Genomic DNA, 115343 nt, shown 5'->3' with positions numbered 1-115343 from the left:
CTAGTGCTGCTTATTTTTAGTAGAAGGATTTAGGCTCTAGATGCCAAAAATAGCCCAGTTATAGTTAACGGGCTATCTTTGATGTTTCTACGTAATTATATGGTGTGAAAACTAAATTTATTTACCAGGGAAATTAGCATGACGTTTTTCTAGAAATGCTGTCATACCTTCAGTTTGATCTTCAGTAGCAAATGTTTGAGCCCACATTTGAGTTTCAAAATCGATGGCTGTATCAAGTGGCAAATCAGCAGCACGGTCGATAACATATTTAGCCATTCCAACAGCAATTAAACCATTCTTCATGATTGTTTGAGCAATTTCAGTTGCTTTGTTTATTAATTCTTCAGGGGCAGCGACCTCATCAGCAATACCAACACGATAAGCCTCTTTAGCGTCGATCATTGTACCAGTAGCAATCATTTCCTTGGCTTTGCCACGGCCAACAAGACGTGTCAGACGTTGTGTACCACCGAATCCGGGAACAATTCCTAATGTAACTTCTGGTTGGCCAAACTTAGCTTTTTCTGAAACAATACGAATGTCACATGATGAGGCTAATTCAAGTCCACCACCTAGACAATATCCGTTGACAGCGGCAATGGTAAATTGTTTTAAGTTTTCGATTTTACCAAATGAATTATGAGCTAATTTAGAAAGTTCAGCGGCTTCAATAGAGTTCATGTCTCTCATTTGAGAGATATCTGCACCAGCAACGAATGCCTTTTCTCCGGAACCTGTAATAATTAGAACTTTAACGCTATCTTCATTAGTCTTAACAACATCAAGTGCTTCACCGATTTCAGTTAATGTATCTGAATTCAAAGCATTCAATGATTTAGGACGGTTAATTGTTAAAGTAGCGATACCGTCTTTAGCCTCTAGTAATACGTTTTGAAAATCTTTTGTGCCTGTTAATTCTGTCATGTTAGTAACATCCCTTCTAGTTACCAGCAAGTACTTTCGAGACCTATATTAAATAATTATTTTTGAAAAGCAAATTAAGACTTGAAAAGTATAATTTGAAAACGCCGAAAATAGGCGGTTTCAAATTCGTGAAAAATTTTTTGTTCACTAAAAAATTGTGAAAAAAATCAGAATATATAAATGTAAACGCTATCAAAGCAATGCTATCTTTATATATAACTTATAGTAATTGCTAATATGAATAAATATCAATATTTACGTTGAGGAATTTCTCCGTTATAGTTCAGTTTGCCAAGTTGATACAACTCTAAAAAATAAACTATTGATCTATATTTTGACTTGGTAAAAACTTCTTGGGGGTATTTTAATAATGAGTGGAACTTGGGATGCTCGTTTTGCTGCAGAGTTTTTTGGAACTATGATTTTGGTATTATTCGGGAATGGTGCTGTTGCCAATTCATTCCTAAAAGACACCACTGGTAATGGAGAAAATGGTCAGGCCAATGGTGGTTGGATATTTATAGCTGTGGGATATGGTCTGGGTGTTATGATACCAGCGATGATGTTTGGATCGATTTCGGGAAATCATTTAAATCCTGCAATCACAATTGCGCAAGCCACGGCTGGAATTTTTCCATGGGCAAAAGTTATGCCATATATTCTTTTTCAATTCTTAGGAGCAATGGTAGGTCAGTTGTTGATTTTAGTAATTTATTGGCCATATTATAAGAGAACTAAGAATGAAGGAGCAATTTTTGCTACATTCTCAACTGGAGATACAGCAGGAAGTACGATGAATGGATTTTGGACCGAGGCAATTGGCACTGCTATTCTTACATTTGCCGCGATGGGATTATATCGTGGAATGTTTTTCAAACAAAATATCGATTTTGCTAATATCGGTGTAGGTTTGGTAATTACCACTTTGGTTATGTCGGTTGGTGGTCCGACTGGTCCCGCATTGAATCCGGCTCGTGATCTGGGTCCTAGAATTGTACATGCGTTGATGCCAGTACCTAACAAGGGAAGCTCTAATTGGAACTATAGTTGGGTCCCAGTTATAGCACCGATTGCTGGTGCAATTGTCGGAATCTTTGTTTTTAAAGGCTTCTTTGGATTGTAAGCTTAAAAAAAATACCTTCAGGGATTTAACCTTGAAGGTATTTTTTTTTGAAATTTAAGGTATCAACATATATAACCATGCTGCTACAGCTCCACCAGCTAAGGGACCAAGAATAGGAACCCAACTATATGCCCAATCTGAATTACCTTTATTAGCGATAGGTAAAATCTGATGAGCAATTCGAGGTCCTAGGTCTCGGGCTGGATTAATAGCATAACCAGTTGTCCCACCAAGTGAGAATCCGATTGCTGTTATCAAAACACCAACAACCATAGGATTTAGACCATCAGTAAATTTGCCACGTGTAAAGGCTAGTAGTGCAAAAACTAGAACCAATGTCCCAATAAACTCACTAATGAAATTCATTGGATAGTTTCTAATGGCAGGACCAGTTGCGAATGTTCCCAAAATAGCATTAGAATCTTCGGTTTCTTTCCAATGAGGATAATAATTGATCCAAACTAAAATGGCTCCGACTAAACCACCTAAAGTTTGAGCAATCATATAAGGAATGACGTATGACCATTTGAATAGTCCAGCAATAGCCATTCCTAAAGTCACAGCGGGGTTCAAATGAGCTGGACTTAGAAAGGCCGAACAATAAACACCCAAAGTAACTGCTAATCCCCAACCAAGTGCAATAGCGATCCAACCAGCACCGTAAGCCTTTGATTTTTTTAATGAAACAGCTGCTACAACGCCATCACCTAGAAGAATCAAAACTAGTGTCCCAATGAATTCACCAACTAGCTGCAAAGCTAAGCTATCGTGCATAATAATTTCCTCCAAATTCACAATGAGTGCGCTTACAAACAAAGTATACATAGAAAACTAAGGAATTTCTATGTAATTCGTTTGTGAAACTATTGATAATTTATTATAGAGGGTATGATTTTTACTTATATGATAAAACCAATTATTGAAATTAAAGACTGAGCATCATTCAAAATGATCATAATTTGATTCCTTGAGTTACTAAATAATAGCAAGATATTACAATAATCAATATATTGTTGTCTATTTTACTTTTAAAAGGCTGTAGATACTGATATAGCGAGATTATAACTGAACGTTATAACTCAAATGAACAAGTAATATTGGTTAGAAAAACTGTAAAGGCTTACATTAATAAGTGAAGATAGTTATAGATGTCACAATGTGATTTAACTATCGAGGTTTTCAAGCGAATTGAGCGAAATCATTTTAGATTATCAAAAAACATTTGAAAACTCATAATACCAGCGAGTACTTTCAATCAAATGTTAAAAGATAATAATTGACTTCATTCATTCTATTAATTTATTTAAAAAGGTGGAGTTGAAAATGTCAGATTCAATGGTAAATATCACTGAGAAACTCAAAGGAAATGTTGCTCGTTCAGTCAATCCAGAGGGATGTCGTCAAGAAATACTCAATCAAATAGCTTATGTTCAAGGTAAAGGTAAATATGAGGGTGCCAAGAAGGCTTTGATTATTGGAGGATCATCGAGTTATGGACTTGCTAGTCGAATTACAACAGCTTTTGGTCAGGGAGCTGACACGATCGGAGTCTCATTCGAACGCCCACCACGAGATGAAAGTATGCTCGGAACTGCCGGTTGGTATAACAACATTTATTTCCGTCAAGAAGCAGAAAAAGCAGGATTGATTGGTAAGAACTTTATTGGTGATGCTTTTGCTCAGGATATGAAGAGTCAAGTTATTCAATATATCAAAGATAGTTTTGGCGGTAAAATTGATCTTCTAGTTTACTCAGTTGCTGCACCAAAGAGAACTAATCCAAATGATCCTGATGAGACTTGGCGTTCAGTTATCAAAACTGTTGGTAAACCTGTAACTGGTGAAAATATTAATTTGGAGGAGAACAAGCTATTTGAGCAGACAGTTGATCCTGCTACGCCAGATGAGGTAGAAGCTACTAAACATGTTATGGGTGGCGAAGATTGGGAGATTTGGGTAGATGAATTGAAAGAGGCTGGAGTTTTAGCTGAAGGATTTAAAACAATTCTTTATTCATATATCGGACCTAAGAGTACTTATGATTTTTACCATGAAGGAACTTTGGGAGCTGCCAAAGATGCTGCTGAAGAATCATCTCATAAGATTCAAGAAAAAATCAAAGACATTAATGGTGAAGCCTTAATTTCCGTATCACGCGCTGTTACGACAAAAGCATCCGTTGTTATTCCTATTTTTCCTATGTATTGTATTGCACTTTATAAGATTGAAGAAGAGACCGGAACTCATGAAACACCTATTATGCACAAAGACCGCCTATTCCGTGACATGGTTTATGGAGGCCGTCGGGAGATTGATGATCGTGGTCGTTTGCGTCCGGATGCTTGGGAACAACGCGAAGATATTCAAACAAAGGTTTCAGAATTAATGGAAAAGATTACGCCAGACAATTTTAATAGCGATTTAACTGGTTATGCAGAATTTAGAAGAGAGTTCATGCAGTTAAATGGTTTTGAGGTTCCAGGAGCTGATATTGATACCGTAGATTTAGATAAATTAATGAAATTGAGACCATAATATTGTTCGTTTGACATCTTACCTATAACTTTCGGAGCAGTAGGTATGTGGTTGACGAGTTGAAAAAGGATGGGGTGTTTTTTAATGACTGTACAATTTATTAACAGTGAAAAGGCTGCAGAGCTTATTCCTGATAATGCAACCATTGCTTTGGAAGGATTTTTGGGTTCGGATGTTGCTGAAGAGATTCTAGAGAATATTCGTAAAAGATATGATAAAGAAGGTCATCCAAAGGCTTTAGAAATATGGCATGCATCGGGTATTGGCGATGGTAAGGAAAGAGGAACTAATAATTTTGCTGCCAAAGGTTTGTTGAGACGTTTGGTCGGTGGACATTGGGCTTTGGCACCAAAACTAGAACCATTGGTTGCTGATAATGATTTCGAAGCCTACAACTTTCCACAAGGTGTCATGTCGCAGATCTTCCGTGATTCAGCTGCACATAAACCTATTCAAATCAGTAAAGTTGGTTTGGGTACGTTTGTTGATCCGGACATTGAAGGTGGAAAATTAAATGATGCTGCTAAAAAAGATGATTTAGTTTCCAAAATGAAGATTCATGGTGAAGATTATTTGGCCTATGAAGTACCAAAGCCCAATGTTGCAATTCTTCGTGGAACTTATGCGGACGAAGATGGGAATATCACTTTTGATGATGAGCCATTGACCCTTGAATCAACCTCAATTGCTATGGCCGCACATAATAATGGAGGAAAGGTCTTTGTTCAAGTTAAGAGAATTTTGAAGAAAGGTTCAATGAAACCTAAGGATATTAGAATTCCTGGACTATTGGTTGACTATGTTGTTGAGACATCTGACGTAACGATGACACAACAAAGTACAGATACTCAATTTAATCCAGATTACGTTAACCAAGCTGTTGTTAAGGCTGCTGGTGCTATTAATGTACCGCTAGGTGCAAAAAAAGTTATTGCTAGACGTGCTGCAATGTACAAATGCGATGATGATAATATTGTTAACTACGGTATTGGTAAATATCCAGAAACTGTTTCTTTGATTTTGAAAGAAGAAGGAGCAGCTGAAAATGTCACAACTACAGTAGAACCAGGTACATTTGGCGGTGTGCCTATGGGTGGTGGCGATTTTGGCTGTGCAATTTCTCCAGAATCAACCATTGATCAACCATACATGTTTGATTTTTATGATGGCGGTGGTATTGATATTACTTTCTTAGGACTTGCTGAATTGGATGAGCTAGGAAACATTAATGTTTCTAAATTTGGTCCCAAAATTGCTGGTACTGGTGGATTCGTCAATATTACTCAAAATACACCAACGGTTGTCTTTACCGGAACATTTACTGCTGGTGGTTTAAAAGAAGAGGTTAGGGATGGCAAACTACATATTATTCAAGAAGGAAAATTCAATAAATTAGTTAAGAATGTAGAACAGATAACCTTCTCAGGGCCAGTTTCTCATGCAAATAAGCAGAATATTTACTATATTACAGAACGTGCTGTTTTCAAATTAGTTGACGGGGGAATTGAATTAATCGAAATTGCTCCCGGAATTGATTTACAGAAAGATGTTCTTGATCATATGGACTTTAAACCACAAATTAGCGCTGATTTACGATATATGGACCCACGTATTTTTGAAGAACCATTAATGGGTAGTGTAGAAAATCATCCAGGTAAAAAGGTTGGAGTTACTGTCTAAAGATGGCTAGGTAAAAAGTATAGTAAAACGATCGGACTACTTTTTCTACCAAACAAAAAATGTCTAATTCGTGAATGCGAATTAGACATTTTTACTATAAATTTTTGTTTTGTTCGTTTTTGAAGTAGTTAACAAACCAATTTTGGGTGTATTTAACAACTGTGTTTTGATAGACGTCCTTCATATTGCAAATGCTGATTCTCCAAGGGAAAATAGGATTGAAGTCACGATGTTCAATATTTGTACCAGAATAATTTCTGCCGATTGGTGATGCGATAATACCAACGGCATCGTCCATTTCTTGGCAAATATTCAAAATTAAGTCCCAAGATCTAGTTTTAAAGAAGTAGTTTGGATTTAGTTTCTTTTGGTTAAATTTTTGGTTGGTTTGATAAGTAACCATGAAACTATCATCTAATGTAACAATTTTTTCTTTAGCAACTTCTTCAAAAGGTATTGGTCCTTTGAAATCGTGAAAACGATGATTTTTGTTAAACCAAACAGATACCGAACTATCGTAAATTGGTTTTTCTTGAATGGATGGATAAGTTGCGGGGGATACCAAGACAGCTAAATCAATTTCTTGAAGAATTAATTTTTTTTGTAATTCATAGGCACCATTTTCAACAATTTGAAGGTCAATATCTGGATTTTCTTGAATAAATTTTGGAATGGCACGATTAAAAACTGTCGAAATGATGACGGGGGCAATACCTACTTTAACTGTACCGGATTTTAAATCGGCACGTTCATGAATGCTTTTGACTAAATTATCATAATCCTGACTAATAGTTCGGCCGTGTCTAATTAGATCTTCACCAGTTGGAGTTAGGCCCGTTATACGACCTTTTCCTCGAGTAAAAATTTGAATTTGTTCAACGTTTTCTAATTCAGCAATTAGTTTGCTCAATGCTGGCTGTGAAACATTCAAAATCCGAGCACTTTTAGTTAGGTTAAAATCGTTATCAACGATGGTAATTAAATATTGTATTTGATGGATGTCCATGGTAGTTCCCCTTTCAAGAGTGAGAGATTAGTTCACTTTTGTATACGCTTACAAAGACGTGTACAAAAACAAACTATAACGAAAAATTATGCAGTAGTTTTAATTATTTTTATTAAAATGAATTAAAAACTAAAGAAAATGTGAGGCTTAACAATGCAATTTGTAACGAGTGATGGTATAAAACTGGAATATGACGATATCGGTCAAGGAGAGCCAATACTTATTATGACTGGTTATGCTGGCTATAAAGAAATCTGGCGATCTCAGGTAGAAATATTGAGTCAATATTATCGTGTCATTAATTTAGACCGTAGAAACCATGGGCGTTCACAAACAACGACCAAAGGTTTGCGCATGAGTCGCCAAGGAAAAGATATCTCTGAATTATTGGATTATTTGAAACTGGATAAGGTCAACATGATGGGCAATTCAATGGGAGCAGCTACTATTTGGGCTTATTGTTCCCTTTATGGAGATAAAAGAATCAAAAAAATTATCAGTGTCGATCAATCTCCTAAAATGATTTCTGATGAAACCTGGCCTTATGGATTACTAGATTTGAATTGGGATAATTTTCCTAAAGCAGCTGAGGAAATGTATCACGTTCACACTACCTATCGTAATATTGATGATCAAACATACCAATTAGTTAAATCAGTTCAGAAGGGACGCAAGTTTGATTATGATTTAAATCGTCCTTTGTTGTACGATCATGCTTTTCAAGATTGGCGAGATGTTATCGGCGAGGTTTCAGTACCAGTACTTTTTATGTCAGGTAAAGAGAGTCCTTTTTGGTCTTCTGAACACGCTGCTGCCTCAGCTAAACTATGTAAAAAAGGCAAATCAATTGTTGTACCAGACTCAGGACATATAGTGATGTCTGAGCAACAAGAATTGTTTAATAAAATTATGATGGATTTCTTAAGATCTTGATTCATGAAAATAAAATTTTAAATACCAACTGCCTATAATTCAGTATAACGTTTTATTTATAGAAAATGAAATACAATATATAAATCTTTTACAAACTATAATATGAACCAAAAACAATAAATTATAACTATTAAAACTTAGAACAATAAGTTTAAGATATGAAAGGAATAACTATAGGTTATGTATATGTGAACTGAATAATTAAATATATTTTGAGTTAAATGATTATTAACAATAATTAGTTTATTTTTATAGTGATAAAATAAAAAAACATTTACATTTTATTATTTATTCAATAACTATAGGTTATATATAGTTTTAGCCCAATTGTATCAAGGATTTCCCCACTATATCAGGCTTAATTATGGTCAAAAAGAAAGTAAACGCTTTCAAAATTTAAAAACTGAAATGCCTATGAACCAGCATTCTTGTATGTGTAATAAATAGTTAAAATTTGATGGTAATTTGCAAATTGAAATATCGATTGTATCATAAATTGTAGGAGCGCTCGAGAGATTTAAAAACGTTTTTCAAAGGTAAACGATTGCAAAAATAAATTTATTGTAAATCAAAATCCATTTTCAATATTTAGCCTAGGTAAATGAAAATGAATTTTAAACCTATGAATTTCATTTATGGATTTGGTTATCATTTTATTTCAATATTGGAGGATATTCAAAATGAATGAAGTATGTAAATTATTAGATATTAAATACCCAGTTGTTCAAGGCGCTATGCAAGAAGTTGCTACTGCAGAATTGGCAGCCGCTGTATCAAATGGTGGTGGACTTGGTATCATCGCTGCTGGTGGTAAAACAGCTGAACAAGTAAGAGCTGAAATTCAAAAAGCTAAGAAACTAACTAAGAATACATTTGCCGTTAACTTGATGTTGATGGACCCTAATACGCCAGAGGTTGTTAAGGTCGTTATTGATGAGGGTGTCAAGGTTGTCACAACTGGTGCAGGTACACCAAAGCCATATATGAAAGACTTGAAAGCCGCTGGAATTAAAGTTTGTCCAGTTATTCCAAACGTTAAGATTGCTAAGAAGATGGAAGAAATGGGTGCCGATGCTGTTATTGCTGAAGGTATGGAAGGTGGAGGACACATTGGTGTTCTAACATCACAAACACTTTGGCCACAAATTGCTGATGCTGTTTCAATTCCACTTATTGCTGCTGGTGGTATCGGTGATGGCCGTGGTGTTGTAAACGCCTTTGTTGCTGGAGCTAAAGGTGTTCAATGTGGAACGATCTTCTCAATTTCTAAAGAAAGTCCTGTTGGTAATAACTGGAGAAAATTAGTTATTGATGCTACTGATACATCAACAGTCGTTGCTGGAGCAACCATTAAGGATGCTTCACGTATTATTAAGAACAACATTGCTTCTAAATTGACAGAACTTGAATTGGACCAAGTATCACGTGATGAATTTAATTCAGTTATGAACGAAGGATTGAGAAACGCTGTTCAAAAAGATGATGTTGAAGATGGTTTAGTATTCAGTGGTCAAATTTCAGGTATGATTCATGAATCATTGCCAGCTGGTGAAATTGTTAAGAAGTTGATGGATGAAGCCCAAGCAGTTCTTGGTAAGAAAATTGAATTAATTTAGGAGAATTCTTTAGATTTATGTTAGGAGTTAATAAAAATTAACTTAGTATTTATCATCACTTTGATGGTAATAGTGGGACTACTAAGATAGTCACACCTCTTTCGTAAATCCTATATGGAGAGGTTAAAATGACAGAAAAAAAATATATTTTATCAATTGACGAAGGTACAACTAGTACAAGAGCAGTGATTTTTGATCACGAAGGGAATAAAGTGATAGATTCTCAAAAGGAATTTACACAACATTTTCCACAACCGGGTTGGGTTGAACATGACGCTAATGAAATTTGGAATTGCGTTCTTTCAACGATTGCCGATGCATTCATTGAATCAGGTGTAAAGCCTAGTCAAATCAGTGGTATTGGAATTACTAATCAACGTGAAACATCCATTATTTGGGACAAAGAAACAGGTTTACCAATTTATAACGCAGTTGTTTGGCAATCACGTCAAAGTTCTAAAATTGCAAGCCAATTGATTGAAAAAGGTTATAAGGACCAAATTCATGAGAAAACTGGGTTAGTCATCGATGCGTATTTCTCAGCTACTAAGATTCGGTGGATTTTGGATCAAGTTCCCGGAGCTCAAGAGAGAGCAGAAAAAGGCGAGCTATTATTTGGAACGATCGATACTTGGTTGGTATGGAAACTTACTGGTGGCAAGGTACATGTAACTGATTATTCAAATGCTAGTCGTACAATGTTATTCAATATTAACGATTTAAATTGGGATGATGACATCTTAAAGATGTTGAACATTCCTAAGAAAATGCTTCCAGAAGTAAAATCTAATTCTGAAATATATGGACACACAGCAAATTATCATTTTTACGGCAGTGAAGTTCCTATCTCTGGGATGGCTGGTGATCAACAAGCATCATTATTTGGTCAATTAGCTTTTGAACCTGGCATGGTTAAGAATACTTACGGAACAGGTGCCTTTGTTGTTATGAATACCGGTGATACTCCAAAAATATCGGCTAATAACTTACTAACAACAATTGGTTATTGTATAGATGGCAAAATGCACTATGCCTTAGAAGGTAGTATCTATGTGGCGGGTTCAGCAATTCAATGGTTACGTGATGGAATGAGACTGTTTGAACATGCTTCTGAGTCACAAGCGGCAGCTGAGAAATCAACTAATGAAAACGAAGTTTATGTTGTACCGGCATTTACTGGTTTAGGTGCTCCATATTGGGACTCTGATGTAAGAGGTTCTGTCTTTGGACTAACAAGAGGTACAACTAGAGAAGACTTTATCAAAGCTACTTTACAATCATTGGCATATCAAAGCAGAGATGTTATCGACACAATGAAAATAGATTCAGGTATCGATATTGCCAAATTAAAGGTCGATGGCGGAGCAGCCAACAATGACTATCTGATGCAATTTCAAGCAGATATTCTTGATACTGAAATTGATCGCTCAGCCAATCTTGAAACGACTGCACTTGGTGCAGCTTTCTTGGCCGGATTAAGTGTTGGTTATTGGAAAGATGTTGACGATCTTAAGACGATCCATGCAACTGGTAAGATCTTTAAACCAGCAATGGATGCAGATGAACGTGAACATTTGTATACAGGCTGGCAGAGTGCTATTAAAGCAGCACAAAGTTTTAAAAATTAATTGCGTTACAGGTAATTAAATTAATTATCTATTGCGTAGTAACGAGGGACAGACTATGACATTTTCAATTAAAAGTAGAGCAGAAGAAATAAAAAAATTAAAAACTAGAAGACTTGATTTATTAATCATTGGCGGTGGTATTACCGGAGCAGGTGTTGCTCTACAAGCTAGTGCCGCAGGTATGAGAACGGCTTTGATCGATATGCAAGACTTTGGAGCTGGTACATCATCTAGATCAACACGACTAGTTCATGGTGGTATTAGATATCTTAAGAGTTTCGATGTTGAGGTTGTATCTGATACAGTCCAAGAACGTGCAGTCATTCAGCATGTTGCACCGCACGTAACTAGACCAGATCCAATGTTACTACCAATATATGATGAACCTGGAACGACATTTTCAATGTTTTCAGTTAAAGTAGCAATGGATTTATATGATCGCTTGGCAGGAATCAATAAGTCAGAACATTTAAAGAAATATGCTAACTATACTTTGGACAAAGAACAAGTATTGAAATTAGAACCACAATTGAACGCTGAGAACTTAGCCGGTGGTGGTATCTATCTAGATTATTTGAATAATGATTCACGTCTAGTTATTGAGAATATTAAGAAGGCACATGACTTAGGTGGCTTAATGGTTAGCCGTATGAAGGCTGTCAAAGTTATTCATAATCAATTTGGCAATGTCTGCGGTATGACTGTCAAGGACATGGTCAGTGGTGAAGAGTTTGATATTAAGGCAAAAATAGTACTTAATGCTTCAGGACCATGGTCAGACTTTGTTAAAGACTTGGATGAGAATCATGACAAGAAGAAAACTCAAATGCGTCCAACCAAAGGTGTGCATTTAGTTGTTGATCAATCTAGATTGAACGTTCCAAAGCCAACATACTTTGGTTCAGGAACTAATGATGGTCGTATGATCTTTACAATTCCAAGAGATGGTAAGACCTACTTTGGTACAACTGATACAGACTTTAAGGGTGATCTTACACATCCTAAGGTTGAACAGAGTGATGTTGATTATCTACTTAATATTATCAATAAGAAATATCCTGATGCCCATATCACACTTGATGATATTGAATCTAGCTGGGCCGGTGTCAGACCATTGGTTGCTGAAGAATCTGCTCCAGATGAGAAGAAAGAAGACAAACCAGATGTAGTTTCAGGTGCAAGTGATTCTGGTAGCCATAAATTAACTGCTTCTCAAGTATCAAGAGGTAGTTCATTGAAACGCGCGGATGATGGTTTGATCACTTTAGCTGGTGGTAAATTAACTGACTATCGTAAGATGGCTGATGGTGCGATGAAGATGATTATTGAAATCATGAATACGCAATATGCTCGTGATTACAAACCAGTTGATTCGGCTAATATCAAAGTTTCTGGTGGAGATTTTGATTCAAATAATGCTGAAGCAGAACTTGAGAATTATGCTAAGAAAGCTGTTGCTGCCGGTGTTGATCCTATTGGCGCTGAAAAGATGGCCAACATCTTTGGCTCAAATACGGATGAAGTTATTGCTGATGCTAAAACAACAACTCCAATTCAAGGTTTGAGTTTAGCAGAAACATTGAGTTTACGTTATTCAATGGAAAACGAAATGGCTTTGACACCGGAAGATTATCTCTTCCGTCGTACTAATAATTTGATATTCAATCATACTGAAATCAAGAATATTGAAGCTGGTGTTATTAAAGAAATGGCCGAATATTATAATTGGACGGATGAGCAAATCAAGGATTATACAAAGAAGACCGATGCTTTGATCAGTGAAGCAGGTTTGGATTATTTGAAAGATGCTAAACCAGTAGAAGCATAAAAAATTTTTTTGAATTAAGAATTTTTCGTCATAGGGAGTCTTATTATGTCAGAATTTACTAAAACCTATCATGCTTTGGGTACAGAAATTAAACTAACAGTATTTGAAGAAGGGCAAGTACCAGCTCTTGATAAAGCCTATGATTTGATTCAGTATTGCGAAGATCTTTTGACAGTTAATCGCACTAAGTCAGAAATAATGTCTATAAATTACGCTTCCGGCAAAGCTGCTGTATCTGTTTCTAAAATAAGCTATGACTTAGTAAAAGAAGCTGTTGAAGTTAGTCAAAAAAATCAAGGTTTTAACGCAGCAATCGGTCCTTTAGTAAAACTATGGCATATCGGATTTTCAGATGCTGAGGTTCCTAGTGATAAAGAGATTGAAAGTCGCTTAAAATTAATAAATCCTAGACGAATTATCTTAAATGATAAGGACAGATCGGTTTTCTTACTTGATGAAGGTATGGAATTAGATTTAGGCGGGATAGCCAAGGGCTATATTGCCGATGCAATTAAAAAATTGTGGAAAGAATCAGGTGTTGATCAAGGAATTATTGATTTGGGCGGTAACGTTTTGCTAGTTGGACCTGGCGTTCATGATGGAAACTGGAGCGTTGGTGTTCAATCACCATTCGATACACGTAGTGATTATTTAGGAATTTTGAAAATACCGGATTATTCGGTTGTTACCTCAGGAATTTATGAGAGATTTCTAAATAAAAAAGGCCATACTTATCATCATATAATGGACCCCAAGACTGGATATCCCGTACAAACCGACTTGATGGGAGTAACGGTTGTCAGTCCAAAATCAATTGATGGAGAAATTTGGTCGAGCCTAGGTTTTTATAATAATTATGATGGAACGATAAAACTTTTGAATGACAATAAGATAGGTTTGATCTTTGTTTATAAAAATAGAACAGTGCGCTTAACAGATAACTTACAAGACAAGTTCAAACTTACCGATAATAGTTTTTCATTAGTTGAGTAAGGAAAGCCTAAGCTAAAATAATTTTGGTTTATCGAAAAAACATCAGTCTAGCTAATTTGATGCTAGACTGATGTTTTTTTTGTGCAAATAAATTAGTTTCAGACAGGTCTTTTTTTAAATAAAAAAGTTCATTGACAAAATGGAACGTTCCAACTAGAATAAAAGTGTAAATGAAAGTGCTTCCAAAAAATAAAATGAGGTGTTCAAGGATGACAGTTATAGATGCAAGAGTTGACCAACGTTTGATTCATGGAATAGTTGTTAATCAATGGAATTCAAAATTAAATCCTAAAAGATTTATGGTAATCGATGATACGGTAAGTCATCAGCCTGAGATCAAAGATTCAATGAAATTGTCTAAACCGGCTGGTACTGGTATGAGTGTTATTGATACGGAAAAAGCCCTTACTAATTTTGGAAATGGGAAATACGATTCACAGAGGGTATTTGTAATTGTTAAAGAACCTGAAACGTTAATTAAATTGCTGGACATTGGGGTAGAAATCCCTAGTGTTAACTTAGGAATCGTCTTCGCTGAAGATGGTAGAACTAATATTAGTAAGTTTGTTTCATTGAATCAAAAAGAGGTTGATGATTTGAAAGAAATAGAATCACGTGGTGTACCTGTAAGAATTCAATACATACCGGAGAATGCATCAATTGATTTTGACAAAGCCATTAAGGGTCATGAATTTAATTAATATGTATAGGGGAAAATAATTATGTCTATTGAAATTATTCAGAATATATTGATCGTATTATTAGCGGCATATGTAACCCTTGATAATCTTGGTATAACGATTGTCAATTATTGGGCTGTAACAACTGGTATGATTGCCGGATTTATTATGGGCGATTTGAAGACAGGTTTGCTCATAGGTGGAACGTTCCAACTTATGTCGCTAGGTGTTGCTGGTTTAGGTGGTGCCTCTGTTCCTGATTATGGACTTGCAGCATTGGTCGGAACTTTCTTAGCAGCAAGAACTGGTTCAGGATTAACTGCAGCGATTGCTGTTGGATTGCCAGTTGGCTTGTTAGCAATTAATTTTGATGTGTTAGTTAAGATTCTAAATAACTTTGTTGCACATAGAATGCAGACATATGCTCACAAGCATGAATTTGAAAAAATGCGGATGATCGGATTGGTCGGGCCGTTGATGTTTGCATTGAAGAACGCCATTATCATGACAATTATCGTTTCTGTTGGTCCCAAAGCTGTTAACGCAATTTTAGCTATTATTCCAAAGTGGGTAACAAATGGTTTAAATATTGCCGGTGGAATGCTACCGGTTCTAGGTATTGCTTTATTAATGCATTACATGCCAGTTAAGAAATACATTTGGGCGGTATTCATTGGTTTCGTATTCAGTGCATATCTAAAATTACCAATTATTGGTATTTCAATTCTTGGAGCTGCGGCCTCAATTATCGTTTACAAAGTTGGGTTGAGTAAATCAGAAGCAAAGGCATCAACTGCTAATGTAGATTCAAATAACGAAGAAACAGAGGATGACGATTATGACGAGTAAAATAGACGAGACTACTACTATTACGGCAGGAAATAAGAAGGTTGAAATTACGAAAAAAGATCGTCATCATGCCATTTTAAGATGGATGTTTATGGGATCAGCACTTTTTAATTATGAAACTCAACAAGCTACATCAGTTGTCTGGTCATTCTCAAAGTTACTTAGAAAGATATATCCAGACGACGATGAGTATGTTCAAGCGTTGGATAATCATTTTAAATATTTCAATACTACAACCGCAATGGCAAACATAATATTAGGTGCAACCACTGCTATGGAAGAAAAGGATGGGATCAAGTCTAAAGACGCGGTTCAAGCATTGAAGACATCTTTAATGGGTCCATTTGCTGGAATTGGCGATACCATTATTTGGGTATTGTTGCCAACAGTTATGGGATCTATTTCAGGTTATATGGCAATTAATGGTAATCCTTTAGGTGCTTTAGCCTGGATTTTAATTGGCGCAATTATCTTTTGGATCAGATTAAAATTGTTCGATGTAGGTTATAACTCTGGTGTCAAACTTGTTACCGAGTTTGGTGACAAATTATCATTATTCACTGATGCAATTTCAGTATTAGGTTTAATGGTTGTTGGAACATTAGCAGCTACAGTAGTAAAGGTTTATACGCCATTAACATTTATGACAGGTAAAGTTAAGTTGTCAGTTCAAACTGGAATTTTTAATAATATTATGCCTGCATTATTGCCAGTTTGCTTAACATACTTAGTTTATAAGATGTTGAATTCAAAATTCTGGACACCCACTAAGATCATCGTTGCATTGATCGTATTATCCTTAGTTGGTTCATTTACTGGAATTTTAGGTGTAATGCCAACTAAATAGATTAGAGGATTTTATATAATGAAAAGAAAAATTATTATCGCATCACATAATCACATGGCTTCAGGTTTGAAAAGTACCTTAGAGTTCATTGCTGGAAAACAAGATAATGTACAAGTCTTGGATGCTTACGTCGATGGCAGTCCGATTGAAGAAAACGTAAAAGAAATGTTTGAAAAAACCGACGATGATACTGAAATCATTGTTTTTACTGACATGTTAGCTGGATCAGTTAATCAGAAGTTTTTTCCTTATCGGACGAGATCACATACACATATAATTACTGGAATGAACTTACCTGTAGTTTTAGCCTTCGCATTAGAGAGTGCGGATAAATATATATCTGTTGACCGTATACATGAGATTATTACTGAATCACGTAATGCGTTGCAATATGTTAATGAATTTCAAGTTGACGACGATGAGGAGGACGAATGATCATGAATAAAGTCGTTACAGGGGATACATACAGATTTACAGTGATCACCGATTCACTGATTAGATTGGAAGAAGATCCTGCTGGAAAGTTTGAAGATCGTCCCTCTCAAACAGTTGTTAATAGAGACTTTGACGAGCCAAAGGTTAAAGTGATTTCAGATAATAATGGTCATAAACTTGAAATAATTACCGATTCTTTTCATTTATATTATGACGGTGGAAAATTTACTCCGGAATCTCTCTATATTGATGCCGCAAAGGCACATGCTTTGTATCAGAATAGATGGTACTTCGGGACTAACAATGATGAAAGACATCAAAATTTGAAGGGGACTACTAGGACTCTCGATCACGCCGATGGTCAAGTTCCACTAGAAGATGGCATCATGTCCAAAGATGGTTATAGCTATCTGGATGATTCGAAGTCATTTATTTATATTAAAGATACTGATTCATATGTTCCAAGAGCAAATAAAGTTACCGATGGTTATTTCTTCTGTTATGGACGTGACTATCAAGCCACATTGTCGGATTTTTATAAGCTGACAGGACCAACTCCCATGATCCCAAGATTTGCTTTAGGCAATTGGTGGAGTAGATTTTATCCATATACTCAAGATGAATACAAGAAATTAATGCAAAGATTTGATAATAAAAAAATCCCAATAAGTGTTTCAATAATTGATACCGATTGGCACAGGCATGACATTCCTCAAAAATATGGTTCAAGTTGGACGGGTTATTCTTGGAATAAGGCACTGTTCCCAGATCATGAGAAGTTATTGAAGTGGCTTCATGATGACGGTAAGAAAGTATCATTAAACGTACATCCTGCTTCTGGAATCAGAGCCTTTGAAGATGACTATAAAGCTGTAGCTAAAACTATGGGACTAAATACGACCGCAGAAGAGCCAGCTTCGTTCGATCTTGAGAATCCAAAGTTTAAAAAGGCCTACTTTAAGGATGTCCATCATAAAATGGAAGATGAAGGTGTAGATTTCTGGTGGATCGACTGGCAACAAGGTGTTGCACGAACAGCTGATAAAATGGACCCTCTATGGCTGTTAAATCATTATCATTATAATGATAATAATAAGAGGAATAATGGGAATGGAATAATTCTGAGCCGATATGCCGGCCCAGGTTCACATCGCTATCCATTAGGATTCTCTGGTGATACTGTGATTTCATGGAGATCATTGGATTTTCAACCATATTTTACCTCAACGGCCGCTAATATCGGATATACCTGGTGGAGTCATGACATTGGTGGACACATGCGTGGTAATTTTGATGCAGAATTAGCTACTAGATGGGTACAATTTGGAATATTCAGTCCAATCAACAGACTTCATTCTTCAAATAATTTATTTGCGGGAAAAGAGCCTTGGAACTATCGTGAAGATTTTGAAAAATCTCAAGAAAAGTTTTTACGCTTAAGATCTGAACTATTACCATATATTGACACTGCAAATTATCAAACCCATATTAACGGTGTACCAATTAATAAACCGGTATATTATAATTATCCTAATGACAAAAATGCGTATGCTCATAAAAATGAATATTATTTTGGCTCAGAAATGCTAGTTTCACCAATTACGAGTCCGCATGATGAAGCAACTCAAACCGCTTTTAGTGATACATGGTTACCAGAAGGAAATTGGGTAGATTACTTTAGTCATTTGCCATATGATGGAGGTTCTGTTGTTAAGACTTATCGTGACAGTGATCAGATGCCAGTTTTTGTTAAGAAAGGTAGTTTGATCATAACCAACAGGGATTATATGAGTAATGGTAAATTACCCGTAAATATCAGTGTTGAGATCTTCAGTGGAGCAGATGGCAAGTTTCAGATGATTGAGCATGTTGGTGAGAAAATTGCTAAGACTACTTTCTATTGGGATGACCATAAACAAGTTCTAACATTCAATACGGATGATCCTGATAAAATCATTCCACAAGGTAGAAAAGTCGATCAGGTAATTTATGAATATAACAAGGAAGATGTTTTTGCTGAAATGAGGGCCAGACTTCAACGAGCTTACATGAGTTTGGATCTCAAACAAAAATTATTCAATGCTTTCAATTCTGAAAATTACAATTACGCTCATTTCATGAATTTATTGAATACATTGGAGGATAAAAATATACGAGGTAGTTTGAGCGAGGTTGCATACATTAGAGAATCGTATATTTAACAACTATGAAAAAACCAACAATGAATGATGTAGCCAAAGAGGCTGGTGTAGGACGTGGAACAGTTTCTAACTATATTAATGGTCAAAATGTTCGAGATAAGACTAAAAAAAAGATACAAGAAGCAATTGATAAACTAGGCTATGTTCCTAATTTACAGGCTAGAGAACTCAAGACGTCGAAAAACTCTACGGTTGTTTTGATTGTCCCAACTAGTTGGACACCGTTTTTCTCTGAATTAGTTTATAAAATGCAAATAGAATTGAATCATAATGGTTATCGAATGATTTTAGCTAATTCACAGAATGACCCAGCTGAAGAAGAGGAAATATTAAAGATGGCCTCTTTGAATCAAGTCTCAGGTGTTATTACTATGTCCTATTCAGATATTTATAATTTTATCAATATAGGGAAAAATTTGAATCTGGTTTCAATTGAACGTTATGTTTCTGAAGACGTTCCGCTAATAACTAGCGATAATTATAATGGTGGTAAATTAGCTGCTCAAAAATTAATTGAAATGGGATCTAGAAAATTCCTTCTCTTAAGAAGAAAAGTTAATCATGCTAATGCGACTGACCTAAGGACAAAGGGTTTTACAGACTACATAAATAGCAAACACTATCCGGTAGATGTGTTTGAAGCCTCATTGACAGATAATTATCGAGCTGAGTATAAAAACTACATTGAGTCGCATTATTCTACAGAAGATATTCCATTCGATGGCATCTTTTCTGTAACTGATGAGTATGGAACAATAATCCAGAATGCTTTAGAATCAATCAATAAAGATCTCTTGAACAAAGTTAAGATAATTGGGTTTGATGGTTCCAGTGTTTCGATGAATACTCCGATAGGTTTGTCATCTATTAGACAACCAGTTGATGAAATCGTTAAGTCGTCTGTAACAATCCTCCTTGAGATGATCAATGGATCACCAATTAAGAAGAATTATAAAAAAGTATTACCTGTTAGTTTTGTAAAGGCAGGGACATCATTTAAATAACGGTTGGTAAACATTCCAGAAATGGGATGTTTTTTTATTGATGATAACAGAAAAAATAATTTGCTTTCACAAAATAATGGTTTTATTAGTATTAGAAATACTATAATATATACAAACAAATTAAATAAACGGAGAATCGCTTATATGGCAACACAAATTTTATATCAAAAGGTCGCTGAAGATATTAAAAAGAATATTTTATCCGGCACTTATGAAGTAGGGACGTTGATTCCTACTGAAAATGATTTAGAGAAAAAGTATGACGTCAGTAAAATAACTGTCCGTAAAGCGGTTGAACTATTGGTTGCTGAAGGTTATCTCGTCAAAAAGAGTGGAATTGGTACGAGGGTTATTAGTAATAATTTATTTAATAAATTATCTAAAGCAAAGTCTTATTCATCGATCGTTAATGAACAAGGAACTTTAACTAAAGATATTTTACAAATAACGGCGGTAAATTCAGACGATACTCCTTTAAAAGATCGATTCAAAAATCAAAATATAATTTTCATTAAACGTCTCTATCGTTTAGATAATGAACCATTTATTATAGTTGAGCATTATTTACCTAATATTAATCTCCAAAATCAAGCTGAAAAGTTAAGTTATCAGTCGTTATACAAATTTCTTCAAGATAATGGAAAAGAACCATATAAATTTAAGGATGCTTTCAGCGTAACGGATTTGTCAAAAGATGATCAAAAACTTTTGCAGACCAAAGCCAAAACCGCGTTAAAGCGGATTCGATATGGTTACAATGATATTGGGGACTTGATTGAGTATACTGTTTCGATATATGACAGTAATAAATTCCCTTATGAAATAGAGTACGAGGTTTAAAAACTGAAAAATATGGTTAATTTGGGAACATTAAATCAAAATATCTAGTGATAATTGTACTTTGATTATTACTAGGTATTTTTGTTTTAAACAAGAAAGTATATTATTGCAGGATGGTTTTAAGAAAAGTATAAAATTAGTTAACCGTTTACATCATAACATTATAATGTTATGATAATTCCGAAAAAAGGAGGGATTGAGATGGACAATTTCGTTAATTTTCTAAATATAAAGATATTACCATTTGCTAATAAAATGGGGACACAACGTCATATGACCGCGATTAGAAAGGGGATTATTTCTACATTGCCACTTACGATTGTGGGTTCATTTTTCACATTGATTAATAATATTCCGATAGATAGTGTGGCCAAGGCTTTAGAACCTTATAAAGAACTTTTAGATATTCCATTTCGTTATACAGTGGGGATTTTAGCCTTATATGCTACCTTTGGAATTGCTTCTTCATTAGCAGAAAGTTATAAGTTAGACAAGTTAACCAATGGGATTTTAGCCGTATTGGCATTTCTTGTTTCAACTGCAGTTCCGATCCATGTTACTGAAAAGGTTAAGAATGTTATTGATGCTGGTCGTTACATTAACATTGCCAATTTGAGTGCTTCCTCACTTTTTGCATCGATTGTAACCGCTTTATTAACCGTAGAGATCTATCGTTTTTTTAAAGAAAAGAACATTACTATTAAAATGCCTGATGGGGTTCCACCAGAAGTATCAAATTCCTTTGTGGCATTGATCCCAGCAGCGGTTATTTTAATTTTATTCTGGGCAATTCGTTCAATTTTTGGTTTTAACATTGCTACATTTTTAAGCATGATTTTAATGCCATTAAAAGGTGTATTGGTAGGAAATAGTTTACTAGGTGGCTTATTAACTATTTTTCTAATTACTGGTTTTTGGACATTAGGTATTCACGGAGCAGCAATTATGGATCCAATCATTCGTCCATTTTGGGAAATGTCGATTGCTCAGAATATGAGCGAATTCGCCTCTGGTACGAGTGCACATCAACTTTCAACTATTTTTACAGAACAATTTCTACAATGGTTTATTTGGATCGGTGGAGCTGGTGGAACTTTAGCTTTGGTCGTATTGTTTATGTTTTCAAAATCAGCTTATTTAAAAGATTTGGGAAAACTTTCATTTTTACCGGGATTATTTAATATCAATGAACCGATTGTCTTCGGTGCGCCAATTGTTATGAATCCGATTTTAGGAATTCCATTCATTGTGGGACCACTTGTGACCGGGACACTTTCTTATATTTTAACTATTACGGGAGTCGTGCCGATGATGATGGCTCGGTTACCATTTACAGTACCAGGGCCATTGGGAGCTTTCATCAGTACTAATTGGAGTGTCCCAGCATTGATACTTTCATGTGTTAATTTCTTTATTCAATTAGCCATTTATTATCCATTCTTTAAAGTTTTTGAAAAACAACAATTAGAAAAAGAATAATATGAGGTGAAAAAATGTTGATCTTCCTATTACTTTTAAGCTTTTTTGTTCTAAGCGAAGTAACAGTCCAAAAGGGTTTAATGCCCAAATTTCTTAAGGATATGTCAGCAGGAAAGCTAATTCTATTTTCACTAATGATGATTCTTTTAACAGTTTTTATTGGTTTTTTTATAAAACAAATAATGATTTTAGTAATTTTAGTAACAATCTATTCATCAATTGTCATTTCTAATCACTATATGGCTGCGTTTCAAAAAATGGAAAGAGGTAAAAAGATATGACCAAACGAACATTAGGTATTTCACTTTATCCAGATCATAGTGATGTAAATGAAGATAAAAAATATTTGAAGATGGCTAGTGAATACGGATTCACCAAAATTTTCATGAGCATGCTAGAGGTATCTGAAGGTAAAGAGAGAGTTGCTGATAAATTCAGTGATTTGATCCAATATGCTAAGCGTTATGGATTTTCGACGACTTTGGATATTGCACCCAATATCTTTGATCAGTTAGGAGTTTCTTATGATGATTTAAGTTTCTTTCATGATCTAGGAGCTGATACGATTCGTCTAGATCAAGGTTTTGATGGACAAAAAGAGGCTTTAATATCGTTCAATCCACAGGAAATTAATATCGAGCTAAACATGAGTAACGATGTTGAATATTTGAATAATATTTTGAGTTATGAGGCTAATAAACCTTTTATTCAAGGATGTCACAATTTCTATCCACAAAGAAGAACTGGTTTGCCATTAGATTTCTTTATTAAATCATCTAAACGATTCAAAGATTTGGGAATCGATACAGCGGCCTTTATTACCTCACAGTCAGGACGAATCGGACCTTGGGATATTAATGATGGACTACCAACTTTGGAAATGCATCGCGATTTACCGATTGATGTTCAAGCAAAACATTTATTTGCTACAGGACTGATCGATTGTGTGATCGTTGGTAATGCCTATGCATCAGAAACAGAATTATCACAATTAGGCATGGTCAATCGCTACCAGTTAGCGTTTGATATTGATTTAGTTGATGATATCAATGAACTAGAGGAAGAAATCCTTTTTGATAATCAACATGTCAGACGAGGAGATATTACTGATTTGGTTATTCGCTCAACGCAGGTCAGAAAGAGATATAAGGATTATGACAATCCTGTTAGCATTAATACTCATGATTTCAAACCAGGTGATGTAGTTATTGGCAATAATAGTTTTGGAAAATATAAGAATGAATTACAAATAGTTCTCAAGGCACACACAGATATACGGAAAAATAAGGTCGCGGAGATTACTCAAAAAGAACTTTTCCTTCTAAATTACATAGGTCCGTGGGATAAATTCAAATTTGGGAGATGATCTCTTTGAAAACTTTATATGTAAAGAATGGATTGGATGGTAATAATGATTCAATTGAACTTTTGTTGGAAGATGGAAAGATCAAGGCTGTAGGATCTAAATTGGAGGTTGAAGCCAAAGAAACCCTCGACCTTCGTAGTAAAGCTTATGTCAGCGCTGGTTGGATAGACGATCATACACATTGCTATGAAAAATTAACACTTTACTATGATGATCCAGATAAGATTGGATACTTGACCGGAGTTACAACGGTCATTGATGCTGGTTCAACTGGAGCTGATAATATTAGCGATTTTTATAAGATTACTCGTAATAAAATAACCAATGTTTATGCGATGATCAATGTTTCAAGAACTGGAATTTTAGAACAAAATGAACTGGGTGACTTAGAAAAAATTCAATTTGGACCGCTTAAAAATGAGGTTGGTGAACATCCTGATTTCATCATCGGTATGAAGGCAAGAATAAGTAAATCAGTTGTAGTAGGCAACGGAGTGAAGCCTTTGTTACTGGCTAAAGAGTTTCAAAAGCGGTTAGAGAAAAAATTACCTTTAATGGTACACGTTGGTACTAATCCCCCTGAATTGTCGGAGATTATGGCAGTTATGGATTCAGGCGATATTATGACGCACTGTTATAACGGCAAGAAAAATGGGATTTTAGATCAAAATAGAGAGATTAAACCATTTGTTAAAGAAGGATTAGCTAAAGGAATTATTTTTGATATTGGTCATGGAACGGATAGCTTTAATTTTCAAACGGCTCAAACAGCGATAAAGAATAATATTCAGGCACAAAGTTTAAGTACTGATATTTATCATACTAATCGACAATGTGGTCCCGTTTATAATATGGCAACTTGTATTGAAAAAATGTTGTATTTAGGCTATGAAATGACGCAAATTTTACCAATGATAACCACAATACCGGCGAAAAATTTTAATCTAAATACCAAAGGAAAATTGGAAGCAGGCTATGATGCTGATTTAACGATTTTTGAAATAAATAAAGGAACCAAACAACTTAGAGATTCTAATGGAAACATAAAGACTACCAATACTTTAATAAACCCTATTTATAGTGTGGTTGGCGGAAATGTGTATTCGATAGGAGAATGATATGGATATTTATGATAAATATGGCTTGAAGAAAGTTATTAATGCTGATGGAAAAATGACTATTTTGGGTGTTTCGAAGGTTTCGAATCAAGTCATAGAAGCGCAAAAAGAAGGGGCCCAGAATTTTTTTGAGATGTCAGACTTACTAGTTCAAACAGGTAAATATTTAGCAAAGTTAGTTGGTAGCGAAGACGCATTGATCGTTAATTCGGCTTCAGCAGGTATTGTTGAAACAATTGCAGGAATAATTGGTCAGGGCAGTTCATATCATGTTGGACATCCATATACTGAAAAAATCAGCAAGCGAGAGGTCATCTTGCCTATGGGACATAATGTTGATTATGGAGCACCGGTTGACGTGATGTTAATGGTAGCAGGTACCAAAGTGATCCCAGCAGGATATGCTAATATGTGTACACCTGAGCATTTGGAAATGGAAATCACAGATCAGACAGCTGCCATTCTATACATTAAGAGTCATCATACTGTACAAAAAAGTATGTTATCTATTCCTGAAGCAATTGAGGTTGCTCACCGACATGGGTTGCCTTTGGTACTTGATGCCGCGGCCGAAGAAGATCTTTTGAAATATATTAAATTAGGCGTAGATGTAGTTATTTATAGCGGAGCTAAAGCAATTGAAGGACCTGCATCAGGAGTTGTTTTTGGTAAAGAAAAGTATATAAAATGGGCTAGAATACAAGGTGCTGGGATTGGTCGAGCAATGAAGATTGGCAAAGAAAATATTATCGCTTTGACAACAGCTATTACTGAATATTTAAAAGAAGGGCCCGAATCTGGGCAAGCCATGATCGAAAGACTGAAACCATTCGTTGAAAAACTATCGGAAATATCAGATTTACAAGTCAAAATCGTTCAAGATGCGGCAGGGAGAGAAATTTATCGAGCTGAAGTTAAACCAAAGAAACTTTCAGCTAAGTCAATTTGTGATCAATTAAAAAATGGCGAAACGGCAATTTATGCCCGAGAGTATCGAGTGAATGAGGGAATTATCGAGTTTGATATTAGAGCCGTTAATGAGGTTGAAATGTATCAAATTGTATCAAGATTAAAGGAAATAGTTGAAGGAGAATAATTATGGATTTATTACCAAATTATTTAGATAATGGTATTTGTTTGAATGTTTTAGCCAATTCAGTTCAGAATGCTAAAGATTGTTATGATGCGGCAGAAGGTCATGTGGTTCTAGGAGTTTTAACTAAGAATTATTCAAGTGATGAGTCTGCTATTGAAGATATGAAAAAATATCAAGTAGCAATTAATAATGCTGTTTCAGTTGGTCTGGGTGCGGGAGACCCTAAGCAGAGTTCAATGGTGACACGTGTTTCTAAAGCCATTCAACCACAACATGTTAATCAAGTTTTCACAGGTGTAGGTGCAACTAGAGAAGCCTTAGGACAAAATGAAACTATTATCAATGGATTGGTGTCACCGACAGGAAAAGTTGGAGTAGTGAATATAGCAACTGGTCCATTAAGTAGCCAGACACCTTCAACTGAGGTTTCAATCGAAACAGCGATTGCATTGTTGAAAGATATGGGTGGTTCTTCGATTAAATTTTTCCCAATGAAGGGACTAACTCATAAAGAAGAATTTAAAGCAGTAGCCAAGGCTTGTGCAGAATATGATTTTGACTTAGAACCCACGGGTGGACTAACACTTGACAACTTTGAAGGGATCGTTTCAATTGCAGCCGATGCAGGAGTTAAAAGAATCATTCCCCATGTTTATAGTTCAATTATTGATAAAGAAACAGGAGATACTAGACCAGAAGACGTTGCTAAACTTTATCAAATTATCAAGAAGTTCTAGGGGTTAAATTATGAATATTTTAGCCTTTGGAGAGGTAATGTTGAGATTTACAGTTGCCGATAAAATGATGTTAGAGCAAAGTGATAGTTTAACTGTTACAACCGTGGGAACAGGCGTAAATTTACTAAGCAGTTTGGCACATTTTGGATATAATACGACAATTTTGACAACTATTCCTGATAATCCGGTTGGTGAAAAAACTGTTTCTGATTTGCGAAAATTGGGAATTTCTGACAAACGAATACTTCGTAATGGTAAAAGTATGGGTAGTTTTTTCGTTGAATTAGGACATGGGTCCAGACCAGAGCGTGTCACATACCAAGACAGATTGTCCAGTTCCTTTAGTCAAATGAATTATGAAAATTATGATTTTGAAAAGGCACTGATTGGAATTGATGTTGTCCATATTTGTGGAATCGCGTTAAGTTTGACCAAGCAAACCCAATTGGCTGCAATAAAGCTTGCGCAAGAAGCACATGATAGAAATAAGGTAGTATGCTTTGACTTTAACTATCGAATTAGTTTGAATCAGGAAAATAACCATGATTCAATAAAGAAAAGGTATCAAAAAATGTTGCCTTATGTTGATATTTTGTTTGGTAGTAAGAGGGACTTAACTGATTTGTTAGACTATCAGGACGATAATGAAACTAATTTATATGAAAAACTCTGTAATGAATATCAAATAAATTTTTTTGCGGGCAGTAGAAGAAGTTTTATTGATAGTAAAAAATACTTTGAAGGATTTATTTTTCATCATGGTAAACTCTATAGATCTCAGGCCAGAGAGTTAAACATTTTGGATCGGATCGGCAGTGGGGATGCCTTTGCTAGTGGTATATTGACAGGGCTATTTGAAAAATGGGATTTTGAAGATACTTTAGAATTTGCTGTTGCTAATTCAGTTTTGGCTCAATCGACGATGAATGATGTGCCCATTTTTAGTAAAGAGGATGTTTTTAATTATATTGATAATAGTCAACAGGATTTAATTAGATAGTTTTTATCTATTTAATATGTGACAAATATAAATAGTTCCATACTAATTTTTTAAATATACAAAAATGGTCTGTATTGATATTAGCTATGTTTTTTCAAACATGGTTGATAAATCAATACAGACTATTTAATTTGATCAATTAATTTGTTCATATGAAATTAAATTTCTTTTTTATCAACAATATTGATGACATCTTGAAATTTAATTCAAAAGATGTATTATCTATTTGTAAACGCTAACAAAGATTGGAAGGGAATTCTCATGAAATTATATGTTAAAAGATTTTTAGTTATTTTAACCGGTGTTATAGCAATGCTAGGAATAACTACGTTTACTAGCACTAAAGTTGACGCAGCTGCTAAAGTATCGCCTATCAGTATGGTAACAACCACAACAATGTATTCTAAACAAATGCATTTAGATTGGAATTATGATGTTTATCTACCTGCTGGATATAATCCAAAGTCAAATAAGAGATATCCAGTTTTATATATGATGCACGGATTATATGGAAATCATAGAAATTTACTAGAAAGATTCAATTCTCAACAGATGCTTGATGGATCAATGAAAAGGAATAATCGAAAGGCAATTGTCGTTTTCATTGATGGTTTTAACAGTTTTTATATCAATCAAAAAGATGGTTTAAAAGTAGAAAGTGCCATTATGAAGGATATGATTCCAAAGATTAATTCTACTTATAAGGTTTCAAAATCAAGATCAGATCATGCAGTTGGCGGTATCTCAATGGGAGGTTATGCGGCTGCTAGATTATCTTTGAAATATTCTAATTATTTTTCCAAAGCAATCATGGTATCTCCATCGGTTTGGTATAGTTTGCCAAAGGATAATCTAATTAGAAAAAATATGCATGCTTTCACTGATGGTAAGACAAATTGGTCTGATAAAGTTTATGACAGTTTATTTCCAACAAAATATATTAATAAAGATACTAAACCAGTGAAGTTTTATGTAGAAACTACCTCTGGTGATACAACTGTACCTATCAAAAATGTTAATCGTTTTGTTAAGACATTAAAGAAAGATAAATTCTCTGTTAAATATGTTAAAGATACTGGTGATAATCATAATTGGACTTATTGGACTAAGGCAACTCCAAAAGCATATGAATGGTTAATGCAAGAATTCTAAGGGGGGAACAACGATGACTAATAAAGATATTGCTAATGAAATATTGAAAAATGTTGGTGGTAAAGAAAATGTTACGGCTAACGTTGCATGTATGACTAGACTAAGGCTTGGAATTAAAGACAATAACCAAGTTAATGTTGATGAATTGAAGAGAATTGATGGTGTTTTAGCAGTCGTTCAAGCTGATACGTTACAAGTCGTTTTGGGTCCAGGTAAGGTAAACAAAATTGCAGAACCATTTGCTGAGTTGACTGGTGTTCCTTTAGGTAGTGAAGCTGATGATGAAACTGAATCAACAGAGAATATTAAAGAGATCGCTAAAGAGAACAAGCAGGCTAACAAAGCTAAGCATGATAAACCCTTACAACGTGGTCTTCAACATATTGCTAATGTTTTCATACCTTTATTGCCTGGTATTATTGCTGCTGGACTAATAAATGGTTTAGCGAATGTTATTGATTATCAAACTGGACAAGCTTTTGCTACTGACTGGTGGTACATGACTATTAAGACTTTGGGATGGGGATTATTCACCTTCTTACCAATCTTTGTTGGAATGAATGCTGCTAGAGAATTCAAAGGTAGCCCAATTCTTGGTGGTATTGGTGGAACTCTTTGTTTAGGAGTAGTAGTCACGGGTTCGCCATTAAGTACACAAGCTATTTCCATGCCATTTACACATGCTCCGTATACAGTTGGAGTTGGTGGTTTAATAACGGCCTTAATTATGGGTATTTTCTTCGCCTTCTTGGAAAGAAATATTCGTAAAATTATGCCAAGTGTTCTGGATACATTCTTTACACCATTATTAACTGTTATTATCGGTTCATTGATTGCTGTCGTATTTCTACAACCAGTTGGTGCTGGCTTGACAACAGCTATTTACACAGTTATGGATTTTGTTTATACAAAGTTGAGTGTTTTTGGTGGATTTATTCTATCATCAACATTCTTAGCATTGGTATCAGTTGGTTTGCATCAGGCTTTAACACCAATTCATGTTCTACTAAACGATCCCACTGGACCTACACATGGTATTAATTATTTGTTGCCCATTTTAATGATGGCTGGCGGCGGTCAAGTTGGTGCTGGTTTGGCTTTATACATCAAATCAAAGAACAAGCGTTTTAAAAAAATGGTTATGAGTTCTATTCCAGTCGCTATTTTAGGTGTGGGTGAGCCTTTGATGTATGCTGTTACTTTGCCATTAGGTAGAGCCTTTGTTACTGCAAGTATTGGAGCTGGTTTTGGCGGTATCGTAGCTTCATTATTTCATCTAGGTGCAGTTTCACAAGGCGTTTCAGGTTTGTTTGGATTATTAATTATGCAACCAGGACAACAACTAAGCTATTTACTAGCTTTATTAGTAGCTTATTTGGGAGGATTTGTAGTTACTTGGTTCTTTGGTGTTGATGAGAATAGAATTAATGAAATCTATCCAGAATAAAGGAGTTTAGTATGTTAGGATTTTCAGTTTATCTGCATAATTCATTAAATCAAGAAGATATTAAGATATTTCATAAATTTGTTGATGCTGGCTTCAAAGGGGTCTTTACATCCATTAATTTACCGGAAGATGATCCAAAAGTTCTATTAAAGAATTTAAAAAAACTAGGTAACTTGTGCTTTGAAAATCAACTTGAATTGACCCTAGATATTTCATTAAGTGCGTTGAAGAGACTGCAATTAGATTTATCCAAGAATATAAAAATCTTTCAACAACTAAATGTCACAATGTTGAGAATAGATGACGGTATTTCTATTGAAGAAGTGGCACAATTGTCCACTAAGATGAAAGTGGCTTTGAATGCTAGTACAATTGAACGACCTGATATTGAAAAATTAAAGTTATTAAAAGCAGATTTCGATAATTTAGAGGCTTGGCATAATTATTATCCTCGTGAAAATACTGGTTTGGATAAAGAATGGTTTGAAGCAAGAAATCAGTGGTTGAAAGATAATAATTTTAGAGTGATGGCATTTGTACCAGGAGATATAAATTTGAGAGCACCTGTTTATAAAGGATTGCCAACCTTAGAATCTCATAGATATCAGAATCCCTTATCTTCAGCAATAGCTATGAAAACTATGAATGTGGATCGTGTTTATATTGGAGATCCGGCCTTAAAAGATAGTACGTTTGAACAATTTAAACAATTTTTTGTTAATGATATTTTACAAATAAGAGCAAATTTTGTAGACGCTCCGAGTTATATTGAACAAGTATTTCATCAAAGAGCGGATGTATCTCAGGATGTTGTTAGATTACGTGAGGGGAGATCACTTAATCAAGCGATTGTTTTACCTCTCAATAATCATCTAAGAAGCCGCGGAGCAGTGACCTTAGACAACAGATTATCAGGACGTTATCAAGGTGAATTGCAGATAGTTAAGCGACAGTTATCAGCCGATAGTACGGTAAATGTAATCGGACAAGTTGTTGATAATGATATAGAATTATTAAATTATTGTATTGCCAATCAGGCTATTCAATTAGTTGATATAGGAAGTTAGGAATGATCAAAATGGATATAAAAGAATTGTCAACAGAAAGTCGCAATTCAAAGACAAATAATTTGGATGAAATGAGTACTGAACAAATAGTTGAGATAATGAACAGCGAAGATCAAAAAGTTGTTATGGCTGTGAATAAAGAATTACCTCAGATTGCCGAAAGTGCTAGTAAAATTGCTGAATCCTTTAAAATAGGTGGACGCTTATTTTATATCGGTGCTGGTACAAGTGGCCGTTTGGGAGTATTGGATGCAGCGGAATGTGTACCTACCTTTGGTAGTGATCCGGAAATGGTTCAAGGATTAATCGCTGGTGGAGAAAAAGCAATGATTTTGGCTGTTGAAGGTGCAGAAGATAATGTTGAATTGGGAGCAAGCGATTTAAAAACGCACAATTTAACTAAGAAAGACGTTGTTGTGGGTATAGCAGCCAGTGGCCGAACTCCCTATGTCATTGGAGGATTGGACTATGCCAAATCAATTGGAGCTGATACAATAGCCATATCGTGCAATGAAAATTCAATAATTAGTCAACATGCCGATATTAAAATTGAGGTCGTTGTGGGACCAGAGGTATTATCAGGTTCAACTAGATTAAAATCAGGTACAGCTCAAAAAATGGTTTTGAATATGCTGTCCACTGCTTCGATGGTTCGTATTGGTAAAACTTATGGTAATTTGATGGTTGATGTTAAACCGACAAATAAGAAGTTGGTTCAACGATCAATAAATATTATCTGTGAGGTAACTAATGTTGAAGAAGATAAGGCCTTAGAAATTTTGAAAAAAGCAGACTATTCAGTCAAAGATGCTATCGTGATGATATCCAAACAAACGGATAAATCAACTGCTGAAGAAACATTGAAGAAGTCTGGAGGGTTTGTACGAAAAGCAATTAGATGAGGATTTAGAAGATGGTAAATACAATTTTGTTAACAATTCGTGCGAAAATGGAAAATGCTAGTAAAGCAGAACGGATTTTGGGAAAATATATTCTAAAGAACGTTCAAGAGATTCCCAATTTAAGCGTTGCTGAACTTTCAAAGAAAAGTGGAGTTAGTCAAGCAACAGTGGTTAGATTTGCTCAAGATTTAGGTGTCGATGGATTCAAAGGTTTGAAGGTGGAATTGGCACGCAGTTCAAATATTAGTACCAGTGGTATCTATGAAGAAATTTCACCTAATGATGACGTTGATGAAATAAAGGATAAATTGGCAGTGAGGATTCAACATACCTTGGAGATAACTAGTAAAGGACTTAATAAAGATGTTCTTCAACGGACAGTTGATCTTTTAGGCGAGGCTAGTATTATTCAAACTTACGGTTTGGGTGCATCAAGTCTTGTAGCTCAAGACTTTACGCAAAAATTTTCACGAATTGGTACAAGTGTATTGAATACTCAAGATACCCATCTGATGGCATCAAATTTTCTCACACAAAGAAATAAACAAGTATTGTTTCTAATCTCTGATTCAGGAGAGACTTTGGAAACCATTACTTTAGCTAAATTGGCAAAGGATGAAGAAGTTCCAATTATTGGTTTAACTTCTAATCCTCAAAGTACTTTGGCAAAAATTTCCAATATTAAAATTTTAACCAGTGATAATGTTCCCAAAGATAGAATTAGATCGGCAGCGACCACGTCATTGATAAGTCAATTGTATACGGTTGATTTAATATATTATCTTTATTTACAACGAAATTATGAAACCAATGTTCAAAAACTTAAAGAATCCCATTTGTTAGTAAGTAAATATTTTTCCAACTAAAAAACCTAGTAATCAACTTTGATTACTAGGTTTCTTTATATTGAAATTTTATATTTTCTAATCAAAAGGATTTTGCATCTGAGTAACATACGCAATCATACGATCAGAATAACTAGATTTTTTAAATAAATGCTTAATTTCACCTTGTAGCATATTTAGGTTATCAGTAATAATACCATCAGATCCAATAAAAATCATTCGATCCATTGATTCATCATCGTTAGGAGTCCAAGCGAAGACCTTTTTATTTTGAAGATGCGCACTGTCAATGAATGACTCATTAAGTGTGGTATATTCCATCGTAAAATCATTGGCATTCGTTATCGGAACACCAAATAAATTAAATGGTAATATGTAACTTGTTTTTGTTTTGGGCAAGAGATCTTTAGTCTCTTCAATATAATTGTAACTTAAAGAATGAACCATCGCTTTATTAGCAATTAGACGTTTGCCATATTTTTTGGCAAAAAGTTTAACGAAATCTTTTTTATTTCCAGATACCTGCTTTAGTTCAACTAATAATTTTTGATTTAAATTAGTTGCTGTTTGTAAATAATCATCAAAGCTAGCAATATGAGTTGTTTTACCATTTTCATGGATTTCAGTATTAGTAAGTTCATCAAGAGTCATTTGACTGGGACGAATATTTTTGCCAGCTAACCCCTTAAGAGTATTATCGTGATAGACTACGAATTGATGATCTTTGGTTTCTTGAACATCCATTTCAATATAATCAGGTTTTTCTTTAGAGGTTGCTCTCAGTGATTGAATAGTATTTTGAACCCCGTTGCCATCATCAACGCCACGGTGAGAAATAGTGAGTGGTGGTTCTAATAGCCAATTATTGAAATAGAGTGAGTCATAACCAACAAAGCTGACGATCACGACTGTTCCTAAAATTCCCCAGAACCATTTATGAGAACGATGGTTTCTATTGGGATAGAAATAATTGGTGGAAGTGTCACTTAAAATGATTAAGACTACCATACTAGAACCGTAAATGCTGGTAGCGTAATTGATGATTTGAATAGCAGTCATGTTGATAACCGCCGTAGTAAAATCAATGTTTTTTAAGAATGATATATGTTCAATACCCGATTGAGCTGCAATTAGTAAACCAGTCGATACGGACATAACAATTGATAATACTGCAACTAAAATTAAAAAAACACCTAAATAATAAAGTGTACGGCCACGAGTTTTGTGCCAACTATGAATAATAGCAGTCTTAATTGATTTATTTTCAAAGATCATTGAAGGAAGGACTAAAATCCAACGTAAACCAATGTAAAAAATTACTACATAAGCAATCATTAGTAAGATACCAACTGGTAAATGATCTTGGAATAACCAGTCCAAAATAAACTGTGGAATTTTTACTTTATTTAAAAGACTAGAAGACATTCCCATACTGCCAAATGGTGTAATAATTAAAAAATAGAGTAAAAAGAATCCGAATGCTTTAAATGGTAATCCAAAAAGATTTTTACTGACACTCTTCAAATAGTCCCACCAGCCAAGATTAGCATGAGATTTGATGGCCTGGAAACTAACCAACATCAATGTGAATTGAGCAAAAACCATTAATAGTAGGATCATTAAAACAATCAATAATCCTAAAACAACCAGTGGCTTCTTAGTTATTAACGAGATAGCGTTGCTATAAGAGACATAACTAACATTCCCTAAACGATTGATACCATTAGCCATAAAGTTAAGAACTGGTATTAAAATAAAATTAACAATCAATTGAATTAAGATAATAATTTGACTGTATTTCCAGAAGTATCGCCAAAAATTACTGTTTTGTCGCCGATATTCGGCAAATATCCCCATGAGTATTCCCCCAATTTGTTTCTACTATATAATACATAATTATAAGATTTATGGGGATATAATTATCGAAAATTAAAAAATGAGGTAAAAATATTATGAATATGCATTTGAATCATGAGCCATTTTTATCAATTAAGTCTGGAATTAAAAAAGTTGAGATAAGGTTAAACGATGAAAAGAGATCCAAACTAAGGGTTGGTGAAAAAATTGAATTTACAGATTTAGAAACTGGTGAAAAAATCACAAAAAGTATTTTAAATCTGGAAAGATTTTCGACATTTAAAAAATTATTTGAAAAGTATTCCGGAACAATTGTTGGTAGTTCTGAAGAAGAATCTGTTGAAGAATTAGATAAGGAGAATCAAAAAATTTATTCTCGAGATCGAGAAATGAAATATGGAGCTTTGGCTATTATTTTGAAATAATAGAAAATATTGAACTGATTTCATATAACGGCGTTATAGAGCAACAAATTATTTTATTCAAAAAAACATCTCAGAAAAGGGATGCTTTTTTCAATTTAATTAGTGAAATTTTTGCGACAATATTCCTAATGCTATTTTATAATTAATTGGTGTATAAACGTTTTTAATTTCTTTAAACCTAATTAAAAAGTAAGTTTGTGAAAATTGATAAAAAAATCACAAATAAGTATAGACAAAATAAAATTTACAAATTATAGTAGTCACAGATGGTAGCTACTATCTTGAGGCGGAAATATGGATCATGAAATTGCATTATTAAATAATTTTGGGATTACTAATAATGAAGCAAAGGTGTATATATCCCTGTTACAGATGGACGCATCAACAGGATATAAGATCAGTAAATCCTCAGGCGTTCCTCGTTCTAAAATTTATAATATTCTTTCATCTCTGGAGGAAAAAGGATTGGTGTTGAGGTCAGCTGATGAGACACCGTTGTACAAATCATTGCCAGTTAGTGAACTTGTTAGCAAATTAAAAAATGATAGCAAAGCAGATATAGATAGTATTCAATCTGCATTATCTGGATTAGGAACAGTAACACAAAGAGAGTCTATTTGGATGATAGATTCATATGCTCAAGTTTTTGAACGAGTACTTTATCAAATAAATAATGCTAAGAAATCATTATATATACAAATATATTCAGAGGATTTAACTCCGGAAATAATCACTTCGTTGGCAGAAGCAGAAAAAAGATTGCACAAGTTTGTTGTTATACTGTTTAGCAACAGTCAGCAATATTCGCTTCCTTTTGAAAGATATTATAAACATTTTTTTGAAACGGATAAGACCTTAGATTATGGCGGTAAATGGGTGAATGTTGTAAGTGATGGAGAGGAGGTCACTTATGGCAAATTACCACAAAAGTCGAAGAATACTGGAGTAATTACTACAAAGAATAGTTCGATGGTATTTTTGGCTCAAGAATATGTATTACATGATGCCTATAATTTAAGATCTCTTTCAGCCTTAAAGCCGGAAGCACAAAAAATATTTGGAAGTGATTTGGAAGGAGTTAGGGATATATATTTTGATTAGAAATGGAGAATAATTATGCTTATAACCTTATTAAGCGCCATTGTAATCGTGAATTTTATTTATATCTTTATGCTCGCTAGAAATCTTTGGAAACACAAAGATGAAGTTATGAAGGAACCAGCTAGTAATATTTGGACGCCTTTATCACAGATTGTAATTTATTTTTTATCAACTTTTGGTATTTCGGACTTTGCCATTTCAACGGCAATTTATCCTAAAGCCAAATGGGTCTCAATGAAAAAATTACCAGGTACTTTAAATACACAATGTGTTATACCGGTATTTGTCATGTCATTGGCATATATAACAAACATTTCAGTTGGTATCAAAACATTATTAGTTTGTATAATTTGCCAAGTAATTGGTGCATATTTGGGACCTCGCTTTGTGGTTAAGTTATCTGAAAGAGTTATTCGTAATTTTGTAATTGTGGGTTTATTGGTCGCAACTGCCTTGATTTTAGGAGGCAAACTTGGAATTATTCCATCTAATGGAACGGCTACGGAACTATATGGTTGGAAGTTAGTTCTTACAGGAATATTAATGTTCGTCTATGGAGCCTTGAATAACATTGGGATTGGATCATACGCATTAACAATGGCTACTGTTTATGCGATGGGACTAAATCCAGTAGCTGCTTTTCCAATTATGATGGGTGGTTGTACTTTCTCAGTTTCGATTGGAAGTATGCAATTTATTAAACTAAATGATTATTCAAGAAAGATTACGATGTTTTCCGTATTTGGAATTATTGGCGTTTTGATAGCGGTCTTCTTGGTTAAGAGTTTAAATACAGCTGTTATCCAGTGGGTAGTTATTGTGGTTCTACTTTATTCAGCAGTATCACTTTATTTAGGTAATAGAAAAGAAGAATCGGTCAAGGAGGTATAATCATGATCTATCTTTCAAAAGAAGACATAAAAAAAGTTTTTTCAATGCGTGAGGCAATTGATGCTGATAAAGAGGCGTTAGGATTATATTCACAGGGTAAGACTAATATTCCTTTGAGAACTAATATCGATATTCCTGAATATAATGGTCAAAGTTTATATATGCCAGGGTATGTTGGTGGGGAACAACCAGCTTTGGGTATGAAAATTGTTTCAGTTTATCCAGATAATATTAATAAAAAATTACCAAGTGTTCCTGCAACAATGGTTGTTTTGGACCCAGAAACGGGTATTGTTAATGCAATTTTGGATGGAACTTACCTAACTCAATTGAGAACTGGTGCGGTTCAAGGTTTGGCTACGGAGTTGCTTTCTAATAAGGATTCGAAAACAGCCCTATTGATTGGAACTGGTGGACAAGGAATGTCGCAATTAGAGGCAATGTTGACGGTTCGTAGTTTGGAGAAAGTATATATCTTTGATTTGGATAAAACTAGGTCGGAGGAATTCTGTAATCAAGCTGCTGAAAATTTTGGAGAAATTTTCAATACGAAATTTGAAAGTATCGCCGATGTGAATGATGTTTTACCGATTGTTGATATTATCACGTCAGTAACTACCTCTAGAAGAGCAACATTTGATGGTTCTTTAGTTAAGGATGGTGTACATATCAATGGAGTTGGAGCTTATACGCCGGAGATGTGTGAAATTCCAGAAACAGCTTTGAAACGGGCTTCAAATATTTACTTTGATACGATGAATGGAGTACTTGCTGAAGCAGGCGATATTATTCAGCCTCTTGATAAAGGGATAATTAGCAAAAATGATATCAGCGGCGAATTGGGTCAACTGATCAATGGCAATATTCAAGGAAGAACTAGTGAATCAGATATTACTGTTTTCAAAACGGTTGGAACAGCAGCTTTGGATGCAATAGTTGCTGATAGAATAGTTAGGTTGGTTAATAAATAATACGAAGTACCTCTCCTTAAAACTAGGAGGGGTGTTTTTGTATTATTATTAAAGTAAATTTATTAAGGAGCAATTCAAATGAATTATCCAATTTTATTTTTTGACCTCGATGAAACGCTATTTGATACAAAGAAAAATTCCAAAGAAGCATTACGAAAAATAACGGTAATACCTGGATTTCCTTTTACCGATGAACAAGTAATGTATTGGAACCGATTAAGTGATAAATTATGGGAACAATTTTCAGATGAAAAAATAACCCGTACCGAACTTTTAAATACACGATTCGAAAAATTTTTCGATCATTATGGTGTAAAAGTTGATGGGGTTATTTGTGAACAAGAATTTGAAAAACATTTAGTTAACGAAGGCAACTTATTGCCACATGCTAAAGAATTACTAATGAAATTGAGTAGTAGGCGAGTATTTGCAGTAACAAACGGTTCCAAATATAAACAACTGCCACAACTAAATAAAGCAGGATTAACACCGTATTTTGAGGGTTTATTGATGGCAGAAGATATTGGATATAGGAAACCGGACCCTAAATTTTTTCAAACTATTATGCAGAAAATTGGGATTGATTCTAAGGATAAGATATTAATGATTGGAGATTCATTGACCGCAGACATAAAAGGAGCCAGACAATTTGGAATCGATAGTGTTTGGTATAATCCCCAGAAATTATCTAATACAACAAATATTAAACCTTCATATGAAATAGAAGATTTAATATCCGTTTTAGAAATAATCTGATAAACTAAGCCATTATTTCAGTTATCAGATGTTCCTTTAAATAATCAAACTCACCAAATCCACTGTACAGAAATACGAAGTGTGAATCCCTATAATCAAATTTAATACGATTCCAACTATAATAAGTGTCTTCTGAAACTTTAGTTATTTGATCAACAAAGATATCTATCTGACCTGATTGTTTCATTCCTTTTAATGGTTTAATTGACAATAAATTGCCTGAGAAGGAGAAATTAGAGTAACCGTAAGATACTGATGAATTGTTTTGAATGACTTCAATATATGCAAACATTTTATTCACTAACCTTTCTTAACTTACGGTCATGATAATTCATCGAACGGGTTTTATGGCAAGTAAAATTTACTTCAGAAAATCAATAAATAACTTTTGGTACATTTCAATGAAGTTAAAATACATCTGTTTATCCAGACTTTCATTAACTTGGTGAGGAGTATCATTACCAGGACCAGCAATAATAAATGGAAAATCACTAGGCTTTTCTTGTACCAAATTAGAAGCATCAGTTACAGCAGAAATTGGCATAATGTTGATATCATCACTGGCATATTCTTCCATTAATTTTTTCATTGGTTGAACCAGGCTATTCTTAGGGTCCATCAAAACAGGTCCTTCATTCATGTAAATATCAGTACTGATCTGAGCGCCTTGGTTGTTGTACTTTTCGATCAAGTTGTGGAGTACGGCAATAACTTTCTGATTGTCATATTCGGGGATCGTGCGAACGTTTGCCTCGGCTTGTGCATAATCGGGGATTGAGTTGACCTGTGTTCCGCCCTTGATAAGAGTGGTATTAAAAATTAGTGGTCCCATAGAATCCTTTTTTATGTTCTCATCGCGGAAAATGTCATTAGCTTCAATTAATAAATTCATCAAAGCGTCAATGGCGTTGAACCCATCTTCAGGCATGGAACTGTGACTAGCTTTGCCTTTAGAAATGAATTTAATATCCATTGAACCCTTTTCACCATAACCGATATTATAACCAGAAGGTTCGGCTATAACTAGACCGTCGACATCTTTCATAGAGCCATCTTTGAGAAAATAGCTAGATCCTTCCTCACCAACTTCTTCACCCATAGTAGCCATTAAACGAATAGTACCTTTCTTGGGTAAACCTTGGTTATGTAATTCAATTAAAGTGATAATTAAGGCCGCTAATCCTGATTTCATATCAGTGATTCCTCGACCAAATAATTTTTCGTCCTTCTCAGTCATTTCAAAAGGATCACTGTTCCAATCATTCAAGTTACCTGGATCAACAACGTCCATATGTCCAGATACTCCTAATATTGGTTTGCCCTGTCCAATTTCAGCAGTCAGGTTAGCTCTGTTTCCACGAATAGGTTTTATTTCAGCTTCGATTCCATATTTAGCTAATAAATCTTTTAAGTAATTAGCAACGTCCTTTTCGTTGTCATTAACAGATTTAATTGCTATTAAATCCCTTAGAATATCTAAAGCTTGAGATTCACTAATTTTTTTCATCTAAAACCCTCCAATATTATTATTCTCAATAACCATAACATTTATTTGAAAATATTGGCTATTTAGGATACTTGTTTTTATAGAGTATATTGGATAGAAGATTTTTTCGAAAAAAACCCTAATTTAGAAGGTTTTTCAAAAAAATAAATTAATTTTATATTAGAATTCTTAATTAAATCTGCTTTATATACAAACTCTAAGGTGTTTTTCGAAAAAACATTCATATCAAAGGAGAAAGAGTGTCTCAAAATAGATATATTTTTTTAATTTTTTAAATTACTTTTTCTGTTACTATTTATCTAGTTAATTATGAAGGGAACTTGGTCAATGGAACATCCAAAACTTGATGAGAACTATTTAAATCTAGGATCTTTTTTTGATATTTATAATGAAGAAGATTTTTTACTAAGAAATATGAAAATTCAAAATGAATTAATTGAAACACAAATTATACAGCATCCGATTGTTGAACAAACAATTTTGGATCATGTTACTTTTAGTGATTGTGAATTTGAAAAAGCTGATATATCTGACGTTATTTTCAAAAATTGTGATCTATCTAATTGTAGGTTTCCAGAGTCTAGTATTTTTCAAGTAGAGTTTCAAAACTGTAAAATGATTGGGACCAGTTTTGAAGGTTCGTATTGCCACAATGTAGTATTCAATGGTTGTCTAATGGATCTCAGCAATTTGGATAAAATGAATTTAAAGGTTATGCAGCTAAATGATTGTAGTTTAAAGGATGCTAGTTTTAGTGAAAACAAACTAAATAAAGTTAGTTTTAAAAATTGTGATCTTAACGAAATGACGATTTGGAATACTAAATTAAAAGGAATTGATTTTAGCAATAGTCAATTCGAAACAATTGAAATAGATCAGGATTCTACTAAGGGTCTAAAAGTGAATACTGAACAAGCAGCTTATTTAGCAAGTTATTTCTTAGATATTAGGGTATCGTATTAAAACGATATTTTTTTATCTGTCCAGTTGACAAATGTAAACTTTAAAGATAAGATACTTACTGAAGATTACAAATGTAAACTTAAAGGAGCGCGAAAGTATGACAAAAATCTTAGTTTTGATTATCGGTATAGCAGCAATTGGATTTATTCTTTGGTGGTTCTTCGGCAATCATCACGTAGCATCAGCTACGGCTAATGTGTCTAACGGTGATCAAAAAGTTGATATTGAAGTTAACGGTGGATATTCACCAGAAGTAGTTACCTTAAAAAAAGGAATCCCAGCAACAATTAATTTTACTAGGAAAGATGCCTCAAGCTGTTTGGATCGAGTTGTTTTCTCTGATTTTGGTATTAATAAGGAATTGCCACAAAATGAACAGCAATCAATTCAGATAGATACAAGTGAAGCTGGTGAATATCAATGGGCATGTGGTATGGATATGTTTCACGGAAAGTTAATTATTAAATAGGAGAGATAAAATTATGGTTGAGAAGGAACAAGTAGTAAATGTTGAGGTTGCAGGTGGATATAGTCCTCAAGAAATCAATTTAAAAAAAGGTATTCCAGCAGAAATAACTTTTATGAGAACTAGTGATCAGGGATGTTTGGACATTGTCCATTCTGAAAGATTAGGATTTAATGAACAACTACCACTTAATGAATCAAGGACTGTTAAGATTGATACCACTAATTCAGGTGAATTTACTTTTAGTTGTGGTATGGATATGTTCAGGGGAAAGGTAGTGATCTCATAATGACTATTACAAAACGTTTTTGGACAGCATTGATCTTTTCATTTCCAATGTTGATAGGAATGATCCTTATGCCATTTGGAATTATGCTACCAGGTGGCGAATGGACTCAGTTTGTGCTGACGACAATTGTTATGGCTGTGGCTGCTCGTCCATTCTTGCAAAGCGCCTGGGCATCATTTAAAAAACATCATTCTAATATGGATACACTAGTTGCAATTGGAACAATTACAGCTTATGTATATAGTATCTATGCAATGTTTACTAGACAGGCAGTTTTCTTTGAGAGTGCTGCCTTTGTAATAACATTTGTATTGTTGGGGCAAGTTTTTGAAGAGAGAATGCGAAATAATGCTTCTAATGCTATTGAAAAGTTGGTAGATTTGCAGGCCAAAGAAGCAGAAGTAATGCGTGATGGCAAACTAGTTAAAGTACCATTATCTGATATTGTAGTTGGAGATATTATTAGAGTAAAACCGGGGCAAAAGATCGCCGTAGATGGCGTTATTACTGAAGGTAATTCGACGGTTGATGAGTCGATGGTTACCGGTGAGAGTATGCCAGTAGTTAAAAAGTCCGGTGATAAAGTTATTGGGTCAACAATAAATAGCAATGGAACATTCATGTTTAAGGCCGAAAAGGTTGGCGGCGATACAATGCTTTCACAAATTGTTGAATTAGTTAAGAAGGCTCAAAATAGTCATGCACCTATCCAAAACCTAACGGATAAGGTTTCTGAAATATTTGTACCAGTAGTTTTGATTCTTTCCATTTTGACGTTCTTAGTTTGGTATGTCTTTCTTGGAGCAACTCTGGCTAATGCTTTAATTTTTGCAGTTTCAGTCGTTGTGATTGCTTGTCCATGTGCATTAGGGTTGGCAACACCAACTGCTTTGATGGTCGGAACGGGACGCGGAGCAAAAATGGATATTTTGATCAAAAATGGTGAAGTATTGGAAGAGGTCAGTGACATTAAGACAGTCGTTTTTGACAAAACAGGTACTATCACAAATGGTAAACCAGAAGTTACAGATATTGTCGGCAACGAACAGGTATTAACAATTGCTGCAACTTTAGAGGAGTCATCAGAGCATCCGCTTGCCACGGCTATTTTGAACCAAGCCAAGAAACAGAATATTAGCAGTTTAGCTTTTAATAATTTTAAGGCAATTGAAGGTAAGGGCGTTGAGGCAACTATTAATGGTCAAAAGGCTTTTGTCGGTAATGATAAATTATTAAATGATGTTCATATTAATAAAGAATTAAAAACGGAAATGATTAGATTGCAAAATGAAGCTAAAACGGTCGTTTTTGTTGGTTCTGGAAATAAAATTTTAGGATTGATTGCTATTCAAGATGCTCCTAAATCGACATCTAAAGAAGCAATTTCCGCCTTGAAAAAACGTGGTTTGAGGACCGTTATGTTAACTGGAGATAATAACAGAGTTGCTCAGGCCATTGCACAAGAGGTCGGGATTGATGATGTCATTGCCGATGTTTTACCAGGAGATAAAGCCGATCATGTTAAAGATTTGCAAAAGAACGGCAAGGTTGCTTTTGTTGGAGACGGAATTAATGATGCTCCTGCTTTGACAATGGCAGATGTTGGTATTGCAATGGGTTCTGGTACAGATATTGCAATTGAATCAGGTGGCATCGTTTTGATGAAAAATGATTTACGAGATGTTGTTAAAGCCTTGGAGTTAAGTCGTAAGACCTTCAATCGGATTAAACTTAATTTATTTTGGGCCTTCATTTACAATGTCTTAGGTATTCCGGTTGCTGCAGGATTGTTTTTTGCAATAGGTTTAACGCTAAGTCCCGAATTGGCAGGTTTAGCTATGGCATTTAGTTCACTATCAGTTGTTACTAGTTCAGTACTATTAAATAAGTCCAAAATATCAGTAGCTTAGTTTATGATGTTGAAAAATAAATTTTAATAGGGTAATATTAGGCAATCTTTTTAATAAAATTTAAGGGTGGATCAGATTGTCAGGACTATTAATACTTATTTTAGGGATTTTTATATTTACACGTGGTTTGTTACGATTTAAAAAAGTAACTAGATTAGAGTTTTTCTTGATACCACTTTATAGTTTGGTATTAGCATTCTTTTCAATATATGAATCAATGCCTAAATTAGTTGATTTGATTGCAACGATTATTGTCGGAATATTTGCGGCAATTATTCAGTCGATGGGTGCACAAATTAAAAGGACTGAACAAAGGGATAAGTATCAACGTCCCATAGTAATGTTAAAAAAAGGTTGGTCATATTTATTTGGGTGGATAATTATTTTTACCTATGGAATAAGTTATGCTTTAATAAACGGTGAAAAGGTAGACGTTCTTGAGGAAATTGGAACAGAAATTATGAAAGATTTGTTTACCTTTGAAAATTTTGCTACTGTATCTAGTTGGAATATTTATTTGTTATCAGGAATTGCCAGTTTATGCTATCTATTGATTTTAAAAATGAAAGAACCATTACTTTTAAGTGCAATAGCTAAAAGAAATAAAGATAAAAAAACTTCAATCGAGAATGGAAGAAAACATAATTAAGTTTTCATCCTATTCGATTGAAGTTTTTATTTAGCGCTTATTTTTAAAGATAAAGAATTTAGATAAAATATAATTACCAATAATGGCTAATAGTTGGCCAACAACTTTGGCACCTGTGCCACCCATTCCTATGATTGATATTCCAACCCAAAGGGTTGCTGATTCAATTAGGTAAGTTAAAACTCTTGTTCCATAAAAAGCCAACATTTCTCTGATAGCAGTTGCTGATTTATGATGGAAAACGATGATTCTATCAACCCAGAAAGCAGTTTGAACTGCAAAGAACCAGGCAATAATATTAGCTAATTGATAATTTAGATGGATAGTGTGATACAGCAAGAAGAAAAGACTGAAATTGACGATGACGGAGAGTAATCCCCAAAGTAAGTAACGAACAGCTTCTTTACCATTGCTATATTTAGGCAATTCTTCCTCAGTTTGATAAGTTGGAGCGGCATCGTTAATACCCTCAGCTACATCATCAATGATTTTGGTGATTGGGCCTTCTTCATTTAGATCTGTTTTTTTATTCATAATTTATATCTCCCCAAATAGTTCCTCTAATTTCATATTAAACCGCTTTGCTGTCCTGAAAACAATAGGCGACGCTTTCAATTCAAGTATTAACAAAAAAATGTTGACTTATAAAATTGTTGGATGTATCTTTAAGATATATCGTTTAATGAAAATACTTGGAGACAAAATTAATGAATGAATTGTTTATCTTAGGTGAGTTAATGGAATCACCACAAAATGGATATCATTTGCGTAGTTCCTTACAAGTTTCATTAGGTAGAAATAGAAAGATAAGTTTTGGAGTTTTGTACCCCTTATTAGATAAACTAGAAAAAAATGGGCTAATAAAATTAAAGGTACTTGATAAAGGTCGAACACAAAAGATAGCTACGATTACCGATAAAGGTCGTCAGAGATTTTTTGATTTGATGAAAGAAGATGTTCCGGTTGGAGCTCGCAGTCAGGACATTTATCTTATCAAACTTGATGCCATGCAGCATTTATCCCTAATGGAACAAAAAGATTTATTGATGAATTTTATTAGAGAACAGCAAAAAACAATCGATGAAGAACGTCTTTTGATTGAAAAGTTTTCTATTGATATGAAGAAGGATCATTGGTATGCCGAAAAGAAACAAGAACTAAAGTTAGCGGAGGCCAAAGTGGCAATTGACTGGGCTAATAAATTTTTAAATGATTTACCTTATGATGAGACTAATTAAGAGATTGGGGGGCGACTCCTTATTTTTTAACATAAAAACCATGTATCTAAAAGATATATAAGAGGAGATAATATATGTCAAAAGAAATAAAACTTGCTTTGCTTATGGCTACAAGCCTTTTTATGGAGATGCTCGATAGTACTATTGTTACAACAGCATTACCACAAATGTCGAAATATTTTCATACAACAACTTCACAGATATCTTTACTTGTTAGTTCATATATTGTTACAACAGCTATTTTTATTCCCATGAGTGGATGGTTAGCACATAGATTTGGTAATAGGAAAATATGGTTGACTGCAATTTTACTATTTACTTTAAGTTCTTTAGGAAGTGCAATATCACCTAATTTTGTAACATTAATATCTATGAGAATAATTCAAGGATTTGCAGGTGCACTAATGACACCTACAGCAAGATTAATAGTTTTAGAAAAAACGCAAACAAATATGCTTTTGAAAATGACAGGGTATTTTGTTTGGCCAGCATTAATAGCTCCAGCTATTGCTCCTATTATAGGTGGGATGATAGTTACCTATTCTAGTTGGCATTGGATTTTTCTTATTAATCTTCCAATTGGATTTGTTGCGTTTGTACTAGGGTTGAAGATGATTAATAGAGATGCTGAAATTGAAGAAAATCGTTTTGACTGGATTGGTTTCTTTGAAATAGCTTTAGCATCTAGTTTGATTGTTATTGGCGCTGATTTTGTTACTAATCCTGGTACAATAATTAAAATGTTAGGTTTAGGAATGATCTTAATAGGAGGATATTTGACTTATGCAACATGTCAACACCTTTTAAAAACTTCAATGCCATTATTTTCCTTGAAAGCATTGAAAATTAAATCATTTAGAATTAGTCAGACTAGTGGTTCCATTTTATGGTTATCAGTGAGTGCTTTGCCATATTTATTGACGATGTATTTGCAAAATATTTTTCATTGGTCAGCGGTTGTTGCTGGTAGTTATGTTATTTTTATCTTTTTAGGAAATATTGCTATTAAACCGTTTACTACAGTGATAATTAAAACATTTACATATAAGGGTGCGTTATTACTATCTTTTATTACTGTATTTTTAAGTTCAATAGCTTTCTTTTTTATTGATGTAAACACTGTAAAGATTATTATTATGCTATTAGCCTTCGTAGCAGGAGTTGGCAGATCTTTAGGCCTGACTGCATTCAATGGGTTAATTTTATCTGAAATTGATTCAAAAGATAGAAATAGTGCTAATACTTTGAATTCCGTAACTAGTTCTTTAGTGCAAGGTTTGGGAATATCGATTGTCTCTTTATTTATTAGCTTGATGTCTAGCTTTGTTTCTGTTGGAGATGCTTATAGTTTGAGCTTTGTTCTTTTGGGGTTATTGATGATGTATCCTATAATAGAAGTTTCAAGAGTTTCTAAAAAAATAGGTAGTCAAACAATCTAATTCTTAGAATACTATATATGGTATTTGAAACCCACGAATATACAATATGTTCCATGTGAAACATATTCCATCTAAAATAATTAGCTTTAAGCAGAGAATGTCATGTTTGGCATTCTTTTTTTAATCAAAATAGTATTTTTTTGATTAAACTTCCCATATGATATAGGTAATTTGATATGTTCCAAATAAATATTATTGTGAGGGTTAATTATGGGGTTGATGATTTCAACTTTTATTCTGATTTTATCCGCGATTATTAGTATTTTCTTAGCACAAGTTTTTTCTAAAATCTCGGTTAGTTATATAAGCATGATTATTGGTGGAATTGTTTCTTTGATTCCGGTGTTAGGCAGTCATGTTGAGAATTTTAATTCGGAGATTTTTATTGGTCTAATTGTTGCACCACTGTTGTTTTTTGAGGGGCAAGAAACGCGATTGAATTCGGTTGGTAAAGAGTTAAAACATATTATCCAAACGGCCGTTTTCTTAGTAATTTTTTGTATGATACTAGCCGGTTTTGGAGTATGGGCAATTGCTGGAATTAGTCTACCACTGGCATTCATTTTGGCGGCCATTAGCACACCTACTGATGCCACTGCTATGGAATCGGTAACTAATGGTTTGAAGACTCCTAAAGCTGAAAGTACTTTTTTAAAAATGGAGTCGCTATTTAATGACGCATCAGGGATTATTTTATTAAATATGGCTACTTTATGGTATGTAAATGGTCATATCAATTATAGTGAGACAATTGTTGATTTTCTTGTATCGGCAGTAGGTGGAGCTTTGTTTGGTTTTGCTGCTGCTTGGGTGATGGTGTTATTTAGACAAATTTTATTGCGCACGTCATATAATTCTCTGAATGCCCAAATTTTGTTATATATTGTAACCCCTTTAATACTTTATTATTCAGCTGAATTGATTCATGTTTCTGGAATTATCGCAGTAGTTTGTGCAGGATTAGTACATAATGCCGAAGCTCAACGTAGTAGATTTATCAATGCACCACAAGTTCATTTGAGCAAAGATTTGATTTCAATGATTGCTGAAATTTTTAATAGCACGGTTTTTGTTATTCTAGGATTTATGTTTGTAAAAATAATTTCAAGTGAACATATTTCATTGAACTCATTAACTTGGTTGGTTATTGGAATTGTGTTATATGTTATCAATACTTTGACCAGATATATCTATGGCAGAATCCGATTGAATTTCAATAATAAATCGGCTTGGATATTTTCATTAGGTGGTGTACACGGGGCAGTGACTTTGGCTTTGGCATATACTTTGGCGGAATTTCACCTAAAGACGGCTGATTTCAATTTGATTCTAATGTCTGAAAGTACCTTGATTATTTTAAGTTTGATAGTTCCAACAATAATTTTTAGATTTATTCTGAAGAAGGATGTTACTAGTGATGAAATAGAAAATGAAGTTGTTGAAATAAGAGTTAATATGGTTCATCAAGCAATTGATACTGTTAATAAGATGTATTTACCAGATAATGTCAAAAAATCAGTTATTTTTGATTTGATGGCTCAAAAACAAAGAACTAGAACTAAGGATTTTGTAAGAGCATGGGTTGAGGTTGTTAAGCATCCGGAGTTTACGGGAGCTGAGAAGGAATTGGAGATGCGTGCGTTTATGAATGCCTTAGCACAGGAACGTCAATATTTAGATATGATTTCTCAAAGTGAGGTTAAATATCAGGATTATGTTTTTGATCTTTACAATGAGATCTTGATGGCGGAGTCGCTTATTATTGGTCCGACTGTTTCAGAAGAGGATGAGTAGATACGAATGGATTGAAGGATTTCAAAAGGTAACCCAAAATGGGTTATCTTTTTTATTTGCATAATGCACATAGTTGTGTTAATTTATTTGTATGCAAAACGCACATAAATTTAAAAATAATATAAAAGAGGTATTACAAATGAAAGCTGCTGTCGTTACAGAAAAAGGAACTCAACCAATTTTTTCAACATTCAAAGAACCAACTGTTACAGGCGATAACGTAAAAATTGAGGTTAAAACATCTGCATTAAGTAACTTAACTAAGATGCGAGCAATGGGACAGCATTATTCTTCAGGACAAGATTTTCCAATTGTTGCTGGGACTGATGGTGTAGGTTTATTAGATGGAAAGCGAGTTTATTTTGCGGCTCCAAGTGCTCCTTTTGGATCATTGGCAGAACAAGTTTTAGTCAATAAAAATTTAATTATTCCATTGCCAGATGAAATTGACGATGTTACTGCCGCAGCAATTGCTAATCCGGGAATGTCTTCATGGGTTGCTTTAGTGAGTCGAGCACATTTTGTGGCTGGACAAACAGTACTAATCAATGGGGCGACTGGTAGTGCAGGGAGCTTGGCTGTTAAGATTGCTTACCACTTAGGTGCTAAAAAAGTTATTGTTACAGGACGGAACGCAGAGAAGCTAAACAAATTAGGAGCCGACTGTGCCATTTCATTTGATATGACAAAATCTGATGGGTCAGAACAATTCACATCTGATTTAAACTCAATTATTAATGATGGTGTAGATGTAGTTTTAGATTATCTTTGGGGTGATAGTGCTTTAGCAATCATGACGGCAGTGGCAAAGTTCGGTGATCATACAAAAACACGTTTTGTTAGCATTGGTGCCTCAAGCGGACAAAAGGATATTAATTTACCATCGGCAATTTTACGTTCTTCTTCAATTGAAATTTTGGGGAGCGGTTTGAAGAGTGCCACCATGAAGGAAGTAATTTCAGCCATTAGTGGAGTCTTTGCTTGGGCAGCCCAAGAACAAGTTACTATTCCGACTAAAACTTTTAAATTAGAAGATATTAAAGCGGCTTGGAATGCTCCATTGACACCACGAGTAGTAGTGGAGGTTGATTAATGTCGAACGAAGAGCTAATTAAGTCTTTAGTTACGATTGTGACTTTCTTTAATCGGACGGACCGTGATAAAATTTTTGTGAAAAAAGCTGGAATTAATTTAGAGGCAACATCATTTCAGCTATTTGTAACGATTGGTCGGATGCAACCAACCAATGTTAGCGATTTGGCAAATGTACTGGGAAAGAGTCATTCTAGTACTAGTCGTCAAATTGATAAGTTAGAAAAATTAGGCTATATAAAAACTAAGAATGATGAAATTGATGCACGGATTCGTTCTATCAGTCTGTCAGAACATGGTAAACAGGTAACAGAAATAATAAACAAAACTCGACTTGATAATATAGAAAGAGCATTAAGTACTTGGTCAGAAGAAGATAAAAAAAATCTCTTTAATAGTCTTGATCATTTGGCGGATACATTGAAGAATATCGAATAAAAAGAACGAAAAAGGGGCCTAACTTTGTTTTATTTAAAACAAAGTTAGGCCCCTTTTTCGTCAGGTTCAATACCAAAATTCAAACTTCCTTGACGGTAACAAAAACAGTATCACCAATATCTTTATTAAGTTCTTTTCTGATTGCCTTTAAAATTCCAATAATGTAACAAATACTGCCGTCATCATGTTTAACACCCATGTTTACTATCGAACCATCATAATCAATTCCATCAAAGGTGGCATGAACTTTCACGCGTCCCTTACCAAATTCTTGCCGGATATCATAAGGAAATTCAACAAAAGCGCCATCTTTGCCAATTTGAGATGCTTGAATAACAGTTTGAAATTCATATATTTTGTCGACCATAATTATTTCCACTCATCTTTCAAAAAACTATAGATATTTTCATCATGAAAGCCGTCATCCAAAGGTTCATTTTGACGTAAAGTCCCTTCAAGATGGAAACCAGCATGTTGGGCAACGGCGTTACTAGGTTTGTTATCAATAGCGGCAACAATAATAACTCTATTTAAGTCGTAGTCTTGAAATCCTAAGTCACATAGTCCCTTGACTGCTTGGGTAATAATACCCTTACCTTGAAAATCTTTGCCTAACCAATAACCAATGTCAGCGCTGTTTCTAGATTTTTCAAAATGATTAAAACTAATCATTCCAGCAATTTGTTCTTTAAACCAAATGATTAAGTTTAAAGAGTCACCAGTTCCAAGATGTTTGTTGGTAGATTGAAGAAATTTGATTTCATCAGTCGCAGTTTTAGTGAATTTTACCCAAGGTAAATAGTAACCGAAGAATTTACGATCACTGTTTAATAACTTGAATAATTTGGGACCATCGAGGATGGGTCTTGGTACAGCTAGTTTGATATCGGAGGTAACTGTGTAGGATAACATATGAAGGACTTCTTTCTGACTTTTTATTAATAATACAATTGGTCAAGTAAAGATTCCATTCTAATTGTTAAATTAATTAGCAGGCTTCCTTAGTAGAATTAACAATTGGACCTCTAACTTTTACTCTAACACCAGGAGTAAGTAAGCTTAGGTCTTTATTCAGATGATCTGAATTTGAAAAATTAAAAGTAAGTAAATTATTTTCATCAGGAACGTTTTGCAATTCTAATGTATGAAATTGTCTGTTAGAACGACCTACACCACGGAAAGAAACAAGGTAATGTGTCCCATCGTTAGGGATATATTTAAAATTATTTATTTTAATGGTAATTTGATTGCTTTTTGAGTTTAGGTCTTTATTTTCAATAACTACACCAGTATCTGTAGGATTGTTATGAGTTATGTTTTTTAAATTTAGCATAAAATTTCCTCCAAATTAATTGTTAATTATATAGTAATAAAAATTTTTGAATATCGGATAATTTATGTATGATTTTTCTATGAAGATTCAATTGAATGGGGTATGGTTTTAGTAACAGAGTTTTAGGGGGATGAAATCATAGATAAAAAGATATTACGCAAACAACAGATAAAACTATTGAGTAAAAATAAATCTACAACGGCTGATGAAGGTATCAAGTTATTAGATAAATTGGTAGAAACTGCCGAATGGAAACAATCCAAATCTATTGCTACAACGATTAGTAATTTATTTGAAGTTCCAACTAAGCCTATTATTGAAAAGGCTCTGTCTGATGGGAAAATGGTCTATTTACCAAAGACTATGCCACATCGACAAATGGCTTTTTTACCATTTACTAATTATGAGGACTTAGTGGTTAGTGATTATGGTATTCCAGAACCAAAATATAATGAAAAATTAGTTAATCAAGAACCAGATCTAGTTTTGGTTCCTGGATTGGCTTTTGCAAAGGATTCTAATTATCGAGTTGGTTTTGGTGGCGGTTATTATGATCGATTTTTGGCTAAGTATTCGGGAAAGACAATTGCCTTGGTTCCCTCAGCTATGCACTTTGAAACGGCTGATTGGGAAATTGGAGAATATGATATTAGGATTCAGAAATTGATTTTTGTTTAGGGTCTTAATGAGAATGGATTCATAGATCGATTATTATTGAAATAGATAGTTAATAGTTTGATTTAAAAATAATAAAAATACCAGTCTAGTAAGTATAAATAATTACTAGACTGGTATTTTTCTGGAACTAATTTTTATGATTATAAACAAATACAGTATGGGGTCAATAACGTGGTGCAGCTTAAAGTGTAATTTTTAGTAAAAATTCATATCTACGAGTGGGTACAGCTGTGAAAGGTATACCTGGTAATTTCAAAAGAATTAATATCCCTAATAGTACGATCTGATTCAAATTGCTGTAATAAGTAATCTAATGATGTTAATATAATTATCTGCAAAATAAAAAAGACTGTTAGTCCTATGACTAGCAACCTTTCCCGTCCCAGCAGTATATTATATTTTTGATAATCTGTGGTAACTTACCTATAAAATTAGATGAAACATAATGAAATTAAAGCAATAAAAAAACCGATAATATCAAGGTTTTGAAACCCTGTAAAATCGGTTAAGCGATATATTATGGGTGGTTGGGGGATCGAACCCCAGACCCACGGATTAAGAGTCCGTTGCTCTGCCAGCTGAGCTAACCACCCATGTATCTTGTTGTTGATATCGTATCTCTCTCAACCAACGAGATATATCATACCATAAGCCTCAAATTTATGACAAGCTTTTTTTAAAAAAAAGCATAAAAAAATTAAGGTAGCTTTATGCTGCTTTTGTTTTAATAACTAATAACTAGTATAATATTCACGTCAAGGAGATATATATATGGCTAAAAAAATTCTAGTAGTAGATGATGAAAAACCAATTTCCGATATTGTTAAGTATAATTTGGAAAATGAAGGCTACGAAGTCATAACTGCTTTTGATGGACAAGAGGCTTTAGATAAGGTAGATGAGGACGATCCAGATCTAATTTTACTTGATTTAATGCTTCCAGTTATTGACGGTCTTGAAGTAGCGAGAACTATCAGAAAAACTAAAGATACTCCAATTATAATGCTAACGGCTAAAGATACCGAGATTGATAAGGTTATTGGCCTAGAACTTGGCGCAGATGATTATGTCACTAAGCCATTCTCTAATAGAGAATTAGTTGCACGTGTGAAGGCACGTTTGAGAACACAAACTCATGCTAATAGTGAAGATACTAAGAGCAGTGAGATAAAAATTGGTGATTTAACTATTCTCCCAGATGCATATACAGTAACAAAAAATGGTAAAGAAATTGAATTAACACATCGTGAATTTGAATTATTGCACTATCTAGCTCAACACATCGGACAGGTAATGAAGCGAGAACACCTACTTCAAACTGTTTGGGGTTATGATTACTTTGGTGATGTTAGAACAGTCGATGTTACTGTTAGACGTTTACGTGAAAAGATTGAGAATAATCCTAGTCAACCAGAATGGTTAATGACTCGCCGTGGTGTTGGCTATTACTTGCGCGATCCAGATTCAGAGTAATTTCATCATTGAAAATTAAAATAAGAAAACAACAAGAACTGATTCGTATTTGAAAACGAGTCAGTTTTTTTGTTGTCATCATAGCTGTATAATATAACTAAGTCTGTATTATTTAGGTGGAAATTATTTTGAAAAATAGATTTGTTTTTCTACATTCAATCAATTTTAAAATTGGATTATCGTTCATTTTAATTCTTATCGTCACAATTGAAATTATTGGTGCTTACTTTGTGCGACAACTTGAAGAGCAAAATATTGCTAACTTTGAAACATCTGTCAGTCTGCCAGCATATACACTCAATCAAATTTCAGAAAATCTGACTGATAATGATGAACATACTCGTGAGAATATTGGTAATGCGATTCAAGATTATTCAAGAGTCAGTACAGATATTACTGATGTTCAAGTGGTTGATCGTTCAGGAATTATTGTTGGGGCAAAGGACTCTGATGGAACTAATGTTATTGGTACGCAGACTTTGAAAGATAATGTCAAACAAAGTATCAAGACTGATAAAAAAATCACACAGATTTACTATGAGAAAGATAATGGTAGTTCCTATGAATCAATTGTGCCAGTGACGTCTCCTGATAATAGCACAGTTGTCGGAGCTATTTATGTTCGTGCCAGCATGGAGTCAGTTTATACTGGAATTAATAATATTATCTTGATTTTCTTAACGGCATCATTAGTAGCTGGAGTTTTGGGTGGTGTTATTGCTATTTTTATTTCACGTGCAATTACGCGACCAATTGATGAGATGAAACAACAAGCCGTTCGAATGGCTGAAGGTGACTACTCAGGTCAGGTTCGTGTTTATTCTCCTGATGAGTTAGGACAATTAGCGATGGCGGTCAATGATCTATCAGTTAAAGTTGAAGAAGCGACCGAAAATTCAGAGTCAGAACGACGAAGGCTGGATAGTGTTTTAACTCAAATGTCGGATGGAGTCATCGCTACTAACCGTTTGGGTAATATTACGGTTATTAACGAAATGGCTCAGGAGTTTTTAGATAAGGATGAAGATGAGGCCATCGGTCAACCATTAGTTGAAGTTTTGGGCATTCAGGACCGAACTAGTTTTGATGATTTGTTAGAAAGTCCCGATCCAATGGTCATTGAAACTAATGATAGTAATGAAGAATATGATGGCAGTGATGATAACTCATTAATTTTAAATGCTGATTTCTCGTTAATTCAAAGAAATAGTGGTTTCATCAGTGGTATGGTTTGTGTTCTACATGATGTTACTGAACAGCAAAAAATTGATAGTGAACGTCGTCAATTCGTTTCCAATGTTTCTCATGAGTTAAGAACACCACTAACAAGTATTAGTAGCTATATTGATGCTTTAAACAATGGTGCTTGGAAAGATCAAAAACTTGCCCCACAATTTTTAGGTGTAACGGCTGAAGAAACTGATCGTATGATTAGAATGATTAAGGATCTTTTGAGCCTATCTCGAATGGATCAAGGACGTTCGAAATTAGATAAGGAATTAGTTAACTTTAATGAGTTCTTCTCCTATATTCTGGATCGTTTTGATATGATGCTGAAAAAAGAGAAGGCGGATGCTAAAGAAGACGATACTAAGGTAGTTAAGAATTATCGAATAAAGCGTATCTTTACTAGTAAGGATTTGTGGGTGGAAATTGATACCGACAAAATGACCCAAGTAATTGATAACATTATGAATAACGCTATTAAATATTCTCCAGATGGAGGTGCTATTACTTGTCGCTTATTGGAGACTAATAAGCATATTATTATCAGTATCTCTGATGAGGGACTAGGTATTCCTCGTAAGGATATCAAGAAGGTCTTTGATCGATTCTATCGTGTTGATAAAGCACGTTCTAGAAAACAAGGTGGTACTGGATTAGGTCTATCAATCTCTAAGGAAATTGTTGAGCAACATAAAGGTAGAATTTGGGTCAATAGTGCTGAAGGCAAGGGATCAACATTCTATATTTCCTTGCCATTCGATCCTAATGAAACAGGAGGAGAATGGGATGAAGTTTAGTAGATTAATTGTACAGTTGCTACTAGTCGTTGCAGTAATTACCAGTATTGTCCTATCCTTCTTTATTTGGACAAATACTGCACGATACCAACGAGGACAAAACATTGATGTTTCGTCAACAGAAGCAAATAAGAATGAAATTCCAATGAATCAAGTAATCAGTCCCACATCCGTCATCTGGCATGATTCAACAGATCAACATTTGATTTATAACAGCAATGAAAATATTTCGATAAGTATTCAAAAAATAATGCAAGATTGGAAAATCAATAGTCCTAAATTAGTATCTAAGAAGAATGGAGCATATTATCAGAAGCTTATCCAAAGTAAAGATACAATTCAGATGGTTTATCCAACAGCAATTACAACCGGAACACTAGGATATCTTTTAGATAACAATAGTTTAAAGAACGAAAAAAGTGATCAATTTAATCGTATTTTGATTAATTTAAAAAACAAAAATGATCAAAATATTTATCTAGCTAATGATAATAATTATGCGGTATACAAAGCCAAGGTTAAGAATGCTTCGTCAGAACCAATCACTAAATTGGTTAAAAAAGCTAATATTAATCTTAGGGTCCGATTGAATCTCATGAAACATGGTGTTTTCACGTTCTATGTTGATCCAATCAAACTAAAGACATATTCTTATGTAATTAGTGGCAAACAGGATGGTGAATATACGACTGCTTTGTTTGATTCTAATACCAACGGATTAGTAACATCAGAAGATAATGGAGTTTATACCTATAATTATGGAGAGTCTAAACGTTTAGTATCAGATCATAATACCGAAGAATTGACTTTCGAAGATTATACAGACACATCAGTTCCTAAGACACAGTTGGCATTTCTGCAGCGTGGTTATCAAAAGATAATTAATTTACAAAATTCAGTTTCTAACCTACGTTTATATAATGCTAATTGGAAAGAAAAAGATTTAGTTTTCCGTGAATATGTTGAAGGTTTTCCAATTTTCAAGAAGAGCCAATTTGGTTCAATTAGAATCAAATTTAGTCGAAAGGGTAGTACTGAACATTTCTTAAACAAAGTTCTTGAGGTTCCAGTTCCTTCGGATCAGGCATCGACCAGATTAAAATCAACAACTGAAATTTTCAAAGGTTTACAAAATGTAGGTTATTCACCTAATGATGTTCAAGCGCTTGAGGTTGGATACCAATGGGAAAGTGAAACTGACAATGAAAAGGTTGTTGATTTGAAACCAACATATTACATTAAGATCGATGGTCATTGGAAACCATATGATGAATGGACAAATGAGTCTGCGGAGGAAGAATAGATGGATTTTAAAAGAATTGAAGTTATATTCCTAATAGTATTTTTCTCGTTGGATATCTTTTTATTCTTGTCTTTTCGCAATAGTCAACAATTGGTTAGTAGCACCAGTACCAATACATCAACTGTCGCTGAAATGAGAAAACGTAATATTAGTTTTGGGAGCTTAGATACAAAAACAGGGTATGCGTATTACTTGGGATCACGTCCAGATGAAAGCTTGGCTCAAAATGTTCAAAAATTACGTAATCAAAAGGCCGAATATGAGGACGTTAACCACAGTCTCACAAGCACTCTTAGCAATCCTATTGCTATAACATCTGCTGACAAAATCAAAATTATGGATAAATTTATCAAAAAAGAAAGTAATGTTTTATTTGGTAAAGAGTATAAATATTCACCACAGTTATCGACTAAGTCTCAAATAATTTATGTAGAAAATAAGTCTCACGGTCAGATTTATGATAAGACGGCTCAATTAGCCTTTACGGTTTCTGATGGTGAGGTTGTAAGTTATACTCAAACATATGTTAAATCGATGATTATTTTACATGAAAGACAAACAATTAAGAGTGAAAAAGATGTTATAACTAATCTTTATGCCAATTCTGAAATACCAAACAATTCTAAGATCACTTACGCCAATTTGGCTTATACTAAGTTATTAGAAGCAAAAGATAGTACGATTTATATTCCAGTTTGGTTCGTGACAATTAAGAATAAAGATAGTAAAGTTGTTACCACTAAGAAGGTAAATGCTTTTACTGGTAATATAATTAAGAGTTCAACAAATGGAGATAATAATTACAGTGCCCAATGATGATAGTTTGAAAATCAGTGTTTTAGCCAGCAGCAGTTCTGGTAATGCTACTTATATCGAGACACCAAAACATCACGTTTTAGTTGATGCAGGGTTGTCAGGTAAAAAAATTAAAGAAGCTATGGAAAGTATTGGTAAAGATATCAATACTGTTGATTCCTTATTTGTGACGCATGAACATACAGATCATATTAAAGGCGTTGGTGTCTTGGCAAGAAGATATAATCTCAATGTTTATGCCAATCAAAAAACATGGGAAGCGATGATGCCAAAGATTGGCAAGATTCCTGAAGATGAAATTCATGTTTTTCAACATAATAAAATTATGTCTTTGGATGATCTGGATATTGAAAGTTTTGCTGTATCTCACGATGCAATCGATCCACAGTTTTATAAGTTCTATCATAATGGTAAGGAATTTGTTATTTTGACTGATACGGGATATGTTTCTGATCGTATTCAGAAGACGATTGAAAATGCAGATGGATATTTAATGGAATGTAATCATGATGTTGAAATGTTACGTGAAGGTTTTTATCCATGGCCGTTGAAACAAAGGATTTTGAGTGAAAGAGGACATCTTTCTAATGAAGATGGTGCTCATACTTTAATGGATGTTATTGGCAATAAAACCAAGCAGATTTATTTGGGACATTTAAGTCATGAAAATAACACTAAAAAGGTTGCTCGCCATGAAGTAACTGAGGTCTTGGAAGATCATGATTTTGGTGTGGGACATGATTTTATGATTCATGATACAGATCCAGCAATAGCTGATCCGTTGATAACTTTATAATTAATAAATAAATCATAAGACTTTCATAATTTTTTCATAGTTTAACGTTATATTTAAAATAGCTTATATGGGGAAGTGAATTAGATGAATAATGATAATAATGACAAACCTGAATCAAGAGAAGAAAAGCGAGGTTCAAAGATGAATTCCGGAAATAATTCTTTGCTTAAAACGGGTATTGTGGCATTTATCTCTGCCGCTTTAGGTGTGGTAATTGCCTTTGCAGGATTTACATATTTTAATAATAATTCTTCTGATACGGCTAGTACCGGTAATACGTCCGGGACGACTCAAGTAAGTAATACTAAGGTCAATACATCGAGCTCGATGTCTGGAGCCTATAAGAAAGTTAATGGAGCTGTTGTTTCAGTTATTAATTTGCAGAAACAAAAAGAACAGAGTTCTAATGACGGCAGTCTATCATCAATTTTTGGTGATTTGTTTGGTGATAGTGGATCCTCCAGTGATTCAAAGACAGAGGGACAAGCTGATGAGAATGGTAATAGCGATAATAATTCGGATTCCAATTCATCTGGCTCTGCAAATTCATCATCAAATAACAGTAATCTTCAAGAGTACAGCGAAGGTTCTGGAGTAATTTATGCTAAACAAAACGGCAAGGGTTATATCGTAACTAATAATCACGTTGTTTCAGGATCAGATTCAATCGAAATCATTCTTGAAGATGGTACGAAGGTTCCCGCTAAATTAGTTGGTACCGATACAACAACTGATTTGGCTGTATTGGAGATATCGGGTGATAAAGTGCCTGCTACGGCCTCATTTGGTAATTCTGACAACGTTTCTCCTGGAGACCCTGTAATTGCTATTGGATCACCATTAGGTAGCGAATATGCCACAACAGTAACACAAGGTATTATTTCAGCTACAAATAGAACAGTGACAACTCAGGATCAAAATACTGGACAAGCTACAGGTGAAGCAACGGTTCTTCAAACGGATGCTGCCATCAATCCTGGTAACTCTGGTGGACCATTAGTTAACGCTGCTGGTCAAATAATTGGTATTAATTCTATGAAGTTGGCATCAAGTACTGATGGTTCATCGGTTGAAGGTATGGGATTTGCTATTCCAAGTAACGAAGTTGTGAAGATCATCAATCAATTAGTTGCTAATGGTAAAGTTGAAAGACCATCTCTGGGAATTAAGGTCCTAGATCTTGATCAAATAACAGATGATTCCCAATCCAGTTTGAAACTGCCAAGCAATGTAACAAAGGGTGTAGTTGTTTATAGCACAACCTCAGGATCTGTTGCTAAAGCAGCCGGTATGAAGAAATATGATGTAATTGTTAAGTTGGGCGACAAGAATGTAACATCGGTTGCAGATTTACACACAGCATTATATTCACATTCAGTTGGTGATACAGTTAATGTTCAATATTACAGAAATGGAAAATTGAAGACAGCTAAGGTTCATTTAACAAAGAAAACATCTGAATAATTAAGAAAAGACGTGAAACCGTTAAATGCGAGTTTCACGTCTTTTTTTGAACATTAATTTAATAAGTTGTGATTTATTTCGAGTTCTCAGAAAACATATTAACAAGACTTATCCACAAATGTGCATAACTTGTGGATAAGTCTATAAAAAGTAGAAAATTCATTGTAGAAAAGTTATCCACAAAATTACCCACAGCTGTTAATAACTTTTCTGACGAAGTATATATACAGTCTGTATATATTATTAAGCTAGGGATAATAGGTGTTACACATAGTTCAGACAAACTTTTATTTTACTGTGTAAAAAAGTATTGTCATGATAATTCGTCATTTATAAATATATTTGGCAATTAGAAGATAGTTTCGTATTATAAATGATAAGGAGATTTTTATTATGAATATTAAATTTGTTACTGTGGGAAAGCTAAAGGAAAAGTATTTTAAAGCGGGTATTGCCGAGTATGCCAAGCGTTTAGGGGCGTTTTGTAAGTTTCAAATAGTTGAATGCCAAGATGAAAAAGCACCAGAGAGTTTAAGCGAAGCACAAGATATTAAAGTGAAACAAATTGAAGGGGAACGAATATTAAGTAAAATTAAGGACAAGGAATATGTGATTTTGCTTGATTTACGTGGTAAGGAATTAACTTCAGAAGAAATGGCAAAAAAAATTGACGATTTATCCACATATGAGACCTCAGATATTACTTTTGTAATCGGTGGTTCTCTAGGGGTTAGCCCAGAGGTCACCAAACGAGCTGACTATAGTATTTGTTTTGGAAAATTTACTCTGCCACATCAATTGATGAGACTAGTATTAACAGAGCAGGTCTATCGTTCATTCATGATCATTAATAATCGAACTTATCATAAATAAATTACATAGAGTGGGGAAGATACACTCAGGTTATATATGTCGTTATTGAAATAGTTTTCAAAATAAATAGTCTGTATTGGTTATCAAATGTGTTTAAAAACAGAATTGATATCAATACAGACTATTCTTATCTATTTAAGAATTTCAAATGGAATTAAATTTCTAATTCGGTTTGAAATGCGATTACAGCATTTCCGACAATTTTAATTTTTGTGGGAACACCATGATTTAAGTGAACACAGACAATCATTGTTCCAGATCGATGGATTGCTTCTCCTTGGATGATTGAAAATTGAAGAGGTTCATCGGATACGTCAATGAGTCCGTATTTTACTAAATAAGCACCTAATGGTCCATTGGCATTACCAGTGACGGGGTCTTCATTGATACCAGTAGCTGGGGAAAACATTCTTCCATGAATTAAATTTTCCTCATCAGGTGTGATAACAAAAACAAAATAACCGTTACAATTGATATCTGTTGAAATATTCTTTAAGGATTCCAAATCAGGAGTTAAGTTATCGAGTGTATCTTGACTATCAATACCAATCATTACCTTTGCAGCTCCGGTTGAGGCAATGACCATCGGACAGGACTTGTTACGTTGCTTCTCCGTGATACCCAGAGCAATCTTGATTCTTCGTTGAATTGATTCTGATAGTGGTTCTTGAACAGAAATTTTTCCTTGAGTCATCGATATTTGATAAGTACCATCTTTTTTTGTAATGCCAATAGATAAGTTACCAGCATCAGTTTCTTGAATAATTGTTTGAGAGTCTAAATTATTTTCAACCGCTCTAACAAAATTGGCACCAATTGTAGCGTGACCACAAATTGGAACTTCAGTGGTAGGTGTAAAAAAACGGATTCTAATATCTGCTTCAGAACCAGTAGGGGGAAGAATAAACGCGGTTTCTGAGTTATTTAATTCACGGGCAATATTCTGCATTTGAGAATCAGCTAAACCTTCGGCGTTAGTAACCACACCGGCCGGATTACCTGAGAATCTCTCTTTAGTAAAGGAATCAACCTGGTAAATTTGGTATTTTTTCATGAATGGACTCCTGACAAAATCTTTGTAAAGTTTTTCTTACGATTTCTTAAAATAATTGTATTCATCTATAGGAATTATAAACTTATTATTGAAGAGAAACTTAGTATAATTCCATAGAGGATATAGAAAATGAAAAATAAAACAAGTAAATTTTTAGCCAGTTCTGCTGTTGCTTTAATGTTGGCACCAGCTGCTTTGAGTGTCTTACCACAGAACGTTGTTAATGCTGATGCGGTAGGTACTGTTTCTACAAATACGCCAGTTTATGATGGAAATGGTAAGGCTAATGGTGTTACTTTACCAAGTGGTAGTCAATGGAAATTAGGTCAACAAATCACTTTAAATGGTGTTGCACATTATCAAGTAGGTAATAACGAATATATTCCAGCTTCTGTTGTTACAAACGTTACCGGAGCAACTAACGCTGAGGATGATACTAATACTGTTGGTCATTATGTCAGTGATAATCCCGATGCTGGAAAAACGGTTACTGCTAAGGTAACACTTCATATTGTAGATGTGTACGGCAATGATACTGGCGCAACTTTACCGGCAGGTAGTCAATGGAAGATTGGAGAAATCTTACATGCAAATAAGCAAAGTTATTATCAAGTTGCTACTAATCAATACGTACCAACAAATGATGTAACTTTGAATTCAACATCAACTACTACAAATACAAGTGATATTACCCAAGATGCAAATTATGGTAAAACCGGCACTACACTTGTGACTGCTACGGTTTATGATAATAATGGTAATTCTACAGGTCTTACCTTACCAAAGGCTAGCCAATGGAAGTTGGGAAGTTTGATGAAGATAGGTCAGGTTGCTTACTATCAAGTTGCAACTAATGAATGGCTACGTAGCACAGATCTTAATATAGCTTCTGATACAGCTGTTTCAGACAATGGCAGTTATATAACTACAAGTAACGAAATTGCGGGTCAAACTGGTTCCGTGACGTCTAATGTAGAAGTAGTTAATGGTTCTGGTACTCCAATCGGTAAAACTTTGCCAGCAGGTAGTCAATGGAAATTAGGGGCTAATGTTTTGTATTATGATAAGCAAAGTTATTACCAAGTTGCTAGTGATGAATATATTTCTATTGCCTACGTGAGACTTTCAACTGAAAACAATACCAATACATCAATACCTACGCCTGGAAATGGATTAATTGGGACGACATCTGTTGCACAAAGGACTTATAATACATCTACAAATGCTTATGATATGAATTTACCAGCTAATACATCATGGAAAATAGATCGTTTGGTTGTTAATAAGTACGGTTCATATTGGGGCGAAATAGCTACTAATCAATGGGTTTGGATTTCAAACGTTAGATTGAATAGTGGTCTTAATTTGAAGGATTATTCTTACTATGAACCAGATTTTGCCACAAGTATTGCTAAATAAAATATGGAAAATACGTCTAAGAAATTAGACGTATTTTTTTGGTAAATTAATAATGGACCGTTCTTTGTAAAGAGTAGAATTTTTGTTAATGGAAATATTGATATAAATGAATTGATCATTTGTTTACTAAGCAAAAGATTACTAGAATTAAACGGTAGAATCAGTCATAAATACCCTTACTTAAATAACGTTCACTAGAATCTGGAAAGATGGTTACAATATTAGAGTTCTCAGGTAATTCTTTTGCAACTTTTAGAGCAGCAGCAAGTGCCGCACCACTAGAACTTCCTGCAAAAATCCCTTGGTTTTTGGCTAACCATTTGACGTAATAAAAGGCATCATGATCACTAATAGTTTTTACACCATCCACTTTAATGGATCGGAAGAATGGAGGAACAAATTCAACACCGATTCCCTCTGTACGGTGATCATGTTCAGGGCCATCATTTAAAATTGAACCTTCAGGTTCAACCGTTATAGCTCTCATATTAGGAAATTTTTCTTGTAACGACTGTGTAACGCCAACAAAGGTTCCACCACTTCCAGAACCAGCTACTAAAGCCGTGATTTCTTTGTTGGACATATCTTTAATTATCTCAGGACCTAAGGTTTTATAATATGCCTCTGGATTAGCGGGATTCTCAAATTGTAAAGGAATGTATGAATTTTTAATTGTGGCCGATATCTCCTTGGCTTTTTTAATAGCGCCAACAATTCCCTCACTAGAAGGGGTATGAATGATTTCGGCACCTAGTGCTCGCATTAAAATTTGTTTTTCTTGGCTAAACTTTTCAGGGACTATTAACTTTACTGGAAGATGGTATCTTTGTGCGGCTAATGAGATTCCAATTCCGGTATTACCAGCCGTTGGTTCAATGATAGTTGTCTGTTCGTTAATTTCTTTTTTTTGGATTCCACTATTAATTAAATTAATTCCTAAGCGGTCTTTAACCGAACCACCAGGATTGAACATCTCTAATTTGGCATAAATATTCACTCGATTAGAGGTTTTGATATTCAATTTTAGTAAAGGTGTATTACCAATAGTTTGATAGATATTGTTTACAAGCATATTTTTCTCCATTTCTTAAAAAGATACAAAAAGGGTGCAGATTTTAATAATCTGCACCCTATGTGATATCCCGATTTAAGTTTTACTTTTAGAATTCAAAAGTTAGACACGCAAATCAGTGGATCGCATAAGATGCAATCCACAACAACAATTATTCAAATTGATATTTACGTTGTTAGTCATTAGAACCCTCCGAATAATTTATGCTTTGAGATTAGACTAAATATTTTTGATTGTCAAATCTTTATAAAAGAACACAAGGCAGAAAAATATACATGCATCTAAAATCGTATTAACATTACAATTAGGAAATTCTTAAGAACTTTAGGGGGCGTTTATAAATGCGTGCAGCATATATCAATCAAATAGGTGATGTTGATGAAATAAAAATTGGCAATATAGCGAAACCTGAAATTCTTGATGATGATATTTTGGTTAAGGTATCAGCTGTTTCAGTTAATTTTGTGGATACCTTTGTTCGTTCTGGTAGTTTCAAAACAGAGTTGGAGTTTCCCTTTGTTATTGGCAGGGATGCTGTTGGGATAGTTTCATCAATGGGAAAAAATGTTAAAGATTTTCAAATTGGTGATTTGGTTTGGACTAATAGTATGGGGTATGACGGTCGGTCTGGTGTGACAAGTGAGTTTGCATCAATACCTAAAGACAGATTATTTGTTCTACCTAAAGACGTCGATCCAATTAAAGCTGTGGCAGCAGTACATTCTTCGGCTACGGCTGCCATTTTATTAAGAGATATCCTCAAAGTTCAGAAGGGTTATAAAATTTTGGTTGAAGGTGCAGCTGGTCATGTTGGTAGAAAGCTAATTTCTTTGGCAAAATCAATGGGGTTGAAAGTATCTACAACTAGTAATTCAAAAGATTTCACTGAACTTCAACGATTAGGAATTGAGAATTTATATGATTATTGTAAGCCAATCACTAGTATCCCTGATAAGTTTGATTATATTATTGATACATCTGGGAAAGTTCATTTGCAGGATAATCTAAATAATTTGAATTTAGGTGGTCAAATTGGCTTAATTACGTCCCCAAAAAATGGCCGTTTTAGTTTTAATGTTCGCAAAATGTATATGCAAGATCAATCTATAAAGGGATTTGTTATTAGTCATGCAACGATTGAACAACTACGGAATGCTGCAGAATTATTGAATAGAAATTTTGCCATGGGAAAATTATTGGATGATGAAATAAAATCTATGCCAATGGAACAAGCAGCTCAGGCACATAAAATATTGGTTGATGGGCAAAGTGGTAATAAAAAAATTGTTTTAATGATGGATAGATAAAAGTTTGGGATATAAATTCTGAATAGTACAAAATTGTAGCTTAAATGTGGAATAAAACATAAACAAATAGGCCCTAGTAATCGAACTTTGATTACTAGGGCCTATTCTTAATACTCGAAAGTTGAAGATGCTTTTTCCACGCTTATTCGTAACTTGAAATTGAATCAAACAAATATTTAACGAATGCATCACGGTCAACATCTTCCAGAACCTTAATACTATTTTTGATAGGAGCGTCAGTTCTTCTATCGGGATAAGTCATTCCCCGATATTGGTCGTTAGTCAAACAAACGTCCATTGAGTAGTTAGTACTCTTAGTGAATAAATCAGGGGCTAACAAACTAATAACCGCACAAGCATCATGAATAGGAATTTTGGTCATACCTTTTTCTAATTCAGCTTTAGTATAGAAGTTCAAAATTGAACTAGCCATTACTCCAACGTGACCTAGGTCTTTTATTTTGTTGATTTCATCCATGGTTAGATAAGCTTTGTTTTCGGTTAAATTTAGACCCGAAAGAGTGATTGGTAACCCTGAATTGAAGACGATATCCATTGCTTCGGGGTCAACATAAGCATTGAACTCGGCTGCTAAAGTAATATTTCCCTGAAGAGTTGAACCACCCATGATATAAATATGCTCAATCTTTTCAGAAATATCTGGAAAAGTTTTCAAAAGCAAGGCGATATTAGTTAAAGGTGCAGTTGCAACAATATTAACTTTTTCATTGCTCTTTGAAATACGATCATACATGTAGGTAACGGCATTATTACTAGTCAAAGGATAATTAAGACTCTCTTTTGGAAAATCATAGCCATCCATACCAGTTTTACCGTGGATTTCCCCAGCGGTTTCAATCTCTTTGACTAATGGTTTTGCTTGTCCGGAAGCAAGTTCGGCATTGGAACCGAGAAAAGTTAATAATTTTTTAGCATTTTTTGTTACATAATCAAGTTTGACATTGCCACCAACAGTTGTAACGCCAATTAATTGAGCTTGTTTTTGATGTGCTAGCAGAACAGTTAAAGCAATTGCATCATCAATTCCAGGATCACAGTCCATAATTACTTTTGTCATTTAAATTGTTACCTCACTTTTTTAGTTTTCGGGGGATCTTTTTTAGAGCGTGTACAAAGCTACGTCTTTCTAGTGTTCCCAAAGTTGATAAAATTCTTTGATCATTTTCATTCATAAAGTTCTCAATATCATCTTGCATATTTTTAGACTTATCAGAAAGAGCTAGCCTTTTTAGACGAGAATCAGTTGTATCAATTTTTCGAATTATTAATTCTTTTCGTTCCATAGTTTTAAGAATGTTTGTTGCTGTAGGGCGTCTAATATTGAATTCTTTTTCAATGTCTTTTTGGTATATATTTTTGTTAGGTTGTCCCGCTAAGTAGTAGATAATCTGAATTTGAGTTCCAGTCAATCCGTACTTTCCAGCAAAATTATTGATGTTACGAGAAATTTCATTTGATGCTACTTTGATTAAATGGGCTACATTGCTCGGCATGAAAAGTTCTCCTTAATGGCTAATTACGAATTAATTATAACATTGGAGCTATTCATCTAAAAATTATCAATCTTAATGTATAATATTTTGGTTTTTATCAAATTTTAGTCATTATTGAATTAGCGAGAAACATTTTTTGTATAAATCTTAAAACTCTCTTATATTGGACTATGGAAACTAAATACAGGGGGAAAAGTAAATGGCTAAAGTTTTGATTTTAGGAGCTAATGGAAAAATTGCTCGATTAGCAGAACATATTTTTGTTGATACAACAGATTCTGATTTGAGATTATATCTTAGAAACGCTGGACGTTTAAAGGATTTTGCTGATTCACATACATTGGTTGAGGCAGTTGAAGGCGATGCAACCGATGTTCAAACGTTAATTGAAGCAATGAAGGGTGTAGACATAGTTTATGCTAATCTTGCCGGCGGAAATATTGAAAGTGAGGCACGTGCAGTAGTTGAAGCAATGCATGCTGAAAATAAAACTCGCTTAGTCTGGATTTCTACCTTAGGTATTTATAATGAAGTGCCCGGTAAATTTGGTGATTGGAATAATAATATTCTAGGTGATTATATTACTAATTATGCAGCCGCTGCCAAGGTGATTGAAGATTCAGATTTAGACTATACAATTATTCGTCCAGCTTGGTTGACTGATAAGCCTGAAGTAGATTATGAGGTTACTCAAAAGGGTGAGGACTTCAAGGGAACTGAGGTATCAAGAAGATCAATTGCTCAAGTTGTCGTTGATATTGCACAAGATCCTGATAAATTTAAACGTGAATCCATTGGTGTTAATAAACCTAATACGGATGGAGATAAGCCTGCTTGGTATTAATGAGTATTGCCGTTTCGGCAATGCTTTTTTTATGCTAATCTATTATAAGAAAACGATTACAATTAGAGGAGCTAAAATAATGGTAAAACGATTAATTAGTGCGGATTCAAGTGAAATGTTGGCAATGAATGGAGCGGAATTAAAACAAAGTATCAAGGCTAGTGAGGGCCGCGTTGTTTTAAGTGAAAATGTGGTAACAGAGGAACCTAGTGATGGCATAACAACCTCTGAAGTTGCGGCGGCCTTTGGAGCAGACATGATCTTGCTCAACGGTTTAGATGTATTGAATCCAATTATTTTGGGACTGTATCCTAATGAGGAAACAAGTAAAACAGCTAAGCCTCATTATGATGGTCAAAGTATTCATCGTTTACAAAAATTAGTCGGTAGGCCAATTGGCGTTAATCTTGAACCGGTAGATCCCAATGCCAAAATGGCAGAAGATAAGATAACTATTCCTGAAGGACGTATGGCTAGTGAAAAAACAATGAAGGAAGCAGAAAGACTTGGTTTTAATTTTATTGTTTTAACAGGTAATCCTGGTACAGGTGTAACGAATGCTCAAATAGCAGCTAATATTAAGGTTGCCAAGGAGAATTTCACTGGGTTAGTTATTGCTGGTAAGATGCATGGAGCAGGTGTTGATGAACCTGTTGTAAGCGAAGAATCGGTTAAAGAATTCCTAGATGCTGGTGCAGATGTCATTTTAGTACCAGCAGTTGGAACAGTACCTGGATTTGATGATGATGAATTAAAAGCAGTTGTTAAATTAGCACATAATAATGGAGCACTCGTTATGAGTACAATCGGAACTAGCCAAGAAGGATCCGGGAGTAGCTTTATGGAAAATATTGCCATTAGAAATAAGATCGATGGAGTTGATATTCAACACGTTGGGGATGCAGCATGGGGGATTCAATCGCCATTTGAAAATATCTTTGCTCTAAGTAAGGCCATTCGTGGTCAACGCCATGCAATTACTCGAATGGCTCGATCAATTAATAGATAATCATAAAAAACAGAAAAAAATGTGATTTCTTCTGCGTAGTACTTGTGTTAATTTAAATTAATAAATAAATATTAAATATATTAGAAAAGAGAATTTATTTCTATTATTTTAATGTAAAAGATTAATTAGTGGGTTCATGTGGATATAGAAAAAATTATTTTAGAAATAAATAAGATGGCAATTCTATTTTAGAGAAAAATTTTGTATACAAAAAATATATAATTATCTGCTAGATTCTTTTCTCGAGGGAATTGAAAAATTATTTTAATGTTTTTAGTGTCAATAATTATAACGATGATATAGCGCATGAAAAGGATAATTATCATATGAGCAAACTGGGTGTAAATTGCAAAATATGACGGGCAAAATACTATATTTAAATAATGATAAGAATCAATCTATTACGAAGTGATCGTATCCATCAGACGATCTTGATAAAAGTGTTAATTTTTTTAAAAGACTTCCTCTTTAAAAGTCGAATTCAAATAATGAATTCGATTTTTTTATTGCAAACAATTATGAAAATTAAAAAAAGTTTCAGAAAAAACTTACGAAAAAAGTTTTTTTCTGGTATATTAATCCACTGTTGCAACAATTTGGAGGTAACTTATGAGTCAAACTCAAAAGATTAACACAAAACCTCTTCATCCATTGTTATCTTTGATGGGTGTTCTAATTGGTGGATTTGTCGGTATGTTCAGTGAAACTTCATTAAATATCGCGCTTCCATCTATTATGAAAGCTTTTAATATTGAAACAGGAACGGCTCAATGGTTGGTTACAGGATACATGTTAGTGATTGCCATTGTTTTACCATTATCTAGTCTATTAACAAAACATTTCTCAACTAGAGGACTAGTTAGATTTGGTTTGTTAGATTTTATTGTAGGATCGGTAATTGCCGCATTAGCAATGAATTTCCCAATGCTTTTGGTTGGTAGAATGATCCAAGGTATCGCTACCGGAATTATTTTGCCATTAATGTTCTCTATTGCCATGAGAATTTTCCCACCAAATAAATTGGGCGCAGCTCTTGGTATGGCAGCGTTAGTTATTATGTTTGCTCCGGCCATTGGACCTACTATTTCAGGTATTATCCTGGGAGCTTCATCATGGAGATTTATTTTCTGGTCATTTATCATTTTCTTACTCATTGGTTTGTTCATTATGGAGAGGAATTTGACGAATGTGTTTGAAGTTACAAAACCTAAGGTTGATTGGTTGGCGATAATTTTATCAACAGTAAGTTTTGGACTAATTGTTTTTGGTGTCAGTTTCTTAAGCAAAAATATTACTATTGCCTTGATAGCATTAGTAATTGGTTTGATTTTCTTAGTTGTTTATATTAGACAACAATTACATGCAGAAACTCCAACTTTGGATTTTGCAGTTTTGAAAAATTCCAAATTCGTTACAGGTTCTGTTTTGGTTATGTTGAATTTTGGAATCACGCTCTCGGCAATGTATCTCTTACCGATGTATTTGCAAAATGGTTTGGGTGTTGCTGTTGCCTTAACAGGTATTGTTATGTTGCCAGGTGGAGTTGTTAATGCGATTGTATCTTTTGGTGCTGGTCGTGCGTATGATAAAATTGGTGCTAAAGTTATGTCACGTTTAGGATTCTTAATTTCAATTATTGGTTCAGCAATGTTTTTGTTTAGTAATTCAAATAGTTCATTAGGCTATATTATTGCTGCTCATATTGTTTTGATGATCGGTGTTCCTTTAGCTATGTCACCATCACAAACATATGGTTTGAATTCATTGGATGCTTATCAGTCAGCTGATGGGTCGGCTATTATTAACACATTCCAACAAGTTATTGGTGCTGTCGCAACAGGTATTGCTACAATCTTATTGAGTACTGGTCAGGCCAATTACTTTGCCAACGGTGGAAAATCAGCAAAATTAGCATTTACTAATGGCGCTCACTACGGATTTGTGTTTACATTAATATTGGCTGTTTTTGGTTTTATATTAGCATTTCGTGTGCATAATAAAGAAACAGTTAGTTCCAAAGAGTCTGGACCTTTGTCTAACAAAGGTGATAGTACTGTGACTGAATAGACTAGTCGCTGAGTCGTCAGTCATTAAAACAATTGATACAAAAAGAACTGATCAAGACGATAATTGATTAGTTTTTTTTTACAAAATTTAGGTTGAAAATTAAAGTGAATCACTTTATAATAATAGGGTTAATAAAATAAGTTAAATGTATAACGGGAAGGAGGGTTTTTTAGATGTCACAAAATACACATAAAGGTATGACTGGCCACCGCCGTCCTGTAAATCAAAAAAATGGTGCGGAAAAGCGTGCTAAAACACAAGCTGTTCTTGATTTCTTAAGAAGTCGCGACTCAAAAGAATCTAAATAATTCTAAAAGAAGCTAACGAATCTAATCGATTCGTTAGCTTCTTTTTTTTTAATAAATTAAACAACAGTGATCTCTCCACGTCCATGACGTTTAGAATGGTATAAGGCCTTATCTACACGTGAATAAAAATCATTCGTTGAACCATCTTCGGGATCAATCTCAGAAACGCCCACAGAGATCGATAGGTGGATATTCGTGCCATTGAATTTTGTCTGAGAATCACTGATTGCTTCAAAAATAGCATTAACAATTTTTTTCGTGTCCTTTAAGTGATAATCGGGGAATAAAATATTGAACTCTTCACCACCAGTACGATAGAGTTTGATTCTTTTGTCATTGTTATTAATGACATCTTGGACAATCTCGACCACATGTTGCAAAATTTTATCGCCAGCTAAGTGGCCGTAAGTATCATTTACCTTTTTAAAATAATCGATGTCGAACATCATCATAGTAATGTCTATATTTGATTGTTTATGTAATTTAAACAATGAACGAAAATCAATATCGAAGGCATCATAGTTATAAGCTTTAGTTAGTCTATCATGGGTAGCGTCCTGGAAGAGAGCGGTTCTTGATTCCAAATCGGCGAACTGAACTGCCATATAGCCAAAGGTAAATAACTCAAGGACAATTAAATAGCCAATTTGTTGAAAAAGAACTTGATAACTAAATGAGAATTTTAATTTCATGAAGAACCAGTATATTGCTCCAAAGAAAACACTAGTCAATAAGTAACTCCAAAAGGGAAAGATGTCTTTTATGTGAGTTTTTATATAGTTCAATGACTTGTAAAAAATTATTAAAACCAATGCTGCGCACCAAGATTTCCAATTGGTAATGGCAGAGTTGAAGACCATGAAGACTAGAACAATTGGTATAAATAGATGATATTTAGTAGGAACGCTTAAAATAACTGCATAAAAAATAACCGCTATCAATTGGAAATTAACGAAGGCCCAAATAGATTGTCTATTGGAGATTGATACTTGCATACTGAATAGTAAAACTAGGATGTAGATGATGCCTAATATTGATCGTAAAGTGTATTCGTTAAAATGGATTTGTTTTAAAATTAGAATCTTTTTTAAACTATTGAAAACCACTTGAAAAGCTATGAAGATTCCCAACATAAAAAATAAACTGGAGATCAATATAGAATGGGCCAAGAATTGTTCAGTTAACAAAAAATACCTCCAATGATACCTGTGATAATAGTAATTATAAATGTTTATAATAAATAAATTAATAGTTATTTTTAATCGGTTAGATCAATTCTTGCTAGTTTTAAGGTAAGCAGTAGTGCAACTATTAAAAATCCCAAACAAGCCAGAAATCCAGCTTGTATACCAACTGCCTGGTTAGTGGTACTGCCAGTTATAAGTTTATCGGCCATAGTGATCACGGCGATAATGATAGCTGTACCAAATGAAGCAGCAATCTGTCTTAAAGTATTAAACGTTGCTACACCATCAGAAAGGTATTTTTTAGGTAAGGCACTTAAAGCATGAGTTTGGATGGGAATCAAAATTAAAACTAACCCTAATTGTCGAATCATTTGGCCCAAAGTTAACATTAAAACCGAGGCATTAACATCGATAACAGCCTGCATGAAGGTACCAAAACAATCAATTAGCACACCTGTTATGACGATTCGTTTTACAGGATATTTGTCGAATAAACGTCCACTAACTGGTGACATAAAGCCGGTTAAAATGGCTCCTGGTAATAATGCTAATCCAGAAATCAATGGACTTTTGTGGAGAATCATCTGAATCATTAGTGGTAATAAGATAGTATTTCCATACATTGTAAGCACAATTAACATGTTGATGACTGTTGCGAAAGTGAATTGAGAATAATGGAAAATTTCAAAGTTTATAATTGGACTTTTAGCCTTAGTTTCCATGAAAGAAAAAATACCAATCAAAATTATTCCCAATAGGGTAAATCCTAAGACGTTAAATGAAAAAAGATTTGATTGACCGATATTTGAGAAACCGGTTAGAAGAAATAATAATCCGAAACTGATAGTTATTAAACTGGGAACATCAAATTTAGGATTCTCATTAGTGGGAATTTGAGGCAACTGGAAAATAGATAGTAGAACAACTGCAATAATAAATGGCAGAATTAAAATAAACAGATACTGCCAAGCAAAATACTGTAGGATCACCCCCGAAAGAGTTGGTCCAATAATAGGCGAGAAGTTAAAGGCTAGGCCAATTATTCCCATAACAGCACCTTGTTTATTGCGGTCAGTATATTGCATAGCCAAAACATTAACTAGTGGCATCATCATACCAGTACCAATGGCTTGAATCATTCGGCCGATAATAACTAAAATAAATGAATTGGCTACTGCACCTAAGATAGTACCGATTAAGAAGATTGAACTAAAGGCAATAAAAAGGTGTCTAAAGGAAAATTTTTTAATAAAGTAAGCACTGGTAGGAATCATAATAGCGTTAACCAAGGTATAGCCATTAGTCAACCATTGAACGGTTGATGAATTGACTTGAAAAACACGCATAAAGGTTGGTAAAGCCGTGTTCATTAAGGTAGAACAAAGAACTCCAAAGAAGGTTCCAAAGACCATGATATAAAGTGATTTTTTGATTTGTTTCGACATAAAGTTAGTACTCCTACAAAATAATAGTTGACTTTAGCAACTTTTTTTATTTTAATAACGATAGTTGCTAAAGTCAACTACTTAATTGATAAGGATGATTATATGGATGTAGAGAATATTAAAGAGATTCGAAAATTCAATCGCTCTTATACAAGAATCTTGAAATTAACAGATAAATATCATTTGAACACGCATTTTGCATTATTAGAATCGCGGTTATTTTTGGAAATCGATCGAGGTGTGAATACTGCAAATCAATTAATGGAACTATTACAAATAGATAAGGGCTATTTGAGCCGAGTTTTAAAGAGATTAAAAAATGATGGACTTATTGATGACATCAGAGGCGATGGTGATAGACGGGTTAAAACATTACAACTTACAGTAAAAGGTGAAGCAGCTTTGGAAGAAGATAATCGTCGAGCTGATCAACAAATTGAAAACCTCTTTGCTAGAATTCCTGAAACTGAATTGAAAAAAGTTATTGATGATATGAAAGAGATTAAGGATATTGTAAAAAAATATTCAAAAGAGTAAGCAAAAAAGGACAAGATACGCTTAAAAGCATGTCTTGTCCCATTCTTACTATAAATTTAGATTATCTTTTAGATTTTTTAGTTCAACCTATCATATGCTTCTTTGGGAATACTGTTTTCAAAGGCTTCCTCATAGGTAATAACGTAAGTGCCTTTAGTGGTCAACTTTAAATAATGACCTTGCTTTAATTTGCCCATTCCAGTAAATTCTATTGGTTGTTCAATACCTTGTTCATTGTAACTTTTCAAATTGTATTTATAATTACCATATCCATCTTCATCGCGGGCATGGGTATTGTCGATTTTGACATATCTCGGTTCTTCCTTGGCTAAAATATTAAATTTATTAACTGCTTGCCCCATTTCACCAGGATTATTCTTCATGCTTATGCAGAGAAATAGGTAACCTGTACTCATAATTAGGATTAAAGATAATAGGAATTTGAATAAATTTTTCATTTAATTTGCTCCTTAAATTGGGGTAAAAAAAAGAGGCCGATGGGGTCTCGATTAATTATTGAAGATTCAGTTTGGTATAAACGTCGCTAGGGATATCCTTTTTAAAGACTTCCTTATATGAATAGACATAGCTGCCTTTGGTATCTAGTTGTAGGTAATGTCCTTGCTTTAATTTTTTCATGCCAATGAATTTTACAGAATGTTCATTGCCATCATTATCATAACTTTTAAGATCATATGTGTAATTACCATAACCATCGTTATTTTTGGCCTCTTTATTATTGATTTTGACGTATCTTGGTTCACGCTTTATTAAGACGTTATAAGCATTAAAAGATTGTGCTGCTTGACTGGTATTGTCCTTTGTATAAGCACAAACTCCTAAATATCCAACTCCTATGATTACAATACCCAACAAAAAAACTCTTAAAAAACTTCTCATTTGAATTACCTCCTGAAAAGTATATTAAGAGTTTTTTGTTTTTTTATACATTTGATCCACTTACATTGTTCTTACAGATTTGTAAGCCCATTACCACCAATCAAAGTGAAGTGTATAGTCTACAATTCTGTTGAATAAGTCTGCTACAAGTTTTAGCATAATACACCTCCAACATATATAAACTTTATTTCTATTTATATTATAGTTCTAATTGGAAGCGCTATCAATTATTATTAACCCCAAACCTCTTTTTGAATAGATTTAACCAGAGCCAATTTTTCCCATTGTTGTTCTTCAGTGATAACATTTCCTTCTTCGGTTGAAGCGAAACCACATTGAGTTGATAACCAAAGGCGATCTAATGGAAGATATTTGCTAGCCTCTTGAATTCGATCAATAATGTCTTGACGATTTTCTAGATTACCGGTTTTGGAAGTAATTAATCCAAGAACGACTTTTTTATCACCTGATACTTTGGCTAATGGGGCAAAGCTACCAGCACGGTCTGAATCGTATTCTAGGAAGTAAGTGTCGACGTTTTCTTTACCAAAAAGATTATCGGCAACGTTATCGTAGCCACCAGAGAATAAGAAATCAGAATGGAAGTTACCACGACAGACGTGTGTATTAATAATTAAATCTTCAGGTAAATTTTTAATAGCTCCATTGTTCAATTCCAAATAAATATCTTGGACATTCTCAGCAACGAGTTTTTTACCTTCATCGGTAGCCAAGAACTTTTTGTCCAAGAGGCGTCCCCATGAACAGTCGTCTAGTTGAATAACACGGGCACCTTCGTTGTAGAAGGCTAGAATTGCATCATGATAGGCCTTTTCGACATCATTATAGAATTCTTGTTTATCTGGATAGATACGGTTTAAAGCATCTAAATTTTCACCACGAGTTAATTCACGATAGAGTTGAGCAGGTGCAGGAATAGTCTGCTTTGGTAAGATTCCGCCAATTTTATCTGTGATAGATTTAGTGAATTTGAAATCTTGAATGAATGGGTGAGTATCAGCATTGAAACTAATCTTGTCAGATAGAATTGCTGTATCGTCACGAGAACGGCCACGAGAAAAATCATAGCCTTCACCAATATGTGTATGTTTTACACCTTCGAAGCCCCAGAAGAAATCCAGATGCCAATATGAACGACGAAATTCTCCATCAGTAGCGTAATCTAAACCAGCATTCTTTTGTTGTTCAATTAATTTTTCGATGGCATCATTTTCCACCTGGCGTAATTGTTCATGAGTTATTTTTCCGTTCTCGTAATCGGAACGTGCATTTTTTAAATTGTCGGGTCTTAAGAAACTTCCTACATGTTGAAATCCAATTTTACTTGCTGTTTGTACTGTCATATTTAAAATCCTCCGAGTGTTTCTTATTTAATCTAATTAGTTGTTTGGATAGGGACTTGTGTAAAAAAACTTTAAATAAACCATTAAGTAACGTGGTTTATCTTCGATAAATTACGTAGCAAACTCTAAACGACAGGGTCGTTAAGAGTTTGTAAAAAAAATAGTCGTCCCTACATATACAGAATTTACCTGCAATGTAGGGACGACTACCGTGATACCACCCTAATTCATATTTTGTTTGCACAAAATACCTCAACGACACTAACATGTCCGGGATGATATCGCATCCTTGCGTACCTTTGGCTTGCACCTAGGTAAGACTCCAAGTTCATGTTCGGTAAAATTTTCGTTCCGCCTTTTCACTATCTAGCGGTCACTATACAAACTACTGATTTACTTACTCTTCTCTTCAACGTCTAATTAGATTAAATAAGTTTTAATTATTTGATTGGTGATTAATTTACACCTCAAATTTTAAATTGTCAAATACAAATCAAAATTAATTATTTATTTCTATCGTTATAACGATAGAAATTATGCTTTTGTGTCAACAAGAGTTGAGGGTTGTTGGCCTTCAATTAGTTCTTTATTGGAGTCAAAGGCTGTATTAATCATATTGTGGATAGCAGTTTCCGTGTAAAAGGCACTATGTGGTGTAATAATTACATTAATTCTTTCAGCCAAGTTTCTGATTTTTTCATCAGGTATATTCTCTACACTGCTCCATACCTTGCCAAAGACTGAATTCTCATTATCTAAGACATCTAATCCAGCGCCCGCAATCTTACCGCTATCTAGGCCCTTGATTAGAGCATTAGTATCGATAAGCTCTCCACGGGCACAGTTGATAATGTATACGCCATCTTTCATTTGTTCGATGGCCTGATCGTTGATCATATGTTTATTACTGTCGAATAAAGGCACATGTAAGGTGATAATATCTGATTGCTTATATAATTCTTCAAGGCTATCTACATAAAGTCCCTGTTTTTCGATGTCTTGATTATGATAAACATCATAAGCGACTACTTTTGCTCCAAACCCTTGAAGGATTTTAATGACTACACGGCCAATATGACCAGTTCCGACTACCCCAACGGTTTGTTCACGGTATTCTTTACCAATTGTAGGGGACCAAGTGAAGTCACCATTATCCATTTTTTGATCAAATTCGGGAACTCTACGAAGGAGTCTACCCATTAAGATAACTGTATGTTCAGCAATGGCATTAGGCGAATACACTGGAACGTTTGTTAAACTGAATCCTAAATCGTTTAAATCTTTAAAGTTAAAATTATCAAATCCAACATTACGAATAGAGATTTTAGTAATACCAAGCTTTTTTAAAACCTCTAGTGCCTCGCGAGTATAGGCTGAAGTTTGTAAAGTTACAACGCCATCAGCTCCTTCAGCTAATCGTGCGGAATCGGCCGTCAAGGTGTTTTTAGTATACTCAACTTCGACATCAGGATTATTTTCTTCCCATTTTTTCAAAGATGGTTCTTCATCTTCACGAATTCCGTATGCAAATATTTTCATCAAAAAATCCTCCTTTGAGATTACAATCTTATTTAATCAGAGTTGAGGAAATGTTTCAAAGAAATGCACTAAGGGCAAAATAATAGCCTATATTGATTTCGTAAATAATATCAATATAAGCAATTTTGTTGTATGGCTAAAATTTTTGAATAGAATAATTATTCAACATTAATATCAACTGGATATTTAGGGGCCTTTGATTGTAGCATTTTTAAATTATCATTTAAGGAATCAAATACCATATTATGTACTGCGGTTGTAGTATAAAAGGCTGTATGTGGAGTGATAATAACATTTTTACGATTGATCAAAGCTTTGAATTGAGGGTCTTTAACGTCATTAATAGTGTCGAACTTCTTTTGGAAAACATCATTCTCACTTTCCAAAACATCCAATCCTGCTCCACCAACTTTGCCGCTATCCAAAGCAGCAATCAATGCATCAGTGTCAACTAAGCCGCCGCGGGCAGCATTAATAAATATGACGCCGTCCTTCATTTTTGAGAAGGCCAATTTATCGATCATATGTAAATCTTTTTTGGCAAGTGGAGTATGCAGCGTGATGATATCACTTTGTTTTAGAACATCTTCGATTGAATCAACGTAGATTCCTAAATTTTCCAAGTAAGGGTTTGGTTTAATATCATAAGCCACAACATTGGCACCCATAGCCATCATAATGCGGGCAACCACAGACCCAATGTGACCAGTTCCGATTATTCCAACAGTTTTACCATTGATTTCTTCACCAATGGTAGGGAACCATCTAAAATCACCATCGGCAAACTTCTGATCAAATTCTGGAACTCGACGTAATAATCTTAATGTTAAACCAATTGTGTGTTCAGCAATAGCATTAGGCGAGTAAACTGGAACATTAGTTAATGAAAATCCCAAATCACGGAGGTCTTTGAAATCAAAACCATCTAATCCCACATTACGAACTGAAATCTTAGAAATTCCAAAGTCTTGTAGTTTTTTCAAAGCAGTCTTTGGATAAGCTTGTGTTTGCAATAGAACGACTCCATCTGAACCTTCAGCTAAATCAGCAGTTTTGTTGTCAAAAATTTTATGTGTAAAGTCTATATCAATATCTTTATGTTCCTTCTCCCATTCTTTAATATAGCCTTTTTCGTCCTCGCGGACTCCGTATAAGTAAATTTTCATACAATCCCTCTTTCGTATTTATTAAAAAATATTCATAAAATTAGTATTTTTTAATAATTGTTGCTATTAAGCATAACGCTTTTGAAAATAAAAGAAAGCAGAAATTTAATTTTTATATAAAAAAAAACCATCTAGCAATAATTAAAAATTTGCTAGATGGTTTTTAATGATGAGAAAGTTAATTTGCATCATATCTATTAAGAACATAAATTGCAAGAACAACAATGATGGCACCAATAGCCTCAGCTAGATTAACAGAATAATGTAAGAAAATAATACTTAATACAAGTGTTGTAAAGGGTTGAACAGCATCAGTGATACTAATGATAGCTGCAGTTGTATATTTTGTACTTATTACCATAAGCAAAAATGCCAAAACTGTACCAATTAGAATAACCGTACCAATACCCAAGATACTTGTTGTTGTCATTTTAGGTGGATTTACCCAAATTGGGCTGAATAAATTAGAGATGATACCAGCAATTAACATACCCCAACCAGTAATCAAAATTCCATGATATTTAGCAATCAAAGTTTGAGGAATTGTAACGTATAGAGCGGCAGTAATTCCACTTCCGATACCCCAAAGAACTGATACAACAGGAATAGATAGATGTCCAATATCACCTCTAGTAATCATTAAAACGACACCTATCAATGCTAATATAAATGATATTACATCGACACGAGAGGTTCTTTTCTTAGTGAACATAATTGCCCCAATCATTATAAAAAGGGGTGATAAATATTGCAAAATAGTAGCGGTTGATGAATTACCTGTTTTTATGGCATGAAAGAAGGTAAACATATTAGCCAACAAACCAAAAATAGCAAAGCATACTAAAGTTAATAAATCTTTCCAATTTTTAAAAACCGCAAAGAAATCTTTTGTAGGTAGAACAATAAGTCCCACTATCAATAAAATGATCCCTGCAAAAGTTGTTCTTGTAGCTATGAACCACATAGCGGGGATGTTTAAATTCTTAGCTACAATTTGTAAAACTGTACCAGAGATTCCCCAGAGAGCAGAAGCACAAAAGGCTAACCAGAAACCCCGATCCAGAGTTTTTTTGGCTATCTTTTTACTTTCATCCATTAAAAATATCCTCCTAAAAACTAATAGAACTATTATACCCGTCACGATTTAGTTTTGACTATTATTTTTTTGATATCATGACGTTTAAACCAAAAGGTATGGAATAGATATATTGTTAATACTAGTTTTTGTTATGGTGGTACACAATATATTTATTTTTTCATAAAGTTGTTTTTGGCATAAAAAGTTGTTAATTCAAACTAATATCAATAATTTTGACTTCATAAGATCCATCAGGAGATTCAACATTCACTAAATCACCAATGACATGATTTGATAAGGCTTTTCCAATTGGCGATGTGAAGGAAATCTTATTTTGATCCAAATTAGCTTCTTGCTTACCGACTAGTTGATAAGTTAATTTATCATGATCATCCATAAATTCAATTGTTACAAATTTTCCAATGTCTAGTTTACCATTATTGGCTGGTTGAACCACATTGGCATATTGTAGTTGTTTATTTAGATAATGTAGGCGACCATTTAGACGCCCCAATTCTTGCTTGGCAGTAGTGTATTCTGCATTTTCAGATCGATCACCTAGTGCAGCAGCAGCGGCTAAGGCTTCGATTTTTTTGGGACGTGCCTTTTTCAATTCTACAATTTCTTTTTCGATAGCATGATATCCAGCAGATGTCATTTTGTTAAAAATCGGTTCCATAATAAAACTTCGAATAATATAAATTTTCATTATGATTATCCATCAGGGATAATTTCAGTGAAAATACTATACAAAAAAAATCCATCAAGCAACTATTTAAGCTGTTTGATAGATTTTTATGTATTTCTTTTATAGATTCTCATCCATATTAAATGTAAGTTTAGAAATGTTGATACCCTTAGTGTAAAGATCACCAAATAGTTTGTGAGCCTTGTCTTGCATTTCTTTAACAACCTTTTGGTTACGATCAGTTAAGAATTGAACTAATTCTTCGCCAGAATAATCGGCAGCTAATTTATCAGTTTCGGCAACTGCCATACGGAGGTCTTGACGAACTTCTGTTAGATAGTCAACATCGTCTTGAATAAATTCAGTATAGTTTGATTCAACTAGAACTGAAAGAGCGTTATACATCCAGTATGCATCTTTGAAATTGAATTCGAGTGAAGCATCATTATATGAAGGATCAGTTTCATTCATATTTGTATAGAATGGAATGTATGGTGTGAAAGTTGGGAAACCAATACATAGCCACATAATAGCTGCATATTCTTCAGGGACGTCATTTCTAATTTGAAGAACGTGTGAGTTTTGAGTTCTGTTCAAACCAATTGGACGATAACGGTGCTTATCTTCATCTGAAGCATATGGACTGTATGGATCATAAGGAGTTTCGTTGTAATGTGAACCTAAGACGTATTCGATATCGTCAACAGAGATCTTGTGATCAGTTGTTCTGATGAATGGTAGATCAACATCTTCAGGATCTTGTTCGATTTCTGGGTTGAAATACTTTTGACCGAACCAAACACGTGGTGTGTTATAGTGACGATCTTTTAGATTGTCTGAACCAAAGATATGTCTGAAATTAAATCCAGTTTTGTCAACGTTCAAGTGGTTTTTCTCAACAAATTCTTGGATACCATCTGACCACATGAATTGTGCGGGGTCGTTGAAATCTACTTGTTGAATTGAAACACGGTTAGCACAAACGGCATAACTGTCATCAGGAATTCTTTGAGCTACCCAGTGATGACCAGTAACGATTTCCATGTACCAAACATCGTCTTTATCACTGAATAAAACTGAGTTACCAGCAGGTGAACCGAACTTCTTAATAAGTTCACCGGTACGTTGTACAGCACCCTTAGCTGAATCTACGTAAGGAAGAACCATACGAACGATGACATCTTCATCCATACCATCTTTTACTAATGGATCAAAGGCTAAGGCACGTTCATTACCATAAGTACTTTCGGTAGCTGACATTGCTACGTTCTTACCATTGATACCACTCTCGTCATAGTAACCGAACTTCTTGTAATCTACATTAGGAACAGCAGGCCATTTGTAGCCATTTTCAGGAACCTCTGATTCAAATCCATTTAGCCATGATTTAACCTTACGGCCTTTTTCACCCTTAACGGCAGGGTTTAATACGAAACTATGTGGAGCAACGGCAAAAAATGTATCATCATTTCTAGCAATCATTGTTGATCCATCTAAACTGGCGTTCTTACCAACTAAAATAGTAGTACAAGCGTCATCCAAATGATTTTTATTCATCTTTAAGAATTCCTCCTATATATATTGTCTTCATTTTATCATAGATAATCATTAATAAGTTTCTGAAATAATGCTATAATTTTTCTTAACAATAGGAGGGCAATAATGGATATAAACACGAACGAACGGAGCGATTCGTTTATAAAAAATCTGTTATTAGGGTTTCAGCATCTCTTAGCGATGTATTCTGGAGATATTTTAATTCCCATTTTAATTGGGACATCTTTGGGATTCAGCGCTAAAGAAATGACATACTTAATCTCAGTAGATATTTTTATGTGTGGAGTGGCGACGCTATTACAAATCAAGCGAACACCACTAACTGGGATAGGTTTGCCAGTTGTTTTAGGATCTGCCGTTGAATATGTAACGCCGTTACAAAACATTGGACATCATTTTGGGATTGCCTATATGTATGGTGCTATTATCGCTGCAGGTATTTTTATTATGTTAGTTTCAAAATTATTTGCTAACTTAAAACGATTCTTTCCACCAGTTGTTACAGGTTCATTGATTACTTTGATCGGATTTACTTTAGTACCTGTAGCATTCCAAAATATTGGCGGTGGTAATGTTGCCGCTAAAAGTTTTGGTAATCCAACTAATTTGATTTTAGGATTTTCTACAGCATTAATTATTGTAGTTATTAGTATCTGGGGTCGTGGGTTTATTCAACAGATTGCAGTTTTGATTGGTATTGTTGTCGGATACTTAATGGGAATTGGTATGGGTGAGATTGGTTTTAAGACAGTTGGAACAGCACATTGGTTCCAGATTCCTCAACCATTTTACTTTGCAACTCCTAAATTTGAATGGTCCTCCATATTGGTTATGCTCTTGGCTGCATTGACTTGTATGATTGAATCGACCGGTGTTTATTATGCTCTAGCGGAATTGACTGGAGATAAGCTTAGTGAAAATGATTTACAACGTGGTTATGCTTCTGAAGGCTTGGCTGCTATTTTAGGCGGTATTTTTAATACGTTCCCATATTCAACCTTCTCGCAAAACGTTGCCGTTGTTCAATTATCAGGAATTAAGAAAAATAAACCAGTTTATTTCTCAGCATTCTTGTTAATTATCTTGGGCTTGATTCCTAAGGTCGGTGCAGTAGCAGAATTGATTCCTAATGCGGTACTTGGTGGAGCCATGTTGATTATGTTTGGTACAGTTGGTATCGAAGGAATTAAGATGTTAACTAAAGTTGAGATGAACAATAATAATATTATGATTATGGCCGTTTCAATCAGTTTGGGCTTGGGGGTAACGGTTCAACCAACTCTGCTACATTTCTTGCCATCAACCGTTCAAACTATTTTGAATAACGGTTTGGTTGTCGGTAGTTTTTCAGCAATTATTTTAAATCTTTTGCTAAATTCCAATAAAGAAACAGCTTAATGAATTTTCAAATCAATAACAAAGTTTAGTCATATTTTCATCACATTTGGTACGTATACTTATCTTTAAATTTAGATAAGCATACGTATTTTTTTTAGATAAGGAGTGAAAAATATGTCCGAATATAAGTATATAAGTGTTGTAATAAACAAGTTTGATTTACCATTTGAAATAAAATTAGCTACTCCCAATCCTGATTTAATTGATCAAAAAATTATTGATGAAACAGTTAATAAGATTTCTGAAAATATTCAAGAATATGATAAAACATTTTCATTAGAGAATAATAATTCTTTGCTATCAAAGTTTCAAAACGGTGAAGAAATGGGACTAATGAACTCCCAAGTTTTTAGAGAAGTGTACGAACAAACTATAACTGCTGAACAAATGACACATCATTATTTTAGTTCATATTTCAATGGCAAATATGATCCTATCGGGTTACTTAATGGTTGGATGATTGATAAAATTTTTAATCGCTATCTTTTGGCATTATTAAATGATGATGGAATTGACGGTGTATCATTAAGATGTGGAGAAGATGTCAGGTTAGCTAGCCGACCCAATATCGATTTTAGATGGAGGGTAGCAATCAAAGATCCCAAGAATCTTGATATTCTCTTGGCAACATATTTCCTACAGAATGGTGCTGTTTCAACTACTAATGAACGTCGTAGTTTAAGAAATGAAAAAAGTAATATCGAGCAAGTTACTATTGTTAGCAGCAATGCTTTAGATGCTAATATCTGGGCTAATGCGGGTATTTCTTCAGGAACTAATAAATTCCCCGAATTTATTTCGAAGTATCATTTAACTGGTATGATTGTTGATAAATATGCTGGCATGGAAAACTTTCGTGATGGTTTCTCAGATAAAATTGCTATTAAAAAATGATCTGTATAACGACGTTATGCAGATCATTTTTTGTACATTTTTTTCTAAATATAATCATAGATAATTCAAATATTATTTTTATACTTAACATTAAGTAAAGTAAATGAACAAATTTTAAAGCTACAAGTCAAGATCAAACAAGAGGCAATTAAATGAAAACACAATTAAAGCAATATTTTTTCCCAAAACAAATTATTAATCAAATGGATGTTCCCTTTACCATCAAATTAGCAACAACCGGTCCAGATGATATTGTTAGAGAACAGTTGAAGGTTGTTACTCAGAGAATTGATTCGAAGTTACATCAGATTGATTTAGATTTTTCACCTTTTCGTTATGAATCATTGGTCTCAAGATTCCAGCGAGGTGATCGTCAACCTTTATTAGACTCTTCTGAGTTTCAATCGGTTTATGCTCAATCCATTTTAGCAGAACAGATGACAGATGGTATATTTACTCCGTATTTTGCAGGAAGGTTTGATCCAACTGGGTTGATAAAAGGATGGGCAATTGAAAGGGTTTTTGATGAATTGTTGAAGCCGTTACTTAAAGACCCACAAATAGAAGGTGTCTTTCTGAAAGGCGACAGTAGTATGAAGTTAGCAACGAAGCAAAAATCTGATTTTAGATGGAGAATTGAAATTAAAAATCCAGATAACTTTAATGAAGTAATTGCGACATATTATTTAAAAGATGGTGCTATTGCGACTTCCAAAAGCAGTCAATCAGGCGAACGTATTATTCATATGAACCAAAGTGAAGTCAAACAAGCAACTGTAATCAGCAATAGTTTAGTTGATGCTGATGTATGGGCCAATGTTGGAGTTTCAACGAGGATTGAAAAATTTACTGGTATGATTAATGAATATAATTTATCTGGTCTTTTGGTAGATAATAAGCAAAATCCTTTAAACTTTAGTGATGGAGCGATTGCTAACCTTCAAGAGACATCGTTGTAGATGTTAAATGATATTAAATATTTTCAATAAAAATAAGCTCAACATCCACATTAAGGACGTTGAGCTTATTTAAATATAAATTACTTATTAAAATTATCGGTATCGTCCCAAACCTCAACAGAATCGACATACCCCTCAGGATTGCCACTCCATGAAAAGTCACCATACCAGAGACTTCTTTTTTCGACGTCAAGACCATTAATTTCTTCTATATCATCGTCATTCAATTCAAAGTCATAAATATCGGCATTTTGAGTAATTCTAGCTTCGTGAACTGACTTAGGAATTGTAATGATGTCTCTTTGCAAATCCCAACGTAAAATTACTTGGGCAACAGATTTATTATATTTATCGGCAATTGTCTTTAATCTGGAATCACCAAGGACAGCTCCACCACCAAGTGGTGACCATGCTTCAAGATAAATATTATTGTCATCGCAGAAGTTTTTGATATCTTCTTCCTGGCAAAGAGGATGAAATTCCATCTGATTAACAGCTGGTTTGATAGAACAGATTTTTAAAATATCGGATAATCTAGCAATATTGAAGTTTGAAACCCCAATAGCACGAGCTTTTCCTTCTTTATAGATTGTTTCAAGAGCACGCCATGTTTCTAAGTATGTTCCATTTACTGGCCAATGAATCAATAGTAGATCTACATAGTCTGTTTGCAATCTCTTTAATTGGCCTTCAAAGTTATCCAAAACCGATTGATAGCCTTGATCACCATTGAAGATTTTGGTTGTGAGAAAAATATCCTCACGTTTGAGACCATTGTCTGCTAAACCTTTTTGTAATCCTTCGCCTACGCCAGCTTCGTTACCATATTGCTTAGCAGTATCAATAGCTTTATATCCATGTTTTAATGCCCATTGAACTGATTGAGAAGCACCAGTATTGTTGACTTTCCAAACACCCAAACCTAATTGAGGCATTTTAACACCATTATTCAAAGTTACGGTAGAATCCAATTTAAAATTCATTATCTAACCTCCTATAACTATAATTCTAACTCAAATATAATTGGGATACTTGGAATTAACTTAATGATTTGGTATAGTTCAATTGTATACGCTATCACAATGATGGCATTGTACTTTTGGGGAAGGTTTATTATGGAGAATGAGTTTACGAACTTCGATGAAATAAAAACAAAAATTGTTAATTTGTCTGCAGTCTTGAGTTTACCCAAGGGTACAGAAGCATTCATTAGTGATGTGCATGGTAATAATGATAAATATTTAAATATAATTCGTAGTGGGGCCGGAAATGTCAGTCGAAAGGTAGAAGAATTATTTAACGGACGTTTAACACTGGTCAATCAAAAGAAATTGGTTTGTTTGATCTATTATCCAGAAGAGGTTCTTCAAAAATCTAAACAAGATGTTGATCCAGATGAAGCGGAACAATGGTACATGGACACCATTAATCGTTTGATCGAAGTTGTCCGCTATGTTTCTAATAAGTACCCGCGTCATATTGTAGATCAAGCTTTAGATAGTAGATTTCATGATATTACTAAGGAATTAGTTTTTGAAGACTTTGCTGCTGCTGATAAAATCGCCTATTATCGAGAAATGATCAAGAATTTAATAGATCTGAATATGAGTGATATATTTATTATCTCAATGTGTCATGCAGTTCAAAAATTGGCTATTGAAAGAATTCATATTATTGGCGATGTTTATGATCGAGGATCAGATCCTAATTTAATAATTAAACATTTAAGTGAAAGCTGGCAAAACTTTGATTTTGAGTGGGGAAACCATGATATTTTGTGGATGGGAAGCATGGCCGGTTCAAAGCTTTGTATGTTAAACCTTATCAGAATTAGTGCTCGTTATCATAATTTAGCATTGTTGAAAAATGCTTATGATATAGATTTAACTTCAATGATAAAATTTGCTACTAATCGTTATGTCCCATTACCAAATTTTGAACCTAAAATCACTTCGGCTAATGTAACCGATCAAGAACGAAATATTGATAATTGTGTTCAACAGGCTGCCACGATCATGCAATTTAAACTTGAAGGACAGGCAATAAAACGTCGTCCAGAGTTTGATATGGATGACCGCTTGTTATTAGATAAGCTAAGCCTAGATAAGAAAAAGGTAACAATAAATGGTCATGATTATCAAATTGAAAATGGTTGCTTTCAATCAGTTAATCCGGCTAAACCTTATCAAATTACTCATAGTGAACAAACAGTAATTATTGATTTGATTAATCAATTTACGCATTCTACTAAATTAAATGAACATATGTGGTTTATGGCTGATAATGGTTCAATGTACTTGAAGCATAATGATAATTTACTATTTCATGGTTGTGTACCAGTTGATAATGATGGTAATTTTCTAAAGTGGAAAATTGATGGTCGAGAGTACTATGGGAAAAATCTCTTGGATTATTTTGAGTATATTCTAAAAGATGGAATGCATCACCCAACGACTGGAGACTGTTTTAATTCTGACTTTATATGGTTTCTCTGGGAGGGCAAAAATTCGCCATTGTTTGGTAAGAATAAGATGGCAACTTTTGAGCGTTATTTCTTAAAAGATGAAAAGTTACAGCAAGAAGAATTCAATCCCTTCTATAAATTATGTCACAATGAATGGTTTGCCGATAAGCTGTTAAAAGAATTTGATATAAATAGCCGTGGTCATATTGTGAATGGACATACATCTATTTCAAAGGACGCTCCTATTATGGCTAATAAAAAGATAGTCTTGGTTAATGGATTATCAGATTCGATTAAGGATAGTGATATTGGTGGATATGCTTTATTATTTGATTCTTATGGTATGCGGCTAGAGACGCTTAGACCATTTATTAATCGTCAGAAGGTTATTGAAGATATGTCAGATGTAGTGTTGGATAAGCAGATCGTGGAACATTCTTCAGAAAGAAAAACGGTTGCTGATACTGATTACGGACAGAAGATAAAAAGACAAATAGCTAAGTTATCAGCTCAATTGGAATAATCTAGCTGATATACATTAAGATAAATAGGACGACTAGTAATTAAAGTACAATTACTAATCGTCCTATTTTTAAGTGGAATAAATTATAAACTTTTAAGGCATGTTACTTAAGCTTTTTTCTTATCGCGTTCCCATTTATCTTTGTCAGAATCCCAGTTCTCTGATAAAGCATGTTTAGGTAAGATCAAATTAAGAACAATACCGATTACGGTAGCGACACCAACACCAGTGAATTGGAAAGATCCCATTTGTAGGTAGGCGTTACCGATACCGATAACAAGAATAACTGATGCAATCATTAAGTTACGCTTTTCGTTGAAGTCAACTTTGTTATCAACAAGGATTCTTAAACCACTTGAAGAAATAACACCGAAAAGCATGAAACTGACACCACCAATAACTGGTCCAGGAATGGTTTGGATCAAGGCACTCAATTTACCTACGAAACCAAACAATGCAGCAAAGACGGCGGCACCAATAACAACGTAAACACTGAAAATTTTATTAACGGCCATAACGCCAATATTTTCACCATAAGATGTAATAGGAGGTCCACCTAAGAAAGCAGCAATAATTGAAGCTGTACCATCACCAGCTAAAGTTCTGTGAAGGCCTGGATCTTTAAAGAAGTCACGATTAGTCAACTCATCAAGAACCATGATATGCCCCAAGTGCTCAGCCATTGTAACAAAAGCAATCGGCGCAAAACTTAGTATTGCTCCCCAATATATTTGATGAGGCATATAGTTAACAAACATTAAATCAAAAGCAGGTAATTTGAACCAAGGGGTAGAAGCAACTTTTGAAAAATCAACGATACCACAAACAATAGAAAGAACGTAACCACCAACAATACCCAAAAGAATAGCAATATTACTCCAGAAACCACGAAGATACATGTTTAAAAGAACTGTTAAGAATAATGTAAACATGGCAATACCGAAGTATTTTAAATCATAATGTGAACCATTCATCATGGCATTATCAGCCGCAGAGCCGGCAACAGACATACCGATAACAATAATTATTGGACCAACAACAATAGGCGGTAAGGCCTTGTCGATCCAACCTGATCCTACAAAACCAACGATAACTGAAACTATTAAGTACACACAACCAACGGCAATAGTACCTTGAGCAACGCCGGCGTATCCAACTGTCTTCATTAAAGAGACCATCGGTACAATGAATGAAAAACTAGAACTCATATAAGCAGGAATTTTTCGGTGTGTGATCAAAATATGCATAATAGTACCAACACCTGAACTGAATAAAGCAATACTTGGATCAAGTCCAACTAGTAATGGGACCAAAACCGTGGCCCCAAACATTGAGAATAAGTGCTGTAATGATAGAAAGGCCCAACTGCTTAACGGTGGTTTTTCATAAACGTCCAATACCGCATCTGGGTTACGGTAGTTCTTGTCATTTGTATCCAAAATCAACATCTCCCCGATTAGAAATTTTGCAAAAAAATAGTCCCCTATCCCGTGTATGCGAAATAAAAGACTGAACGTGTTTCCTTACTAGCCTCACGGGACCAATATTTAAAGGATCGTATTTGATTGCTTTCACTATAATGGAGTTGCAATGCAAAGTCAATAATGAAATACTAAAAGTATGTAATTTGAAGCGCTAACACAGAGGAGATTTTTATGGTTGAATTATACATTGTAAGACATGGTGAGACGGATACCAACTATGAGGGACGTATCAATGGTATGTCTACTGACAAGCCGTTAAATGCCAAGGGAATACAACAAGTTGAAGAATTAGAAAAACATATTGATATTAATAAATTTGATGAAGTTTATTCAAGTCCAATGAAACGCGCTATGCAAACGGCTGAAATTTTGAACCAAGGGATCCATGAAATTAAGCAAGATAAGCGTCTTTACGAGGCGGATTATGGTTCATGGGATGGGCTTAAAGAAGCTGATTTGCATGATAAATACCCTGACGCCTTTGATGAGAATCGTTATTTATTGCCAGCCTATACCAAGTATGCTAAAGATGGCGAAGAATACGCTGATGTTTACAAACGCGTTGAAGCTTTTATGGACGATATGGCAAAAAAGGGTAACAAAAAAATCATGGTCGTATGTCACGGATTTGTAAGTCGATCATTTTTAAAAGTAGTCACTGGTGCCCAAAATATTTCTAACATTATTCAACCCGATAATGCAGGAGTTTCTAAATATACTATCTCAAACAGCGGCATCAAATATTTAAATTATTATGGACGTGTAAATAGTCTGGATTAGAGGCAAACTATGGGATTAACCAATAAAGTTCCAGAGAAAGATGTACAACAGACTTTTAATAATATTGCTAGTAATTATGATAAATTGAATTTAATTATGAGTTTAGGAACTCATCAAAAGTGGCGTCGCCAAGCTACTGCAAAGATTGATAGCCATCCTAATCAAATTTTGGATTTATGTTGTGGAACGGCTGATTGGACTATTATGTTAGCTAAGAGGTATCCTCATGCCCAAATAATTGGAATGGATTTTAGTCAAGAGATGTTAAAAATTGCTCAACAGAAGGTTGGCAAATCAGAAGTAAAAAATATTACTTTGAAAATTGGCGATGCAATGCAACTCTCTTATGATGATAATAGTTTTGATGCTGTAACAATTGGTTTTGGTCTTAGAAATGTACCAGATGCTTCTCAGGTATTGGCTGAGATTTATCGGGTACTAAAACCAGGTGGTCAACTAGTCTGTCTTGAAGCATTTAAAGTTGAAACACCGATAATTAAATTTGGATGGAAAGTGTATTTCGATCAATTGATGCCTTTGATGGGGAAACTTTTTGCTAAAAGCCCCAAAGAGTATAAGTATTTGGATGATTCTGTTAATAAATTTGTTAGTATCAAATACCTTGCAAAAATAATGCAGGATATAGGCTTTAAGAATATTGAAATTGATAACCTAATGTTCAAGGCAGCTGCCATTCATTCGGCAGAAAAATAGCGCAAAGAAAAAGAACACCCGGGGAAGGTGTTCTTTTATTTTTTAGGGGATTAAATATATATGTTATAGGGGGGATGAGATGAGATTTCTTATCTCTCATCTACAAGTAATACTATACTGAATAAGTGTGAACCAATTATTTTGAAAATGTGAAGAAATTATGAATTTTACATTTTATTATAAAAAAGTCGATATTTTAAGATGTAGCAAGCTAACAATCTAAAGGGAGTGATGAAAATGTCTAATATTCGTGATGTTGCTAAACTTTCAGGTCATTCAGTTTCAACCGTTTCAAGAGTCCTTAATGATCAGAATTATGTGGCTGAAGAAACCAAACAAGATATTTTGAATGCGATAAAAGAATTAGATTACCATCCAAACGATGTTGCTAGAGCATTAAGTACAGGTAAGACCTATACGATCGGTGTAGTTTTGCCATATTTAAAAGTCCCATATTTCCAAAAGCTTATTTCAGCTATTACTCAAGCGGCCTTCAAAGAAGATTATCAGGTTACATTATTGCCATCTGATTATAATGAAGAAAGCGAAATTAAGTATTTAGAAATGCTAAAGCATCAGGCATTTGATGGATTAATTTTTACATCTAGATCTATTTCGTTTGATAAAATACTCGAATATAAACGTTATGGTAATATCACTTGTTGTGAGGATACTTTTAATTATCCAATTTCTTGTGCCTATACTAATCGTGAAGAATCCTTTATTAAGGTCTTTGGATTGTTAAAAAAATTAAATTTTGAACATATTGGCGTTACGGCAAGTCGTAACGAACAAAATAGCCAATCAACCAAATTGACTAAGTCGGCTTATCAAAAAGTTTTTGGTCATGAAATAGCCTCTGAGAATTTATTTATGGGGGCACAAGTATTTAGTGATGGACAAGAAGCAGTTAAATATTTATTAAAAGAAGATCCAAAACTAAAAATAATTTTCGCTAATAGCGATCAAGTTGCTGCGGGAGCCTTAAAGGAATTGAAAGCAAGGGGCTTAGAAATTCCTGTTATTGGTCAAGAAGATTTGGATTATAGTCGTTTGATGAACTTCTCTACTATTGATCACCAGTTAACTGAAATTGGTGAATATGCCTTTTGGTCAATCTTTGAAGAAGGTATTGTAAAAAAAGAGGTACCATCTGAATTTATTTTACGTGGTGAAATCATAAAATAATACATACAAAAAAGACATCCTTGGGGAAGGATGTCTTTTTTTAGGGGATGAAATTGTTATAGGGGGGATGAGAAAAGAGTTATTGGCTCTTATTCTACGGTTTATAGATTACAGGCTTATCGTAAAATTATTGTTTTATTGTTATAAGCATTTGAAGCTTGGATAGCCCAAGTTGATAAGTCTTTTAATTTTATAAATTCTTTTGTCCTTTGCAGCGTAAGTGCTGCATCCCACGGAGTGGATAAAATCCACTCTGCATCTAATAGTATAGCCTATTTTTGAGAGAACTACTACCAACTGAGCTTAAAATACATAAAAAAACACCTCGGGGAAAGGTGTTTTTATTTAGGGGATTAAATATATATGTTATAGGGGGTGAGAAAAGGGATTGATTACATCTCTCATCTACAATTAATATAGTACTTAATCTTTATGAATTATATATTTATAAAATGTGAAGATTTTGTGAAGTTAACAAATATAAGTTCATATTTCAAAAAAAGGGAGTCCAATCTCCTAAAATATAGGAATTGGACTCCCTTAAAAATCAAAGTTTAATTGATATTAAAAAATTAGTTAATTGATATCAATGTGATGGCTTGAATCAACTTTCTTTTCTAATTTAGGAAGATCAATCTTCAAGACACCATTATCATATGATGCAGAAATATTATCAGTATTTACGGCTGGCAAGTGATATTGTCTCATGAAGCGACCACTTGAGCGTTCACTCATAATCATGTCGCCATTCTTATCATTGTGATCATTAAAGCTATCACGATGACCGCTTATTGTTAAAACGTCATTTTCATAATTGATATCAATATCCTTCTTATCAAAAGCAGGCATATCAACATGAACTTCATAGTTTTTGTCAGTTTCTTTAATATCAGTTTTTAGAGTTGAATCGTCTGGGAAATTGTTATCAAATATGGATGGAAAATTGTTCATCCAAGAGTCATTGTTGAACCAATTTCTCATTAAATTATTACGATCCATAATTTCGTTTGTCATACTACATTACTTCCTTTCCCTTGATTACGAATACATTATAAAACCAGCCCATCCAAAATTTCAAGAAATTAGCACTCTGAATTGTCGAGTGCTAGAATTCTCAAAAATCAGGAAAAAATAACCTTAGGTGGTATGATACAATGAAATTAATAAAAAGAGGTTTGTATAAATAATGACCAAACTAATTTTAAAACGTATCTATGATAAAGAATTACCAGATGGTTATCGGGTTTTAGTAGATCGTCTCTGGCCACGAGGAATGTCTAAAGTTAGAGCTAGTCTTGATCTCTGGGCAAAACAAATTGCTCCTTCAGCTGATCTTAGAAAGTGGTTTGGACATGATCCTGAAAAATATGCGGAATTTAAGGAAAAGTATTTAGCTGAAATTAAAGGAAATCCATATACAGAGGAATTTTTAACAGAGCTAAGGAAAGCTCTAAAAAAACAGGATGTCCTTATATTATACAGTGCCAAAGATGAAGAACATAATGATGCAGTAGTACTAATGGAATATCTAAATTCAAAAGTTTAAATATCGTTGATTGGTTGGCAAACGGTTATGGAAGAGTTTGATTTACAGTCTTTATTATCAAGTAATGAAAAGATGCTGATACACCTGTTACAGTCCTATGCACAGACAAACGATGTTGCTGTCTTTGTTTTGGGGAATGATGATCATTTACAGACAGGCATATTCGGTGAATTGTCAGAAGGCAGTACTTTGACAAAGATGAATAAAATGACTGATTTATCAAAATTAAGCGTTAATAAGTATAAGTATAAAATTGAATATGCAGATGCACCGATAAGAATTGCTACAATAAATCAACGTGTTGGGAAGGTTTGTGTAGCACAGGATGTTGAGAATGGTAGTGGGTCGGATCATGTTAATGCGATGCAAAGACTTCAAACCCAAGTTACGTATTTGAAGTACCTGATAGAGAATGTTTCTAAATTGATTATCGGAAATCGGGGTCTAGATAACTTCATTGTTAAATATGCAATGGATGTTGACGAAGCCATTGGAGATTTGAAGGATAGTGAGGGCGAAGCACTCCAACAAATTAAGGGAATGTCTACGTCTAACGAATCAATTATTTCTGCTATAGAATTCATCGATAGTAATCTGGATAAGCGTTTAACGTTGGATCAGGTATCAAATAAAGTTTATTTGTCGGATTATTATTTTAGTAAATTATTTAAACGTGAAACCGGGTTGAGCTTCTCGGTTTATTTGAATGCCAGAAAGATTCAAAAGGCGATGATTCTATTGAAAGAGTCAGATAAGAGTGTTCAAGATATTTCTGATGCTCTAGGATTTACTAGGTTGAGTTATTTTAGTCAAACATTTAAGAAGTATACTGGGTATGCGCCAACAAAATACCGGACAGATGACAACAATTAAAGGAGATTATGAATTTTTAAATTCATAATCTCTTTTTTGTAAATAAAAATTGAACAATTGTATATTATTTATATACAAAATATCTTTTTTCATGAAAATAATTGTAGTAAACTTGAGACTTAGTATACTTATGCAGTTTTGAGGAGTATGATCATGAAAAACGTTTTTAAAAAAGAATCAGTTACCACATACTTAAAAGCTGATTCACGTCTAACTAAGAGTTTAGGGGCTAAAGATTTATTAGCCTTGGGAATCGGTGCGGTTATTGGAACGGGTATTTTCATTTTGCCTGGACATGAAGCTGCTTTGCACGCGGGTCCAGCAGTAACAATTGCATTTTTGATTGCAGCAATTGTATCAGGTTTTGTAGGTATGGCTTATGCGGAGTTTTCATCAGCTATGCCAGTAGCCGGTTCAGCTTATTCATTTGGTGCAGTGATTTATGGTGAAATAATTGGTTGGATTTTAGGATGGGCTTTGATACTAGAGTATTTCCTAACAGTTTCTGCTGAAGCAGTCGGTTTTGCATCATATTTTAATAACAATATCTTAGGTGCCTTTGGTATTTCGATGCCAAAATTTTTGGCTAATGGGCCTTTAGAAGGCGGAGTTATCAATATCTCTGCCACTTTAATAGTTCTAATAATTGCTGCTATCATTCTGCAAGGTGCCAGTCTTTCTAAGAAAGTTGAAAATGTTGCGGTTTTAGTTAAAGTTATTATTATTGTTTTATTTATTATTGTGGGAGCCTTTTATATTAAGACCAGTAATTATGTTCCTTTTTATCCTAAACAATTTCATACATCACCATTTGGTATGGGGGGAATCTCAACGGCCACTGCAACGGTATTTTTTGCCTTTGTCGGTTTCGATGCGTTGGCAGCTAATTCGGCTGAGACTATTAATCCCAAAAAAGATGTTGTTCGTGGAGTTTTAGGAACAGTTATCGTAGCAGTTATTTTGTATGTTGGTTTTTCATTTGTTTTAACAGGGATTGTTAACTATAAAGATTTGAATGTAGATGATCCAGCTGCTTATGCTTTGAAGGTAGTTCACCTTGATACGTGGAATAAGTTAATCACTGTTGGAGCATTAGTAGGAATCTTTACTTCATTGTTAACAATGTTCTTCGGAGGGTCACGTTTAGTTTATGCGTTAGGTCGAGATGGTTTGCTGCCAGAAAAAATGGGTGAGGTTGATGAAAAATTCTCTGTACCTCGTAATGCTGTAATTGTAGCCACGGTTGTTCAGGCCTTCTTCGCTGGGTTAGTACCATTGACCGAATTAACGTCATTGATTAACGCTGGAACGTTATTAGCCTTTGTATTTATTTCCTTTGGAATTATTCGTTTACGAAAACGAAAGGATATTCCTAATGATGGATTCAAGATGCCCTTGTATCCAGTTTTGCCAATCTTAGCAGGGCTAGCCAGTCTTTACTTCCTATTGATGTTGCCAACCATTTCAAAAATCAGTGTTGGTGTATGGATATTGATTGGAATAGTAGTATATTTTGTTTATGGTTTGAAACATTCTAAATTGCAAAATAAGTAGAATTAGTAATTTCTAAGTTGGATCAAAGTACTAATGGAAATCTATATTATATCGCAAATAAAAAGTCCGTATTGATTATCCAACTGTGTTCGAATAGAATTCAGTTGATATCAATACAGACTTTTTTTAAATATTTAAAACCAATGAAAAACAGTAGCTAATCCAATAATTATGAAAATTATTGCTAAGAAAAATGAAGAATAAACTGCTGCCAAAGAGAATATTGAGGTTGATTTATTGCCAGCTGTTTTTAGGTTTTGAAAGTATTTAGTAGTAGCGTACATTTGCCAACCACCTAAAATTATTATAAGAATCCCAAAGAAGATACGCATTTTTTCACCCCATTTGTTGTTTACAAGCCAAATATATATCTATTTAATAATACAAAGAATAAATATATCATGAATGCCCATTAATCCATCATGAATGAGGTAAATAATTCTATGAAGTCAAATTGATCCCTATAAAGTTAAACCTTTATAGGGATCAATTTTTTAGATTAAATTACTTTTTCGATTTAGGAGCCTGATTATTATGAATTTGATGAATAATCAAAGTTACAATAATTGAAGCCACTAGAACTCCAACAAAGACTAAGTTAGGAATCTCGATATCAATAGCGGGGATTGATAAGAAGAGTTTGATGGAAATGAAGAGAATTAAAAAGTAAGCCATACCATTTAATTCAGGAATCTTGCTCATTAAGCCCATGATCATTTCAGCGATACCTCTCATGGCTAAAATACCAATCATACCACCGATCAAAACGATAACCGGGTTACTTGAGACTGCTAAGGAAGCAAGCACTGAATCAATTGAGAAAACAATATCCATCAGTTCGATTGAAATAACTACTTGCCAGAAGCGAGAAATATGTAAATGCCGTTCCAAAGCACTTGGCTGTGGTTTCTTAGGATTAGCATCGATCTTTTTCTTACCACTAATAAAGAAATGATCAATGAAGAGATAGAATAAGTAACCAGCACCAAGAACCTTTATCCACCAGAAATCAATGAGATAGACTCCTAGACCAATTACAATAAATCTGAAAATATAGGCTCCAAAGAGTCCATAGAACAATGATTTTTCTTGCTCAGTTTTGTTGGGTAATGACTGAGTTTGGGCAGCTAAAACAACGGCGTTATCTACAGATAACATACATTCCATCACTACTAAAGATAGGATAATTAACCAATCTTCCCCCGATTCGATAACAGTTGCCCAGTTATGAAGATCGAAGAATGGACCGTACATATTTACGAGTGCATTCAATCAGTATTCCTTGCTTTCTATTAAATTTCTAGGATAAATGATAACAGATTATGTATAACATTAGCAATCAGTAATGAGTAGATTCGAAAAAGAATATTTTGATTCTTTTTTGTGCTTTTCCTTGTTGTTATCTATAATTATGAGAGAAAAGTATCATCTAACAAAAGATCAAAACCGACGTTTTGCACGTATGAATCTTACAAGATTAGTTCACACAAATGCACGCTTTGAAGGCATTAATACGACCCTAGCTCAAACGCAAACAATTATCGACGGATTAGGAGTTGAGGGTGTAAAACTTGAAGATATTAACACAATTGTCCAAATAAAAAGAGGCTGGCAATTAATTACGGAAAGTGACGAAGTGCTAATACTTGATTTTGAAAAAAGCATAAATAAAATTGTTGCAAGAGATGATGCCCTTGATATTGGACTGGATAATAACTTTATTCCAGATATGGTTGATATCAGTAATGAAACAGATTATCTGAGTCAGTTGTTAAAAAGCAATATCTCAAATACTGAAAAGGCTCTTAGAATTATGTATCATAATATGCGGAAACAGTTATTCTGGGATGGTAATAAGCGTACCGCAACTCTGGTCGCAAATAAGTTAATGATTGATAACGGAGCTGGAATAATCAATGTTCCACTTGATCGATGGGGAGTATGGAATGAGTTGATTAGTTCATATTACCAAAGCAATCATATGGATAAGCTATTGGAGTGGACATACGATAATGCAATACAGGGTGTGCAATTATAGAGAAAACTTCATAAGTTCAATTTTGAAGAATATTTGGTCTCGTAAAAAAAGGACCCTGAAAGTGTTAGATTATTTCTAACACTTTCAGGGTCCTTTAGTTAATTAAGCAGTTGGAACGAAAGTCGTATAAATCAACCAAACATTCAAAATAGTTAGGATAATCGCAATAAAGTAACCGATATATTCAACTAATTTATTATTGGCGAATTCACCCATCAATTTCTTATTACTTGTGAACTTGATCAATGGGAAAATTGAGAATGGTAAGGCAACACTTAAGAATACTTGTGAGAAGGTCAAAAGTGATTCGATCTTAGCTTCGTTGCCATTATAGATGATAGCGAATGTGATAACTGGGATGATTGACATTAAACGAGTGATGACACGTCTGGCCCAGAGCTTCATCTTCATATGAACGAAACCTTCCATAACAATTTGTCCTGAAAGTGTACCCGTAATAGTTGAATTTTGACCAGAAGCTAATAAAGCAACTGCGAAAAGAATACTTAATACTGGACTAGCAACAGCTCCGGCAATCTTAGGATCTTGTAAAGCATTGAATAGATCAACGAAACGACCAAGGTCACTGTTAGTACCAAAGAACAATGCAGCTCCAAGTAATAAGAGCAAAGTATTAACAATGAAAGCCAAAGTTAATTGGATATTTGAATCCCAAGTTGAGAAACGAACAGCTTGGTGAACACTCTTAGGATCATTACGATCGTATTTTCTAGCTTGTGAGATCGAAGAATGCAAGTAAAGATTATGTGGCATAACTGTTGCACCAACAATACCTAAGGAAAGATAGAGCATACTTTGGTTTTGAAGAATCTTAGGATCAGGAACGAATCCAACGACCATTTGTCCCATATCAGGACGTGCCAAGATAACTTCATATAAGAAAACAAATAGGATAACCATAATAAGTGTGGCAACGATAGCTTCAATTTTTCTGAAACCTAATTTCATCAAGACTAATAATAGTAGAACATCAAAGGCTGTGATGATAACACCCCAGAGGACTGGAATATTAAAAAGCAATTTCAAAGCAATGGCGGAACCAATGATTTCAGCAATATCGGTTGCCATAATAGCTAATTCGGTAATTACCCAGAGTACGAAACCGCCAGCTTTTGACGTACGTTCTCTAGTTAGCTGAGCTAAATCCTTTCCGGTCACAATCCCTAGTTTAGCCGCCATGTATTGCAAAAGCATCGCAATCAAACTAGAAATCAAGATAACAGATAGTAATTTATATTTGAACTGAGCACCACCAGCAATTGATGTTACCCAGTTACCTGGATCCATGTAACCCACGGCAACCAAAGCACCAGGGCCACTGTATGCTAATAGGGTTTTAAAGAAACCCGCGTCAGTTGGAACCTCAACGGTATCATTAATTTCTTCCAAGGAAGGGCCGTTAGCATAATGAATTAGGCTTTCGTGTTTTTTATTTTTTTCACTCAAGCTTATATCCCCCTTTTTTAATCTTCAAGTATAATATCATGTTAGAGACTACTTTTAAAGGGGAATAAACTTAATAATTAAGATGACCTAAAAAAATGAAACAATCGCTTGTGACAGTTGGCTTTGAAAGCGTACGACAAAATGGATATAATTATATTTTGGTAAATATAAAATGATCTTATATCAATGAGCTTGTCGACATGTAATTGCTACGGTATTACGATACAATGTAAGTAGTAAATATTTTTGAATTTATGAATTCACTTGATTATAATTACTAGAAAAGGGATGAAGTTAAAATGAGTGTAATATTACTAATAGTTGATGTCATCTTTTTCCTTGGTGCAGCCTTCAATGTTTATTGGCAATCACAAATTGAAATAAGATCGATTTATAAAGTTTCATCTTTAATCTTTGCTGGGTTTATTGGTGCATGGTTATTAGTATCGCCAACAGGTCAGCTGTCATATATCATCATGGTAGCTTTGTTCATGTTATTGAATATCATGAACGGAGTAGGTGGTGTCGGTGAGAAGAAAGTCGTTGTTAATGGCTTCTTCTCTGGGGTATTAGATTACGCCCAAATCGTCCACGTAACTTTGATTCCGATTGAGATTCAAGGACAGAAACCAAAAGTGGCAGTGATCTTTAATACCAAACGACCACAACAAGTTGAGATGAACTTTAATATTTCATATAAGGAAATGGAAAAGTATTTAAATAAGAAATTATCCAATGATGCTTCGGTTGAGGTTGGACAGATATAGTAAAATATTGAAATTCTTAAAAGGCCCTCTAGTTTGCAAACTAGGGGGCCCTTTTAATGGAAAAATTAATAACCATATCGAATATTAGATAACTTAATCAATTTACTTAATTTGCTAGATTGATTATCAGATAAAACAATTCCATTCTTTGTTACAACATTAGAAATAGCAATATTCATTCTGCTTAATAATGAAGGGTATTGAAGATTCTCTTTTTTCTAATTCATCTTTATAATCGTATAGGACTTTTTGAAGTGGAATATCTTTAGGATTATTGTTTATATCATTTAATAATGTATTGATGATTGAAAGAGCCTCATTGCCACGATCATTACCACCTGAGAACCAATTTATTTTCATTTTGTGCCTCCTGATGTCTAAGCAAAGTGTACTGAAATTAGAATAATTAAAGAGAAAAATGTACTGAACCTGGGTAAAAATGGTCTTAAGTTTAAAATATAAAGAAAAAGTGCTAGGCGTGGAACATACTTGAAAAAGCCATTCCCAAACCGCCAAGACCTTTATCCATAAATTGTGTATCAGTGATCTGTAAGTATAAAGGACCAACGTCTTTAGAAATTTCGTTTTTCATTGCCAAGAAGGTTAGATTACCTTGCAGGTCCCCAGCAACACGTTCAAAAGAATAATTCTTATTCAGCTCATCTTTAGCCTCTAATAAGAATTTTCTTTCAGGGGTGCTAATAGTATCTTTAGCCAATAGTGAGTTAATAGTTACAGCAAATTTGGCTTTTGCTAGATTCTCTTGTTCCTGTCTTTTTCGTAGAGACATTCTTGTTACCTAGTTTCTTAATATTTTTATTATTGGAAATTATAACAACAGTTTAGGAATAAATAAAAAATTGTCATGAATAGGGTACTTTTATATCTTGAATGTTACTAATCTATACTTGGTAGCAGAAAGAATGTTCCTTTTATTATCTGAGGTTTTATCAGATATGATTAACTTGTGATTTTTTGCTGTGTTCATACGGAAGCATTGATAATGGAATATATTCAGTAAATAATTCTTTCATTAACAATATTTGATAAGTTACTGTTTATTCTTGAAAAGGGCAGGGTAGATTCCAATTGAGTAATTTATATTATATGATTGAAATTTGAGGAGATAATTTAAAAAATATAAACGTTTATATGAATAATTCAACGTTTATATTTTTTTGTGGTCAAAGTAATTAAAGATAGTACAATTACTATGATGTTATCTGATAGTCTAAAGTTCATTAAGGAGATAATTATCATGAAAAAGAATATTTCAGAAAAAGAATTGGCAATAATATCGGGTGGTAAGGGAAAAGATTTAACAATGGTATATCGATCCAAGGGATTCATTAAAGAGATTATAGGTTGGTTCAAACACTAATAATGGTTTATGTTTCTATTCCTATGGAGTTCATCTTAGATAGTACTTTTATTTTTTTTGTTTTAACAATGTATACAAATATGGAATTTAATAATTCATTCTCAATAGTATTGAAAAATATTTTTTATTCTATGATTTGGGGAGTCATAAGTTTACTGTTTGAAAGTTTTACATATGTATTATTTTTAATGTATTTTATTGTAAGAAAAGCTTTGAAAGAAAAGAATATTAAATTCGATAAAAGCAATATTATTATAGTAACAGTATCGCTTATTGTTGAAATGATTTTTTCACTTTTGGGTAGCTTAATTGCTAGAATAATTCATATAAGTCAATTAAAGTCTTTATTAAATGTAAACAATATAGAACCTATTCTTGGCTTGGCAATAAATACCATTATTTTTATCATTGTATTAAAAATAATAAAAAGTAAAAAAGAAGAAATATTTTATCTAAAAGAAAAAATTAAAGATTTAAAACTTTCAAATCAATTCTTTTGGATGCTAATTTTTATTTTTATTTCATTTGAAGTGATACTTTTCATCGATGGTTTAGAAAATATAACATCTGTTATGAATGGTACTATTCTTATAATATTTGTATCTTTTCTTTTTTTTATGTGTTGGCAAATGGTTAATTTGTTTAAAGCTTTTTCAACAAATCAAAAAATAGCCAATGAATTAGAACAAAATAAACAAATGAATGAATATTTGAAGAATATCCAAGAACAATATGACGATTTACGACGTTTCAAGCATGATTTTAAAAATATCGTATTATCTATGAGCGTAGGTTCCGCTGAAAAAACTGGCAAGGATTATGAAGAGTTATATCAAGAATTAACTCAACAAAAAGAATTTACAACAGATTTAGATGGAAAAATTGTGTCTGAGTATAAAAAGATATCTAACGAACCACTCAGAGGACTGATCATTCAGAAATTTTTTAAAGCAAAATCTAGTGGAATCAGGCTAAATGTAGAAATTATCGATAATTATATTCAAATTGATAATGATGTATTGAATATTGTTAGGATAATTGGGATATTACTTGATAATGCAATTGAAGAAACCGCTAATGGCTTAAATAAAAATGTTGATTTGGCATTTGTTAAAAATGATGATATTTTGGAAGTATCAGTTGAGAATTCTTTAAGTCATGAGATAAATGTTAAGGATATTTTTAAAAAAGGATATTCTACAAAGGGTGCAGGTCATGGGACAGGCTTGGCCAATGTATCTGAATTAATTGATAGAGATAGCAATTTGTATCTTGATACTGAGATTGTCGGTAATAAATTAAGAATTACGTTGATAATTCTTAAAGGTAGGTAAAAATGTTTTCAGTTTATTTGTTAGAAGATGATGATAATCAAAGAGCGTATTATAGAGAAATTGTCGATAATACAATAATGATTAATGACTATGCAATGAATGTAGTAGAAGTTAGTAACACGGAATCCTTTTATGATAATTTTTCTAAGGATCAGTTTGGTTTGTTCTTTTTGGATATGGAGATTGATGGTGACGTCAAGGCGGGGTTAAAAATAGCGGAGTTTGTTAGAAATAATATGCCTGATGCCAGGATTGTTTTCGTAACAACTCATGAAGAGATGGCCTTTTTAACACTAGAACGGAAAGTTTCACCGCTAGATTATGTGTTGAAAGATAACGATTCCGAAGAAATAAAAGAAAAGATCACTAAGGATATTGAATTAACCGAACAATATTATCAGGATTCTATTTATGAAAAAGAAATGACGTTTGGATATAAGATTGGATCAAAATATTTTTCTGTTCCCATGAAAGAATTAATTTTGTTATATACCGAAAAGGAAACCCCTGGCCAAGTTAATTTAGAATCAGATAATAGAGAAATGTCATTCCCAGAAAATCTAAATGCCCTTGAAGCTAAATATGATAACTTGGTACGAGTTGATAAGAGTTCACTGGTTAATGTCGATAGATTGGTTTCGTATGATGCTCGTAAAAGAATCCTATATTTGGATAATGATTTTCAGTGCTCTGTTTCTATTAGAAAATCTTCAGTTGTTAGTAAGTTGTTTAAGTGAAAAGGGAACATATGATTTGATAAATCATATGTTCCCTTTTTAGGCTTAATATATATTTGCAATCTCATTTTTACCAGCAATAATTTTTTTAGATAATTGTCTTTTAAAAAAATGACTATTCTTTTAGATTATGAGTGTATATATCTTTCGTTAATATGTTAAATCCAACGTTAATATATTATTGAAACTATTAATAAAATGCTGATTATACTTAAGGTGTACTAGGAAGAAATTATATGAAGAGCAAGTGAGAAAGACTTTCTGGTATAAAGTAGGTGATGATATCAGAAATCTTAGTTGAGCTTATTCAATGTATATCAAATGGTGAAGGAAGTAGCATCTGATGATAATGTATCCGTATTTGAAATTAGGACCCAGAGATGGAGTCTTGTTGATTCTTTTATTATGTTAGCTTTAACAATAATTTTTTAATGGTCAGTATGGGAAGTTTTGTTTGCTGTTATCGCAATTATAATTGCGTTCTTAGCAGGAAGCATGAAGCCGGATAAGAAGAACGTACTTGCTTTCTTGAAAAGATAGTTTGAATTGGGATAGGACACCTTGAATTCTTGTAGATTTCAAACACATTCTTAATCATTAAAATTTTAAGTTCATTATTGATAAGGATAGAAGAAAGTTAACATCGAATAGATACTATCTATCCTTACATTACAGAATATCTGTGGAGGTATAAAAATGAAACAATTTAAAGATTTAAGTACAACTGAATTACAGAAAGTAACTGGTGGATCAAGTTGGTTAGAGGGTGGTATAAGTTGGTGGAATAATCATAACAAGCGCGTAAAACCACGTCATCAATACAATCCATATACAGACAATTTCGGATAAGAGTCATCCAAGATTAAATTAGTTGCTACTTCAATAATATATTTGAAATCAAATAAAACGTACTATACGCGTATTCAAAAGAAACGTCATTGGATAAACGTTAAGGGCGTGAATCATCACCTAAAATCATAAGCAAATTAGCCATCGCCGAATCTAAGCGATGGCTTTTTTATAATAGTATCTAAAAGTCCTAAGTCAATAACTGAATTCACTATTGTTGTAGACCCACAACCACTCAAATACTTAGTTACTATTTTGATTCTAAACTCTAAATTAAATTTTACTATAAGAAAAATCTCTTAGTTTGATTTTGTGTCCAAACTAAAGGGGTTACTTCATCAATACCAGAAAGTATAGAATATTTTATTTTGGGGAGAAATAAGAGAACGGTTCAATGTGAATAGGCAAGGCGTTAACTGATACGCTGTCACTTGTTATCGAATTGTATTTCTACTAACAGGGTATATTGTTCTTACAGACTTAGTTCTTAATCCAAGACATCTGGGGAAAATGGGAATTAATCAATAAAATGAAAGTTAGCATTTGTTTAATTGTAGGTAAATTAGTAATAATTTCTCTGTGTAAAGGTTGAATGTTAAATATCTTACAATTTTTAGTGAAACACAAAAGCCAGCGCCTTTGGGCGCTGGTAGTGGAATCTATAAGATATGAGTTTCCTAATTTCATCTATTATTTAATTTAGAAACTAATATATATTTAATATTTTTTAAGATAGTAGAATTATTATTTGGAATTTTAGTGAATATATGGATATTTCACCAAAAAATTTATTTGAAAATGAAAGTCGGATTTAAGACAGTTTTTTTGTTGTAATTATAGTGGCAGTTTTGATTACTTCTTCGATTCATAATCAGCAAAAATGTTTTGCTTGCCTTGACAGTGGGTTTTCTAGCATCTCTTCTGAGGAATATATCTTTAGGGGTGTTATCTTAACTAGTTTGCTAGATAGTTTTGAAAATAAAATTAATAGAAAGAAGATTATATTTGCCATTGTAATTTCAGGCCTTTTGTTTGGGACTGCACATTTTGCACATATTGTTACACAAGGTTTTCTTATAAGTATGGTTCAAGTAATTCAAGTATCTGCTATGGGATGCTTATTATGCGCACTTTATGTTAGAACAGGGAGTATTTTAATGCCGATGCTAGTTCATTTTGCAATTGATTATTTTATTATAGTAAGGGTAGGAACTGTGCAGAAAAAAATGCCTACCGATCCAATTTCACTTATTGTAGAAATTGTATTCCCATTTACAATATACCTTGTGCTCGCAATTGTGGTTCTTAATCCTAAGAATCCATCTAGATGGAAATTAGTTGAACAATTAAGTAGTAAGACATAAGTGCGATAATGTGTGATCACATTACGTTAATATATTAATTTTATTGTTAGTTTATTAGCAGCATATAATGAAATTGTGATAGGGATTTTATCATAGTATTGTATAGAAATCAGAAGAGCACAATGGAATCAAAAAAATATAAGGTGATATGTAATTCTGAAGTAACTAATATTATTGGAGGTGGTTTAAATGAACGTTAATAAAAAAATGGATTTTAAGATTGGCAATCAACATTTGGAAGAAGATAAATTAAAACAAGTTACAGGTGGAAAAAATGAGATGATGGGATTTGGAATGGGTGGTGGATTTTGGCCTGGAAAGGTTTCTACTGTGGGTCTTAAAAGTACTCATTATAAAAAAAGATAATTATGTTTGCTGAATTGTTAATTATCACCGTATGGATTGGTGTATGGATCATTACATCGTTATTTTTAACAGTAATTGTAGAAATATATTATCTATTAACTCCAAACCAAGAATATGTTAAACATCCCAACTTTCTTAAACAATGGTTAAAAATATTACTCATTATTCCACTGTTTATGCCCTAGTTGCATGAATATAATGATAATTTAATTGATTAGTTAAATAAATAGCGATTTACGAATGAAAGAATTAATTTCATTTGTAAGTCGCTATTTTTATGATCCGTAAATTGTAAAATATAACTGAATACTAGTGGATAAAAAATGTTTTTCCGCTTTAACTGTATAAAGTTTTAACTTATTATAGACGGCAGCTAAATTGACAGCAACTGATTCCGATGATAATTGACCATTACTGAAGGATTCTATTTCTTTGATATTTTTAACTTTTGCTAATGCATTAAGCAAAGATGTATTAAACCTTTCCATAGGTAATTTCCTCCGGTTATTTTTGTCATTTGTACACTTCGTGACCAAGAAAAGAAAGATATGGCTACAGATAAACTGATATCCCATGAATATGGATACCTCTTCAGGAGTGGCAAGTCGTAAAAAACCAATTAAAGTGGTAAGCAATAGGATAAGAGCAGTTTGACTTTAGTGGAAAACAAAAGCCAGCGCTTTGAGACACTGGCTAGTAATAGAGGTTTACAGCCTCAGAGAAAACCACTCATCAAAAATGTTGAACTGGAAACTTAACATTAGAGTATTTAAAGAATATTTTTCAAAATGCTCGGATTAAACTTGTAATCTGCTTGATAAAAATAAATATTTTATTGTTAATACGTTAAATTCAACTTGGATTTTAATAATTAATATTGGGAGGACTTATGATGTTAACAAAATATAATAATTTAAATAAAAAACAGCTTATGAATGTAACAGGTGGCAGGATGGTACATATTTGGGGATGGATCAAAGGAAAAATCGGTGGATCGTGGCATTAAAGGAAAGAAGTCTATGAAGCTATTCATAGACTTCTTTTTAAATCAGAAAGGTAATGTTATGTCAAAGACTAATCGTAGAATTATTTTTATTGTTTTATTTTATTTGTTACTGCTGAAGTATTGTTAGATTTTCTTAATTCTTTTTTTAACGAAACCAACTCTACAATTATAGTGTTTAGTTTACAATTTTTAAGTTGTGTTTTTGCGGTAATAATATTAAAGAGTGATTTTAAGAGAAATATCAATGAAATTATTAATAATTTCAAAAAAGTATGGCTTATCCCATTATTTGTTGTTTCAGATCTGTTACTTCAAATCGTGATTCAGAATTTCCTTTCAGCAAGTTCTACAAATCAATCAGGAATAGAAAGTGGAGTTAGGACTAGTGTCCCCATAGGAGTAGTATTAATATTCTTTATTTCGGTTTTTGTCGGACCAATCATGGAAGAAATAACTTTTCAATATTTAATTCAAAAAGTGATTTTAAAATATAATTTAAATAAAATTATAAAAAATAAGATGATTACTTCCATCCTAAGTATTTTAGTTACTACATTTCTATTTATGCTTATTCATGTTTCAGAATTAAAAGATATATATGATATTTCCTTTTTAGGATATTTGGGTGTAATTTTGTATGCAATAGTATATCAAATAACAGATGATAATTTGATATATCCGTACATATTTGTACTAATTTAATAGTATTTGCATTTATGATTTTATAATAGGCATGTTTTTTATATTAGCGTTAGTATGGAAAAAATGACGTTAATATAAAAAAAACGATATTTATAACAAACTATGAGAGAATAAAAATAGATATTTTACAAAGAGGGGACATAACATCTGTGGGAGTCAGCAAAAATATTTACATACCACAAGTAGACGAGAGTGACTGTGGGGTAGCCGCTTTAGCCATGATTTTGAAGAATTATGGTTCTAGGTATTCAATTGCTAGATTGAGAAACTTAGCTAAGACTGATAAAGAAGGAACGACTGCTTTAGGTTTGGTCAAAACGGCCCAAAAGTTAAATTTCGAAACTCAAGCAATTCAGGCTGACATGGATCTCTTCAAAGAAAAAGATATTACTTATCCTTTCATTGCTCACGTTGTTAAGAACGGAACTCTTGAGCATTACTATGTTGTTTTGGGCAGTACTAAGACCCATGTAATTATTGCTGACCCTGATCCAACGGTTAAAATTACTAAGATGAGCAATCGAAAGTTTGCTTCTGAATGGACTGGTGTGTCACTTTTCTTCGCCCCTACATCTGAATATCGACCAGAAAAGGTTGATAAAAAAGAATCTTTATTTTCATTTATCCCGGTTTTATTTAAACAAAAGAGGTTAGTAATCAATATTATTTTAGCGGCTATTTTGATTACTATTATTAGTATTTTAGGTTCATATTTTTTACAGACTGTTATTGATACTTACATTCCCAATAATATGAATAGTACGTTAGCGATTATTTCGTTGGGATTGATCGTATTGTATATTTTTCAATCAATGTTCACTTACTCCAGAGATTTCTTATTATCAATTTTAGGTCAGAGATTAGCAATTGATATTATTTTGGGTTATATCAAGCATATCTTTGAACTACCAATGGAATTTTTTGCAACCAGAAAAACGGGTGAAATCGTCTCTCGTTTTAATGATGCCAATAAGATTATTGATGCATTAGCAAGTACGATTATTTCAATTTTTCTTGATGTGGGTATTGTGATAATTATGGGTACTGTTTTGGTTATTCAAAACAGTACGCTATTTTTTATTACCCTAATTTCGTTGCCAATTTATGTTTTGATCATTTGGATCTTTTCCAAGCCATTTGAAAAACTTAACCAAAAAGAAATGGAAAGTGGATCAGTATTGAATTCTTCTATTATTGAAGATATCCATGGGATTGAAACAATTAAAGCCTTAACCAGTGAGCGTCAACGTTACGGCAAGATCGATAGTGAATTTGTCGATTATTTAAAAAAGAGTCTTAGTTATATAAAGGCCGATACCTTACAACAGGCAATCAAACTATTCTTACAACTGATTCTCAGCGTCGTTGTGTTGTGGGTTGGGGCTATCATGGTCACTAAGAATAAATTGTCAGTTGGACAGTTAATGACTTATAACGCATTGTTAACTTATTTTGTGAATCCATTACAGAACATCATTAACTTACAGCCCAAGTTACAGTCGGCTAAAGTTGCTAATAACCGTTTGAACGAAGTATATCTAGTAAACTCTGAATTCAAGGAGAAACGTTCAATAACTAACTTTTCGCAATTGTTTGGTGATATTCGGATTGAAAATGTTGATTATAGCTATGGTTATGGTGAGAATGTTTTGAATAATATCAATTTAGGTATTCGGTCTGGTGAAAAATTAACAATTGTTGGTATGAGTGGCTCAGGCAAATCGACTTTAGTTAAGCTATTGGTCGACTTCTTTAAACCTAATGATGGAAAGATTTATATTAACAATTATGATGTTCAAAATATTGATAAACATGTACTCAGACAGTTTATAAACTATATACCACAATCTCCGTACATTTTTTCAGGCAGTATTTTAGAAAACCTAACGTTAGGCAGTCGGCCTAATATCACTGAGGATGATATCATGACAGCTTGTAGGATTGCTGAAATTGATAAAGATATCGAAAGAATGCCACTTCAATTTGAAACTGTGCTTGATGAGAATGGTAATACACTCTCTGGTGGACAAAAACAGAGAATCACGATTGCCAGAGCACTATTATCTCCGGCCAGAGTGTTGATTTTTGATGAATCGACAAGTGGTTTGGATTCGATAACTGAAAATAGGATTATGAATAATCTTATGAAATTACAGAACTTAACAGTTATTTTCATTGCTCATAGACTTTCTATTGCAAAGAAAACTAACAATATAGTTGTTCTAGATAAAGGTAAGATTGTTGAAAAGGGCACGCATAATGAATTGATAAATAAAAAGGATTATTATTTCAATCTTTTGAACAATTAGGGGAAAACGATAATGGATAAGAAATTTTTAGAGAGCAGCGAATTCTACAATAAAAGATTTAATAATTTTTCTGCATTACTAATTGTTCCCATATCTATATTGTTTGTTCTGATTGTATTCTTTTCATTCTTTATGAAACGCGAGGTGACGATTGAATCGATTGGCGAACTTGGTAGTAAAAATAGTATTCCAATCGTTCAATCGCCATCTAATAGTGCCATCAAAAAGAACTATTTGGCAGAAGGTAAATATGTAAAGAAAGGCAGTATCCTTATCACTTATAAGAATACTGGCAATGATATTAAACTAAATACTTTGAAGGACCAAAAAAGCAATATCAATGATCAGATTGCCGGATTGAATCTTTTCCAAAAGGGTGTTGAGTCTAATCAAGATTCGTTTACGGATGATGATACTTTTGGGTATCGTAATTTACTAAAGAGTTATTTAAACCAACGAGATATTTATGATATTGAGAATCAGATGTTAAAAGATAAATCGTCATTCTCGGATGATAAGATAAAACAACTGTCAGGTTTGTATGATGATACGATAAAGCAGAAAAAAACCAGTTTACAAGCATATCAAGCCGTTTTTGATGCAATAAAGAACGGGAAAAGTTACTCATCAAGTTCAACTTATGGCTATATTTATGATGGTTATACATCAGAATCTAAGAATGCTGAAAGCACAACCGACAAGTCCACCGTAAAGCAGAGTTATTTGAAAGATTTGCAATCACAGATCGATAGTACCAATGATGAGATTAAGAATTCTGAGGAACAGAAGGATTCGCTGAAGGATTTTAGTGATACTAATTATAATATTGAATCTAATAACAAGAAATTAGATTCATTACAAAATGACCAATTAAAGAGTATCTCTGAAGAATTAGTAAAATTACGTGCACAAGGGAAAGATTTAGATACAAACATAAAAGAGTTAGAAGATATTTCTAAAGATTCGTATGTCACTGCTAAAAAATCAGGAGTTATTCATATGAATAATCAGTCCTTAAAAGGTGCAAAATATGTGGGATCGGGTTCAGAGTTGGCTGAAATTTATCCAGTATTGAAACATGATGGGGTAATAAAAATTCAAAGTTATGTTTCCTCAAGAGATATTTCTTCAATAAAAAAGGGTCAACATATGCGCCTGGAGATAAGAAGAAATGTTCCTAGACCCATTATCATTGATGGTGTGATTAACAATATCAGTGTCGCTCCTGTACCTGTTAATCAAGGAAGTTACTATATTGTTACTGCACAGGCTAAGGATACATCGAATATTACATCTCAAGTACACTATGGTATGAGTGGAAAGACTAATATCATTACTGGTAAGGAAACTTTTTTTAAGTATTATAAGGATAAGTTGCTGGATAAGAATTAGAGGCGTATTCACAATCAAGATATTGCTTTGGATGATATTTTGTATATTCAGGATGTCAATAATGGGGATTCAAGATATTTTTTGATTTTAAGAAGTTTATTTTGCTATGTTATATATGTGGAAGATTCAAAAAATCAGGTCTTACGAGGGATGTATTATGAAGAAGCGTAATGGAACATATAAATCTTTTATTATATTTTGAATACTCTTGGAGTATAGAATAATTGGTTCAATATTAAAATGATTGTTCAAATAGTTCTTGCGTCAGTAATCTCAACACTGGTTTACTATTATTTATATCTAAAAAGAATTGAGAGATAATTTGTTAGGTGGTTGATATGATGAAATTTAGATCGATATTTGAAATAGTTCCCAACACTTGGGCAATTGAATTTGAAAGTCGTGATAAGGCTCATTCGGTGTATGATTTGGCTAAGAGAAAGTACGATACTGAATTAGGGACTATTACCGTTAACAATAATACTTGGTATATAGGAACCAAATTGTCAGATGAAGAATTTGAAAAAGAAATCGTTGATTTTTTGAAGCAATTTGATATTTCATCTGTTCAGTATTCTGTTAGTAAAACGAAGATTGGAAAATTCTGGATGCCTTACTAAGTTATATTTATTTTGAGCGTGTTAATTAATCACATAGGTGGCGATTACATGAAATTGAAAGATATCTTGTATAGACGACAGTATAAAATAGAGCTTCTAAAAGATGTCCCCGATTTAAAAATAAAGGATCTAAAATCACTCGGAATATGGAGTAATCCAATCGATAAGCACTATATTTTAACTTTAAAGACGGCGAATGATCCAAATGAAACCCCGATTAATTTTGAGAATGATTTTAAAAAATTAACGGGTCTAAGTTCAGAAGATTTCAAAATTGAAGCAAAATATGGTCCAATGACTCTACAAAATGCAAGTGATTCTCCTTGGATCTAAATGTCGGATTAAAATAAATTGATTAAGTGAAGGGTACAGAGTATACAATTAGAAATACTCAGTGCCCTTTTCTTACGTTAATATTCCTTATTAATTTTTATCAAATCAATAAGATATAATGAGGAATGGAGAATTATAATGATAAAAAGAAATTACAAAGTTTTTTTGCTACTGGTTTTATATATTTGGTTGGTGGACTTTTCGTAAGCACCTAATAACCGACCGTCTATGATTTAGGCGGAATTCGAATTATGATTATCTCATCAAACATATTGGTGAGGTATTTTTTTATGGAAAATCAACCTGAAATCGTGAAGGTCAATGTCCCTAAGGCTTTAAGCGAAGCTAAGCCGTCAGTACCCAGTCGGG

113 protein-coding genes, 1 tRNA gene and 1 pseudogene are annotated in these 115343 nt (G+C 33.7%); 81 read left to right on the top strand and 34 right to left on the bottom strand.

The features are described from left to right. Nucleotides 1-117 precede the first annotated feature (117 nt). Nucleotides 118-924, bottom strand: a complete 807-nt coding sequence (locus CBP76_RS00565) for an enoyl-CoA hydratase-related protein (RefSeq protein WP_102194982.1) — start codon at nt 922-924, stop codon at nt 118-120. Nucleotides 925-1294: 370 nt separating this feature from the next. Here CBP76_RS00565 and CBP76_RS00560 point away from each other — a divergent pair, with 370 nt between their 5' ends. After that, the gene (locus CBP76_RS00560) at nt 1295-2047 is read left to right on the top strand and encodes an MIP/aquaporin family protein (RefSeq protein ID WP_102194981.1); all 753 of its coding nucleotides are present in this window, start codon (nt 1295-1297) and stop codon (nt 2045-2047) included. 54 nt (nt 2048-2101) lie between these two features. Here the strand turns inward: CBP76_RS00560 and CBP76_RS00555 are convergent, their stop codons facing one another. Further along, nucleotides 2102-2821, bottom strand: a complete 720-nt coding sequence (locus CBP76_RS00555) for an MIP/aquaporin family protein (RefSeq protein WP_102194980.1) — start codon at nt 2819-2821, stop codon at nt 2102-2104. A 549-nt stretch (nt 2822-3370) separates the two neighbouring features. Here CBP76_RS00555 and fabV point away from each other — a divergent pair. After that, nucleotides 3371-4582: an enoyl-ACP reductase FabV gene (fabV, locus tag CBP76_RS00550; RefSeq protein WP_166667133.1), complete on the top strand. Its 1212-nt coding sequence runs from the start codon at nt 3371-3373 to the stop codon at nt 4580-4582. An 84-nt stretch (nt 4583-4666) separates the two neighbouring features. Then, the gene (locus CBP76_RS00545) at nt 4667-6262 is read left to right on the top strand and encodes an acyl CoA:acetate/3-ketoacid CoA transferase (protein ID WP_102194978.1); all 1596 of its coding nucleotides are present in this window, start codon (nt 4667-4669) and stop codon (nt 6260-6262) included. Nucleotides 6263-6356: 94 nt separating this feature from the next. On the opposite strand, the gene CBP76_RS00540 is transcribed toward CBP76_RS00545, so the two are convergent. Continuing rightward, nucleotides 6357-7268: a LysR family transcriptional regulator gene (locus CBP76_RS00540; RefSeq protein WP_102194977.1), complete on the bottom strand. Its 912-nt coding sequence runs from the start codon at nt 7266-7268 to the stop codon at nt 6357-6359. A 153-nt stretch (nt 7269-7421) separates the two neighbouring features. Between CBP76_RS00540 and CBP76_RS00535 the strand changes: the two genes are divergently transcribed. The 23 genes from CBP76_RS00535 to CBP76_RS00420 all read left to right on the top strand — a co-directional run bounded on the left by CBP76_RS00535 (nt 7422) and on the right by CBP76_RS00420 (nt 33352). Then, the gene (locus CBP76_RS00535) at nt 7422-8201 is read left to right on the top strand and encodes an alpha/beta fold hydrolase (RefSeq protein WP_102194976.1); all 780 of its coding nucleotides are present in this window, start codon (nt 7422-7424) and stop codon (nt 8199-8201) included. Nucleotides 8202-8881: 680 nt separating this feature from the next. Continuing rightward, nucleotides 8882-9817 carry a nitronate monooxygenase gene (locus tag CBP76_RS00530; RefSeq protein WP_102194975.1) on the top strand — a complete coding sequence of 312 codons (936 nt, stop codon included), beginning with the start codon at nt 8882-8884 and terminating at the stop codon, nt 9815-9817. 128 nt (nt 9818-9945) lie between these two features. Further along, a complete protein-coding gene (glpK, locus tag CBP76_RS00525) occupies nt 9946-11445 on the top strand; it encodes a glycerol kinase GlpK (protein ID WP_102194974.1) in 1500 nt (499 codons plus the stop codon). A 55-nt stretch (nt 11446-11500) separates the two neighbouring features. After that, a complete protein-coding gene (locus CBP76_RS00520; protein ID WP_102194973.1) occupies nt 11501-13273 on the top strand; it encodes an FAD-dependent oxidoreductase in 1773 nt (590 codons plus the stop codon). Between the two features lie 45 nt (nt 13274-13318). Further along, entirely contained in the window at nt 13319-14266 is a 948-nt protein-coding gene (locus CBP76_RS00515; RefSeq protein WP_102194972.1) for an FAD:protein FMN transferase, read from the top strand. A gap of 209 nt (nt 14267-14475) precedes the next feature. Next, nucleotides 14476-14967: a PTS sugar transporter subunit IIB gene (locus CBP76_RS00510; RefSeq protein ID WP_102194971.1), complete on the top strand. Its 492-nt coding sequence runs from the start codon at nt 14476-14478 to the stop codon at nt 14965-14967. Nucleotides 14968-14988: 21 nt separating this feature from the next. After that, nucleotides 14989-15795, top strand: coding sequence for a PTS mannose/fructose/sorbose/N-acetylgalactosamine transporter subunit IIC (locus CBP76_RS00505; protein ID WP_102194970.1), 807 nt, complete (start codon nt 14989-14991; stop codon nt 15793-15795). Continuing rightward, nucleotides 15785-16642 (top strand): PTS system mannose/fructose/sorbose family transporter subunit IID, encoded by an 858-nt coding sequence (locus CBP76_RS00500; protein WP_102194969.1) that lies wholly within the window; start codon nt 15785-15787, stop codon nt 16640-16642. Before CBP76_RS00505 ends, CBP76_RS00500 begins: the two co-directional genes overlap by 11 nt. Nucleotides 16643-16660: 18 nt before the next feature. Beyond that, a complete protein-coding gene (locus tag CBP76_RS00495; RefSeq protein ID WP_102194968.1) occupies nt 16661-17077 on the top strand; it encodes a PTS sugar transporter subunit IIA in 417 nt (138 codons plus the stop codon). Nucleotides 17078-17079: 2 nt separating this feature from the next. Then, complete coding sequence (locus tag CBP76_RS00490) at nt 17080-19278, top strand: glycoside hydrolase family 31 protein (protein ID WP_102194967.1); 2199 nt, start codon at nt 17080-17082, stop codon at nt 19276-19278. 5 nt (nt 19279-19283) lie between these two features. Further along, nucleotides 19284-20282, top strand: coding sequence for a LacI family DNA-binding transcriptional regulator (locus tag CBP76_RS00485; RefSeq protein ID WP_102194966.1), 999 nt, complete (start codon nt 19284-19286; stop codon nt 20280-20282). Between the two features lie 144 nt (nt 20283-20426). Further along, a complete protein-coding gene (locus tag CBP76_RS00480; protein ID WP_102194965.1) occupies nt 20427-21122 on the top strand; it encodes a GntR family transcriptional regulator in 696 nt (231 codons plus the stop codon). A 201-nt stretch (nt 21123-21323) separates the two neighbouring features. After that, complete coding sequence (locus CBP76_RS00475) at nt 21324-22601, top strand: PTS sugar transporter subunit IIC (protein ID WP_102194964.1); 1278 nt, start codon at nt 21324-21326, stop codon at nt 22599-22601. A gap of 277 nt (nt 22602-22878) precedes the next feature. Next, nucleotides 22879-23967: a DUF871 domain-containing protein gene (locus CBP76_RS00465; protein ID WP_102194962.1), complete on the top strand. Its 1089-nt coding sequence runs from the start codon at nt 22879-22881 to the stop codon at nt 23965-23967. Nucleotides 23968-23972: 5 nt separating this feature from the next. Continuing rightward, nucleotides 23973-25085, top strand: coding sequence for an amidohydrolase/deacetylase family metallohydrolase (locus CBP76_RS00460; RefSeq protein ID WP_425430291.1), 1113 nt, complete (start codon nt 23973-23975; stop codon nt 25083-25085). Between the two features lies 1 nt (nt 25086). Continuing rightward, nucleotides 25087-26181: a DgaE family pyridoxal phosphate-dependent ammonia lyase gene (locus CBP76_RS00455; RefSeq protein WP_102194960.1), complete on the top strand. Its 1095-nt coding sequence runs from the start codon at nt 25087-25089 to the stop codon at nt 26179-26181. A 2-nt stretch (nt 26182-26183) separates the two neighbouring features. Beyond that, nucleotides 26184-26918, top strand: a complete 735-nt coding sequence (dagF, locus tag CBP76_RS00450; RefSeq protein WP_102194959.1) for a 2-dehydro-3-deoxy-phosphogluconate aldolase — start codon at nt 26184-26186, stop codon at nt 26916-26918. A 10-nt stretch (nt 26919-26928) separates the two neighbouring features. After that, entirely contained in the window at nt 26929-27918 is a 990-nt protein-coding gene (locus CBP76_RS00445) for a sugar kinase (protein ID WP_102194958.1), read from the top strand. A 261-nt stretch (nt 27919-28179) separates the two neighbouring features. Beyond that, nucleotides 28180-29070, top strand: a complete 891-nt coding sequence (locus CBP76_RS00440; protein ID WP_102194957.1) for an alpha/beta hydrolase — start codon at nt 28180-28182, stop codon at nt 29068-29070. A gap of 13 nt (nt 29071-29083) precedes the next feature. Continuing rightward, a complete protein-coding gene (locus CBP76_RS00435; RefSeq protein WP_102194956.1) occupies nt 29084-30517 on the top strand; it encodes a PTS transporter subunit EIIC in 1434 nt (477 codons plus the stop codon). Between the two features lie 11 nt (nt 30518-30528). After that, entirely contained in the window at nt 30529-31584 is a 1056-nt protein-coding gene (locus CBP76_RS00430) for a MupG family TIM beta-alpha barrel fold protein (RefSeq protein ID WP_102194955.1), read from the top strand. Between the two features lie 2 nt (nt 31585-31586). Beyond that, on the top strand, nt 31587-32486 hold the full coding sequence (gene murQ / locus CBP76_RS00425; protein ID WP_174683310.1) for an N-acetylmuramic acid 6-phosphate etherase: 900 nt from the start codon (nt 31587-31589) through the stop codon (nt 32484-32486). Between the two features lie 11 nt (nt 32487-32497). Next, on the top strand, nt 32498-33352 hold the full coding sequence (locus tag CBP76_RS00420) for a MurR/RpiR family transcriptional regulator (RefSeq protein WP_102194954.1): 855 nt from the start codon (nt 32498-32500) through the stop codon (nt 33350-33352). A gap of 57 nt (nt 33353-33409) precedes the next feature. On the opposite strand, the gene CBP76_RS00415 is transcribed toward CBP76_RS00420, so the two are convergent. Beyond that, nucleotides 33410-35188: a glycerophosphoryl diester phosphodiesterase membrane domain-containing protein gene (locus CBP76_RS00415; RefSeq protein ID WP_102194953.1), complete on the bottom strand. Its 1779-nt coding sequence runs from the start codon at nt 35186-35188 to the stop codon at nt 33410-33412. A gap of 95 nt (nt 35189-35283) precedes the next feature. Between CBP76_RS00415 and CBP76_RS00410 the strand changes: the two genes are divergently transcribed. The 5 genes from CBP76_RS00410 (at nt 35284) to CBP76_RS00390 (ending at nt 39332) form a co-directional block, all read left to right on the top strand. After that, the gene (locus CBP76_RS00410; protein WP_102194952.1) at nt 35284-35613 is read left to right on the top strand and encodes an ASCH domain-containing protein; all 330 of its coding nucleotides are present in this window, start codon (nt 35284-35286) and stop codon (nt 35611-35613) included. Between the two features lie 294 nt (nt 35614-35907). Then, nucleotides 35908-36714 (top strand): TrmB family transcriptional regulator, encoded by an 807-nt coding sequence (locus CBP76_RS00405; protein ID WP_102194951.1) that lies wholly within the window; start codon nt 35908-35910, stop codon nt 36712-36714. Between the two features lie 15 nt (nt 36715-36729). After that, nucleotides 36730-37605, top strand: coding sequence for a sulfite exporter TauE/SafE family protein (locus tag CBP76_RS00400; protein WP_102194950.1), 876 nt, complete (start codon nt 36730-36732; stop codon nt 37603-37605). 2 nt (nt 37606-37607) lie between these two features. After that, on the top strand, nt 37608-38576 hold the full coding sequence (locus CBP76_RS00395; RefSeq protein WP_102194949.1) for an ornithine cyclodeaminase family protein: 969 nt from the start codon (nt 37608-37610) through the stop codon (nt 38574-38576). Between the two features lie 78 nt (nt 38577-38654). Next, nucleotides 38655-39332: a YjjG family noncanonical pyrimidine nucleotidase gene (locus CBP76_RS00390; RefSeq protein WP_102194948.1), complete on the top strand. Its 678-nt coding sequence runs from the start codon at nt 38655-38657 to the stop codon at nt 39330-39332. A gap of 4 nt (nt 39333-39336) precedes the next feature. Here the strand turns inward: CBP76_RS00390 and CBP76_RS00385 are convergent, their stop codons facing one another. After that, complete coding sequence (locus CBP76_RS00385) at nt 39337-39624, bottom strand: hypothetical protein (protein ID WP_102194947.1); 288 nt, start codon at nt 39622-39624, stop codon at nt 39337-39339. Between the two features lie 69 nt (nt 39625-39693). Beyond that, a complete protein-coding gene (locus CBP76_RS00380) occupies nt 39694-40839 on the bottom strand; it encodes an ArgE/DapE family deacylase (protein WP_102194946.1) in 1146 nt (381 codons plus the stop codon). A 327-nt stretch (nt 40840-41166) separates the two neighbouring features. Here CBP76_RS00380 and CBP76_RS00375 point away from each other — a divergent pair, with 327 nt between their 5' ends. The 5 genes from CBP76_RS00375 (at nt 41167) to CBP76_RS00355 (ending at nt 45116) form a co-directional block, all read left to right on the top strand. Next, on the top strand, nt 41167-41802 hold the full coding sequence (locus tag CBP76_RS00375; protein WP_166667132.1) for a pentapeptide repeat-containing protein: 636 nt from the start codon (nt 41167-41169) through the stop codon (nt 41800-41802). 97 nt (nt 41803-41899) lie between these two features. Then, entirely contained in the window at nt 41900-42271 is a 372-nt protein-coding gene (locus CBP76_RS00370; protein ID WP_102194944.1) for a cupredoxin domain-containing protein, read from the top strand. A gap of 13 nt (nt 42272-42284) precedes the next feature. After that, nucleotides 42285-42557 (top strand): cupredoxin domain-containing protein, encoded by a 273-nt coding sequence (locus tag CBP76_RS00365; protein ID WP_102194943.1) that lies wholly within the window; start codon nt 42285-42287, stop codon nt 42555-42557. Beyond that, the gene (locus CBP76_RS00360; RefSeq protein WP_102194942.1) at nt 42557-44467 is read left to right on the top strand and encodes a copper-translocating P-type ATPase; all 1911 of its coding nucleotides are present in this window, start codon (nt 42557-42559) and stop codon (nt 44465-44467) included. The genes CBP76_RS00365 and CBP76_RS00360 overlap by 1 nt, the downstream gene beginning before the upstream one ends. 76 nt (nt 44468-44543) lie before the next feature. Further along, nucleotides 44544-45116 carry a hydrophobic protein gene (locus CBP76_RS00355; protein WP_102194941.1) on the top strand — a complete coding sequence of 191 codons (573 nt, stop codon included), beginning with the start codon at nt 44544-44546 and terminating at the stop codon, nt 45114-45116. Between the two features lie 30 nt (nt 45117-45146). Here CBP76_RS00355 and CBP76_RS00350 read toward each other — a convergent pair whose 3' ends face one another. Next, nucleotides 45147-45650, bottom strand: a complete 504-nt coding sequence (locus CBP76_RS00350; protein ID WP_102194940.1) for a GtrA family protein — start codon at nt 45648-45650, stop codon at nt 45147-45149. A gap of 173 nt (nt 45651-45823) precedes the next feature. Here CBP76_RS00350 and CBP76_RS00345 point away from each other — a divergent pair, with 173 nt between their 5' ends. From CBP76_RS00345 to CBP76_RS00325, 5 genes are all read left to right on the top strand, one after another. After that, nucleotides 45824-46354, top strand: coding sequence for a PadR family transcriptional regulator (locus CBP76_RS00345; protein ID WP_102194939.1), 531 nt, complete (start codon nt 45824-45826; stop codon nt 46352-46354). A 74-nt stretch (nt 46355-46428) separates the two neighbouring features. Further along, nucleotides 46429-47793, top strand: a complete 1365-nt coding sequence (locus CBP76_RS00340) for an MFS transporter (RefSeq protein WP_102194938.1) — start codon at nt 46429-46431, stop codon at nt 47791-47793. A 210-nt stretch (nt 47794-48003) separates the two neighbouring features. Further along, complete coding sequence (locus tag CBP76_RS00335; protein ID WP_102194937.1) at nt 48004-49587, top strand: cation:proton antiporter; 1584 nt, start codon at nt 48004-48006, stop codon at nt 49585-49587. Between the two features lie 139 nt (nt 49588-49726). Next, a complete protein-coding gene (locus CBP76_RS00330) occupies nt 49727-50680 on the top strand; it encodes a quinone oxidoreductase family protein (RefSeq protein WP_102194936.1) in 954 nt (317 codons plus the stop codon). Next, on the top strand, nt 50680-51117 hold the full coding sequence (locus CBP76_RS00325; RefSeq protein WP_102194935.1) for a MarR family winged helix-turn-helix transcriptional regulator: 438 nt from the start codon (nt 50680-50682) through the stop codon (nt 51115-51117). The genes CBP76_RS00330 and CBP76_RS00325 overlap by 1 nt, the downstream gene beginning before the upstream one ends. A gap of 79 nt (nt 51118-51196) precedes the next feature. On the opposite strand, the gene CBP76_RS00320 is transcribed toward CBP76_RS00325, so the two are convergent. The 3 genes from CBP76_RS00320 to CBP76_RS00310 all read right to left on the bottom strand — a co-directional run bounded on the left by CBP76_RS00320 (nt 51197) and on the right by CBP76_RS00310 (nt 52450). Beyond that, nucleotides 51197-51484, bottom strand: coding sequence for a DUF1905 domain-containing protein (locus tag CBP76_RS00320; RefSeq protein WP_102194934.1), 288 nt, complete (start codon nt 51482-51484; stop codon nt 51197-51199). A 2-nt stretch (nt 51485-51486) separates the two neighbouring features. Beyond that, nucleotides 51487-52029, bottom strand: a complete 543-nt coding sequence (locus CBP76_RS00315) for a GNAT family N-acetyltransferase (RefSeq protein ID WP_102194933.1) — start codon at nt 52027-52029, stop codon at nt 51487-51489. 76 nt (nt 52030-52105) lie between these two features. Next, complete coding sequence (locus CBP76_RS00310; protein ID WP_102194932.1) at nt 52106-52450, bottom strand: hypothetical protein; 345 nt, start codon at nt 52448-52450, stop codon at nt 52106-52108. A gap of 135 nt (nt 52451-52585) precedes the next feature. Between CBP76_RS00310 and CBP76_RS00305 the strand changes: the two genes are divergently transcribed. Beyond that, nucleotides 52586-53128, top strand: coding sequence for a 5-formyltetrahydrofolate cyclo-ligase (locus CBP76_RS00305; RefSeq protein ID WP_342746066.1), 543 nt, complete (start codon nt 52586-52588; stop codon nt 53126-53128). A gap of 520 nt (nt 53129-53648) precedes the next feature. Here the strand turns inward: CBP76_RS00305 and CBP76_RS00300 are convergent. Continuing rightward, a tRNA-Lys gene (locus CBP76_RS00300) sits at nt 53649-53721 on the bottom strand. A 178-nt stretch (nt 53722-53899) separates the two neighbouring features. On the opposite strand from CBP76_RS00300, the gene yycF reads away from it, so the two are divergent. The 7 genes from yycF (at nt 53900) to rlmH (ending at nt 61877) form a co-directional block, all read left to right on the top strand. After that, nucleotides 53900-54601 carry a response regulator YycF gene (yycF, locus tag CBP76_RS00295; protein WP_102194930.1) on the top strand — a complete coding sequence of 234 codons (702 nt, stop codon included), beginning with the start codon at nt 53900-53902 and terminating at the stop codon, nt 54599-54601. A gap of 128 nt (nt 54602-54729) precedes the next feature. Then, a complete protein-coding gene (gene walK, locus CBP76_RS00290; protein ID WP_102194929.1) occupies nt 54730-56625 on the top strand; it encodes a cell wall metabolism sensor histidine kinase WalK in 1896 nt (631 codons plus the stop codon). Continuing rightward, on the top strand, nt 56615-57928 hold the full coding sequence (locus tag CBP76_RS00285) for a YycH family regulatory protein (protein ID WP_102194928.1): 1314 nt from the start codon (nt 56615-56617) through the stop codon (nt 57926-57928). The genes walK and CBP76_RS00285 overlap by 11 nt, the downstream gene beginning before the upstream one ends. Then, entirely contained in the window at nt 57929-58744 is an 816-nt protein-coding gene (locus tag CBP76_RS00280; protein ID WP_102194927.1) for a two-component system regulatory protein YycI, read from the top strand. Continuing rightward, complete coding sequence (locus CBP76_RS00275; RefSeq protein ID WP_102194926.1) at nt 58716-59540, top strand: MBL fold metallo-hydrolase; 825 nt, start codon at nt 58716-58718, stop codon at nt 59538-59540. The genes CBP76_RS00280 and CBP76_RS00275 overlap by 29 nt, the downstream gene beginning before the upstream one ends. Before the next feature lie 84 nt (nt 59541-59624). Next, nucleotides 59625-61004 carry a S1C family serine protease gene (locus tag CBP76_RS00270; protein WP_102194925.1) on the top strand — a complete coding sequence of 460 codons (1380 nt, stop codon included), beginning with the start codon at nt 59625-59627 and terminating at the stop codon, nt 61002-61004. A gap of 393 nt (nt 61005-61397) precedes the next feature. After that, a complete protein-coding gene (gene rlmH, locus CBP76_RS00265; RefSeq protein ID WP_102194924.1) occupies nt 61398-61877 on the top strand; it encodes a 23S rRNA (pseudouridine(1915)-N(3))-methyltransferase RlmH in 480 nt (159 codons plus the stop codon). 154 nt (nt 61878-62031) lie between these two features. Here the strand turns inward: rlmH and CBP76_RS00260 are convergent, their stop codons facing one another. Continuing rightward, nucleotides 62032-62931: a PhzF family isomerase gene (locus tag CBP76_RS00260; RefSeq protein WP_102194923.1), complete on the bottom strand. Its 900-nt coding sequence runs from the start codon at nt 62929-62931 to the stop codon at nt 62032-62034. A 129-nt stretch (nt 62932-63060) separates the two neighbouring features. Here CBP76_RS00260 and CBP76_RS00255 point away from each other — a divergent pair, with 129 nt between their 5' ends. After that, a complete protein-coding gene (locus tag CBP76_RS00255) occupies nt 63061-64350 on the top strand; it encodes an SLAP domain-containing protein (RefSeq protein WP_102194922.1) in 1290 nt (429 codons plus the stop codon). A 160-nt stretch (nt 64351-64510) separates the two neighbouring features. On the opposite strand, the gene CBP76_RS00250 is transcribed toward CBP76_RS00255, so the two are convergent. Further along, the gene (locus tag CBP76_RS00250) at nt 64511-65422 is read right to left on the bottom strand and encodes a PLP-dependent cysteine synthase family protein (RefSeq protein ID WP_102194921.1); all 912 of its coding nucleotides are present in this window, start codon (nt 65420-65422) and stop codon (nt 64511-64513) included. Between the two features lie 341 nt (nt 65423-65763). On the opposite strand from CBP76_RS00250, the gene CBP76_RS00245 reads away from it, so the two are divergent. Then, nucleotides 65764-66729: a quinone oxidoreductase family protein gene (locus CBP76_RS00245; protein ID WP_102194920.1), complete on the top strand. Its 966-nt coding sequence runs from the start codon at nt 65764-65766 to the stop codon at nt 66727-66729. Between the two features lie 142 nt (nt 66730-66871). Here CBP76_RS00245 and CBP76_RS00240 read toward each other — a convergent pair whose 3' ends face one another. Then, nucleotides 66872-67807 (bottom strand): nucleoside hydrolase, encoded by a 936-nt coding sequence (locus CBP76_RS00240; protein WP_102194919.1) that lies wholly within the window; start codon nt 67805-67807, stop codon nt 66872-66874. Between the two features lie 13 nt (nt 67808-67820). Continuing rightward, nucleotides 67821-68243 (bottom strand): MarR family winged helix-turn-helix transcriptional regulator, encoded by a 423-nt coding sequence (locus tag CBP76_RS00235; RefSeq protein ID WP_102194918.1) that lies wholly within the window; start codon nt 68241-68243, stop codon nt 67821-67823. A gap of 199 nt (nt 68244-68442) precedes the next feature. On the opposite strand from CBP76_RS00235, the gene CBP76_RS00230 reads away from it, so the two are divergent. The 4 genes from CBP76_RS00230 to CBP76_RS13435 all read left to right on the top strand — a co-directional run bounded on the left by CBP76_RS00230 (nt 68443) and on the right by CBP76_RS13435 (nt 72471). Beyond that, nucleotides 68443-69087, top strand: coding sequence for an SDR family oxidoreductase (locus CBP76_RS00230; RefSeq protein WP_102194917.1), 645 nt, complete (start codon nt 68443-68445; stop codon nt 69085-69087). Nucleotides 69088-69166: 79 nt separating this feature from the next. After that, entirely contained in the window at nt 69167-70096 is a 930-nt protein-coding gene (locus CBP76_RS00225) for a DUF7916 family protein (protein WP_102194916.1), read from the top strand. 609 nt (nt 70097-70705) lie between these two features. Beyond that, nucleotides 70706-72163: a DHA2 family efflux MFS transporter permease subunit gene (locus tag CBP76_RS00220; RefSeq protein ID WP_102194915.1), complete on the top strand. Its 1458-nt coding sequence runs from the start codon at nt 70706-70708 to the stop codon at nt 72161-72163. Between the two features lie 173 nt (nt 72164-72336). Then, complete coding sequence (locus tag CBP76_RS13435; protein WP_281258451.1) at nt 72337-72471, top strand: hypothetical protein; 135 nt, start codon at nt 72337-72339, stop codon at nt 72469-72471. 56 nt (nt 72472-72527) lie between these two features. Here CBP76_RS13435 and CBP76_RS00215 read toward each other — a convergent pair whose 3' ends face one another. Together CBP76_RS00215 and CBP76_RS00210 are read right to left on the bottom strand one after the other, a co-directional pair. Beyond that, nucleotides 72528-73658, bottom strand: a complete 1131-nt coding sequence (locus CBP76_RS00215) for a GGDEF domain-containing protein (RefSeq protein ID WP_102194914.1) — start codon at nt 73656-73658, stop codon at nt 72528-72530. Between the two features lie 71 nt (nt 73659-73729). Beyond that, complete coding sequence (locus tag CBP76_RS00210) at nt 73730-75103, bottom strand: DHA2 family efflux MFS transporter permease subunit (RefSeq protein ID WP_102194913.1); 1374 nt, start codon at nt 75101-75103, stop codon at nt 73730-73732. 102 nt (nt 75104-75205) lie between these two features. On the opposite strand from CBP76_RS00210, the gene CBP76_RS00205 reads away from it, so the two are divergent. Then, nucleotides 75206-75640, top strand: coding sequence for a MarR family winged helix-turn-helix transcriptional regulator (locus CBP76_RS00205; protein ID WP_102194912.1), 435 nt, complete (start codon nt 75206-75208; stop codon nt 75638-75640). Nucleotides 75641-75717: 77 nt separating this feature from the next. On the opposite strand, the gene CBP76_RS00200 is transcribed toward CBP76_RS00205, so the two are convergent. The 8 genes from CBP76_RS00200 to CBP76_RS00165 form a co-directional block, all read right to left on the bottom strand. After that, nucleotides 75718-76098 (bottom strand): YxeA family protein, encoded by a 381-nt coding sequence (locus CBP76_RS00200; RefSeq protein WP_102194911.1) that lies wholly within the window; start codon nt 76096-76098, stop codon nt 75718-75720. A 55-nt stretch (nt 76099-76153) separates the two neighbouring features. Continuing rightward, nucleotides 76154-76540 carry a YxeA family protein gene (locus tag CBP76_RS00195; RefSeq protein WP_102194910.1) on the bottom strand — a complete coding sequence of 129 codons (387 nt, stop codon included), beginning with the start codon at nt 76538-76540 and terminating at the stop codon, nt 76154-76156. Nucleotides 76541-76773: 233 nt separating this feature from the next. After that, nucleotides 76774-77904 (bottom strand): 5-methyltetrahydropteroyltriglutamate--homocysteine S-methyltransferase, encoded by a 1131-nt coding sequence (locus CBP76_RS00190; RefSeq protein WP_102194909.1) that lies wholly within the window; start codon nt 77902-77904, stop codon nt 76774-76776. Between the two features lie 534 nt (nt 77905-78438). Beyond that, complete coding sequence (locus tag CBP76_RS00185) at nt 78439-79446, bottom strand: D-2-hydroxyacid dehydrogenase (RefSeq protein WP_166667131.1); 1008 nt, start codon at nt 79444-79446, stop codon at nt 78439-78441. Nucleotides 79447-79601: 155 nt separating this feature from the next. Continuing rightward, complete coding sequence (locus CBP76_RS00180; RefSeq protein WP_102194907.1) at nt 79602-80609, bottom strand: D-2-hydroxyacid dehydrogenase; 1008 nt, start codon at nt 80607-80609, stop codon at nt 79602-79604. A gap of 178 nt (nt 80610-80787) precedes the next feature. Then, the gene (locus CBP76_RS00175; RefSeq protein ID WP_102194906.1) at nt 80788-81705 is read right to left on the bottom strand and encodes a DMT family transporter; all 918 of its coding nucleotides are present in this window, start codon (nt 81703-81705) and stop codon (nt 80788-80790) included. Nucleotides 81706-81895: 190 nt separating this feature from the next. After that, entirely contained in the window at nt 81896-82366 is a 471-nt protein-coding gene (greA, locus tag CBP76_RS00170) for a transcription elongation factor GreA (RefSeq protein WP_102195051.1), read from the bottom strand. Nucleotides 82367-82495: 129 nt separating this feature from the next. Continuing rightward, nucleotides 82496-83932, bottom strand: a complete 1437-nt coding sequence (locus tag CBP76_RS00165) for a C69 family dipeptidase (RefSeq protein ID WP_102194905.1) — start codon at nt 83930-83932, stop codon at nt 82496-82498. A 105-nt stretch (nt 83933-84037) separates the two neighbouring features. Here CBP76_RS00165 and CBP76_RS00160 point away from each other — a divergent pair, with 105 nt between their 5' ends. The 3 genes from CBP76_RS00160 to CBP76_RS00150 all read left to right on the top strand — a co-directional run bounded on the left by CBP76_RS00160 (nt 84038) and on the right by CBP76_RS00150 (nt 87183). Beyond that, a complete protein-coding gene (locus CBP76_RS00160; RefSeq protein WP_102194904.1) occupies nt 84038-85330 on the top strand; it encodes a nucleobase:cation symporter-2 family protein in 1293 nt (430 codons plus the stop codon). A gap of 114 nt (nt 85331-85444) precedes the next feature. Then, nucleotides 85445-86224, top strand: a complete 780-nt coding sequence (locus CBP76_RS00155; RefSeq protein WP_102194903.1) for an FAD:protein FMN transferase — start codon at nt 85445-85447, stop codon at nt 86222-86224. Nucleotides 86225-86376: 152 nt separating this feature from the next. Next, the gene (locus tag CBP76_RS00150; protein ID WP_102194902.1) at nt 86377-87183 is read left to right on the top strand and encodes an FAD:protein FMN transferase; all 807 of its coding nucleotides are present in this window, start codon (nt 86377-86379) and stop codon (nt 87181-87183) included. Nucleotides 87184-87263: 80 nt separating this feature from the next. Here CBP76_RS00150 and CBP76_RS00145 read toward each other — a convergent pair whose 3' ends face one another. Beyond that, complete coding sequence (locus CBP76_RS00145; protein WP_102194901.1) at nt 87264-88166, bottom strand: aldo/keto reductase; 903 nt, start codon at nt 88164-88166, stop codon at nt 87264-87266. Nucleotides 88167-88298: 132 nt separating this feature from the next. On the opposite strand from CBP76_RS00145, the gene CBP76_RS00140 reads away from it, so the two are divergent. Then, nucleotides 88299-90170, top strand: a complete 1872-nt coding sequence (locus tag CBP76_RS00140) for a fructose-bisphosphatase class III (protein WP_102194900.1) — start codon at nt 88299-88301, stop codon at nt 90168-90170. A 107-nt stretch (nt 90171-90277) separates the two neighbouring features. Here CBP76_RS00140 and CBP76_RS00135 read toward each other — a convergent pair whose 3' ends face one another. Then, entirely contained in the window at nt 90278-91609 is a 1332-nt protein-coding gene (locus CBP76_RS00135) for a uracil-xanthine permease family protein (protein ID WP_102194899.1), read from the bottom strand. A gap of 216 nt (nt 91610-91825) precedes the next feature. On the opposite strand from CBP76_RS00135, the gene CBP76_RS00130 reads away from it, so the two are divergent. From CBP76_RS00130 to CBP76_RS00120, 3 genes are all read left to right on the top strand, one after another. After that, on the top strand, nt 91826-92434 hold the full coding sequence (locus tag CBP76_RS00130; protein WP_102194898.1) for a histidine phosphatase family protein: 609 nt from the start codon (nt 91826-91828) through the stop codon (nt 92432-92434). 9 nt (nt 92435-92443) lie between these two features. Next, nucleotides 92444-93148: a bifunctional demethylmenaquinone methyltransferase/2-methoxy-6-polyprenyl-1,4-benzoquinol methylase UbiE gene (ubiE, locus tag CBP76_RS00125; RefSeq protein ID WP_102194897.1), complete on the top strand. Its 705-nt coding sequence runs from the start codon at nt 92444-92446 to the stop codon at nt 93146-93148. 237 nt (nt 93149-93385) lie between these two features. Continuing rightward, nucleotides 93386-94336 (top strand): LacI family DNA-binding transcriptional regulator, encoded by a 951-nt coding sequence (locus CBP76_RS00120; RefSeq protein ID WP_166667130.1) that lies wholly within the window; start codon nt 93386-93388, stop codon nt 94334-94336. 576 nt (nt 94337-94912) lie between these two features. Here the strand turns inward: CBP76_RS00120 and CBP76_RS00115 are convergent. Continuing rightward, nucleotides 94913-95350, bottom strand: a complete 438-nt coding sequence (locus tag CBP76_RS00115; RefSeq protein ID WP_102194895.1) for an Hsp20/alpha crystallin family protein — start codon at nt 95348-95350, stop codon at nt 94913-94915. Nucleotides 95351-95522: 172 nt separating this feature from the next. Here CBP76_RS00115 and CBP76_RS00110 point away from each other — a divergent pair, with 172 nt between their 5' ends. The 3 genes from CBP76_RS00110 to CBP76_RS00100 all read left to right on the top strand — a co-directional run bounded on the left by CBP76_RS00110 (nt 95523) and on the right by CBP76_RS00100 (nt 98309). After that, nucleotides 95523-95882, top strand: a complete 360-nt coding sequence (locus CBP76_RS00110; RefSeq protein WP_102194894.1) for a DUF488 domain-containing protein — start codon at nt 95523-95525, stop codon at nt 95880-95882. Between the two features lie 6 nt (nt 95883-95888). Continuing rightward, nucleotides 95889-96755 carry a helix-turn-helix domain-containing protein gene (locus CBP76_RS00105; protein WP_245865508.1) on the top strand — a complete coding sequence of 289 codons (867 nt, stop codon included), beginning with the start codon at nt 95889-95891 and terminating at the stop codon, nt 96753-96755. A 153-nt stretch (nt 96756-96908) separates the two neighbouring features. Next, complete coding sequence (locus CBP76_RS00100; protein ID WP_102194893.1) at nt 96909-98309, top strand: APC family permease; 1401 nt, start codon at nt 96909-96911, stop codon at nt 98307-98309. 134 nt (nt 98310-98443) lie between these two features. On the opposite strand, the gene CBP76_RS00095 is transcribed toward CBP76_RS00100, so the two are convergent. Both CBP76_RS00095 and CBP76_RS00090 read right to left on the bottom strand, forming a co-directional pair. Next, complete coding sequence (locus tag CBP76_RS00095) at nt 98444-98641, bottom strand: hypothetical protein (protein WP_102194892.1); 198 nt, start codon at nt 98639-98641, stop codon at nt 98444-98446. A gap of 172 nt (nt 98642-98813) precedes the next feature. Beyond that, a complete protein-coding gene (locus tag CBP76_RS00090) occupies nt 98814-99581 on the bottom strand; it encodes a TerC family protein (protein ID WP_102194891.1) in 768 nt (255 codons plus the stop codon). A 139-nt stretch (nt 99582-99720) separates the two neighbouring features. On the opposite strand from CBP76_RS00090, the gene CBP76_RS00085 reads away from it, so the two are divergent. Beyond that, a complete protein-coding gene (locus tag CBP76_RS00085) occupies nt 99721-100347 on the top strand; it encodes a Fic family protein (RefSeq protein WP_117589396.1) in 627 nt (208 codons plus the stop codon). Nucleotides 100348-100449: 102 nt separating this feature from the next. Here CBP76_RS00085 and CBP76_RS00080 read toward each other — a convergent pair whose 3' ends face one another. Further along, entirely contained in the window at nt 100450-101814 is a 1365-nt protein-coding gene (locus CBP76_RS00080) for an Nramp family divalent metal transporter (protein ID WP_102194890.1), read from the bottom strand. Between the two features lie 299 nt (nt 101815-102113). Between CBP76_RS00080 and CBP76_RS00075 the strand changes: the two genes are divergently transcribed. Then, on the top strand, nt 102114-102581 hold the full coding sequence (locus CBP76_RS00075; RefSeq protein ID WP_102194889.1) for a hypothetical protein: 468 nt from the start codon (nt 102114-102116) through the stop codon (nt 102579-102581). A 159-nt stretch (nt 102582-102740) separates the two neighbouring features. Here the strand turns inward: CBP76_RS00075 and CBP76_RS00070 are convergent, their stop codons facing one another. Together CBP76_RS00070 and CBP76_RS00065 are read right to left on the bottom strand one after the other, a co-directional pair. Further along, a complete protein-coding gene (locus CBP76_RS00070; RefSeq protein WP_245865503.1) occupies nt 102741-102941 on the bottom strand; it encodes a hypothetical protein in 201 nt (66 codons plus the stop codon). A 112-nt stretch (nt 102942-103053) separates the two neighbouring features. Further along, nucleotides 103054-103371, bottom strand: coding sequence for a bacteriocin immunity family protein (locus CBP76_RS00065; RefSeq protein ID WP_102194888.1), 318 nt, complete (start codon nt 103369-103371; stop codon nt 103054-103056). 468 nt (nt 103372-103839) lie between these two features. Here CBP76_RS00065 and CBP76_RS13430 point away from each other — a divergent pair, with 468 nt between their 5' ends. From CBP76_RS13430 to CBP76_RS13085, 7 genes and pseudogenes are all read left to right on the top strand, one after another. Further along, the gene (locus CBP76_RS13430) at nt 103840-103962 is read left to right on the top strand and encodes a hypothetical protein (protein WP_281258450.1); all 123 of its coding nucleotides are present in this window, start codon (nt 103840-103842) and stop codon (nt 103960-103962) included. Continuing rightward, nucleotides 103947-105296, top strand: coding sequence for a sensor histidine kinase (locus CBP76_RS00060; protein ID WP_102194887.1), 1350 nt, complete (start codon nt 103947-103949; stop codon nt 105294-105296). Before CBP76_RS13430 ends, CBP76_RS00060 begins: the two co-directional genes overlap by 16 nt. Nucleotides 105297-105298: 2 nt before the next feature. Continuing rightward, complete coding sequence (locus tag CBP76_RS00055) at nt 105299-106033, top strand: response regulator transcription factor (protein ID WP_102194886.1); 735 nt, start codon at nt 105299-105301, stop codon at nt 106031-106033. A gap of 343 nt (nt 106034-106376) precedes the next feature. Then, nucleotides 106377-106573, top strand: a pseudogene (locus tag CBP76_RS13535) (hypothetical protein). Between the two features lie 156 nt (nt 106574-106729). After that, on the top strand, nt 106730-106882 hold the full coding sequence (locus CBP76_RS00045; protein ID WP_102194885.1) for a bacteriocin class II family protein: 153 nt from the start codon (nt 106730-106732) through the stop codon (nt 106880-106882). A gap of 839 nt (nt 106883-107721) precedes the next feature. Next, entirely contained in the window at nt 107722-108246 is a 525-nt protein-coding gene (locus tag CBP76_RS00040; protein WP_166667129.1) for a CPBP family intramembrane glutamic endopeptidase, read from the top strand. A gap of 189 nt (nt 108247-108435) precedes the next feature. Further along, on the top strand, nt 108436-108612 hold the full coding sequence (locus CBP76_RS13085) for a hypothetical protein (protein ID WP_166667128.1): 177 nt from the start codon (nt 108436-108438) through the stop codon (nt 108610-108612). Nucleotides 108613-108887: 275 nt separating this feature from the next. Here CBP76_RS13085 and CBP76_RS00030 read toward each other — a convergent pair whose 3' ends face one another. After that, entirely contained in the window at nt 108888-109100 is a 213-nt protein-coding gene (locus tag CBP76_RS00030; protein WP_102194882.1) for a hypothetical protein, read from the bottom strand. A gap of 401 nt (nt 109101-109501) precedes the next feature. On the opposite strand from CBP76_RS00030, the gene CBP76_RS12970 reads away from it, so the two are divergent. The 6 genes from CBP76_RS12970 to CBP76_RS00005 all read left to right on the top strand — a co-directional run bounded on the left by CBP76_RS12970 (nt 109502) and on the right by CBP76_RS00005 (nt 114974). Continuing rightward, the gene (locus CBP76_RS12970) at nt 109502-109618 is read left to right on the top strand and encodes a bacteriocin (RefSeq protein ID WP_117589395.1); all 117 of its coding nucleotides are present in this window, start codon (nt 109502-109504) and stop codon (nt 109616-109618) included. 120 nt (nt 109619-109738) lie between these two features. Further along, nucleotides 109739-110320, top strand: coding sequence for a CPBP family glutamic-type intramembrane protease (locus tag CBP76_RS00025; RefSeq protein ID WP_102194881.1), 582 nt, complete (start codon nt 109739-109741; stop codon nt 110318-110320). Nucleotides 110321-110469: 149 nt separating this feature from the next. After that, entirely contained in the window at nt 110470-112629 is a 2160-nt protein-coding gene (locus CBP76_RS00020; protein ID WP_102194880.1) for a peptide cleavage/export ABC transporter, read from the top strand. 12 nt (nt 112630-112641) lie between these two features. Then, complete coding sequence (locus tag CBP76_RS00015) at nt 112642-114021, top strand: bacteriocin secretion accessory protein (RefSeq protein ID WP_102194879.1); 1380 nt, start codon at nt 112642-112644, stop codon at nt 114019-114021. A 338-nt stretch (nt 114022-114359) separates the two neighbouring features. Then, nucleotides 114360-114641, top strand: coding sequence for a hypothetical protein (locus tag CBP76_RS00010; protein ID WP_133120366.1), 282 nt, complete (start codon nt 114360-114362; stop codon nt 114639-114641). Nucleotides 114642-114689: 48 nt separating this feature from the next. Then, on the top strand, nt 114690-114974 hold the full coding sequence (locus CBP76_RS00005; RefSeq protein ID WP_102194877.1) for a hypothetical protein: 285 nt from the start codon (nt 114690-114692) through the stop codon (nt 114972-114974). Nucleotides 114975-115343: the final 369 nt, after the last annotated feature.

The sequence above is a fragment of the Companilactobacillus nuruki genome, from assembly GCF_002872255.1.
Lineage (GTDB): Bacteria > Bacillota > Bacilli > Lactobacillales > Lactobacillaceae > Companilactobacillus > Companilactobacillus nuruki.
The sequence above is the reverse complement of the archived record's forward strand: the minus strand, read 5'-3'. Positions and strand labels throughout refer to the sequence as shown.

Bases quoted from the DNA above. Each gene is read 5' to 3' on its own strand.
- CBP76_RS00565 (WP_102194982.1), bottom strand. From the start codon at position 924: ATGACAGAATTAACAGGCACAAAAGATTTTCAAAACGTATTACTAGAG.
- CBP76_RS00560 (WP_102194981.1), top strand. From the start codon at position 1,295: ATGAGTGGAACTTGGGATGCTCGTTTTGCTGCAGAGTTTTTTGGAACT.
- CBP76_RS00555 (WP_102194980.1), bottom strand. From the start codon at position 2,821: ATGCACGATAGCTTAGCTTTGCAGCTAGTTGGTGAATTCATTGGGACA.
- fabV (WP_166667133.1), top strand. From the start codon at position 3,371: ATGTCAGATTCAATGGTAAATATCACTGAGAAACTCAAAGGAAATGTT.
- CBP76_RS00545 (WP_102194978.1), top strand. From the start codon at position 4,667: ATGACTGTACAATTTATTAACAGTGAAAAGGCTGCAGAGCTTATTCCT.
- CBP76_RS00540 (WP_102194977.1), bottom strand. From the start codon at position 7,268: ATGGACATCCATCAAATACAATATTTAATTACCATCGTTGATAACGAT.
- CBP76_RS00535 (WP_102194976.1), top strand. From the start codon at position 7,422: ATGCAATTTGTAACGAGTGATGGTATAAAACTGGAATATGACGATATC.
- CBP76_RS00530 (WP_102194975.1), top strand. From the start codon at position 8,882: ATGAATGAAGTATGTAAATTATTAGATATTAAATACCCAGTTGTTCAA.
- glpK (WP_102194974.1), top strand. From the start codon at position 9,946: ATGACAGAAAAAAAATATATTTTATCAATTGACGAAGGTACAACTAGT.
- CBP76_RS00520 (WP_102194973.1), top strand. From the start codon at position 11,501: ATGACATTTTCAATTAAAAGTAGAGCAGAAGAAATAAAAAAATTAAAA.
- CBP76_RS00515 (WP_102194972.1), top strand. From the start codon at position 13,319: ATGTCAGAATTTACTAAAACCTATCATGCTTTGGGTACAGAAATTAAA.
- CBP76_RS00510 (WP_102194971.1), top strand. From the start codon at position 14,476: ATGACAGTTATAGATGCAAGAGTTGACCAACGTTTGATTCATGGAATA.
- CBP76_RS00505 (WP_102194970.1), top strand. From the start codon at position 14,989: ATGTCTATTGAAATTATTCAGAATATATTGATCGTATTATTAGCGGCA.
- CBP76_RS00500 (WP_102194969.1), top strand. From the start codon at position 15,785: ATGACGAGTAAAATAGACGAGACTACTACTATTACGGCAGGAAATAAG.
- CBP76_RS00495 (WP_102194968.1), top strand. From the start codon at position 16,661: ATGAAAAGAAAAATTATTATCGCATCACATAATCACATGGCTTCAGGT.
- CBP76_RS00490 (WP_102194967.1), top strand. From the start codon at position 17,080: ATGAATAAAGTCGTTACAGGGGATACATACAGATTTACAGTGATCACC.
- CBP76_RS00485 (WP_102194966.1), top strand. From the start codon at position 19,284: ATGAAAAAACCAACAATGAATGATGTAGCCAAAGAGGCTGGTGTAGGA.
- CBP76_RS00480 (WP_102194965.1), top strand. From the start codon at position 20,427: ATGGCAACACAAATTTTATATCAAAAGGTCGCTGAAGATATTAAAAAG.
- CBP76_RS00475 (WP_102194964.1), top strand. From the start codon at position 21,324: ATGGACAATTTCGTTAATTTTCTAAATATAAAGATATTACCATTTGCT.
- CBP76_RS00465 (WP_102194962.1), top strand. From the start codon at position 22,879: ATGACCAAACGAACATTAGGTATTTCACTTTATCCAGATCATAGTGAT.
- CBP76_RS00455 (WP_102194960.1), top strand. From the start codon at position 25,087: ATGGATATTTATGATAAATATGGCTTGAAGAAAGTTATTAATGCTGAT.
- dagF (WP_102194959.1), top strand. From the start codon at position 26,184: ATGGATTTATTACCAAATTATTTAGATAATGGTATTTGTTTGAATGTT.
- CBP76_RS00445 (WP_102194958.1), top strand. From the start codon at position 26,929: ATGAATATTTTAGCCTTTGGAGAGGTAATGTTGAGATTTACAGTTGCC.
- CBP76_RS00440 (WP_102194957.1), top strand. From the start codon at position 28,180: ATGAAATTATATGTTAAAAGATTTTTAGTTATTTTAACCGGTGTTATA.
- CBP76_RS00435 (WP_102194956.1), top strand. From the start codon at position 29,084: ATGACTAATAAAGATATTGCTAATGAAATATTGAAAAATGTTGGTGGT.
- CBP76_RS00430 (WP_102194955.1), top strand. From the start codon at position 30,529: ATGTTAGGATTTTCAGTTTATCTGCATAATTCATTAAATCAAGAAGAT.
- murQ (WP_174683310.1), top strand. From the start codon at position 31,587: ATGATCAAAATGGATATAAAAGAATTGTCAACAGAAAGTCGCAATTCA.
- CBP76_RS00420 (WP_102194954.1), top strand. From the start codon at position 32,498: ATGGTAAATACAATTTTGTTAACAATTCGTGCGAAAATGGAAAATGCT.
- CBP76_RS00415 (WP_102194953.1), bottom strand. From the start codon at position 35,188: ATGGGGATATTTGCCGAATATCGGCGACAAAACAGTAATTTTTGGCGA.
- CBP76_RS00410 (WP_102194952.1), top strand. From the start codon at position 35,284: ATGAATATGCATTTGAATCATGAGCCATTTTTATCAATTAAGTCTGGA.
- CBP76_RS00405 (WP_102194951.1), top strand. From the start codon at position 35,908: ATGGATCATGAAATTGCATTATTAAATAATTTTGGGATTACTAATAAT.
- CBP76_RS00400 (WP_102194950.1), top strand. From the start codon at position 36,730: ATGCTTATAACCTTATTAAGCGCCATTGTAATCGTGAATTTTATTTAT.
- CBP76_RS00395 (WP_102194949.1), top strand. From the start codon at position 37,608: ATGATCTATCTTTCAAAAGAAGACATAAAAAAAGTTTTTTCAATGCGT.
- CBP76_RS00390 (WP_102194948.1), top strand. From the start codon at position 38,655: ATGAATTATCCAATTTTATTTTTTGACCTCGATGAAACGCTATTTGAT.
- CBP76_RS00385 (WP_102194947.1), bottom strand. From the start codon at position 39,624: ATGTTTGCATATATTGAAGTCATTCAAAACAATTCATCAGTATCTTAC.
- CBP76_RS00380 (WP_102194946.1), bottom strand. From the start codon at position 40,839: ATGAAAAAAATTAGTGAATCTCAAGCTTTAGATATTCTAAGGGATTTA.
- CBP76_RS00375 (WP_166667132.1), top strand. From the start codon at position 41,167: ATGGAACATCCAAAACTTGATGAGAACTATTTAAATCTAGGATCTTTT.
- CBP76_RS00370 (WP_102194944.1), top strand. From the start codon at position 41,900: ATGACAAAAATCTTAGTTTTGATTATCGGTATAGCAGCAATTGGATTT.
- CBP76_RS00365 (WP_102194943.1), top strand. From the start codon at position 42,285: ATGGTTGAGAAGGAACAAGTAGTAAATGTTGAGGTTGCAGGTGGATAT.
- CBP76_RS00360 (WP_102194942.1), top strand. From the start codon at position 42,557: ATGACTATTACAAAACGTTTTTGGACAGCATTGATCTTTTCATTTCCA.
- CBP76_RS00350 (WP_102194940.1), bottom strand. From the start codon at position 45,650: ATGAATAAAAAAACAGATCTAAATGAAGAAGGCCCAATCACCAAAATC.
- CBP76_RS00345 (WP_102194939.1), top strand. From the start codon at position 45,824: ATGAATGAATTGTTTATCTTAGGTGAGTTAATGGAATCACCACAAAAT.
- CBP76_RS00340 (WP_102194938.1), top strand. From the start codon at position 46,429: ATGTCAAAAGAAATAAAACTTGCTTTGCTTATGGCTACAAGCCTTTTT.
- CBP76_RS00335 (WP_102194937.1), top strand. From the start codon at position 48,004: ATGGGGTTGATGATTTCAACTTTTATTCTGATTTTATCCGCGATTATT.
- CBP76_RS00330 (WP_102194936.1), top strand. From the start codon at position 49,727: ATGAAAGCTGCTGTCGTTACAGAAAAAGGAACTCAACCAATTTTTTCA.
- CBP76_RS00325 (WP_102194935.1), top strand. From the start codon at position 50,680: ATGTCGAACGAAGAGCTAATTAAGTCTTTAGTTACGATTGTGACTTTC.
- CBP76_RS00320 (WP_102194934.1), bottom strand. From the start codon at position 51,484: ATGGTCGACAAAATATATGAATTTCAAACTGTTATTCAAGCATCTCAA.
- CBP76_RS00315 (WP_102194933.1), bottom strand. From the start codon at position 52,029: ATGTTATCCTACACAGTTACCTCCGATATCAAACTAGCTGTACCAAGA.
- CBP76_RS00310 (WP_102194932.1), bottom strand. From the start codon at position 52,450: ATGCTAAATTTAAAAAACATAACTCATAACAATCCTACAGATACTGGT.
- yycF (WP_102194930.1), top strand. From the start codon at position 53,900: ATGGCTAAAAAAATTCTAGTAGTAGATGATGAAAAACCAATTTCCGAT.
- CBP76_RS00285 (WP_102194928.1), top strand. From the start codon at position 56,615: ATGAAGTTTAGTAGATTAATTGTACAGTTGCTACTAGTCGTTGCAGTA.
- CBP76_RS00280 (WP_102194927.1), top strand. From the start codon at position 57,929: ATGGATTTTAAAAGAATTGAAGTTATATTCCTAATAGTATTTTTCTCG.
- CBP76_RS00275 (WP_102194926.1), top strand. From the start codon at position 58,716: ATGGAGATAATAATTACAGTGCCCAATGATGATAGTTTGAAAATCAGT.
- CBP76_RS00270 (WP_102194925.1), top strand. From the start codon at position 59,625: ATGAATAATGATAATAATGACAAACCTGAATCAAGAGAAGAAAAGCGA.
- rlmH (WP_102194924.1), top strand. From the start codon at position 61,398: ATGAATATTAAATTTGTTACTGTGGGAAAGCTAAAGGAAAAGTATTTT.
- CBP76_RS00260 (WP_102194923.1), bottom strand. From the start codon at position 62,931: ATGAAAAAATACCAAATTTACCAGGTTGATTCCTTTACTAAAGAGAGA.
- CBP76_RS00255 (WP_102194922.1), top strand. From the start codon at position 63,061: ATGAAAAATAAAACAAGTAAATTTTTAGCCAGTTCTGCTGTTGCTTTA.
- CBP76_RS00250 (WP_102194921.1), bottom strand. From the start codon at position 65,422: ATGCTTGTAAACAATATCTATCAAACTATTGGTAATACACCTTTACTA.
- CBP76_RS00245 (WP_102194920.1), top strand. From the start codon at position 65,764: ATGCGTGCAGCATATATCAATCAAATAGGTGATGTTGATGAAATAAAA.
- CBP76_RS00240 (WP_102194919.1), bottom strand. From the start codon at position 67,807: ATGACAAAAGTAATTATGGACTGTGATCCTGGAATTGATGATGCAATT.
- CBP76_RS00235 (WP_102194918.1), bottom strand. From the start codon at position 68,243: ATGCCGAGCAATGTAGCCCATTTAATCAAAGTAGCATCAAATGAAATT.
- CBP76_RS00230 (WP_102194917.1), top strand. From the start codon at position 68,443: ATGGCTAAAGTTTTGATTTTAGGAGCTAATGGAAAAATTGCTCGATTA.
- CBP76_RS00225 (WP_102194916.1), top strand. From the start codon at position 69,167: ATGGTAAAACGATTAATTAGTGCGGATTCAAGTGAAATGTTGGCAATG.
- CBP76_RS00220 (WP_102194915.1), top strand. From the start codon at position 70,706: ATGAGTCAAACTCAAAAGATTAACACAAAACCTCTTCATCCATTGTTA.
- CBP76_RS13435 (WP_281258451.1), top strand. From the start codon at position 72,337: ATGTCACAAAATACACATAAAGGTATGACTGGCCACCGCCGTCCTGTA.
- CBP76_RS00210 (WP_102194913.1), bottom strand. From the start codon at position 75,103: ATGTCGAAACAAATCAAAAAATCACTTTATATCATGGTCTTTGGAACC.
- CBP76_RS00205 (WP_102194912.1), top strand. From the start codon at position 75,206: ATGGATGTAGAGAATATTAAAGAGATTCGAAAATTCAATCGCTCTTAT.
- CBP76_RS00200 (WP_102194911.1), bottom strand. From the start codon at position 76,098: ATGAAAAATTTATTCAAATTCCTATTATCTTTAATCCTAATTATGAGT.
- CBP76_RS00195 (WP_102194910.1), bottom strand. From the start codon at position 76,540: ATGAGAAGTTTTTTAAGAGTTTTTTTGTTGGGTATTGTAATCATAGGA.
- CBP76_RS00190 (WP_102194909.1), bottom strand. From the start codon at position 77,904: ATGACAGTACAAACAGCAAGTAAAATTGGATTTCAACATGTAGGAAGT.
- CBP76_RS00180 (WP_102194907.1), bottom strand. From the start codon at position 80,609: ATGAAAATTTACTTATACGGAGTCCGCGAGGACGAAAAAGGCTATATT.
- CBP76_RS00175 (WP_102194906.1), bottom strand. From the start codon at position 81,705: ATGGATGAAAGTAAAAAGATAGCCAAAAAAACTCTGGATCGGGGTTTC.
- greA (WP_102195051.1), bottom strand. From the start codon at position 82,366: ATGGAACCGATTTTTAACAAAATGACATCTGCTGGATATCATGCTATC.
- CBP76_RS00165 (WP_102194905.1), bottom strand. From the start codon at position 83,932: ATGAATAAAAATCATTTGGATGACGCTTGTACTACTATTTTAGTTGGT.
- CBP76_RS00160 (WP_102194904.1), top strand. From the start codon at position 84,038: ATGGATATAAACACGAACGAACGGAGCGATTCGTTTATAAAAAATCTG.
- CBP76_RS00155 (WP_102194903.1), top strand. From the start codon at position 85,445: ATGTCCGAATATAAGTATATAAGTGTTGTAATAAACAAGTTTGATTTA.
- CBP76_RS00150 (WP_102194902.1), top strand. From the start codon at position 86,377: ATGAAAACACAATTAAAGCAATATTTTTTCCCAAAACAAATTATTAAT.
- CBP76_RS00145 (WP_102194901.1), bottom strand. From the start codon at position 88,166: ATGAATTTTAAATTGGATTCTACCGTAACTTTGAATAATGGTGTTAAA.
- CBP76_RS00140 (WP_102194900.1), top strand. From the start codon at position 88,299: ATGGAGAATGAGTTTACGAACTTCGATGAAATAAAAACAAAAATTGTT.
- CBP76_RS00130 (WP_102194898.1), top strand. From the start codon at position 91,826: ATGGTTGAATTATACATTGTAAGACATGGTGAGACGGATACCAACTAT.
- ubiE (WP_102194897.1), top strand. From the start codon at position 92,444: ATGGGATTAACCAATAAAGTTCCAGAGAAAGATGTACAACAGACTTTT.
- CBP76_RS00120 (WP_166667130.1), top strand. From the start codon at position 93,386: ATGTCTAATATTCGTGATGTTGCTAAACTTTCAGGTCATTCAGTTTCA.
- CBP76_RS00115 (WP_102194895.1), bottom strand. From the start codon at position 95,350: ATGACAAACGAAATTATGGATCGTAATAATTTAATGAGAAATTGGTTC.
- CBP76_RS00110 (WP_102194894.1), top strand. From the start codon at position 95,523: ATGACCAAACTAATTTTAAAACGTATCTATGATAAAGAATTACCAGAT.
- CBP76_RS00100 (WP_102194893.1), top strand. From the start codon at position 96,909: ATGAAAAACGTTTTTAAAAAAGAATCAGTTACCACATACTTAAAAGCT.
- CBP76_RS00095 (WP_102194892.1), bottom strand. From the start codon at position 98,641: ATGCGTATCTTCTTTGGGATTCTTATAATAATTTTAGGTGGTTGGCAA.
- CBP76_RS00085 (WP_117589396.1), top strand. From the start codon at position 99,721: ATGAGAGAAAAGTATCATCTAACAAAAGATCAAAACCGACGTTTTGCA.
- CBP76_RS00075 (WP_102194889.1), top strand. From the start codon at position 102,114: ATGAGTGTAATATTACTAATAGTTGATGTCATCTTTTTCCTTGGTGCA.
- CBP76_RS00070 (WP_245865503.1), bottom strand. From the start codon at position 102,941: ATGAAAATAAATTGGTTCTCAGGTGGTAATGATCGTGGCAATGAGGCT.
- CBP76_RS00065 (WP_102194888.1), bottom strand. From the start codon at position 103,371: ATGTCTCTACGAAAAAGACAGGAACAAGAGAATCTAGCAAAAGCCAAA.
- CBP76_RS13430 (WP_281258450.1), top strand. From the start codon at position 103,840: ATGAAAAAGAATATTTCAGAAAAAGAATTGGCAATAATATCGGGTGGT.
- CBP76_RS00055 (WP_102194886.1), top strand. From the start codon at position 105,299: ATGTTTTCAGTTTATTTGTTAGAAGATGATGATAATCAAAGAGCGTAT.
- CBP76_RS00045 (WP_102194885.1), top strand. From the start codon at position 106,730: ATGAAACAATTTAAAGATTTAAGTACAACTGAATTACAGAAAGTAACT.
- CBP76_RS13085 (WP_166667128.1), top strand. From the start codon at position 108,436: ATGAACGTTAATAAAAAAATGGATTTTAAGATTGGCAATCAACATTTG.
- CBP76_RS00030 (WP_102194882.1), bottom strand. From the start codon at position 109,100: ATGGAAAGGTTTAATACATCTTTGCTTAATGCATTAGCAAAAGTTAAA.
- CBP76_RS12970 (WP_117589395.1), top strand. From the start codon at position 109,502: ATGATGTTAACAAAATATAATAATTTAAATAAAAAACAGCTTATGAAT.
- CBP76_RS00015 (WP_102194879.1), top strand. From the start codon at position 112,642: ATGGATAAGAAATTTTTAGAGAGCAGCGAATTCTACAATAAAAGATTT.
- CBP76_RS00010 (WP_133120366.1), top strand. From the start codon at position 114,360: ATGATGAAATTTAGATCGATATTTGAAATAGTTCCCAACACTTGGGCA.
- CBP76_RS00005 (WP_102194877.1), top strand. From the start codon at position 114,690: ATGAAATTGAAAGATATCTTGTATAGACGACAGTATAAAATAGAGCTT.